The 110,044-nt window shown below is 66.0% G+C and carries 107 protein-coding genes and 1 tRNA gene (2 of these 108 only partly in view); 60 read left to right on the plus strand and 48 right to left on the minus strand.

Features of this window, described 5'->3' with window-relative positions:
• The 3 genes in view from ACFSQR_RS04825 to ACFSQR_RS04835 are tightly spaced (at most 9 nt apart) and all read left to right on the plus strand, a layout consistent with a single transcriptional unit that may run on beyond the window.
• Positions 1-266 carry the end of a phage integrase N-terminal domain-containing protein gene (locus ACFSQR_RS04825; protein ID WP_377728490.1) on the plus strand. The gene continues 601 nt to the left of window position 1, outside the view, so 266 of the gene's 867 nt are visible here — the last part of the coding sequence; its start codon lies off the left edge, out of view; the stop codon is at positions 264-266.
• Between the two features lie 9 nt (positions 267-275).
• Positions 276-581: a helix-turn-helix domain-containing protein gene (locus ACFSQR_RS04830; protein ID WP_377728491.1), complete on the plus strand. Its 306-nt coding sequence runs from the start codon at positions 276-278 to the stop codon at positions 579-581.
• A complete protein-coding gene (locus tag ACFSQR_RS04835; RefSeq protein ID WP_377728492.1) occupies positions 485-1,561 on the plus strand; it encodes a tyrosine-type recombinase/integrase in 1,077 nt (358 codons plus the stop codon). Before ACFSQR_RS04830 ends, ACFSQR_RS04835 begins: the two co-directional genes overlap by 97 nt.
• 7 nt (positions 1,562-1,568) lie before the next feature.
• Here the strand turns inward: ACFSQR_RS04835 and ACFSQR_RS04840 are convergent.
• The 4 genes from ACFSQR_RS04840 to ACFSQR_RS04855 form a co-directional block, all read right to left on the minus strand.
• A tRNA-Ser gene (locus tag ACFSQR_RS04840) sits at positions 1,569-1,659 on the minus strand.
• Between the two features lie 89 nt (positions 1,660-1,748).
• Entirely contained in the window at positions 1,749-3,041 is a 1,293-nt protein-coding gene (gene serS, locus ACFSQR_RS04845; protein WP_377728493.1) for a serine--tRNA ligase, read from the minus strand.
• 85 nt (positions 3,042-3,126) lie between these two features.
• Positions 3,127-3,327, minus strand: a complete 201-nt coding sequence (locus ACFSQR_RS04850; RefSeq protein WP_377728494.1) for a hypothetical protein — start codon at positions 3,325-3,327, stop codon at positions 3,127-3,129.
• Positions 3,328-3,565: 238 nt separating this feature from the next.
• Positions 3,566-4,867, minus strand: a complete 1,302-nt coding sequence (locus ACFSQR_RS04855) for a replication-associated recombination protein A (protein ID WP_377728495.1) — start codon at positions 4,865-4,867, stop codon at positions 3,566-3,568.
• Positions 4,868-5,098: 231 nt separating this feature from the next.
• On the opposite strand from ACFSQR_RS04855, the gene ACFSQR_RS04860 reads away from it, so the two are divergent.
• The 6 genes from ACFSQR_RS04860 (at position 5,099) to ACFSQR_RS04885 (ending at position 12,490) form a co-directional block, all read left to right on the plus strand.
• Positions 5,099-6,427: a sigma 54-interacting transcriptional regulator gene (locus ACFSQR_RS04860; RefSeq protein WP_377728496.1), complete on the plus strand. Its 1,329-nt coding sequence runs from the start codon at positions 5,099-5,101 to the stop codon at positions 6,425-6,427.
• Between the two features lie 218 nt (positions 6,428-6,645).
• Complete coding sequence (locus ACFSQR_RS04865) at positions 6,646-8,982, plus strand: PE family protein (protein ID WP_377728497.1); 2,337 nt, start codon at positions 6,646-6,648, stop codon at positions 8,980-8,982.
• Positions 8,983-9,044: 62 nt separating this feature from the next.
• On the plus strand, positions 9,045-9,470 hold the full coding sequence (locus tag ACFSQR_RS04870) for a hypothetical protein (RefSeq protein ID WP_377728498.1): 426 nt from the start codon (positions 9,045-9,047) through the stop codon (positions 9,468-9,470).
• Between the two features lie 3 nt (positions 9,471-9,473).
• On the plus strand, positions 9,474-10,148 hold the full coding sequence (locus tag ACFSQR_RS04875; RefSeq protein WP_377728499.1) for a C39 family peptidase: 675 nt from the start codon (positions 9,474-9,476) through the stop codon (positions 10,146-10,148).
• 10 nt (positions 10,149-10,158) lie between these two features.
• Positions 10,159-10,827 carry a hypothetical protein gene (locus ACFSQR_RS04880; protein WP_377728500.1) on the plus strand — a complete coding sequence of 223 codons (669 nt, stop codon included), beginning with the start codon at positions 10,159-10,161 and terminating at the stop codon, positions 10,825-10,827.
• A 22-nt stretch (positions 10,828-10,849) separates the two neighbouring features.
• Complete coding sequence (locus ACFSQR_RS04885; RefSeq protein WP_377728501.1) at positions 10,850-12,490, plus strand: hypothetical protein; 1,641 nt, start codon at positions 10,850-10,852, stop codon at positions 12,488-12,490.
• A 186-nt stretch (positions 12,491-12,676) separates the two neighbouring features.
• Here ACFSQR_RS04885 and lolA read toward each other — a convergent pair whose 3' ends face one another.
• Together lolA and ACFSQR_RS04895 are read right to left on the minus strand one after the other, a co-directional pair.
• Entirely contained in the window at positions 12,677-13,312 is a 636-nt protein-coding gene (gene lolA, locus ACFSQR_RS04890; RefSeq protein WP_377728502.1) for an outer membrane lipoprotein chaperone LolA, read from the minus strand.
• An 8-nt stretch (positions 13,313-13,320) separates the two neighbouring features.
• Entirely contained in the window at positions 13,321-15,678 is a 2,358-nt protein-coding gene (locus ACFSQR_RS04895) for a DNA translocase FtsK (protein ID WP_377728503.1), read from the minus strand.
• Between the two features lie 165 nt (positions 15,679-15,843).
• On the opposite strand from ACFSQR_RS04895, the gene trxB reads away from it, so the two are divergent.
• The 3 genes from trxB (at position 15,844) to ACFSQR_RS04910 (ending at position 18,254) form a co-directional block, all read left to right on the plus strand.
• Positions 15,844-16,800 (plus strand): thioredoxin-disulfide reductase, encoded by a 957-nt coding sequence (trxB, locus tag ACFSQR_RS04900; RefSeq protein WP_377728504.1) that lies wholly within the window; start codon positions 15,844-15,846, stop codon positions 16,798-16,800.
• 10 nt (positions 16,801-16,810) lie between these two features.
• Positions 16,811-17,479 carry a Smr/MutS family protein gene (locus ACFSQR_RS04905; RefSeq protein ID WP_377728505.1) on the plus strand — a complete coding sequence of 223 codons (669 nt, stop codon included), beginning with the start codon at positions 16,811-16,813 and terminating at the stop codon, positions 17,477-17,479.
• A gap of 160 nt (positions 17,480-17,639) precedes the next feature.
• Positions 17,640-18,254: a trimeric intracellular cation channel family protein gene (locus tag ACFSQR_RS04910; protein ID WP_377728506.1), complete on the plus strand. Its 615-nt coding sequence runs from the start codon at positions 17,640-17,642 to the stop codon at positions 18,252-18,254.
• A gap of 204 nt (positions 18,255-18,458) precedes the next feature.
• Here the strand turns inward: ACFSQR_RS04910 and ACFSQR_RS04915 are convergent, their stop codons facing one another.
• From ACFSQR_RS04915 to ACFSQR_RS04925, 3 genes are all read right to left on the minus strand, one after another.
• A complete protein-coding gene (locus tag ACFSQR_RS04915) occupies positions 18,459-22,283 on the minus strand; it encodes an Ig-like domain-containing protein (RefSeq protein ID WP_377728507.1) in 3,825 nt (1,274 codons plus the stop codon).
• Between the two features lie 188 nt (positions 22,284-22,471).
• Positions 22,472-22,810 (minus strand): P-II family nitrogen regulator, encoded by a 339-nt coding sequence (locus ACFSQR_RS04920; RefSeq protein WP_377728508.1) that lies wholly within the window; start codon positions 22,808-22,810, stop codon positions 22,472-22,474.
• On the minus strand, positions 22,807-24,882 hold the full coding sequence (locus ACFSQR_RS04925; RefSeq protein ID WP_377728509.1) for an NAD(+) synthase: 2,076 nt from the start codon (positions 24,880-24,882) through the stop codon (positions 22,807-22,809). The genes ACFSQR_RS04920 and ACFSQR_RS04925 overlap by 4 nt, the downstream gene beginning before the upstream one ends.
• 43 nt (positions 24,883-24,925) lie before the next feature.
• Here ACFSQR_RS04925 and ACFSQR_RS04930 point away from each other — a divergent pair, with 43 nt between their 5' ends.
• From ACFSQR_RS04930 to ACFSQR_RS04940, 3 genes are all read left to right on the plus strand, one after another.
• Positions 24,926-26,059 (plus strand): GNAT family N-acetyltransferase, encoded by a 1,134-nt coding sequence (locus ACFSQR_RS04930; protein WP_377728510.1) that lies wholly within the window; start codon positions 24,926-24,928, stop codon positions 26,057-26,059.
• A gap of 48 nt (positions 26,060-26,107) precedes the next feature.
• Entirely contained in the window at positions 26,108-27,403 is a 1,296-nt protein-coding gene (locus ACFSQR_RS04935) for an NCS2 family permease (protein ID WP_377728511.1), read from the plus strand.
• Positions 27,404-27,666: 263 nt separating this feature from the next.
• The gene (locus ACFSQR_RS04940) at positions 27,667-30,021 is read left to right on the plus strand and encodes a TonB-dependent receptor (RefSeq protein WP_377728512.1); all 2,355 of its coding nucleotides are present in this window, start codon (positions 27,667-27,669) and stop codon (positions 30,019-30,021) included.
• A 57-nt stretch (positions 30,022-30,078) separates the two neighbouring features.
• Here ACFSQR_RS04940 and ACFSQR_RS04945 read toward each other — a convergent pair whose 3' ends face one another.
• Entirely contained in the window at positions 30,079-31,014 is a 936-nt protein-coding gene (locus tag ACFSQR_RS04945; protein ID WP_377728513.1) for a LysR family transcriptional regulator, read from the minus strand.
• 93 nt (positions 31,015-31,107) lie between these two features.
• Here ACFSQR_RS04945 and ACFSQR_RS04950 point away from each other — a divergent pair, with 93 nt between their 5' ends.
• The 10 genes from ACFSQR_RS04950 to ACFSQR_RS04995 all read left to right on the plus strand — a co-directional run bounded on the left by ACFSQR_RS04950 (position 31,108) and on the right by ACFSQR_RS04995 (position 41,753).
• Positions 31,108-32,619 carry a class I adenylate-forming enzyme family protein gene (locus tag ACFSQR_RS04950; protein WP_377728514.1) on the plus strand — a complete coding sequence of 504 codons (1,512 nt, stop codon included), beginning with the start codon at positions 31,108-31,110 and terminating at the stop codon, positions 32,617-32,619.
• Between the two features lie 127 nt (positions 32,620-32,746).
• On the plus strand, positions 32,747-33,613 hold the full coding sequence (locus tag ACFSQR_RS04955) for an alpha/beta fold hydrolase (RefSeq protein WP_377728515.1): 867 nt from the start codon (positions 32,747-32,749) through the stop codon (positions 33,611-33,613).
• A gap of 16 nt (positions 33,614-33,629) precedes the next feature.
• Positions 33,630-34,373 (plus strand): 3-oxoacyl-ACP reductase FabG, encoded by a 744-nt coding sequence (fabG, locus tag ACFSQR_RS04960; protein WP_377728516.1) that lies wholly within the window; start codon positions 33,630-33,632, stop codon positions 34,371-34,373.
• 10 nt (positions 34,374-34,383) lie between these two features.
• Positions 34,384-35,565 carry a substrate-binding domain-containing protein gene (locus ACFSQR_RS04965; RefSeq protein ID WP_377728517.1) on the plus strand — a complete coding sequence of 394 codons (1,182 nt, stop codon included), beginning with the start codon at positions 34,384-34,386 and terminating at the stop codon, positions 35,563-35,565.
• A 4-nt stretch (positions 35,566-35,569) separates the two neighbouring features.
• Positions 35,570-36,340, plus strand: coding sequence for an ABC transporter ATP-binding protein (locus tag ACFSQR_RS04970; RefSeq protein ID WP_377728518.1), 771 nt, complete (start codon positions 35,570-35,572; stop codon positions 36,338-36,340).
• On the plus strand, positions 36,333-37,058 hold the full coding sequence (locus ACFSQR_RS04975) for an ABC transporter ATP-binding protein (RefSeq protein ID WP_377728519.1): 726 nt from the start codon (positions 36,333-36,335) through the stop codon (positions 37,056-37,058). The genes ACFSQR_RS04970 and ACFSQR_RS04975 overlap by 8 nt, the downstream gene beginning before the upstream one ends.
• Positions 37,059-37,068: 10 nt before the next feature.
• On the plus strand, positions 37,069-38,112 hold the full coding sequence (locus ACFSQR_RS04980; RefSeq protein WP_377728520.1) for a branched-chain amino acid ABC transporter permease: 1,044 nt from the start codon (positions 37,069-37,071) through the stop codon (positions 38,110-38,112).
• 1 nt (position 38,113) lies between these two features.
• Positions 38,114-39,178: a branched-chain amino acid ABC transporter permease gene (locus ACFSQR_RS04985; protein WP_377728521.1), complete on the plus strand. Its 1,065-nt coding sequence runs from the start codon at positions 38,114-38,116 to the stop codon at positions 39,176-39,178.
• Positions 39,179-39,340: 162 nt separating this feature from the next.
• Complete coding sequence (locus ACFSQR_RS04990; RefSeq protein WP_377728522.1) at positions 39,341-40,339, plus strand: choice-of-anchor J domain-containing protein; 999 nt, start codon at positions 39,341-39,343, stop codon at positions 40,337-40,339.
• Positions 40,326-41,753 carry a PA domain-containing protein gene (locus tag ACFSQR_RS04995; RefSeq protein ID WP_377728523.1) on the plus strand — a complete coding sequence of 476 codons (1,428 nt, stop codon included), beginning with the start codon at positions 40,326-40,328 and terminating at the stop codon, positions 41,751-41,753. The genes ACFSQR_RS04990 and ACFSQR_RS04995 overlap by 14 nt, the downstream gene beginning before the upstream one ends.
• A gap of 94 nt (positions 41,754-41,847) precedes the next feature.
• On the opposite strand, the gene ppa is transcribed toward ACFSQR_RS04995, so the two are convergent.
• From ppa to hemC, 5 genes are all read right to left on the minus strand, one after another.
• Positions 41,848-42,384, minus strand: a complete 537-nt coding sequence (gene ppa, locus ACFSQR_RS05000; protein ID WP_377728524.1) for an inorganic diphosphatase — start codon at positions 42,382-42,384, stop codon at positions 41,848-41,850.
• A 177-nt stretch (positions 42,385-42,561) separates the two neighbouring features.
• The gene (locus ACFSQR_RS05005) at positions 42,562-43,758 is read right to left on the minus strand and encodes a heme biosynthesis protein HemY (RefSeq protein WP_377728525.1); all 1,197 of its coding nucleotides are present in this window, start codon (positions 43,756-43,758) and stop codon (positions 42,562-42,564) included.
• A 5-nt stretch (positions 43,759-43,763) separates the two neighbouring features.
• Positions 43,764-44,876: a uroporphyrinogen-III C-methyltransferase gene (locus ACFSQR_RS05010; protein ID WP_377728526.1), complete on the minus strand. Its 1,113-nt coding sequence runs from the start codon at positions 44,874-44,876 to the stop codon at positions 43,764-43,766.
• Positions 44,873-45,646 (minus strand): uroporphyrinogen-III synthase, encoded by a 774-nt coding sequence (locus ACFSQR_RS05015; RefSeq protein WP_377728527.1) that lies wholly within the window; start codon positions 45,644-45,646, stop codon positions 44,873-44,875. Before ACFSQR_RS05015 ends, ACFSQR_RS05010 begins: the two co-directional genes overlap by 4 nt.
• Positions 45,639-46,586, minus strand: a complete 948-nt coding sequence (hemC, locus tag ACFSQR_RS05020; protein WP_377728528.1) for a hydroxymethylbilane synthase — start codon at positions 46,584-46,586, stop codon at positions 45,639-45,641. Before hemC ends, ACFSQR_RS05015 begins: the two co-directional genes overlap by 8 nt.
• A gap of 142 nt (positions 46,587-46,728) precedes the next feature.
• Here hemC and ppc point away from each other — a divergent pair, with 142 nt between their 5' ends.
• Both ppc and ACFSQR_RS05030 read left to right on the plus strand, forming a co-directional pair.
• Positions 46,729-49,545 (plus strand): phosphoenolpyruvate carboxylase, encoded by a 2,817-nt coding sequence (gene ppc / locus ACFSQR_RS05025; RefSeq protein WP_377728529.1) that lies wholly within the window; start codon positions 46,729-46,731, stop codon positions 49,543-49,545.
• 350 nt (positions 49,546-49,895) lie between these two features.
• Positions 49,896-51,686 carry a PAS domain S-box protein gene (locus ACFSQR_RS05030; protein ID WP_377728530.1) on the plus strand — a complete coding sequence of 597 codons (1,791 nt, stop codon included), beginning with the start codon at positions 49,896-49,898 and terminating at the stop codon, positions 51,684-51,686.
• Between the two features lie 186 nt (positions 51,687-51,872).
• Here the strand turns inward: ACFSQR_RS05030 and rpoD are convergent, their stop codons facing one another.
• Complete coding sequence (gene rpoD, locus ACFSQR_RS05035; RefSeq protein ID WP_377728531.1) at positions 51,873-54,320, minus strand: RNA polymerase sigma factor RpoD; 2,448 nt, start codon at positions 54,318-54,320, stop codon at positions 51,873-51,875.
• A 357-nt stretch (positions 54,321-54,677) separates the two neighbouring features.
• On the opposite strand from rpoD, the gene ACFSQR_RS05040 reads away from it, so the two are divergent.
• Together ACFSQR_RS05040 and ACFSQR_RS05045 are read left to right on the plus strand one after the other, a co-directional pair.
• On the plus strand, positions 54,678-55,145 hold the full coding sequence (locus tag ACFSQR_RS05040; protein ID WP_377728532.1) for a ProQ/FINO family protein: 468 nt from the start codon (positions 54,678-54,680) through the stop codon (positions 55,143-55,145).
• A 4-nt stretch (positions 55,146-55,149) separates the two neighbouring features.
• Positions 55,150-55,740 carry a 3'-5' exonuclease gene (locus tag ACFSQR_RS05045; RefSeq protein ID WP_377728533.1) on the plus strand — a complete coding sequence of 197 codons (591 nt, stop codon included), beginning with the start codon at positions 55,150-55,152 and terminating at the stop codon, positions 55,738-55,740.
• Positions 55,741-55,842: 102 nt separating this feature from the next.
• Here the strand turns inward: ACFSQR_RS05045 and ACFSQR_RS05050 are convergent, their stop codons facing one another.
• Positions 55,843-56,964 (minus strand): type IV pilus twitching motility protein PilT, encoded by a 1,122-nt coding sequence (locus ACFSQR_RS05050; RefSeq protein ID WP_377728534.1) that lies wholly within the window; start codon positions 56,962-56,964, stop codon positions 55,843-55,845.
• Positions 56,965-57,180: 216 nt separating this feature from the next.
• Between ACFSQR_RS05050 and ACFSQR_RS05055 the strand changes: the two genes are divergently transcribed.
• Complete coding sequence (locus ACFSQR_RS05055; RefSeq protein WP_377728535.1) at positions 57,181-57,969, plus strand: head GIN domain-containing protein; 789 nt, start codon at positions 57,181-57,183, stop codon at positions 57,967-57,969.
• Here ACFSQR_RS05055 and ACFSQR_RS05060 read toward each other — a convergent pair whose 3' ends face one another.
• The gene (locus ACFSQR_RS05060) at positions 57,970-58,422 is read right to left on the minus strand and encodes a copper chaperone PCu(A)C (RefSeq protein ID WP_377728536.1); all 453 of its coding nucleotides are present in this window, start codon (positions 58,420-58,422) and stop codon (positions 57,970-57,972) included.
• 56 nt (positions 58,423-58,478) lie between these two features.
• Positions 58,479-59,396: a LysR family transcriptional regulator gene (locus ACFSQR_RS05065; protein ID WP_377728537.1), complete on the minus strand. Its 918-nt coding sequence runs from the start codon at positions 59,394-59,396 to the stop codon at positions 58,479-58,481.
• A gap of 107 nt (positions 59,397-59,503) precedes the next feature.
• Between ACFSQR_RS05065 and ACFSQR_RS05070 the strand changes: the two genes are divergently transcribed.
• The gene (locus tag ACFSQR_RS05070) at positions 59,504-60,070 is read left to right on the plus strand and encodes a cysteine hydrolase family protein (RefSeq protein ID WP_377728538.1); all 567 of its coding nucleotides are present in this window, start codon (positions 59,504-59,506) and stop codon (positions 60,068-60,070) included.
• A gap of 414 nt (positions 60,071-60,484) precedes the next feature.
• Here ACFSQR_RS05070 and ACFSQR_RS05075 read toward each other — a convergent pair whose 3' ends face one another.
• The 3 genes from ACFSQR_RS05075 to ACFSQR_RS05085 are packed head-to-tail and all read right to left on the minus strand — an operon-like array spanning position 60,485 to position 62,420.
• Complete coding sequence (locus tag ACFSQR_RS05075) at positions 60,485-61,021, minus strand: YaeQ family protein (RefSeq protein WP_377728539.1); 537 nt, start codon at positions 61,019-61,021, stop codon at positions 60,485-60,487.
• A gap of 15 nt (positions 61,022-61,036) precedes the next feature.
• Complete coding sequence (purU, locus tag ACFSQR_RS05080; RefSeq protein WP_377728540.1) at positions 61,037-61,906, minus strand: formyltetrahydrofolate deformylase; 870 nt, start codon at positions 61,904-61,906, stop codon at positions 61,037-61,039.
• Between the two features lie 13 nt (positions 61,907-61,919).
• Positions 61,920-62,420 carry a VOC family protein gene (locus ACFSQR_RS05085; protein ID WP_377728541.1) on the minus strand — a complete coding sequence of 167 codons (501 nt, stop codon included), beginning with the start codon at positions 62,418-62,420 and terminating at the stop codon, positions 61,920-61,922.
• 95 nt (positions 62,421-62,515) lie between these two features.
• On the opposite strand from ACFSQR_RS05085, the gene ACFSQR_RS05090 reads away from it, so the two are divergent.
• From ACFSQR_RS05090 to ACFSQR_RS05110, 5 genes are all read left to right on the plus strand, one after another.
• Positions 62,516-62,977 (plus strand): hypothetical protein, encoded by a 462-nt coding sequence (locus ACFSQR_RS05090; RefSeq protein WP_377728542.1) that lies wholly within the window; start codon positions 62,516-62,518, stop codon positions 62,975-62,977.
• A gap of 114 nt (positions 62,978-63,091) precedes the next feature.
• Complete coding sequence (gene phaP, locus ACFSQR_RS05095; protein WP_377728543.1) at positions 63,092-63,574, plus strand: TIGR01841 family phasin; 483 nt, start codon at positions 63,092-63,094, stop codon at positions 63,572-63,574.
• 6 nt (positions 63,575-63,580) lie between these two features.
• Positions 63,581-64,123, plus strand: a complete 543-nt coding sequence (locus ACFSQR_RS05100; RefSeq protein WP_377728544.1) for a hemerythrin domain-containing protein — start codon at positions 63,581-63,583, stop codon at positions 64,121-64,123.
• A 117-nt stretch (positions 64,124-64,240) separates the two neighbouring features.
• Entirely contained in the window at positions 64,241-64,618 is a 378-nt protein-coding gene (locus ACFSQR_RS05105) for a KGG domain-containing protein (RefSeq protein ID WP_377728545.1), read from the plus strand.
• Positions 64,619-65,058: 440 nt separating this feature from the next.
• The gene (locus tag ACFSQR_RS05110) at positions 65,059-66,111 is read left to right on the plus strand and encodes a diguanylate cyclase (protein WP_377728546.1); all 1,053 of its coding nucleotides are present in this window, start codon (positions 65,059-65,061) and stop codon (positions 66,109-66,111) included.
• Positions 66,112-66,133: 22 nt separating this feature from the next.
• Here the strand turns inward: ACFSQR_RS05110 and ACFSQR_RS05115 are convergent, their stop codons facing one another.
• The 6 genes from ACFSQR_RS05115 to ACFSQR_RS05140 form a co-directional block, all read right to left on the minus strand.
• Positions 66,134-66,715 carry a TIGR00730 family Rossman fold protein gene (locus ACFSQR_RS05115; RefSeq protein ID WP_377728547.1) on the minus strand — a complete coding sequence of 194 codons (582 nt, stop codon included), beginning with the start codon at positions 66,713-66,715 and terminating at the stop codon, positions 66,134-66,136.
• A 30-nt stretch (positions 66,716-66,745) separates the two neighbouring features.
• The gene (locus ACFSQR_RS05120) at positions 66,746-67,411 is read right to left on the minus strand and encodes a TetR/AcrR family transcriptional regulator (RefSeq protein WP_377728548.1); all 666 of its coding nucleotides are present in this window, start codon (positions 67,409-67,411) and stop codon (positions 66,746-66,748) included.
• Positions 67,412-67,514: 103 nt separating this feature from the next.
• Positions 67,515-68,015: a phasin family protein gene (locus ACFSQR_RS05125; RefSeq protein WP_377728549.1), complete on the minus strand. Its 501-nt coding sequence runs from the start codon at positions 68,013-68,015 to the stop codon at positions 67,515-67,517.
• Positions 68,016-68,157: 142 nt separating this feature from the next.
• Positions 68,158-68,487, minus strand: a complete 330-nt coding sequence (locus ACFSQR_RS05130; RefSeq protein WP_377728550.1) for a hypothetical protein — start codon at positions 68,485-68,487, stop codon at positions 68,158-68,160.
• Between the two features lie 43 nt (positions 68,488-68,530).
• Positions 68,531-69,469, minus strand: coding sequence for an esterase/lipase family protein (locus ACFSQR_RS05135; protein ID WP_377728551.1), 939 nt, complete (start codon positions 69,467-69,469; stop codon positions 68,531-68,533).
• Between the two features lie 42 nt (positions 69,470-69,511).
• Positions 69,512-70,291, minus strand: a complete 780-nt coding sequence (locus ACFSQR_RS05140; protein ID WP_377728552.1) for an RNA methyltransferase — start codon at positions 70,289-70,291, stop codon at positions 69,512-69,514.
• A gap of 145 nt (positions 70,292-70,436) precedes the next feature.
• Between ACFSQR_RS05140 and ACFSQR_RS05145 the strand changes: the two genes are divergently transcribed.
• The 5 genes from ACFSQR_RS05145 to ACFSQR_RS05165 all read left to right on the plus strand — a co-directional run bounded on the left by ACFSQR_RS05145 (position 70,437) and on the right by ACFSQR_RS05165 (position 74,752).
• Positions 70,437-71,213 carry an inositol monophosphatase family protein gene (locus ACFSQR_RS05145; RefSeq protein ID WP_377729021.1) on the plus strand — a complete coding sequence of 259 codons (777 nt, stop codon included), beginning with the start codon at positions 70,437-70,439 and terminating at the stop codon, positions 71,211-71,213.
• A gap of 79 nt (positions 71,214-71,292) precedes the next feature.
• Positions 71,293-72,669: a DEAD/DEAH box helicase gene (locus tag ACFSQR_RS05150; protein WP_377728553.1), complete on the plus strand. Its 1,377-nt coding sequence runs from the start codon at positions 71,293-71,295 to the stop codon at positions 72,667-72,669.
• A 209-nt stretch (positions 72,670-72,878) separates the two neighbouring features.
• Positions 72,879-73,724 (plus strand): hypothetical protein, encoded by an 846-nt coding sequence (locus ACFSQR_RS05155; RefSeq protein ID WP_377728554.1) that lies wholly within the window; start codon positions 72,879-72,881, stop codon positions 73,722-73,724.
• A 10-nt stretch (positions 73,725-73,734) separates the two neighbouring features.
• A complete protein-coding gene (locus ACFSQR_RS05160; protein WP_377728555.1) occupies positions 73,735-74,163 on the plus strand; it encodes a hypothetical protein in 429 nt (142 codons plus the stop codon).
• A gap of 232 nt (positions 74,164-74,395) precedes the next feature.
• Positions 74,396-74,752: a TraR/DksA family transcriptional regulator gene (locus ACFSQR_RS05165; RefSeq protein WP_377728556.1), complete on the plus strand. Its 357-nt coding sequence runs from the start codon at positions 74,396-74,398 to the stop codon at positions 74,750-74,752.
• Positions 74,753-74,794: 42 nt separating this feature from the next.
• Here ACFSQR_RS05165 and ACFSQR_RS05170 read toward each other — a convergent pair whose 3' ends face one another.
• The 5 genes from ACFSQR_RS05170 to ACFSQR_RS05190 all read right to left on the minus strand — a co-directional run bounded on the left by ACFSQR_RS05170 (position 74,795) and on the right by ACFSQR_RS05190 (position 78,331).
• Positions 74,795-75,139 (minus strand): hypothetical protein, encoded by a 345-nt coding sequence (locus ACFSQR_RS05170; protein WP_377728557.1) that lies wholly within the window; start codon positions 75,137-75,139, stop codon positions 74,795-74,797.
• 129 nt (positions 75,140-75,268) lie between these two features.
• Positions 75,269-75,832, minus strand: coding sequence for a hypothetical protein (locus ACFSQR_RS05175; RefSeq protein ID WP_377728558.1), 564 nt, complete (start codon positions 75,830-75,832; stop codon positions 75,269-75,271).
• 73 nt (positions 75,833-75,905) lie between these two features.
• Positions 75,906-76,772, minus strand: coding sequence for a zinc-dependent peptidase (locus ACFSQR_RS05180; protein ID WP_377728559.1), 867 nt, complete (start codon positions 76,770-76,772; stop codon positions 75,906-75,908).
• A 54-nt stretch (positions 76,773-76,826) separates the two neighbouring features.
• Entirely contained in the window at positions 76,827-77,579 is a 753-nt protein-coding gene (locus ACFSQR_RS05185) for a glutathione peroxidase (protein WP_377728560.1), read from the minus strand.
• 140 nt (positions 77,580-77,719) lie between these two features.
• Positions 77,720-78,331 (minus strand): winged helix-turn-helix domain-containing protein, encoded by a 612-nt coding sequence (locus ACFSQR_RS05190; RefSeq protein WP_377728561.1) that lies wholly within the window; start codon positions 78,329-78,331, stop codon positions 77,720-77,722.
• 857 nt (positions 78,332-79,188) lie between these two features.
• On the opposite strand from ACFSQR_RS05190, the gene ACFSQR_RS05195 reads away from it, so the two are divergent.
• Complete coding sequence (locus ACFSQR_RS05195) at positions 79,189-80,226, plus strand: OmpA family protein (RefSeq protein ID WP_377728562.1); 1,038 nt, start codon at positions 79,189-79,191, stop codon at positions 80,224-80,226.
• A gap of 65 nt (positions 80,227-80,291) precedes the next feature.
• Positions 80,292-81,206, plus strand: coding sequence for a YihY/virulence factor BrkB family protein (locus tag ACFSQR_RS05200; RefSeq protein ID WP_377728563.1), 915 nt, complete (start codon positions 80,292-80,294; stop codon positions 81,204-81,206).
• Positions 81,207-81,245: 39 nt separating this feature from the next.
• Here the strand turns inward: ACFSQR_RS05200 and ACFSQR_RS05205 are convergent, their stop codons facing one another.
• Genes ACFSQR_RS05205 through ACFSQR_RS05215 form a run of 3 tightly spaced genes read right to left on the minus strand, consistent with a single transcriptional unit; the run spans position 81,246 to position 83,467 of the window.
• On the minus strand, positions 81,246-82,448 hold the full coding sequence (locus ACFSQR_RS05205; protein WP_377728564.1) for an AI-2E family transporter: 1,203 nt from the start codon (positions 82,446-82,448) through the stop codon (positions 81,246-81,248).
• Positions 82,449-82,492: 44 nt separating this feature from the next.
• Entirely contained in the window at positions 82,493-82,795 is a 303-nt protein-coding gene (locus ACFSQR_RS05210) for a BON domain-containing protein (RefSeq protein ID WP_377728565.1), read from the minus strand.
• A 57-nt stretch (positions 82,796-82,852) separates the two neighbouring features.
• Entirely contained in the window at positions 82,853-83,467 is a 615-nt protein-coding gene (locus ACFSQR_RS05215; protein ID WP_377728566.1) for a hypothetical protein, read from the minus strand.
• Between the two features lie 184 nt (positions 83,468-83,651).
• On the opposite strand from ACFSQR_RS05215, the gene ACFSQR_RS05220 reads away from it, so the two are divergent.
• Genes ACFSQR_RS05220 through ACFSQR_RS05230 form a run of 3 tightly spaced genes read left to right on the plus strand, consistent with a single transcriptional unit; the run spans position 83,652 to position 84,909 of the window.
• Positions 83,652-84,098, plus strand: coding sequence for a glycine zipper 2TM domain-containing protein (locus ACFSQR_RS05220; RefSeq protein ID WP_377728567.1), 447 nt, complete (start codon positions 83,652-83,654; stop codon positions 84,096-84,098).
• A 35-nt stretch (positions 84,099-84,133) separates the two neighbouring features.
• Entirely contained in the window at positions 84,134-84,286 is a 153-nt protein-coding gene (locus ACFSQR_RS05225; protein WP_377728568.1) for a DUF3309 family protein, read from the plus strand.
• Positions 84,287-84,342: 56 nt separating this feature from the next.
• On the plus strand, positions 84,343-84,909 hold the full coding sequence (locus ACFSQR_RS05230) for a hypothetical protein (RefSeq protein WP_377728569.1): 567 nt from the start codon (positions 84,343-84,345) through the stop codon (positions 84,907-84,909).
• Between the two features lie 283 nt (positions 84,910-85,192).
• On the opposite strand, the gene ACFSQR_RS05235 is transcribed toward ACFSQR_RS05230, so the two are convergent.
• From ACFSQR_RS05235 to ACFSQR_RS05260, 6 genes are read right to left on the minus strand one after another with little or no spacing between them, the layout of a single operon-like run.
• On the minus strand, positions 85,193-85,549 hold the full coding sequence (locus ACFSQR_RS05235; protein ID WP_377728570.1) for a hypothetical protein: 357 nt from the start codon (positions 85,547-85,549) through the stop codon (positions 85,193-85,195).
• Positions 85,550-85,568: 19 nt separating this feature from the next.
• Entirely contained in the window at positions 85,569-85,955 is a 387-nt protein-coding gene (locus tag ACFSQR_RS05240; protein ID WP_377728571.1) for a phage holin family protein, read from the minus strand.
• A 19-nt stretch (positions 85,956-85,974) separates the two neighbouring features.
• Positions 85,975-86,307: a YqjD family protein gene (locus ACFSQR_RS05245; protein WP_377728572.1), complete on the minus strand. Its 333-nt coding sequence runs from the start codon at positions 86,305-86,307 to the stop codon at positions 85,975-85,977.
• 48 nt (positions 86,308-86,355) lie between these two features.
• On the minus strand, positions 86,356-86,901 hold the full coding sequence (locus ACFSQR_RS05250) for a bacterioferritin (protein ID WP_377728573.1): 546 nt from the start codon (positions 86,899-86,901) through the stop codon (positions 86,356-86,358).
• A gap of 26 nt (positions 86,902-86,927) precedes the next feature.
• Entirely contained in the window at positions 86,928-87,839 is a 912-nt protein-coding gene (locus tag ACFSQR_RS05255) for an OmpA family protein (RefSeq protein ID WP_377728574.1), read from the minus strand.
• A gap of 33 nt (positions 87,840-87,872) precedes the next feature.
• The gene (locus ACFSQR_RS05260) at positions 87,873-88,253 is read right to left on the minus strand and encodes a DUF4398 domain-containing protein (RefSeq protein ID WP_377728575.1); all 381 of its coding nucleotides are present in this window, start codon (positions 88,251-88,253) and stop codon (positions 87,873-87,875) included.
• A gap of 211 nt (positions 88,254-88,464) precedes the next feature.
• On the opposite strand from ACFSQR_RS05260, the gene ACFSQR_RS05265 reads away from it, so the two are divergent.
• The 3 genes from ACFSQR_RS05265 (at position 88,465) to ACFSQR_RS05275 (ending at position 91,150) form a co-directional block, all read left to right on the plus strand.
• On the plus strand, positions 88,465-90,495 hold the full coding sequence (locus ACFSQR_RS05265) for an AsmA family protein (protein WP_377728576.1): 2,031 nt from the start codon (positions 88,465-88,467) through the stop codon (positions 90,493-90,495).
• 99 nt (positions 90,496-90,594) lie between these two features.
• Entirely contained in the window at positions 90,595-90,906 is a 312-nt protein-coding gene (locus tag ACFSQR_RS05270; RefSeq protein WP_377728577.1) for a BON domain-containing protein, read from the plus strand.
• A gap of 22 nt (positions 90,907-90,928) precedes the next feature.
• A complete protein-coding gene (locus ACFSQR_RS05275) occupies positions 90,929-91,150 on the plus strand; it encodes a glycine zipper 2TM domain-containing protein (protein ID WP_377728578.1) in 222 nt (73 codons plus the stop codon).
• 112 nt (positions 91,151-91,262) lie between these two features.
• Here the strand turns inward: ACFSQR_RS05275 and ACFSQR_RS05280 are convergent, their stop codons facing one another.
• Positions 91,263-91,988, minus strand: a complete 726-nt coding sequence (locus ACFSQR_RS05280) for a Crp/Fnr family transcriptional regulator (protein WP_377728579.1) — start codon at positions 91,986-91,988, stop codon at positions 91,263-91,265.
• Between the two features lie 243 nt (positions 91,989-92,231).
• On the opposite strand from ACFSQR_RS05280, the gene ACFSQR_RS05285 reads away from it, so the two are divergent.
• The 5 genes from ACFSQR_RS05285 (at position 92,232) to ACFSQR_RS05305 (ending at position 97,784) form a co-directional block, all read left to right on the plus strand.
• Positions 92,232-92,954 carry a glycine zipper 2TM domain-containing protein gene (locus ACFSQR_RS05285; RefSeq protein WP_377728580.1) on the plus strand — a complete coding sequence of 241 codons (723 nt, stop codon included), beginning with the start codon at positions 92,232-92,234 and terminating at the stop codon, positions 92,952-92,954.
• Between the two features lie 224 nt (positions 92,955-93,178).
• A complete protein-coding gene (locus ACFSQR_RS05290; RefSeq protein WP_377728581.1) occupies positions 93,179-93,406 on the plus strand; it encodes a hypothetical protein in 228 nt (75 codons plus the stop codon).
• Between the two features lie 98 nt (positions 93,407-93,504).
• Positions 93,505-93,651, plus strand: coding sequence for a lmo0937 family membrane protein (locus ACFSQR_RS05295; protein WP_230029538.1), 147 nt, complete (start codon positions 93,505-93,507; stop codon positions 93,649-93,651).
• A gap of 57 nt (positions 93,652-93,708) precedes the next feature.
• Positions 93,709-94,371, plus strand: coding sequence for an OmpA family protein (locus tag ACFSQR_RS05300; RefSeq protein ID WP_377728582.1), 663 nt, complete (start codon positions 93,709-93,711; stop codon positions 94,369-94,371).
• Positions 94,372-94,925: 554 nt separating this feature from the next.
• Positions 94,926-97,784 carry a TonB-dependent receptor gene (locus ACFSQR_RS05305; RefSeq protein ID WP_377728583.1) on the plus strand — a complete coding sequence of 953 codons (2,859 nt, stop codon included), beginning with the start codon at positions 94,926-94,928 and terminating at the stop codon, positions 97,782-97,784.
• Between the two features lie 76 nt (positions 97,785-97,860).
• Here ACFSQR_RS05305 and ACFSQR_RS05310 read toward each other — a convergent pair whose 3' ends face one another.
• Positions 97,861-100,680 (minus strand): M16 family metallopeptidase, encoded by a 2,820-nt coding sequence (locus tag ACFSQR_RS05310; RefSeq protein WP_377728584.1) that lies wholly within the window; start codon positions 100,678-100,680, stop codon positions 97,861-97,863.
• A gap of 82 nt (positions 100,681-100,762) precedes the next feature.
• On the opposite strand from ACFSQR_RS05310, the gene ACFSQR_RS05315 reads away from it, so the two are divergent.
• From ACFSQR_RS05315 to cls, 4 genes are all read left to right on the plus strand, one after another.
• Entirely contained in the window at positions 100,763-101,326 is a 564-nt protein-coding gene (locus ACFSQR_RS05315) for a DUF3617 domain-containing protein (RefSeq protein WP_377728585.1), read from the plus strand.
• Between the two features lie 23 nt (positions 101,327-101,349).
• Positions 101,350-102,027 carry a hypothetical protein gene (locus ACFSQR_RS05320; RefSeq protein ID WP_377728586.1) on the plus strand — a complete coding sequence of 226 codons (678 nt, stop codon included), beginning with the start codon at positions 101,350-101,352 and terminating at the stop codon, positions 102,025-102,027.
• Positions 102,028-102,111: 84 nt separating this feature from the next.
• The gene (locus ACFSQR_RS05325) at positions 102,112-104,178 is read left to right on the plus strand and encodes a site-specific recombinase (protein WP_377728587.1); all 2,067 of its coding nucleotides are present in this window, start codon (positions 102,112-102,114) and stop codon (positions 104,176-104,178) included.
• On the plus strand, positions 104,175-105,554 hold the full coding sequence (gene cls / locus ACFSQR_RS05330; RefSeq protein WP_377728588.1) for a cardiolipin synthase: 1,380 nt from the start codon (positions 104,175-104,177) through the stop codon (positions 105,552-105,554). The genes ACFSQR_RS05325 and cls overlap by 4 nt, the downstream gene beginning before the upstream one ends.
• 73 nt (positions 105,555-105,627) lie before the next feature.
• On the opposite strand, the gene ACFSQR_RS05335 is transcribed toward cls, so the two are convergent.
• Genes ACFSQR_RS05335 through ACFSQR_RS05345 form a run of 3 tightly spaced genes read right to left on the minus strand, consistent with a single transcriptional unit; the run spans position 105,628 to position 108,056 of the window.
• The gene (locus ACFSQR_RS05335; RefSeq protein WP_377728589.1) at positions 105,628-106,467 is read right to left on the minus strand and encodes a metallophosphoesterase family protein; all 840 of its coding nucleotides are present in this window, start codon (positions 106,465-106,467) and stop codon (positions 105,628-105,630) included.
• Between the two features lie 9 nt (positions 106,468-106,476).
• Complete coding sequence (locus ACFSQR_RS05340; RefSeq protein ID WP_377728590.1) at positions 106,477-107,421, minus strand: diacylglycerol/lipid kinase family protein; 945 nt, start codon at positions 107,419-107,421, stop codon at positions 106,477-106,479.
• A complete protein-coding gene (locus ACFSQR_RS05345; protein ID WP_377728591.1) occupies positions 107,343-108,056 on the minus strand; it encodes a phosphatase PAP2 family protein in 714 nt (237 codons plus the stop codon). The genes ACFSQR_RS05340 and ACFSQR_RS05345 overlap by 79 nt, the downstream gene beginning before the upstream one ends.
• A 140-nt stretch (positions 108,057-108,196) precedes the next feature.
• Here ACFSQR_RS05345 and ACFSQR_RS05350 point away from each other — a divergent pair, with 140 nt between their 5' ends.
• The gene (locus tag ACFSQR_RS05350) at positions 108,197-108,409 is read left to right on the plus strand and encodes a hypothetical protein (RefSeq protein WP_377728592.1); all 213 of its coding nucleotides are present in this window, start codon (positions 108,197-108,199) and stop codon (positions 108,407-108,409) included.
• A 126-nt stretch (positions 108,410-108,535) separates the two neighbouring features.
• On the plus strand, positions 108,536-109,558 hold the full coding sequence (locus tag ACFSQR_RS05355; RefSeq protein ID WP_377728593.1) for an SDR family oxidoreductase: 1,023 nt from the start codon (positions 108,536-108,538) through the stop codon (positions 109,556-109,558).
• 187 nt (positions 109,559-109,745) lie between these two features.
• On the opposite strand, the gene ACFSQR_RS05360 is transcribed toward ACFSQR_RS05355, so the two are convergent.
• Positions 109,746-110,044 carry the 3' portion of a hypothetical protein gene (locus ACFSQR_RS05360; protein WP_377728594.1) on the minus strand. Its footprint extends 91 nt past the window's final position, so the window shows 299 of its 390 coding nt (coding positions 92-390); its start codon lies beyond the right edge, outside the window; it ends in the stop codon at positions 109,746-109,748.

Raw genomic sequence — 110,044 nt, forward strand, 5'->3', positions numbered from 1 at the left:
CGCACATGAGCTATCGCGAGCAACTGCATCGTTTTATCTCGCAATGCGCACAAGCAGGCATCCACAGGGTGCACGGGCAGCGGCACCAGTACGCGCAACAGCGATACCTTGCGCTGACTGGCTGGCTCGCCCCTGCTGCTGGTGGCCCCCATTCGCGGATGCTGACGGGCGAACAAAAGCAACGCGACCGTGATGTTCGCCTCGAAATCTCGAACGAGATGGGCCATGGCCGCGAGCAGATCACCGCCGTGTACCTGGGAAGGTAGGCGCTGGCCATGGGCACGCTGGATCTCCAACAGGCCGCGCGCTTCCTGCGCATGCACCCGGAACAGGTCCGGCGACGCGCCAAACTAGGACTACTGCCGGGCGCAAAACCGGGCAAGGCCTGGATATTCCTCGAAGAAGACCTTGTCGCTTACGTGCGCGCTGCCTATGCTGGTTCGTGGCAAGCGTTGCAGGTGACATCGTTCAAGGAGCAACAACCATGTCACTCTACAAACGCAAAAGCGTGTGGTGGATCGACTTCACCACACCATCAGGAGAGCGCATTAGACGTTCTGCTGAAACAGGCATCAAAATAGAAGCGCAGCACCTCCACGACCAGCTGAAAGCAGAAGCATGGCGTGTCCAAAAGCTGGGCGAACGGCCGAAGTACACGTGGGACGATGCTGGATACAGGTGGCTGACCGAGATGGCGCACAAACGTACACATGACGACGACGTGCAGCGGTTAAAGTGGCTGCAGCAGTTTCTGCGCGGCCGCGTCCTGGCCGAGATCACGCGCGACCAGATCGCCGCGATCGGCGCGCGCAAAATGGCCCAAACCAGTGGCCCGACCGCCAACCGCTACCTCGCCCTGATCCGTGCAATCATGCGCAAGGCCTGCTTTGAATGGGAGTGGATCGACAAGGCTCCTAAGGTGAAGCTGTACCGGGAAGCGAGGCGCCGCATCCGCTGGATCACGCCGGAGGAAGTCAGGTTGCTGCTGGCAGAACTACCGGTGCATCAGCGCGACGTGGTCATGTTTGCGCTGGCCACGGGGCTCCGGCAGGGTAACGTCATCGGTCTATGTTGGTCGCAGGTGGACATCGCTCGCCGGACCGCATGGATTCATGGCGATCAGGCCAAGGGGAAGGAGGATATCCACGTGTCGCTAAGCGACCTGGCCGTCGACGTGCTGACGCGCCAGAAAGGCAAGCATCCCGAACGGGTATTCACCTACTGCGGCAGGCCGCTGCACCAGGCGAACACGGAAGCCTGGCGCAATGCGCTCAAGCGGGCGGGTATCGCAAACTTCCGCTGGCACGACTTGCGCCACACCTGGGCGAGCTGGCTGGTGCAGAACGGTACGCCGCTTTACGACCTGCAGGAGATGGGCGGCTGGAAGTCGGTGGAGATGATCAGGCGGTACGCGCACCTGGCGCCGGCGCAGATGGCCAAACACGCGGCCATCGTCGGTTCCCTGCTGCATGACACAAATACGGCACAACCCAGCGAGAAGCTGGCTGGGCCGGAAACGAAAAAAGGAGTTACGATCACTCGTAACTCCTTGATTCGATAGCATGTTCTGGCGGAGAGGGTGGGATTCGAACCCACGGTAGGGGGACACCCTACGCCTGATTTCGAGTCAGGTACATTCGACCACTCTGCCACCTCTCCAGGTACTGCAGCAACGGTGGTCACCGTCGGAAGTCCAAGATTATAGCAGGCTCGCCGGAAAAAGGAAGAGCAAACTCTGCAATAATTTTTTATGCTGCGGCGAGACGCTCCTGGCCGCCCATGTATGGACGCAGCACGTCAGGGATGATCACCGAACCGTCCGCCTGCTGGTAGTTCTCGAGCACGGCGACCAGCGTGCGGCCGACCGCAAGGCCCGAGCCGTTCAGGGTGTGCACCAGTTCCGGCTTGCCGGCGGCGTTGCGGAAGCGCGCCTGCATGCGGCGGGCCTGGAAGGCTTCGCAGTTCGACAGCGAGGAGATCTCGCGGTAGGTGTTCTGCGCAGGCAACCACACTTCCAGGTCGTAGGTCTTGGCGGCGCCAAAGCCCATGTCGCCGGTGCACAGCGACATCACGCGGTACGGCAGGCCGAGCGCCTGCAGGATGGTTTCGGCCTGGCCGACCATCTCTTCCAGCGCGTCGTACGATTTTTCCGGATGGACGACCTGCACGAGTTCGACCTTGTCGAACTGGTGCTGGCGGATCATGCCGCGCGTGTCGCGGCCGTAGCTGCCCGCCTCGGAGCGGAAGCATGGCGTGTGCGCGGTGATGCGGATCGGCAGCTCGTCGCCCGGCACGATCTCGTCGCGCACCAGGTTGGTCAGCGAAACCTCGGAGGTCGGAATCAGGTACAGGGCTTCGCCCTCGCCTTCCTGGCCGCCCTTCTTCACCGCGAACAGGTCCTGCTCGAACTTTGGCAGCTGGCCGGTGCCGCGCAGCGAGTCGGCGTTGACGATGTACGGGGTGTAGCACTCGGTGTAGCCGTGCTTCTCGGTGTGCGTGTTGAGCATGAACTGCGCCAGCGCGCGGTGCAGGCGGGCGATGCCGCCCTTCATGACCGAGAAACGGGAACCGGTGAGCTTGGCTGCGACGTCGAAGTCGAGGCCGAGCGGTGCGCCGACGTCCACGTGGTCCTTGACTTCAAAGTCGAAGGTGCGCGGGGTGCCGACTTTGCGGACTTCAACGTTGCCGCTTTCGTCCTTGCCGACCGGGACCGAGGCGTGCGGCAGGTTCGGCACCGCTTCCATGAATTCCGCCAGCCGGGCTTGCACGACCGCGAGGGCCGCTTCATTGTTCTTCAGCTCGTCGCCGAGACCGGCAACTTCCGCCATGACGGCACTGGTGTCTTCGCCTTTGCCCTTCAACATGCCGATCTGCTTGGACAGCGAGTTGCGCTTGCCCTGCAGTTCTTCGGTACGCGTCTGGATCGCTTTGCGTTCGCCTTCGAGGGCGTTGAACGCTTCCACGTCGAGCTTGAATTTGCGGCTAGCCAGGCGTTCTGCGACGGTGTCGATGTCTTTGCGGAGAAGTTGGATGTCAATCATTGGTATCGGTGTGGCTGGATGTCGAAGCCACAATTGTACCAAGCCGACAAGCAATTCTCGCCAGATTCGCGCCAGGGGCGCGGATTTAGTTCAGTGCTGCTTTTTCGGCTTCGGTCAGGCGCTTGGCGGTGACAACGACGGTCGGCATGTTGCCGTCCGCGGCTGCGACGATGGCCGGGGCCTGCGCGACGCGCACTTGCGGGTTCTGCGCGGTAGCGAAGGAAGCGAAAGTGGCGACGACAGCTGCTGCGATGAAGACGCCTTCAAAGTTTTTACGTACGTTCATGATTTTCTCCGTGGGGGTGATCTGTGTTGGTATGGTCGTACTGTATCCAAAGGCAGGCGCGCGCTCCATCGGTATGCGATGAAGCGCACAAAACGGGGGATGGAGTGCCGAAAAGGCGGGGCGTTGCGCCGCGCGCCCTTGTCCGGGCGATGGATGGGACCGATGCGGAAAGCGGCCGGGGCGGAAGCGCAGGCAGGTACGTGCCGGGCGGGCGCGTGAACCCGCGTGCGCAGCGGCGTTAGCGGGTGGCGTCGTCGTCGAGGCTGCGCAGCCAGGCGAGCTTCTCGGCGATCTTTGCTTCGATGCCGCGCGGGACCGGCTCGTACCAGCGCGGCTCGGCCATGCCGTCAGGCAGGTAGGTCTCGCCGGCTGCATACGCGTGCGGCTCGTCGTGCGCGTAGCGGTATTCCTTGCCGTAGCCGAGTTCCTTCATCAGCCGGGTCGGTGCGTTGCGCAGGTGGACCGGCACCTCGCGCGACTTGTCCTTGCGCACGAAGGCCATCGCGCGGTTGTAGGCGTTGTAGCCGGCGTTGCTCTTCGCGGCCATGGCCAGGTAGATGACGGCCTGGCCCAGCGCCAGTTCGCCTTCCGGCGAGCCGAGCCGTTCGTAGGTGGCGGCCGCGTCGTTGGCGATCTGCAGCGCGCGCGGGTCGGCGATGCCAATGTCTTCCCACGCCATGCGCACGATCCGGCGCAACAGGTATTGCGGGTCGGCGCCGCCATCGAGCATGCGGCACAGCCAGTACAGCGCGGCGTCCGGATGACTGCCGCGCACCGACTTGTGCAGCGCGGAGATCTGGTCGTAGAAGTTGTCGCCACCCTTGTCGAAGCGGCGCGCATTCAGCGTAAGCGCGTTCTCGACGAACTCACCCGTGATCTCGGCGGCGCCCGAAGCCTCGGCCGAAGTCTTGGTCTGTTCCAGCAGGTTGAGGAAGCGGCGCGCATCGCCGTCCGCGTAGCCGATCAGGGTAGCGATGGCCACCTCGTCGAAATGCAGGTGCGGCATCACGCGCTCGCGCGCACGCGTGAGCAGTTGCAGCATCTCGGCGTCGTTCAGCGCCTTGAGCACGTACACCTGGGCGCGCGACAGCAGCGCCGAGTTCACTTCAAACGACGGGTTCTCGGTGGTGGCGCCGATCAGCGTGACGAGGCCGGACTCGACGAACGGCAGTAGCGCATCCTGCTGCGATTTGTTGAAGCGGTGAATCTCGTCGATGAACAGGATGGTGTGCTTGCCCGCCGCGAGGAAGTGCTCGGCTTGCTCGATCGCCGCGCGGATGTCCTTGACGCCCGAGAGCACCGCCGACAGTGCGATGAACTCGCAGTCGAACGCGTGCGCAGTCAGGCGCGCCAGCGTGGTCTTGCCCACGCCGGGCGGCCCCCACAGGATCATCGAGTGCGGCTTGCCCGACTTGAACACCAGGTTCAGCGGCTTGCCGGGACCGAGCAGGTGGCTCTGGCCGATCACCTCGTCGATGGTCCGCGGCCGCATCGCCTCGGCCAGCGGGGGAGCGGGTTCGTTCTTGAATAAATCGTCCATGGGAGCGGCGGTGTTTGCGGAACCTCTAGTGTAGCGTATCGGCGATGGCGCAAATTTGGTACAGGCGCAAGCGAGTGACACAATCGGACGCATACTTGTTGCAAATCCGTCTTTGCGATCAGTAAGGTGCGCCGGCCGCGCCCGTTGCATCGCTAGACTGCGGACTAAGCACTGAATAATGACACCTGAAGTCGCTGCGCGCTTCCTTGTTTTCACTTGAAGAAGAGCGCAATGAATAGCAAAGAACTTCTATGCGTCTGCACGGACGCACGCCACATGTCCGCGCTGTCCCCCGCGGAGATGCAGGGATGGACGATCCTGACCGTGCCGACGCTGTCGGCTGCGGCGCATGCCCTGCGCGAGCGCCGCTACCTGGTCGGGCTTCTGGTCGACGTGGTCGGGCCGCCGCACCTGATGGGCGAGGTGGAACTGTTCCTCAACCACCATCGCGATGTCAGCTGGATTGCCGTGGTTGAGCCAGGATTGGTACAGCTGCCGGCCTACCGCGACCTGGTCGCCCGGCACATGGCCGACTACCATACCCGTCCGGTGGACAGCGAGCGCCTGGCGTTCACGCTCGGCCACGCCTACGGGCACGCGATGCTGTGCGATGCGGCGCTGCCGGTAGCCGCGCCGCCCACCCGGCTGACCGGCACCAGCCCCGCGATCGAACGCCTGCGGGCCCAGATCCACAAGGTGGCCGGAGTCAACGCGCCGGTCCTGATCTGGGGCGAGAGCGGCAGCGGCAAGGAGGTCGCCGCCCAGGCCATCCACGAGGCATCGCCGCGCGCCGCGGGCGCCTTCGTACCGATCAACTGCGGCGCGATTCCGGCCAACCTGATCCAGTCCGAGCTGTTCGGACACCAGCGCGGCGCGTTCACCGGCGCCACCAAGGACAAGGCCGGGCTGATCGAGACGGCGGCCGGCGGCACCGTGTTCCTGGACGAGATCGCGGACCTGCCCAAGGACCTTCAGTCGAACCTGCTGCGCTTTTTGCAGGAGAAGACCATCTACCGGATCGGCTCGACCCGCAGCATCAGCGTGGACGTGCGCATCATCGCCGCCTCGCACGTCAAGCTGCAGGACGCCGTGGCCGAAGGGGCGTTCCGCGAAGACCTGTATTACCGCCTCAACGTGCTGCCGCTGACCGTGCCGCCGCTGCGGGAACGCAAGTCGGACCTGCCGCGCCTGGCAGACGAGCTGTTCAACAGCTTCCTGCGCGAGACCGGCGGCCGCGTGAAAGGCTTCAGCAACTGCGCCATGGACGCCATGATGCGGCACGAATGGCCGGGCAACGTGCGCGAGCTGCTCAACCGCATCCGCTATGCGATGGTGATGGCGGACGGCGCGGTGATTACCGCCGCCGACCTGGGCCTGCTTCCGGACGGGTCGGACCAGCTCGGCCAGGCGCTCGACCGCTCGCGCGAGAAGGCCGAACGGACCGCCCTGCTCACCAGCCTGGAGCGCTGCGGGCGCAACGTCAGCCAGGCCGCGCGTTCGCTCGGTGTGTCGCGCACCACCATCTACCGCCTGATGGAAAAGCACGCGATCAGCCGTTGAGCTCGCTGGCGGTACACATTCGTACACCTTTGTTACACCGACGTTACAGCACGGCTGGGACAACTCTTCCATACCACCACCGCCCCGAACCGGGCTTTACGCTACAAATCAAGCGCTTAGCGCCGGCCTCGGTTGTACTGGCACAGCGATTGCGTATAGCTCCGGCGATGGGCTCATCGAACCCATTCACGACCTCACAACTTGACAGCGGAGATGCTATGAACAAAAAATTGATAGTTGCGGCGCTAGCCCTGGCGTTCGGTACGGCGGCACAGGCGGCGGATCCGACCAACACGGCAGGGGACGTCACCGCGGACAACAACCAGACGGCGACCAACACCACGACCCAGCGCGGGTCGGGTGCCAGCGCCAACGATGGGTCCACCACCACGCAGGACAACAGCTACACCGACAACAGCACCGGCCAGAACAATTCGTCCGGCAATGCGCGGGCCAGCGCCAATGGCGCCTCGGCCGCCAACAACGGCGGTACTGCCACCTCGACCCAGGCCAACGACAACGACAACAGCACCGGCCAGAACAACTCGTCGGGCGATGCCCGTGCGACGGCTGCGGGGGCGGCGGCGGCCAATAACGGCGCCACCGCTACCTCCAACATGGACAACGCGTTCAACACCTCGACCGCCACCGCCGTCAGCACCCTGAATGGCACGGTCACCGGCAACAACATCAACAACATCGGCAACGTCGCGCGCAACAACGGTAATGCCAACGGCGGCGCCGGCCACGGCGGCACCGGCGGCGAGGCCCGCGGCGGCTATGCCGACGGCTCCGGCGGCCATGGCGGCGACGCCACCGGCGGCGCCGGCTCGCGCGGCAATGCCGGCGGCCATGGCCACGGCGGCAATGCGGATAGCTATGCCGAAGTGGGCGATGCCCGCGGCGGGCGCGGCGCGCGTGGCGGCGATGCCAGCGGCGCGACCAGCGGCGACGGCGCACAGGGCGGCTACGGCGGCGACGGCGGCAGCACGGGTGGCGTTTCGGGCGGCAACGGCGGCCGGGTCGGACCGATCGACGGTGCGAACGGCGGCGACGGCGCCCATGGGCACGGCGGTGACGGAGGCCGCGGCGGCAATGCCGGCGACGCAACCGGCGGCAACGGCGGCGACACCGGCGGCGTCACTGGCGGCAATGCCGGCAATGGCGGACGCACCGGCGCCAGCACCGGCGGCGACGGCGGTAACGGCGGAAGGGGCGACTCGACCGGTCTGGGCGGGATCGGCGGAAACGCCGGCGACAGCGGTGGCGGCGTGGGCAGCTCGGGCGGCGCATCGGGCGGCGCCGGCAGCAATGGCGACACCGGTGGCTGGGGCGGAAACGGTCCTGGCGGTGATGGCGCAGGCACCGGCGGCTCCGGCTCGAACGGCAATACCAACGGCAACGGCGGTTCCGGCTCCAACGGCGACACCGGCGGCACCGGCGGCTACGGCTCCGGCGGCGGGGCCAGCGGCAGCGGCGGCGGCGGCTCCAGCGATGGTGGCGGCTCCGGCGGCAACGGCAGCAACGGCCCCACCAGCGGCGACGGCGGCAACGCCAATGACGGCGGCGGCACCGGCGGCGCAGGCAGCGGCACCGGCGGCACCGGCACCGGCGGCGCAGGCAGCGGCACCGCAGGCGCAGGCACTGGCGGCGCAGGCAGCGGCACGGGCGGCAGCGGCACCGGCGGCGCAGGCAGCGGCACCGGCGGCACCGGTACCGGCGGCGCAGGCAGCGGCACCGGCGGCACCGGCACGGGCGCAGAAGGCTCCGGCACCGGCGGCGCTGGCAGCGGCGGCGCCGGCTCCGGCACCGGCGGCACCGGCACTGGCGGCGCAGGGACCAGCGGCGACGGCTCCGGCACGGGTGGTACCTCGACCGGCGGCGTAGGCGAGGCTGGCACCGGCACCGGCACCGGCGGCGCAGGCGGCGCAGGTGGTAACGGCGCCAGCGGCGCAGGCGGTGCAGGCGGCGCGGGCGGTGAAGCTGCCTCCGGCGCAGGCGGTGCTGGCGGCTCGGCCACCAACACCGGCGGCGCAGGCGCAGCAGGCGGCGACGGCACCGGCGGTGCGGGCGGCGCAGGCGGCACCAACACCGGCACCAGCGGCGCGGGCGGTGATGGCACCAGCGGCGCGGGCGGCGCAGGCGGCGCAGGCGGCGCAGGCGGCGCGACCGGCGATGCCACCAACACCGGCGGCGCAGGCGCGGCTGGCGGTGACGGCACCAACGGCGACGCCACCTCCGGCGCATCCACCGGCGGCGCAGGCACCGGCGGCGACGGCGGCGCAGGCGGCGCAGGCGGCGAAGCGACCGGCGGCGCTGGCGGCGACGGCGGCGGCAACACCGGCGGCGCGGCAACCGGCGGCGCTGGCGAAGGCGGTACCGGCGGCGCAGGCGGCACTGCGATGGCCGATGCAGGCACCTTCGACATGTCCCAAACCATGAGCGGCGTAGCGCAGAACGCAGCGGGCATCATGGTCGTGAGCCAGAACAACGGCTTCTCGTCCCTGATCCAGCAAAGCGTGAACGTGCAGGCCAACCTCACGGTCGGCAACTAAGCCGGGGCGCCGCCGCTGCGCGCGGCGGCGCTTTCCCAACCTTCTCATGGAAAGGCGGGCGTATGCTACTGTTACCTCTTACCCTGACCGCGCTGTCGGTCGCGCTCGGCACGGCGCAGGTTCCGCTCGCGGAACCACAACCCGATCCCGGCGGGCTCCCTGCCGCCACGCTGGTTGCCGATGCCGGCTACCTGCCCGACATCGCCGGAATTCCGGAACTGCCTTCGGACGCTGAGCTGCCCGGCTTCGGCCCGGCTGCCGATTCGGCCAGCCTGGACGGCATGCGCGGCGGCGATGGCACGAGCAGCAGTTCGATCGTCATGAACGGCACCGTCGCCGACAATCGCGCGACCAATGTCGTCACCGGCACCAACATGATCACGGAGGGCTCGTTCGCCAATGCGTCCGGCGTGCCGATGGTGGTGCAGAACACCGGCGCCAATGTGCTGATCCAGAACGCCACCGTCATCAACCTGCAGCTACGCTAGAGCATGAAAGCTGCAGTCCTCCCGATCCTGGCCGCTGCGCTCATCGCAGCGCCCGCTGCGGCGATCGACTTCAACCCGGCCGGCGTGCGCTTCCAGGCCAAGGTCGCAAGCATCAAGGAGCTGCGCTTCCGCGGCACCTTGCGCCAGCAGTACGACTTCAGCTGCGGCTCGGCCGCACTGGCCACGCTGCTGACCCATCACTACGGCAAGCCCGTCTCGGAGCGCTTCGTATTCGAACGCATGTTCCTCGCCGGCGACCAGCAGAAGATCCGGCGCGAGGGCTTCTCGCTGCTGGACATGAAGAAATTCCTGAAATCGATGGGCTACCAGGCGGACGGCTTCGAACAGCCGCTGCACAAGCTGGCACAGGCCGGCGTGCCCGCGATCGTGCTCATCACAACCAACGGCTACCAGCACTTCGTCGTCATCAAGGGCCTGGCCGATGGCCGCGTCCTGATCGGCGACCCGGCTATGGGCACGCTCGCCGTGCCGCTGCACCGGTTCGAGCAGATGTGGACCAGCCGCCTGCTGTTCGTCATCCACGGCGCCAAGGTCAAGCCGGCCTTCAACACGCCGTCGGACTGGCGCGCGGCGCCGCGCGTACCTCTTGGAGAGGGCCTGGACCGGCGCGGGCTGGACCTGATCACGATCCCCAAACTCGGCCCGGGCGATTTCTGAAGGAGCGCACATGAAAACCCCAACAACCTGCCTGCTGGTCGCGCTGCTGTCGGCGGTCGGTGCAGGCGCCCAGGCCGAGCGCCGGCCCGACTGGGAGCAGGCGCTCGCGCTGGCGCCCATGATCGATGGCGCACTGCCGCTGTCCGCCTTCGGCCTGGCGCGCATCGAAGCCGATGCAGCCGCCATGGACGATCCGGTCCTCGACGACATTCCGCCGGAAGCCTCCGCGGAACTGGTTCAGGTCGATGCCGATGGCGTACCGGACGGCTGGGAGGCCGTCGACGGCGCGGCGCTGGACGGCATGCGCGGCGGCTTTACCGACACGCGCGGACTGGTCGTCTCGCTGGGCGTGGAGCGGCTGGTGTCGATCAACGGCGAGCTGGTCGCCAGCACCCGCTTCGAATTGCCCAATGCCGGCAGCGTCGCCGGCGATGCGGCGCATGCGGCGCGCGACGCCCTCAATAGCGGCGGGCTGATCCAGAACGGCCCTGGCAACATCGCCCCCGTGTTTTCACCCGACATGCTCGGCGCAACCGTCATCCAGAACACCCTGAACGACCAGACAATTCGCAGCCAAACCATCATCAATGCCTCCGTCAATAGCGCGACATTGATGCAATCGCTGAATTTCAACGACAGCGTGGGGCAAGCTATACGAGATGCAGTCCGACTGCACTGAAAATTCCCTGAAGGAGACACGCATGCCGCCCCCGAAAAGCATCAGCATTGCGCGCGCCAGCCTGTTCGCCGTCCTCGCCAGTCCGTTGGCGCTGGCGCAGCAGCCTGCCCCTCCGCGCGACCTTGCCGCCGAAATCAAGTTGCTCAAATCGCAGTTGGAACAACAGCGCGCCCAGCTCGAGCAATTGCAGCGGCAGGTCGACGCACAGTCGGCGCGCGAGCCGGCCCTGCCCAGCACCGACGAGGTGCTCGAAGCATTGCGCGGCACCCAGGGCGTTTCGCCGGAAGCGGCCAGCCGCGCGGCGATCGCAGGCCTGATGGGACAGGCGGCGCCGGCTCAGGCGGGAAACGCGCAGCAGGCGCCGCGCCACGACGCCAGCGGCGGCGAACCGCAGCGCCAGGCATCGAACGCGGACAGCGGCAAGCGTCCGGCCCAGCGCACGCAGGCGGCCAGCGGGGGCGGTGCGGCACCGGCGGCGGCAGCCGCGGCTGGCCCCGCAAGCGCGAACCCCACCGCCGCACGCACCGCCAGCGCTGGCGCCACGCCGGCAGCGGCGGCTTCCCCGACCGCTGCGCGCAGCGCGGGCGCCGCCGCTCCGGCTGCCGGCGCTGCGGCTGCGGCGCCCCGGCAACCGGCCACCTCATCGCAGCAAGCGGCGCAGCGGGCGGTAGCCACGCAGCCGGTCGGGCGTCCGGCCAGCAACCGTCCGCCGGAGGTCGCGCCGCTCTTCGAGCAGCCCGGCGTCCTCACACCGCGGGGCAAGTACGTGCTCGAGCCATCGCTGCAGTTCGGCTACTCGTCGAGCAACCGCGTGGCGCTGGTGGGCTATACCATCATCCCCGCCCTGCTGATCGGACTGGTGGACGTGCGCGAAGTCAAACGCAATACCACGACGCTCGCGCTGACCGGCCGCAGGGGCATCACCAACCGCTTCGAGGTGGAAGCGCGCATCCCGTATATCTACCGCTCCGACTCCACCGTCAGCCGCGAGATCTTCACCGGCACTGCGGTGGAGCGCGTGTTCGACACCAGCGGCCACGACATCGGCGACGTCGAACTGGCCGCGCGCTACCAGCTCAACGATGGCGGCGCCGACAAGCCCTACTACATCGCCGGGCTGCGCGCCAAGACCCGCACCGGCACCGACCCGTTCGAAGTCGTGACCGACTGCAGCCGCCGCTGCGTGGGCCAGAACGTCACCGGCACCGGCCTGCCGCTGGAACTGCCGACCGGCTCGGGCTTCTATTCGCTGCAGCCGAACCTCACCTTCCTGCTGCCGGCCGATCCGGCCATCTTCTTCGGCAGCATCAGCTACCTGCACAACTTCAAGCGCAGCAACGTGCAGCGCACCGTGCTGAACGGCGAAAAGGAACCGCTGGGGGAGGTGAAACCGGGGGATGTGGTGGGATTTAACTTCGGCATCGGCCTGGCGCTGAACGACCGCACCGCGCTCAGCCTCGGCTACGACCACCAGTCGGTCGGCCGCACCAAGCAGGGGGGCGTGAACGTGCCGGGCTCCGTGCGCACGCAGCTCGGGACTCTGCTGCTCGGACTGTCGTACCGCGTATCGGAAAAGCGCACCGTCAACCTGTCGGTCGGCGCCGGCGTCACGCGCGACACCCCGGACGTCGCGCTGACGCTGCGCTTGCCGATGACCTTCTGAGCGGGACGACCGCCCCCGCAGGCGCCAAGGCGGCAGGACCGCCCGCTACCAGGGGGTATATGCAAATTGGCCAGGCAGAGCAGGATACCCGGGGGAGTATCGCCGCTGAACGGCGGCGCCTGGCGTATTGGGGGGGAGTATGCCCGCCACGCCATCCCGCAATGCGGGGATGACGCGGCGCCTACCTTAGTTGGTGATGACGTCGGCGCCCTGCGGCGTGACGAACTTGAAGTGCGTGTCGGCCAGCTTGGGATTCTTCTCGAAGCGCGAGAACTTGAGCACGCTGGTCTGCCCGAACGCGTCGCGAAGCTCCATCGCTTCCGGCACGCCGTTGCGCAGGCCGATCTGCACGCTTTCGAACGCCGGGTCCTTGGCCTTTGGCGTCGCCTTCAGCCACTCCAGCCCATCGCGGGTGCCGCCTTCTGCCAGCGTGAAGTTCTTCTCCAGCTCATTGCTGCCAAAGAGGATCGCGGCTGGCGAAGAACCCAGCGCATCGCCCAGCTTGCGCACCGTGACCTGGTTCAGGTCCTTGTCATACACATACAGCTTGTCGCCGTCGGCCTGCAGCACCTGCTCGTAGGGCTTCTGGTAAGTCCAGACGAACTTGCCGGGCCGTGCGAACTCGAAGGTGCCCGACGAGGGCGCCGCCGGCTTGGCCTTGGAGTCCGCGCGCCGCACCTGCTGCTGCGTGAACTCGCCGCGCGCCGACTTGGTGGACGCTACAAAACTCTTGAACTGGTCGAGCGCAGCAGCCTGCGCCCCGCTTGCCGCCACCAGCGCAGACAGCGCTGCAGCGATCAAAGATTTATGAAAAGTCGACATCGGAATCCTTACTCTGCGTTTGCGGTTGGAACAAGGATATCGCGATTTCCGTTTGACTGCATGGACGATACCACCCCGCTCTGCTCCATCTGCTCCAGCAGGCGCGCTGCGCGGTTGTAGCCGATGCGCAGGTGGCGCTGCACCAGCGAGATCGACGCGCGACGGTTCTTGAGCACCACCGCCACCGCCTGGTCGTACATCGCATCCGATTCGCCGCCGCCTTCGCCGGCCGCCACGCCTTCCGCGCCGCCGCCCTCTTCCAGCGTCCCGCCTTCCAGGATGCCTTCGACATAATCCGGCTCGCCCTGCGCCTGCAGGTGCTTGACCACACGGTGCACCTCGTCGTCCGACACGAACGCGCCGTGCACGCGCACCGGCAGGCCGGTCCCCGGCGGCATGTACAGCATGTCGCCCATGCCCAGCAGCGTCTCGGCGCCCATCTGGTCAAGGATGGTGCGCGAGTCGATCTTCGACGAGACCTGGAACGCGATACGGGTCGGGATGTTCGCCTTGATCAGGCCCGTGATCACGTCCACCGACGGACGCTGGGTTGCCAGGATCAGGTGGATGCCTGCCGCGCGCGCCTTCTGCGCGATGCGGGCGATCAGCTCCTCGACCTTCTTCCCGACCACCATCATCAGGTCGGCCAGCTCGTCGATCACGATCACGATGGTCGGCAGCTTCTCGAGTGGCTCCGGCGCGTCCGGCGTCAGCGAGAACGGATTCGGGATGTGCTCCTCGCGCTTGGCCGCCTCCAGGATCTTGGTGTTGTAGCCGGCCAGGTTACGCACGCCCAGCTTGGACATCAGCTTGTAGCGCCGCTCCATCTCGTTGACCGCCCAGTTCAGCGCGTGGCCGGCCTGGCGCATGTCGGTGACGACCGGCGCCAGCAGGTGCGGGATACCTTCGTACACCGACATCTCCAGCATCTTCGGGTCGATCAGGATCAGGCGCACGTCGGCCGGATCGGACTTGTACAGCAGCGACAGGATGGTCGCATTGATACCGACCGACTTGCCCGAGCCGGTGGTGCCTGCCACCAGCAGGTGCGGCATCTTGGCCAGGTCCGCGATCACCGGCTTGCCGGCGATGTCCTTGCCCAGCGCGACCGTCAGGTTGGACGCGCTGTCGTTGTAGACCTTGGAACCGACGATCTCGGTCAGGCGCACGATCTGGCGCTTCGGATTCGGCAGCTCCAGCGCCATGTAGTTCTTGCCCGGGATGGTCTCGACCACCCGGATCGAAGTCAGCGACAACGAACGCGCCAGGTCGCGCGCCAGGTTCACGATCTGGCTGCCCTTCACGCCGGTGGCCGGCTCGATCTCGTAGCGCGTCACGACCGGACCCGGATAGGCCGCGACAACCTTCGCTTCCACGCCAAAGTCGGACAGCTTCTTCTCGATCAGGCGGCTGGTGAACTCCAGCGTCTCGTGCGACACCGTCTCCTGCGCCGGCGGCGGCTCGTCCAGCAGCGCCAGCGGCGGCAGCCTGGAGTCTCCCGGCAGGTCCTCGAACAGCGCGGCCTGCTTCTCCTTCTGCACGCGCTCGGACTTCGGCACCTCCACCACGGCAGGCTCGATCTTGACCGGCGGCGCCGCCACCGGATGCTTCTCCACGTGCTTGGCGCGCTCCTGCACCACCACTTCCTCGCGCTTGTGCAGCGCCACCTCGCCCTGCTTGCGGTCCTGGCGGTCTTCCATGCGCAAGCGCATCCAGTCCACCGCCTCCTCGATCTTTTCGCCGATACGCTCGGCCACCGACATCCACGAGACGTGGAAGAACAGCGAGAACCCGAGTCCGAACAGCGCCAGCAGCAGCAGCGTGCCTCCGGTGAAGCCGAACGCGGAATGCGCCGAACCGCCGATCACCTCGCCCAGCACGCCGCCGGGGGCCCGCGGCAGCTGCACGTCCAGGGACCACAAGCGCAGGTACTCCAGGCCCACGCTGCCGGCGAACAGCAGCACAAAGCCGAACCAGCGCACGATGCTTACCTCGCGCTGCTCGGGCGCGTCCGGCCCGTCGACGGCGTCACGGTTGGCCAGCGAACGGTAGCCCTTCCACACGACGCGCAGGAAGCAACCGCAAATCCACCAGGCGGAGAAACCAAAGATAAACAGCAGCAGGTCGGCCAGCCAGGCGCCGGCACGGCCGCCCAGGTTCGACACCTTGTCCTGCACCACATTGTGCGACCAGCCCGGATCCGCCTTGTCATAGCTCACCAGGATCATCACGAAGTACAGGAACAGGACGGCTAGCGCGATCCAGCGCGCTTCGGACAGCAGGCGGACCAGCCGGTTCGGAAGCGGCTGGCGCGACGAAGAATTTCGGGTATTGCCCAGGTTGGGCGATTGGCTAGTCTTAGGCATGCTCGATGAAACGCAGTGCAAAAATTGCAGTGCAGCCATTCTAAGCCATATAAGTCAGGATGCGGCCACATTCATCGAGTCGCGCGGCATCGCTTATAATCTCGGGCGCCTTGATGTTTGCCAAAACGACCCCAGTTTTCTGCATATTTACACGAAACGACAGCCATGACGACCAAAAAACACGCACGCGTACTCATTATCGGCTCCGGCCCCGCCGGCTACAGCGCAGCGGTCTACGCCGCCCGCGCCAACCTCAATCCGATGCTGGTGACCGGCGTGGAACAGGGTGGCCAGCTGATGACCACCACCGACGTGGAAAACTGGCCGGGCGACCCGATGGGCGTCCAGGGTCCTGAGCTGATGCAGCGCCTGCTGCAGCACGCCGAGCGTTTCAAGACCGAGATCGTGTTTGACCACATCCACACGACCTACCTGAACGAAAAGCCGATCCGCCTGGTCGGCGACACCGCCGAATACACCTGCGACGCCCTGATCATCGCCACCGGCGCCTCCGCCCAGTACCTCGGCCTGCCGTCCGAAGAAGCGTTCATGGGCCGCGGCGTGTCTGCCTGCGCCACCTGCGACGGCTTCTTCTACCGTAACCAGGAAGTGGCCGTCATCGGCGGGGGCAACACCGCTGTCGAAGAAGCGCTGTACCTGTCGAACATCGCCTCCAAGGTCACCCTCGTGCACCGCCGCGACAAGTTCCGCGCCGAGCCGATCCTGATCGACCGCCTGAAAGCCAAGGCGGCCGAAGGCAAGATCGTCCTCGAATACGACCACACCCTGGACGAAGTGCTGGGCAACGACAGTGGCGTGACCGGCATGCGCCTCAAGTCCACCAAGGGCGGCGACACCAAGGAAGTCGCCGTGCACGGCATCTTCGTCGCCATCGGCCACAAGCCGAACACCGGCATCTTCGAAGGCCAGCTGGACATGCACAACGGGTACATCAAGACCAAGACCGGCCTGGAAGGCATGGCCACCTCCACCAACATCCCGGGCGTGTTCGCCGCGGGCGACGTGCAGGACCACATCTACCGCCAGGCCATCACCAGCGCCGGCACCGGCTGCATGGCCGCGCTCGACGCACAGCGCTACCTCGAAGCGCTGGAGGACTAAAGGCAGTTCGATGGCGACCCTGAAGGATTTCGCGGACCTCAAAGGCCTGCGCGACAAACTCAAGGAAGAAGAGCAGGCGCGCGCCATCGAACAGGCCGAACGCGAAGCGCGCGAGCGGCGCGAACGGCACGAGGCCAACCTGTTCCGCGGCGCCCTCGGCGGCGTCAAGGAACTGCCCAAGTCCGACCGGTACGTCCCCAACATGCCGGCCAGCGCCAACATCTCCCGGGCCACGGTGCGTCCGCGCACCCAGGCCGAGGACGACGCTGCCGTCCTGCGCGAAATGATGTCCGACGAATTCGACGTCGAACACCTGCTCGAAGACGAACCAAGCATCTCCTTCCTGCGCCAGGGCTTCGGCGACGACCTCCTGCGCAAGCTGCGCAAGGGCGGCTACCGCGTCGAGGACGAACTCGATTTGCACGGCATGCGGCGCGACAAAGCGCGCAACGAACTGGGACTGTTCCTGCGCCATGCGCGCCAGCGCCAGTTCCGCTGCGTCCTCGTCATCCACGGCAAAGGGCACGGCTCCGCCGGCGGGGAGCCGGTGCTGCGCTCCATGGTGCACAGCTGGCTCGAACAGCGCGAAGAAGTCATCGCCTTCTGCTCCGCGCGCGTGGACGAGCGCAGCCACGGCGCCCTCCTCGTTCTGCTCCGCTCCGCCCTCCGCAAGTATTAAGGGGACTGTCCCCAGCGGGGACCGTCCTCCGAAATTCAGCCCGCAAAAGAGGCTGACTGCTGCGAGGCCTCACGCAAAAGAGCCGCGGGACAGACCCTCCCAGTGATGGACCTCACGCGCCCCTATCGAACAACCTCATCTGCATGTTATCTTTCCGGCCATGACCCTCATCAAGTTCATCGAAATCATGGCAATCCTGGTCGGCGCGTTCTCCGGCTTCATCGAAGCTCGCCGCAAGCGGATGGATCTGGTGGGTGTCTTCACCGTCGCCTTCATCACCGCATTTGGTGGCGGCACCATGCGCGACCTCCTGCTCGACAAGCGTCCCCTGTTCTGGGTCACGCACCAGGAATACGCCATCCTCATCTTCGTGCTCGCCCTGGTTGCCTCGCCCCTGATCCGCACCCTGCGCCAGATCGTCAGCGAGCGCCTGATCGTCATTGCCGACGCCATTGGCCTGGGCCTGTTCACGATTGCGGGCGTCGCCTCCGCCCTGGCGCACGGCATGCCCCTGTTCATCGCCTCCATGATGGGCGTCATCACCGGCATCTTCGGCGGCGTCCTGCGCGACATCGTCTGCAACGAAGTGCCCATGGTCTTCCGCGACGGCCGCCCCTACGCCATCTGCGCCTTCCTGGGCAGCTGGATGTTCATCGGCATGCGCCTGTACGGCATCGACTACGACACCGCCCTCTGGACGAGCGCCTTCTTCATCACCGCCCTGCGCCTCATCTCCTGGAAATTCGGCATGCGGGTCCCGGCCTCCGGCCCCTGAACGAAGTATCACATTCCAACACCGGGGTCAGGCACCGAGGTTGTCAACGCGCCCGACAGTAGCGTTCCCTGAGCAGTAAATCTCTGTACCAGGGCTCCCGCAGCTCCGTTCTGAGTCGTTCTCCCAATACAAAAAGGGTCAGGCTTCGGTAGCGAAATGTGCTACCGAGGCCTGACCCCGGGGGTGTTAAATTTGGCGACTAGGTCAGAACAGCCATGGGCCCGGCTGCAGCGCGAGCGTGGCCAGCGTGTGGTTCGTCAGCGTGATCGAGCCGTCGCCCAGCGGGGAGCCGGTGATGACGACGGCGTCCATGCTGCCGTCGCCGTCGCTGTCGATCTCGCTGAAGGTGAACGCGTCGGCGGAGTGGGCGCCGTCGAACGACCACAGGTTGGCGGCGCTGCCGCTGCCGGTGTAGCCGGTGAACACGCGGTCGCCGCGACCCAGGTCGGTGATCACGGTATGCGTGCCGACGCCAATCACGAACACGTCGTTCGACAGGCCGCCCGTCAGCACGTCGCGCCCGGTGCCGCCGAACAGGACGTCGCTGCCAGCGCCGCCATCGAGCTGGTCGTTGCCGTCGCCGCCGAACAGCACGTCGCTCCCGTGACCGCCCGACAGGTGGTCGGCACCTGCGCCGCCGCTCAGGTAGTCGTCGCCGTTGTCGCCGTTGAGGAAGTCGGCGCCGGTCGAGCCGAATGCGCGGTCGTCGCCGTTCGCGCCGCTGTAGCGCGCATCGCGGCCGGCCGGAGCGATGTACAGGTCGTTGCCGTTGCCGCCGCGCGCGGTGACGTTGTCGCCCGCCTCGCTCACGGTGACCGAGACGGTGACCGGGGCGCTCAGGCCGCCGTTCGCGTCGCGCACCTGGTAGGTGAAGGTGTCGACAACCGATTCGCCGGCCGCCATCGCGCCGAAGCTGTCGGCATTGGCGGTATAGCGCACCTTGCCGTCTTCGATTGCGATCGCGGCGCCGGCGGCGGAGGTGGCGCCGCCCAGCACGATCGACAGGCTGTCGCCGTCACCATCGCTGTCGTTGGCCAGCACGTCGATCGCCAGCGAGCCGTCTTCCAGCACGCTGGCGCTTTCCGCGACGCCCACCGGCAGGTCTTCCACCGACGCGACGTCCAGCGTCACCGTCATGACTTGCGAGACGCCGCCATGCGCGTCCCTGGCGACATAGCTGAAGCTGTCCACGCCGTGGTAGTTGGCCGCCGCCACGTAGCGGAACGAGCCGTCGGCATTGAACACGAGGGTGCCGTGGTCAGGTCCGTCCACCAGGTGGGCGGTCAGCGCGTCGCCGTTCTTGTCGGTGTCGTTGGCCAGCACGCCATGCGCGGCGTCCACCACCAGTTCGATGTCTTCGGCGCCCGCGACCACGTCGGCCGTGCCGGCCGGGCCGCTGTTGACCAGCACGCGCGCGAGCACCGCATCGTGGTCGGTCGGGGTAGTGCCGTACGGCTGGTTGCTGTTCAGGTGGACGTTGTCGAACAGCGTATTGCCGGCCAGGCGGGTCGACACCAGCAGGTGGTCGATCTGCTCGTTGCTGCCCTGGTAGGCGCTGGAATAGCGGTCCACCGCATCCAGGCTCCACACCATGTTGGCCAGGTGGCCGTCGGCCTCCAGGATGGTCAGCGACTGCTCGTAGTGGAACGCGTTGAAGTCGCCCGCGACCACGATGTTCGCGTTCGCGTCCAGCGCCATTTCGCCGCGCACGAAGTCGCGGATCGCGGTGGTCTGGTCGAGCCGGCGGTCGTCGCCGTTGTTCAGCGGCGGCTGGTGCACGCCGAACAGTTCGTCGCTGCCCAGGCGCGAGTAGTTGTGCACGCCCACGAAGGTGACTTCTTCGCCGTGGAACATGAAGTCCGCGACGATCGGTTTGCGGCTGTTGCGGTAGCCGTCGCCGTCGGCCGGCGTGGTATCGGAAATCTGGCGCACGCTGCCCGCCACGTAGTCGACGCGCTCCGGGTTGTACAGGATCGCGTTGCGGATGTTCCCGTTCGATTCGCCGCCGTTGGCGTTCTCCGCGATCGGGTCGATCACCACCCACGCGTAGCGCGGGCCGCCTGCGGCAACGATCGCATCGACCAGCATGCCAAGCGTGACGTCGGAGGCCAGTACGCCCTTGCCGGTGCCGTTGTTATCCTGGATCTCTTCCACACCCAGGATGTCCGGTGCGTTCAGGTTGATGGCGATGTCGCGTCCGAGCGCTGCGAACTTCGCCGCGTCGTCGGTAGGCGACAGGTTCTCGACGTTGTAGGCGCCCACGGTGAGGTGCGCGTCGCCCCCTTCCAGCGTGGTGACGTCGCGCGAGATCGGGGTGCTCACCGGCGCGGCCGGGGCCACGGTCGGCACCAGTTCCCACAGGCCGCCGTAGTAATGCATGATGCCTTCGACGTCGCCCAGTTTATCGCCGGGGACGTAGTTGCCCGCGCCCTCGGGATTCACGCCCAGGTCGTTGTAGATCTGGAAGCGCTCGGGATTGCGGTCGCCCAGGCCGCTGGTGATGGCGCCGCGGTCGTTGGTGCCGGTCGCGTTCGCGCCGCTGTCGGTCATCACGAAGGTGGCGTTCTGGTAGGTGCTGCTCAGCGCCTGCACGTCCTTGGCCACCACGAGCATGCCTTCCAGCGATTCGTAGAAGTCGATCGCATCCGTCTCCGGGTTGAAGACGCTGAAGTTGTCGCTGTCGACGATTTCGGTCGGCGACAGGCGGCCGCCGGCGCCCAGGATGGTCGCGGCCACCGTGTTCCCGCTTGAGAGCACCGTCAGGTTCTCGACATGCGTCAGTTCGGTGACGGTCAGGTTGTTGGCATCGTTGCCGCGGTACTCCTCGACCAGGCCCTGCATCTCGACCATGTCGCCAACCTGCACGGCCGCGGTCGAGAACACGAAAATGGCATCGGAGGTGGCCAGGTTGCCATCGCCTTCCGGATCCTGGATCCAGAAGCCCTTGGTGCCGGTGGTGTCGATGGCGGTGACCACGCCGCGCGTGTTCACCAGCTTGCCGTTGTACGCCGAGGTGTGGCCCGCGCCCTGGATCTCGAAGATGCGGGTCATCGCATCGATGGTCTTGAAGTCGATCGGGTCGCCGCCCGTGCCAGCATACGGGTTGCCGGCGCTGTCGAGCAGCGCGCCGGCGTCCACGCTCATGTGGTACGTGGTGCCGAGCTTGAGGTTCTCGGCCGGGTTGATGATCACGCGCTGGCCGCTGAAGCTCACCTGGGTGGCGTCGTTCACGTCGATCACGCGCACGTCGCCATTGCCGTCGTCGAGGGTGATGCTGCCGCTGCCCGCCTTCATCAGTTCATTGAAGGCCAGCTGCAGGTCGGCTCCCGGCGCCACGGCGAAGGCGTCGTCGGCCGGAATGCTGGAGGACAGTTCCGGCGCGGTGGTGTCGACCCCAGCCGATTCGCTGGTCACCGAGATGTTGTCCACGCCAATCCATTCGTCGCTGCCAACGGCATCGGCGGTGATGATGCGGATCTCGACCTGCGACTGGTTGTTGACGGCCGCCGGCAGCGTCAGTTCGAGGTGGTGCGTCAGCGTCGCCTGGCTCGGGCCGCCGGAAGCATCGGCCACGTAGCCGCCTTCCACCACGGTCCAGTCGCCGGTGCCGCCCACGCGGTACTGCACCGAGACGCGCTGGATCGAGTTGTCCGCGCTGCCGTCGATGTCGCGCAAGTCGACCGAGAAGGTCAGGTTCTGGCGGCCGCTGGCATCCAGGAACAGCACCAGGTGCGGCGCCTGCGCGGTGCCGGAGCCCTGCAGCGCCACCACCGGATCGGCCAGGTGGAATTCGGTCACGCCACCGCTGGTGTAGGTGTTGGGATTGGACTGGTTGGCATTGACGTTGACGACGCGGGTGCCGTCGCCCAGCACGGTGGCCGGATCCTTGCCCGAGTTCGCGAGCTGGTCGCCGCGGTAGCCCATGATGCTCGGGACACCGCTCCAGTCATGGTTTGTCGAGATCAGGCTGGTGTCGCTCCAGTCCTGGAAAAAATTACCGTTTGCCAGCTTGTGAAAGACCATCGACATGCCACGTTCTCCTGTTGTCCGCGCCCGCGGGCGACTGTTATCAATATCGGCGTCTGCCGCGCCGATCGAATTGATTATACAAAACAGTTGCTACAGGAATATGGCAAAAACTTGGCTGTTCGTTATTAGCCACAACGAACGTATTGACAGGGCCGGCGGCGCATCCGCCGGCCCGGAGGGAGAGGAACTTAGACGGCGTCGGGACCGGTTTCGCCGGTGCGGATGCGGATCACCTGCTCGATGTTCTGCACGAAGATCTTGCCGTCCCCGATCTTGCCGGTGCGCGCCGCCTTGATGATGGCGTCCACGACCGAGTCGGCCATCGCATCGTCCACCACCACCTCGATCTTGATCTTGGGGAGGAAGTCGACAACGTACTCGGCGCCCCGGTACAGCTCGGTGTGACCCTTCTGGCGGCCGAACCCCTTCACTTCGGTGACGGTCAGGCCGGTCACGTTCACGTCGGCCAGCGCTTCTCGCACTTCGTCCAGCTTGAACGGTTTGATGACGCAGGTGATCTGTTTCATTGCTTGTCTCCGGTTTGGTTGATCGCGATATCTGGAATCCGGTCGAGGTCGCGCAGCCACACGGTGGCTTCCGAGTCGCTCGGGGCGCGCCAGTCGCCGCGCGGCGACAGCGAGCCGCCGGTGCCGACCTTCGGTCCGTTCGGCACGCAGGAACGCTTGAACTGGCTGCCGCGGAAGAAGCGCGAGACGAAGATGCGCAGCACGCGCTTGATCTCCGCCAGCGTGTACTGGTTGCGCGAGACGTGCGCGCCGTGCGGCCAGTCGCCCTTGCCGCTGTCGTGCCAGGCGCTCCAGGACAGGAATGCGACCTTCGACGGCGCAAAGCCGTAGCGCAGGATGTAGAAGAGGTTGAAGTCCTGCAGCTCGTACGGCCCGATCACGCTTTCGGTGGACTGCTCCGGCTGTCCGCCGGCGCTGCCCGGCACCAGCTCCGGGCTGATGTTGGTGGACAGGACTTCTTCCAGCACCTGCGAGCCGCCGGTGCCCATGGCGCCCGTTTCGGCCACCCAGCGCACCAGGTGCGCGATCAGCGTCTTGGGCACGCTGGCGTTGACGTTGTAGTGGGACATATGGTCGCCCACGCCATACGTGCACCAGCCCAGCGCCAGCTCGCTCAGGTCCCCGGTGCCGGCCACCAGCGCGTTGTGGCGGTTCGCCAGGCGGAACAGGTGGCTGGTGCGCTCGCCCGCCTGCACGTTCTCGAACGTGACGTCGAAGACCGGCTGGCCATCGGCGTACGGGTGGCCGATATCCTTGAGCATCTGCTCGCAGCTCGGACGGATGTCGATTTCGTGCGCGCTGCAGCCCACCACTTCCATCAGCCTGCGCGCCTGCGCCAGCGTGCGTTCGCTGGTCGCGAAGCCCGGCATCGTGTACGCGAGGATGTTGGTGCGCGGCAGTCCCAGGCGGTCCATCACTTTCGCGCACACCAGCAGCGCGTGGGTCGAATCGAGGCCGCCGGAAATGCCGATCACGAGCTTCTGGATGCCGGACGAGCGCAGGCGCTGCTCCAGCCCCTGCACCTGGATGTTGTACACCTCGGTGCAGCGCTCATCGCGCAGCGCCGGGTTGGCCGGCACGTAGGGGAAACGCTGGACGCAGCGCGCCAGCGGCAGCTGCGCGCCCCGCTCCACCGGCACCTCGAAGCGCACCAGCGAGAACAGGGCCACTTCGTCGGCGTGGCGACGCGTGCATTGGCCGAAGGTGGACAGGCGCATGCGCTCGCGCGACAGGCGTTCCAGGTCCACGTCCGCGGAGATGAGGTGCGATCCGTTGGCAAAGCGCGGCGCCTCGGCCAGCAGCTCGCCGTTTTCGTAGATGATGGCCTGCCCGTCCCAGGCCATATCGGTGGTCGATTCGCCCAGGCCGGACGATGTATACATATAGGCGGCCAGGCAGCGCGCCGACTGCTGCCCCACCAGCTGGTGCCGGTAGGCGGCCTTGCCAACCACCGCGTTCGATGCGGACAGGTTGACCAGCACCGTGGCCCCGGCCATCGCCGCGTACGACGACGGCGGCACCGGCACCCAGGCGTCCTCGCAGATCTCCACGTGGAAGCGCAGGTTCTCGATGTTGGCTACTTCGAACAGCAAACCGGTGCCGAACGGGACGCGCTGCTCCAGCAGGTCGATCTCGTTGACGGTGGCGCTGTCGGCGGCATTGAACTGGCGCGCCTCGTAGAACTCGCTGTAATTCGGCAGGAAGCTCTTCGGCACCGCACCGAGCAGCTGGCCGCCGGCGACCACCACCGCGCAGTTATATAACAGGTGCTCGACCCGCAGCGGCAGGCCCACGACCAGCGCCGCCGGGATGTCGTTCGATGCCTCGACGATCTCCGCCAGCGCGGCCAGGCACCCGTCCAGCAGCGCGCGCTGGTGGAACAGGTCGTCGCAGGTGTAGGCCGACAGGCCGAGCTCCGGGAACGCGACCAGCACCGCGCCCCCTTGCGCCGCCTCGCGCGCCAGCCGGATGGTCTCTGCGGCGTTGAACTCGGGATCGGCGACGCGGCCCTGGGGAATGCCGACCGCCACACGGGCGAAGCCGTGCGCGTACAGGTTGAAAAATTCGTTCATCGATTTTGCGTAGAATGCATTGACGGATGCATAACGGACAAAAATGAATTATCGCACGCATATCGCTTCCTCCCTCGCCGAAGTCGGACAGGCCGCATGGGACGCGCTCGCCGCCAGCCAGGAGCGCCCGAATCCCTTCCTGTCCTTCGCCTTCCTGCATGCGCTGCACGAATCGGGCAGCGCCTCGCGCGCCACCGGCTGGGACCCGCACTACGTCTGCCTCTACGACGGCGAGACGCTGGCGGCCGCCCTGCCGCTCTACCTCAAGTGGCACTCGTACGGCGAATACGTGTTCGACTGGGCCTGGGCCGACGCCTACCGCAGGCACGGCCTGGAGTACTACCCGAAGCTCCTGTCCGCGATCCCGTTCACGCCGGTCGCCGGCCCGCGCCTGCTGGCCCGCGACGCCCACGCGCGCGCAGCGCTCATCGAAGCGCTGCTGGCGATGCAGGATGCGCTGCAGGCCTCGTCCACCCACGTGCTCTATCCTCCGCCCGAGCACACGGCACTGCTGCAGGACGCGGGTTTCATGCTGCGCAGCGGTGTCCAGTTCCACTGGCTGAACCGCGGCTACCGCGACTTCGAGCAGTTCCTGTCCTCGCTGGACCGCAAGAAGGCCAAGAACATCCGCGCCGAGCGGCGCCGCGTGGCCGAAGCGGGAATCGAGATGCAGCGCATCCGCGGCGCCGACGCCAGCGACGAGGACTGGCGCTTCTTTCATGCCTGCTACGTCGCGACCTACCGCGCCCACCATTCGACGCCCTACCTCAACCTCGATTTCTTCCGCCGCATCGGGCGCGACATGCCGGGCAACATCCTGCTGGTGCTGGCCCGCCGCGCGGGCCGGCCGATTGCGGCATCGCTGGTCATCTACGGCAGCGATGCGTTGTATGGACGCTACTGGGGCGCGCTCGAATACGTCCCTGCCCTGCACTTCGAGGCCGCGTATTACCAGCCGCTGGAATTCTGCATCGAGCAAGGCATCCCTGTATTCGAGGGCGGCGCCCAGGGCGAGCACAAGATGGCGCGGGGCTTCCTGCCGACCCGCACCTGGTCGGCGCACCGGCTGGCACACCCCGCCTTTGCCGATGCAGTCGAACGGTTTTTGGCGCGCGAGGCCGGCGGCATCGACAGCTATCTGGACGAACTGACCGAGCGCACCCCGTTCCGGTCCTAGTGCCGAACCTGTATAGTCGCGGATATTCATAAAACAAGGGGGAAAGCGGTGCTCGAACGATTCTTCAAGCTGAATGAAAACGGAACCAATGTGCGGACGGAGCTGCTGGCCGGCCTGACCACGTTCCTGACCATGGCCTACATCATCTTCGTCAACCCGGCCATCCTCGGCGACGCCGGCATGCCGAAGGACGCGGTATTCGTTGCCACCTGCCTGGCCGCGGCGCTCGGCACGGCCATCATGGGCCTGTACGCCAACTACCCGATCGCGATGGCGCCGGGCATGGGCCTGAACGCCTACTTCGCCTACGTCGTGGTGCTGGGCATGGGCGTGCCGTGGCAGACCGCGCTGGGCGCAGTGTTCATCTCCGGCGCGCTGTTCGTGCTGGTTAGCGTGGTCGGGCTGCGGGAACTGATCATCAAGGGCATTCCGCAGTCGCTGCGGATCGGCATCACGGTCGGCATCGGCCTGTTCCTGGCGCTAATCGCGCTGAAGAACGCCGGCATCGTGGTCGACAACCCGGCCACGCTGGTCGGCATCGGCGACCTGCACGCGGTTCCGGCGATCCTGGCGGTGATCGGCTTCCTGCTGATCGTCGCGCTCGATAAGCTCAAGGTGCGCGGCGCGATCCTGATCGGCATCCTGGCCGTGACGGTGCTGTCCTTCGTGTTCGGCGGGCAGGAGTTCAAGGGCGTGATGTCGCTGCCGCCGTCGCTCGACTCGACCCTGTTCAAGCTCGACATCCCTGGCGCGCTCTCGATGGGCATCATGAACGTGGTGCTGGTGTTCTTCCTGGTCGAGCTGTTCGACGCGACCGGCACGCTGATGGGCGTGGCGCGCCGCGCCGGCCTGCTCGTGCCAGGCAAGATGGAACAGATGAACAAGGCGCTGCTGGCCGACAGTACCGCGATCGTGGCCGGCTCCGTGCTGGGTACATCCAGCACCACCGCCTACATCGAAAGCGCCTCGGGCGTGCAGGCGGGCGGACGCACCGGCCTGACCGCGATCGCGGTGGCCGTGCTGTTCCTGGCCTGCCTGTTCTTCGCGCCGCTGGCAGGCGCGGTGCCGGCCTACGCGACCGCTCCGGCGCTGCTGTTCGTGGCCTGCCTGATGCTGAGCGACCTGGCGCAGGTGGACTGGGAAGACACCACTGAAAGCGTGCCTGCGGCGATCTGCGCCCTGATGATGCCGTTCACGTACTCGATCGCCCAGGGCATCGCCTTCGGCTTCGTCGCCTACGCCGCGCTCAAGCTCCTGAGCGGCAAGGCGCGTGGCGTGGCGATCGTCACCTGGGTCATCGCGGCGATCTTCCTGTTCCGCTTCATCTACCTCGGCGCCGCCTGAACACGGCCCACTGTCCGCACCGGACGTCTCACCTCCTCCCGGCCGGCTGATCGCGCACGGCGACGCCGGCCGGCGGCCGCGCCGGGGTTTCTGCACCTGACCCGCCGGCCCGGTGGCTTGCATCCCGGCCAGCCCGAACTGGATGTGCATTTCTGCACAACAGGGGTGCGTGTTGTTATCTATTCATCCAAACTCAACCAAGGCACACTGCTGAGCATGCGAGCCTGAACGCACGCCGCTATCCAAAAATAGGGAGACACGCAATGCGCCTTACCGAGAAAAATCTGAAGCTGCTTCACCGTACCGCCATTTCCACCGCCGTCCTGATCGCAATTTCAGGTGGCACGACCGGTCTGGCCCACGCCCAGGAAGACAATGCCGCGGCGCCCGCCGCCAACGCCGACGCTCCGGCCAAGGTCATTGTGACGGCGCGCCGGCGGACTGAATTGATCCAGGACGTGCCGGGTGCGGTGACCGCGATTACGGGTGCGGAGCTGGAAAAACAGGGCATTCCCGACATCACCGCCCTCACCGAGAAGGTTCCCAACACCACGCTGAAGTCCTCGCGGGGCACGAACACCACGTTAACCGCATTCATCCGGGGCATCGGCCAGCAGGACCCGGTGGCCGGTTACGAACAGGGCGTCGGCATCTATCTCGACGACGTCTACCTCGCGCGCCCGCAGGGTGCGCTGACTGACATTTACGACCTGGAGCGCATCGAAGTGCTGCGCGGCCCCCAGGGTACGCTGTACGGCCGCAATACCATCGGCGGCGCGGTCAAGTATGTGACCCGCAAACTGTCTCCGAAACCCACTCTGGATGCCAAGTTCACCTTCGGTAAGTATGGGCAGAAGGACCTCGTCCTGAAAGGCAGCACCCCGGTCTCGGACATGCTGCGCCTGGGCGCGACCATCGGCACGTTCAACCGTGACGGTTACGGCCGCAACGTCATCAACGGCAGGGACAACTATGACAAGGATGTGCTGGCCGGCCGCATCAGCGCCGAACTGACGCCAACCAGCGACCTGTTCGTACGCTTCAGCGCCGACCGCACCGTCGATAAATCGCAACCAAAGCAGGGCTACCGCATCACCAACGGCCCGGCCCCGGACAACCTGCCGCCGCTGGCCGGCTTGTACGACACCCGCGCCAACCTGTATGCCGTGAACGGCCACGAACAGGAGGTCACGAACGAGGGCGCGTCCCTGCTGATCGACTACGCGATCGACCCGACACTGTCGGTCAAATCGATCAGCGCGTACCGTAAGGGCAAATCGTACGCGCCAATCGATTTCGACTCGATGAACACCCCGCTGTTCGAAGCACCATCGATCTATAGCGACAAGCAGACGAGCCAGGAATTCCAGCTGACCTACACCGGCTCGCGCCTGCAGGGCGTGGCGGGCGTGTTCTTCATGAAAGCGAATGCCTTCAACGAGTTCGACGTGCTGTACAACGCCGCCGGCGGCCTGTCGCTCTACACGCTGGACGACATCGACACCAAGACCTGGGCGGTGTTCGCCGACGCCAGCTACAGCTTGACCGACACCTTCAACATCACGCTCGGCGGCCGCTACACCGACGACGAGCGCCGCGCACGCATCTTCAAGCGCACCTATCTCGGCCTCAAAGGGTCGCCGACACTGGGCAATCCGTCCGCCATCGGCCTGCCGGCCAACACCGACCTGGGCATGAACGACCTGCAACGCACGGACAAGAAGTTCACTCCGAAGCTCGGCTTCGGCTGGAAACTGGCGCCGCAACACAACCTGTACAGCACCTATTCGCAAGGCTTCAAAGGCGGCATGTTCGACCCGCGCATGGACCTGGCGGCAACGGGCGGCCCGAACAGCGCCGTGTCGCAGGAAAAGCGCAAGGGCGTCAATCCTGAAGAAGTCAGCACGATCGAACTGGGCCTGAAATCGGCGCTGCACGGCGACCGCGTGCTGACCAATGCCGCGGTGTTCTATACGGACTACAAGAACGTCCAGATCCCGGGCTCGATTCCAACCTATGACGCAGCCGGCAACGTGAATGGTTTCGCGGGCAGCCTGACCAATGCCGGCAAGGCAAAGATCAAGGGTGTCGAGCTGGAAGCGGTCGCCTACCTGACTGACTCGTTGAACATGAGCGCGATGTACAGCTACATCGACGCCGAGTACAAGGAATGGATGGTGGCGAAAGGTGCAGGCCTGGTGAACATCGCCGGCAGCACCGAGTTCCAGAACACGCCGAAGCATTCCGCGAACGTCTCCGTGAACTACGAGTGGCCGCTGGCCGCGATGGGTCGCGCGGGCAAGCTGCGACTGATGAACAGCCTGTCCTACAAGGGCGATGTGTACCAGACCGAGATTGCGCGCCCTACCGGCATCGCCTCGCTCGATGCCCTGGTTCCCGGCAACCTGATGCTGGCCCAGGGAGGCTTCTCGCTGTGGGACGCCAGCCTGGTGTGGACCAGCGCCGACCGCAAGATCGAAGTCGGGCTGCATGGCCGCAACCTGACCGACAAGCGCTACAAGGTGGCGGGCTACAACTTCTCCGGCTTCTTCAACACCGTCACGGCGTTCTACGGCGATCCGCGCACCGTCAAGGCGACGCTCAACCTGAAGTACTGATCTGTTGCCACAAAAAGAAAGGGCGCCGTGAGGCGCCCTTTTTTTTGGCGTGCCGCGCTAGCGCGGCACCGGCGTTGGGACGGCCGGCGGATGGGCAAACAAGCCCGGTTGCGCGTCCGCATACTCGCGCAGCAGGTTCCATACGGCGCGCACGCGCGGCAGGCGGTACAGGTCCACCGGCGCCACCATCCAGTACGCCCGCTCTGCAAACACTTCGTCCTGCATGATCGGCACCAGGCTGCCATCAGCGGGGATCACGTACGGCGGCGCCATCATCAGTCCGAGTCCGGCGGCGGCGGCCTCGGCCTGCGCCATCATGCCGGTACAGCACAGGCGGCGGCGCGGCGTGAAGCCGAGCTCGTCAAGAAAATTGAGCTCGTTGCTGGCCAACCGGTCCTGCACGTAATCGACGAAATCGAGCCCGGCCAGGTCGGCCCGGCTGCGCACCGGATGGCGCGCCAGGTAGTCGGGCGAGCCGTACAGGTATACCCGGAACGAGGCCAGCCGGGTGACCATGTAGCGTCCGCTGTTCGGCGCATCCAGCGTCACGCCCAGGTCGGCCTCGCGGTTGGCCAGGTTGGCGAAGCGCGGCTGCACCAGCAAGTCGATCGACAGCTCCGGATGCGATTGCAGGAAACGCGCCAGCAGCGGCGTGATGACCCGGACACCCAGCACCTCGGGCACGCCCAGGCGCACCACGCCGCGCACCCCGACCCGATTGCCGGAGAGCTGGTCCTGCGCCGCCAGCACCGCGCTTTCCATCGCCTCGGCATGCGGCAGCAGCGCCAGCCCCATTTCGGTCAGCTCATACCCCTCGCGCGAGCGGTCGAACAAGGTCGAGCCCAGCTGGGTCTCGAGGCGGTCGATCCGGCGCGCCACCGTCGTGTGCTCGACTTCCAGGCCGCGCGAGGCGCCCGACAAGGTGCCAGTGCGAGCCAGCTCGAGGAAATAACGCAGGTCCGTCCATTCAGGCAGGGTTTTCATGCGGGACATTGTGCATCAATGCACAGCCGTATGGCAATTTCTTCCTTACACCCTGCTGCGCTGCCGGCCTAGAATCCTTGCATCACCTAATCGAGCACCGACATGGATACCTTGAACATCAGCAGCCTCGTCGCCTACCACGCCCGCTACCGGCCCGAGGCGCGGGCCTTGTCCTGCGGCGGGCAGTGGTTGTCGTGGCAGCAGCTGGGCCGGCGCATCGACCGGCTTGCGCACGGCATGCGCGCCGCGGGCGTCAGCCACGGCGACCGCGTCGTGACGGTGCTGGCCAATTGCGTGGAACTGATCGATGTCTACTGGGCCTGCGCGCGCATCGGCGCGGTAGCCGTGCCGCTGTCGCCGCTGCTGATGCCCTCGGGGCTGCGCACCCTGCTGGCCGACGCCGCCCCTGCCCTGCTGTTCTGCAGCGCCGCGACCGAGGCAGTCAGCCTCGAGGCCAGCACCGGGCTCGGCTGCCGTTGCATCCGCACCGGAGAGGCGTACGACGACTTTGTGCGCGAGGAGCCGCTCGCCCCGGTGAACGCCGCCGTCGCACCCGACGACCTGTGCAACATCATGTACACCAGCGGCACCACCGGCCTGCCCAAGGGTATCGCGCTGACCCACCGCATCCGCTCCCATTATGCAACCCTGCTGGCCAACGCCTGGCGCATGAGCGCCGGCTCGGTGGTCCTGCATACCGGCGCCCTGGTATTCAACGGCGCCTTCGTGACACTGATGCCGGCGCTGATGACAGGCGCCGCCTACATCCTGCACCAGCAATTCGACGCCGCCGCGTTTGTCGAGACGGTCGAGCGCGAGCGCGTCACCCATACGATGCTGGTGCCGTCGCAGCTGGCAGCCATCCTCGACCTGCCAGGCTTCGATCCCGCGCGCCTGGCATCGCTCGAAGTGCTGGTCTCGCTCGGCGCGCCGTTGCCGCTGGCGCACAAGGAACGGCTGGAGTCGGTCCTGCCGTCTCGCCTGCACGAGCTGTACGGCCTCACCGAAGGCTTCGTCACCATCCTGGACCGGGCCGACACGGCGCGCAAGCGGGGCTCGGTGGGCATCCCGCCGCCCTTCTTCGAGTTGCGCATCATCGACGAGCGTGGCCAGCCGCTGGCGCCGGGCGAGGTGGGCGAGATCGCCGGCCGCGGACCGTTCCTGATGCCTGGCTACTACAACAAGCCCGAGCTGACCGCGCAGGCACTGAGGGACGGCTGGCTGATGACGGGCGACCTCGGCTACGTCGATGAGGACGGCTTCCTCTACCTGGTCGACCGCAAGAAGGACATGATCGACTCGGGCGGCGTGAAAGTCTACCCGCACGACATCGAGGAGGTGGTCGCGCGCCACCCTCAGGTCGCCGAAGTGGTGGTGTTCGGCGTACCTGACGATAAATGGGGCGAGACGCCAATGGCAGCCGTGCAGTTGCGGCCAGGCGCAGTGATCGATGCCGACGCCTTGCGCGCCTGGATCAATGAACGCGTCGGCGCGCGCTACCAGCGCGTCAGCCAGGTCATGCTGGTGACCGATTTCCCGCGCAGCGTCGCCGGCAAGATCCTCAAGCGGGTCCTGCGCGAGCCCTTCTGGGCCGGACGCGACCGCGCCATTTAAGGCTGTGCATTAATGCACACACGGTGGGCGCGCTCTTGCCTTTCTAACAGGGTTCTTTTGGCGCACACTGCGCAGCATGCAGCTCCCTGTTCCTATCCGCAACCCTCTCAACGGGGCAAACTAGTCGATGTTCTCTGAAATCACTTACCAAAGCACCGATGGCCTGTCCCTGTACGCCCGGGACTACGCGCCCGCCAGTGGCCCGGGGCGCCTGCCGGTGATCTGCATCCACGGCCTGACCCGCAACTCCTCCGACTTCGACGAAGTCGCCCCGTGGATCGCCGGCCAGGGCCGGCGCGTACTGGCGGTCGACGTGCGCGGCCGCGGCAACTCGGCCTATGACCCCGATCCGAGCCACTACAACCCGATGGTGTATGCCGGGGATGTCATCAAGCTGGCGCACGACCTGGGCATCCAGCGTGCGGTGTTCATTGGCACCTCGATGGGCGGGCTGATCACGATGACGCTGGCGCTGCGCCGGCGCAGCCTGATCGCCGCCGCGGTCCTGAACGACATCGGCCCGGCCATTTCGCTGCGCGGCCTGGAACGCATCGCTACCTATGTCGGCAAGGACCATGCCCCCTGTTCATGGGATGAAGCGGTGGATTACACGCGCAGCATTAACGCCTGCGCGTTCCCGTCGAACACCGACGCGGACTGGCTCAAATGGGCGCAGCGCGGTTTTGTCGAGACCGGGCCCGGCCAGTTGGCGATGCGTTATGACCCGAATATCGCCGTGCCCATCAAGGCCGGCAAGATCAAGCCCAGCTCGATGATCGCACGCTACGCTTTCCGCCGGCTGGCGCGCTCGCGCCCGACCCTTCTGATCCGCGGCGAACTGTCCGACCTGATTGAACCGGAACAGGTGGCGATGATGCGCGCGGCTGCGCCGGGGATGAGCTTCGCCGAAGTAGCGGGCGTCGGCCACGCGCCGATGCTGATGGAAACCGAGGCCCAGGCCGCATTGCGCGCCTTCCTCGCACGCGTCGATTGAACGGGAACGCAGGCCGATGAACCTTTCCGGAAAAACCATCGTCGTGACTGGCGGCGCGCAGGGAATTGGCTTGGCGATCGCACAGCGCTGCGCCACCGACGGCGCCAGCGTCGCCGTGTGGGACTACCAGGCAGATGCCATTGCCGGCGCGCTCGAACGCATCGGCGAGCGCGCGCCGCGCGCCGAAGTGGCGGGCTTCGTCGTCGACGTATCGGACCTCCTGGCCGTGCAACACGCAGTCAAGGCCACGCTGGCGCGCTTTGCCAGCATCGACGGGCTGGTCAACAATGCCGGCGTGGTCGCCGACGCCCAGTTGACCAAGATGAGCGAAGCCCAGTGGGACCGCGTCATCGATATCAACCTCAAGGGCGTATTCAATTGCACCCGCGCGTGCGTCGACGCCCTGCTCGCGAGCAGCGGCGCGATTGTCAACATCTCGTCGATTGTCGGCATGTCCGGCAATTTCGGCCAGACCAACTACGCCGCCGCCAAGGCCGGGGTGCTCGGGATGAGCAAGACCTGGGCGCGCGAACTCGGGCGCAAGGGCGTGCGCAGCAACGCGATTTGTCCCGGCTTTATCGAAACCCCGATCCTGTCGTCCATGCCGGCCAGGGTGGTGGACGAGATGGTGGCGCAGGTGCCCCAGAAACGCATGGGCCAGCCCGGCGAAGTCGCTGCCGCGGCAGTCTTCCTGCTGTCGGGCGAGGCAAGTTACATTAATGGCGCAACGCTCGAGGTAACGGGCGGATTGACCCTCTGAAGGAGACAACATGAAAAAACTGATACCCCTGCTGGTCGCCGGCGCCTTCGTGGCCGGCACCGCGCATGCCGCAGGACCGGATTACAAGATTGCGCTTATCACCGGCAAGACCGGCCTGTTCGAGCCGTACGCCAGGGAGACCGAGACCGGCTTCATGATGGGGCTGGAATACCTGACCGGCGGGAAGATGGAAGTCAACGGCCGCAAGATCAAGGTCATCATCAAGGACGACCAGAGCAAGCCTGACCTGGGGCGCACCCTGCTGGCCGAAGCCTATGGCGACGACAAGGCCGACATCGCCGTCGGTACCTCATCGTCCGGCTCGGCGCTGGCCATGCTGCCGATCGCCGCCGAGTTCAAGAAGATCCTCATCGTCGAACCGGCCGTCGCCGACGCCATCACCGGCCAGCACTGGAACCGCTATATCTTCCGCACCGCGCGTAATTCGATGCAGGATGCGCTGGCCGCGGCCTCCACCTTCAAGAACGGCAGCGTGGCCTTCCTGGCACAGGACTACGCGTTCGGAAAGGACGCCATCAAAGCCGGCAAGGAAGCCCTCGCGACCGTCGGCAGCAAGGCGCGCGTGGTGCATGAGGAATACGCACCGATGACGACGACCGACTTCACCGCGCCGGCGCAGCGCATCTTCGCCAAGCTGAAGGACCAGCCCGAGCCGCGCGTGCTGGCCATCGTGTGGGCCGGTCCGAACCCGTTGAACAAGATTGCCGACATGCGGCCCGAACGCTACAACATCGCGCTCGTCCCTGGCGGCAACACGCTGCCGGTGCTGAAGACCTGGAAGGCGTACGCCGGCACCGAAGGCACGATCTACTACTACCACGGCTTCCCGAAGAACAAGATGAACGACTGGTTCGTGGCCGAGCACATGAAGCGCCACAAGTCGCCGCCCGACATGTTCACCGCGGGCGGCTTTGCGGCCGCGAGCGCGGTGTACAACGCGCTGTCGAAAGCCAAATCGACCGATACCGAGAAGCTGATCGCCACCATGGAAGGCATGGAATTCGACACCCCGAAGGGCAAGATGACCTTCCGCAAGCAGGACCACCAGGCGCTGCAGCCGATGTACCACTTCCGCATCAAGAAGCAGCCGAAGACCGAATGGGACCTGCTCGAACTGGTGCGCGAGATCCCGGCCAGCGAACTGCCGCTCCCGATCCGCAACAAGCGCTGACCCGATGCACGACGCAAGCAAACCTTCCCTCTCCGCCCGCGATCTGACGATCCGGTTTGGCGGCCACGTCGCAGTCAACGGCGTGACCGCCGACTTTTATCCCGGCCAGCTGACCGTGATCGTCGGCCCCAACGGGGCCGGCAAGACCACCTTCTTCAACCTGGTCTCCGGCCAGCTGCCCGCCACCTCCGGCCAGGTGCTGCTCGGCGGGCGCGACATCACCTCGCAGGGCGCAGCGCGCCGCACCCGCCTGGGCATCGGCCGCGCCTTCCAGCTGACCAACCTGTTCCCCAACCTGTCGGTGAAGGAAAACGTGCGCCTCGCGGTGCAGAGCCGCGCCGGTGTCGGCCTGAACATGTTCTCGCTGTGGTCCGGCCACCGCGAGCTGATCGAACGCGCCGAACACTATCTGTCGCGCGTGGCGATGCAGGACCAGCGCGACACCACCGTCGCCGCCCTGTCGCACGGCGACAAGCGCAAGCTCGAGGTGGCGATCCTGCTCGCGCTCGAACCGGGCGTGATGATGTTCGACGAGCCGACCGCGGGCATGAGCGTGGACGAGGTGCCGGTGGTGCTGGACCTGATCCACCAGGTCAAGGCCGAAGGAAACAAGACCGTGCTCCTGGTCGAGCACAAGATGGACGTGGTGCGCTCGCTGGCCGACCGCATCATCGTGCTGCACAACGGGACGCTGGTTGCGGACGGCGATCCGGCCGGGGTCATGGCCTCGAGCATCGTGCAGGAAGCGTATCTGGGAACTGCCACACATGACTGATTCACTGCTTACCCTGTCCGGCGTGCACACGCACATCGGCCAGTACCATATTCTCCAGGGCGTCGACCTTGAAGTCCCGCGCGGCGGCCTGTCCGTCCTGCTGGGCCGCAACGGCGCCGGCAAGACCACCACCTTGCGCACGATCATGGGGCTGTGGAAGGCCAGCGCCGGCAGCATCACCTTCGACGGCCGCGCCATCGCCGCCCTGCCGACGCCCGACATCGCGCGCGCCGGCGTGGCCTATGTGCCGGAGTCGATGGCGGTGTTTTCCGACCTGACCGTGCGCGAGAACCTCTACCTGGCCGCGCGTAGCGGGCCGATGGATACCGCGCGCCTGGAATGGATCTTCGAATTCTTCCCGGCGCTGAAGAAATTCTGGAACTACCCGGCCGGCAACCTCTCAGGAGGCCAGAAGCAGATGGTGGCGATCGCCCGCGCGATTGTCGAGCCGCGCGCACTGCTGCTGGTGGACGAGCCGACCAAGGGCCTGGCGCCGGCGATCGTGCAAAGCCTGATCGAGGCGTTCCGGCAGCTCAAGCAGACCAACACCACGGTGCTGCTGGTCGAACAGAACTTCAACTTCGTCAAGCAGCTCGGCGACACCGTCTCCGTGATGGACGACGGCCGCATCGTGCATGCCGGACGGATGGCCGAACTGGCCGAGGACCGCGACCTGCAGCAGCGCCTGCTCGGCCTGTCGCTCGACGCGCACCAATAGGATGGACACCGTGAGAACCGAACCCACTACCCCTGCCACCAGCGGCGCAGCCAGGCTGCAGCCGGCCGCGCAGGACGCCCTGCCTGCGCTCCCGCGCGACATCGCGCCGCTGCTGCTGGTGCCTGCCCTGCTGCTGTTGACGCTTCCCCTGATCGGCGACTTCCCGATCTGGCTCACGCTCACCATCGCCGGCCTCGCCATGGGCATGATGATCTTCATCATGGCCAGCGGCCTGACGCTGGTGTTCGGCCTGATGCACGTGCTGAACTTCGGCCACGGCGCCTTCATATCGGTCGGCGCCTTTACCGCCACGCTGGTGCTGCTGCCGATGCAGGGCTGGATGGAGGCCGACTCCTTGGCCATGAACCTGGCCGCACTCGGCCTCGCCGTGACCGCCGCGATGGCCATGACCGCCCTCCTCGGCTGGGCCTTCGAGCGCGTCGTGATCATGCCGGTGTACGGCCAGCACCTCAAGCAGATCCTGGTGACCATGGGCGGCATGATCGTCGCCGAACAGCTGATCAACGTGATCTGGGGACCGGACGCGATCGCGCTGGCCCTGCCGACCGCGCTGCGCGGCTCGATCCTGCTGGGCGACGCGGCCATCGAAAAGTACCGCATGGTGGCGGTGGTGGTCGGGCTGGCGGTCTTCGCGGGCATGGTGCTGGTCCTGAACCGCACCAAGATCGGCCTGCTGGTGCGCGCGGGCGTGGAGAACGGCGAGATGGTCGAAGCGCTCGGCTACCGCATCCGCCGCCTGTTCGTGTATGTGTTCGCGGCCGGTTCCGCACTCGCGGGCCTGGGCGGCGTGATGTGGGGCCTGTACAAGGAGACGCTGACGGCGGCCATGGGCGCCGAGGTGATGGTCATGGTCTTCATCGCGGTCATCATCGGCGGCCTGGGTTCCGTCACCGGCTGCTTCATCGGCTCGGTCCTGATGGCGCTGGTGGCCAACTACGCCGGCTTCATGGCGCCGAAAGTGGCGCTGGTCTCGAACATCATCCTGATGATGGCGATCCTGCTCTGGCGTCCCGCTGGGCTGCTGAGGAAATAACATGCTCAAGAACATACTGTCGGGCGACCTGCCGCGCAGCCGCATGCTGTCGCTGCTGCTGGCCGCCATTGTCATCGGCCTGGCGCTGGCGCCTTTCGTCACACAGGGCGCGCGCCCGCTCAACACGGCCGCCACCATCTGCATCTACATCGTGCTGGTCGCCTCCTACGACCTGCTGCTCGGGTACACCGGCATCGTCTCGTTCGCGCACACCATGTTCTTCGGGATCGGCGCCTACGGTGTCGGCCTGGCGCTGGCCAAGGGCGATCCGGGCTGGGCACAGGTCGCGCAGGGACTGGCGATGGCGCTGGCGCTGACCGCGGTGCTGGCCTTCCTGGTGGGCCTGTTCGCGCTGCGCGTGCGCGCCATCTTCTATTCGATGATCACGCTGGCGGTGGCATCCTCGTTCGCGGTGCTGGCCTCGCAGTATTCGGATCTGACCGGCGGCGAGGACGGCAAGACCTTCAGCGCGCCGGAGATCCTGTCGCCGGCCTACACCCTGTTCGAAACCGAGGTGTTCGGTCGCGTCATCGACGGCAAGGTCATCGCCTACTACCTGGTGTTCTTCGGCTGCGTGCTGCTGTTCCTGTTCCTGCTGCGGATCGTGAACTCGCCGTTCGGCCGCGTGCTGCAGGCGATCCGCGAGAACGAGTTCCGCGCCGAGGCGCTCGGCTACCGCACCGTGGTCTACCGCATCTGGGCCAACTGCCTCGCGGCCCTGGTTGCGGCGCTGGCCGGCGCGCTGATGGCGCTGTGGCTGCGCTACGTCGGACCGAAGACCATGCTCGGATTCGAAGTCATGACCGACATCCTGCTGATCGTCGTCATCGGCGGCATGGGGACCATGTACGGCGCGGTGGTCGGCGCGACCCTGTTCATCGTGACCCAGAACTACCTGATGGAGCTGATGGGCCGCGCGTCGGAATCGATGGCCGCGGTGCCGATGCTGGCGGCCGCCTTCCACCCGGACCGCTGGCTGCTGTGGCTGGGCGTGCTGTTCATCCTTTCCGTGTATTTCTTCCCTACCGGCATTGTCGGCAAGCTGCGCGGACTGCGGCGCGCCTGATCCAATCCGTGCGCGGCCGCAAAACCTGCGTCCGCGCGCTCCCCCCTCATGGCGGAGGTTGAATAAAAATCAACTGAAGCCATTTTGGCATCTTTATTATTGAAATCGCAACACCCGGCCATGCCCGGGTTCTCCGTGACGTATCCGACTGGGGGCGATTCCATGAAACTTCTCACATCCATGCTTACCGCTGCGGCGCTGGCCCTCTCCAGTGCGGCGTATGCGGACTCGCCGGCGCCCTCGACGCTGGCCGAACAATTCGATAACCCGTCGTCGATGCCGGGCTGGGTCTCGCTCAACCAGAGCACCCACCCGGGCCAGGGATGGTTCCAGGGCAATGCGGGCGTCTTCAGCGCGCACTCGGGCGCGCCGGACTCCTACCTCGCGGCCAACTACCTCACCTCTTCGCTCGACGAGGGGACGATCGACCTGTGGCTGATTTCGCCGGTGCTCAGCCTGAACGGAGCGACACAGTTTTCGTTCCACGCCCGCTCGGCCGGCGGGGCCGGCTACATGGACGGGCTGGAAGTCCTGTACGGCTATGGCACCGGGACCGACGTCACCGCCTTCGTGTCGCTGGGCAGCATGATGCCGGTCCCCGACACCTGGACCGCATTCCAGGCCAGCATCAACGCCACCGGCGAAGGCCGCTTTGCCGTGCGCTACCACGGCGCCGCCCAGCTTTCCAACTACGTCGGCATCGACTCCATGACGATGACCGCCCCGGTGCCCGAACCGGCCACCTACGTCATGCTGTGCATCGGCCTGGCGGCCCTGCTGGGCTTCCGCCACAGCCGCGCCATGGTCGCTTGCGGGGCGATCGCCATCAGCTCGGCGGCGTTCGCCGGCGGCCAGGCGCCGGAAGGCGGCATGGTCGTGGTGCGCGATCCGCAGACCGGCCAGCTGCGCGCCCCCACTCCCGCCGAGTTCCGGGCGCTGACCGGGCTGGCAACCTCGCTCCAGGCCGGCAAGGTGGCGCCGGCCGCCCCTTCCGTGCGGCGTGCGGACGGCACCGTCCGGCGCAGCATGGGCAGCGAGGCCATGACCTACTCCGTGGTATCGCGCGACAAGAACGGCAAGCTGACGATCGAATGCGTCACCGGCGAGCACGCCGCGCAGGAGGCCGCCGGCGAAAAGGAGCATGGCCATGAAACCCGCTGACCTGATGCGCAGCACCGCGCTTGCACTCGCGCTGGCCTGCGCCTGCGGCGCCGCCCAGGCCGGCGCCACCATCACCATCATCAACGCCAACAATCCCGGCGTGGGCTTCAACGACCCGACCCCGGTTGCCCCCATCGGCGGGAACCCCGGCACCACGCTCGGCCAGCAGCGCCTGAATGCGTTCACCCACGCGGCCAACATCTGGGGCGCGACCATCAACAGCCCGATCGAGATCCGCATCCGCGCCGCTTTCGTGCCGATGTTCTGCACCGCTAACAGCGCCGTCCTGGGCGCAGCCGGCACCGCCGACATCTTCGCGGAATTCGCCAACTCGCCGCGCCCGGAGAGCTGGTATCCGAGCGCGCTGGCCAGCAAGATCGCCGGCGAGGACCTGCCCGGCGCCGGCTCCCCGCACATCGTGGCCAACTTCAACTCGCGCCTAGGGCTGTTCGCCGACTGCCTGCCCGGTTCGCCCTACTACCTCGGGCTGGACGCCAACCATGGCACCAGCGTGGACCTGGTGGCCGTGCTGCTGCACGAAATGGCGCACGGACTGGGCTTCCAGACCTTCACCAACGGGCAGAGCGGCAACCGGATCGAAGGCCGCCCATCCGTGTGGGACCACTACCTGACCGACAGCCGCACTGGCAAGAACTGGGCCGCGATGGACAATGCGGAGCGCCAGTCCTCCGCCGTCAGCGGCAACGCGCTGGTCTGGTCCGGCACTTACGTCAACGCCGCCGCCAGCACCGTGCTCGCGCCCATGCCCAACCTGGCGATCAGCGGATCGGCCGCGGGCGACGCCAGCGGCAACTACCTGGTCGGCGAGGCGACGTTCGGCCCGCCGCTGTCCTCATCCGGCGTGACCGGCCAGCTGATGCCGGTGGTCGACCAGGGCAACGGCACCGGCCTGGCCTGCGCGCCGCTGTCGGCGGCGAACGCACGCGCGGTGAAGGGCAACGTCGCGCTGGTCGACCGCGGCACCTGCACCTTCGTCATCAAGGCCAAACATGTGCAGGACGCCGGCGGGATCGGGATGGTGGTGGCGGACAATGCGCCGGGCGACGTGCTTGCGCTGGGCGGGACCGACCCGTCGATCACCATCCCTGCCGTGCGCGTGTCGCAGGCTGACGGCGTCCGGCTCAAGGCCCGCCTGGCCTCGCGCTCGCGCACCCAGTCCGGCGTGGTGGCCAGCCTGGGCGTGGACCCGGGCCGGCTCGCCGGCATGGGCTCCAACGGCATGGTCATGATGTATTCGCCGGTCGAGTACCAGCCCGGTTCGTCGGTATCGCACTTCAGCACCGACGGGCGGCCGAACCTGCTGATGGAGCCGTCCATCAATGGCGACCTGTCGCACCAGCTGTCCGCGCCGCGCGACCTGACGCTGGAACTGATGAAGGACATCGGCTGGTAGCCGCAGCCCCCATCCCGGCCCGGCACGCCCCCGGTGCCGGGACGGCGACGAAAAAAAAGCGCACCGAAGTGCGCTTTTTTGTCGTCCGCTGCGATTACTTCTGCAGCTTCTTGAAGGCTTCGACGCCGTTGACGATTTCCGCTTTCGCGTCGTCCGGGCCGCCCCAGCCTTCGACCTTGACCCACTTGCCAGGCTCGAGGTCCTTGTAGTGCTCGAAGAAGTGCTGGATCTGCTGCAGGCGCAGGTCCTGCAGGTCTTCCGGCTTCTGCCAGTGGCTGTAGATCGGCAAAATCTTGTCGACCGGGACTGCCAGGATCTTGGCATCGCCGCCGGCTTCGTCGGTCATCTTCAGCACGCCGATCGCGCGGCAGCGCACCACCACGCCGGGGATCAGCGGGAACGGGGTGATGACCAGCACGTCGCATGGGTCGCCGTCGTCCGAGATCGTGTTCGGCACGTAGCCGTAGTTGCACGGATAGTGCATCGCGGTGCCCATGAAGCGGTCCACGAAGATCGCGCCCGACTCCTTGTCCACTTCGTACTTGATCGGATCGGCGTTCATCGGGATTTCGATGATGACGTTGAAATCGTTCGGCACGTCGCGGCCGGCCGATACTTTATTGAGGCTCATTCGGTTTTTCCTTCGGTTTCTGTAAGACGGATTGGCGTGATTATATCGAATTTCGGCCAGCTATTGTGCGGCGCAGCAGGGCATCGGAGGGGAGGACGGTCCCCATCGGGGACAGTCCCTGCCGGTATGCCAGTGTAGGGAGGACGAGGATAAGCGTGCGCACGGCACGCCCGGGATTTACAGGATCGTGGCCAGCGCGCACTGGCGGTAGTGCGCCGCCGCTTCCTGCTCCTGGCCGAGCGCCTCGTGCATCTGCGCCAGTTTCAGGTGCGCTTCGCGCACCATGCGCGCTTCGGTGGCGTCGGACAGCGCCTGCTCCAGGTAGCGCTGGGCCTTGCCCCACAGCTTCTGCTTCAGGCACAGCGAGCCGAGGGTCAGCGCCAGCTCCGCGTCGTTCGGACGTTCGCGCAGCCAGGTTTCGCAATGCTCGATCTGCGCCAGCAGGGTCGGCGAGCCGGCCTGGCCCGCCGCTTCGCGGTAGGCGCGCACGATGCGGTCGTCCCACTGGCGGCGCAGCGCCTCCTCGGCGGTGACGCGCGCCTCGTCGTGCAGGCCGCGCGCATTGAGCGCGGTGGCCGCCACGCAGGCGATGTAAGGTTTGTTGCGGTCCTCCTGCGGCACCGTGGCCCACACCCGCTTGAGCGACTCCGCGTCGTGCGCCGGATCCGACAGCAGCGCCTCGTGGGCCATCTCGCGCAGGCGCGAGGACAATGCAGGATGCAGCGCCTTGTGCTTGTCCAGCATGCGCACCAGGCGCAGCACTTCCGGCCAGTTCTTGGCCTGCTGCTGGGCCTTCAGCGACCATTGCAGGGCGTGGATGTGGCGGGTGCCGCTCGCGTTCAGTTCCGCCACCGCGGCCAGCGCTTCTTCCGGCTGGTGGTCGTCCACCAGCAGCTCGGTGGTGGTCATCAGGCGTGCGGTCTTGAGCGAACTGTCGCCCGCGACCCGGGCCAGCCATGCGTCGCGGCGCTCGGCCTGGCGCATGCGGTGGGCGGCGCGCGCGCCGATCAGGGCGGCGACGCCGGCGTTTTCCGGCAGTTCGGCAGCGCGGGTGGCCGCCTTTTCGGCATGGCCGAAGCGGCCTTCGAAATACGCCTTGAGCGCATCGCGCAGCCCCTTATTTCCGTCGCGCTCACGCTTGCGCTGGCGGTAGGCCGCCACGCGCGCCGGCATCTTGAGCGTCGAGCGGATTGCCTGGATCAGCCCGAACAGCACCACGAACAGGCCGGCCAGCAGCAGCAGGAAGAAATTCAGCGACAGGTCGATCCGGTACGGCGGATAGAACAGCACCACGTTGCCCGGATTGAAGCGGGCGGTGACGGCAATCCCGATGGCGGTTGCCATCAGTGCCACGAGCCAGAGGAGTAAGCGCATGGTCTTTATTTCGTCTTGTAGTTGCGCACAGCGTCAAGGCTGTCGGCCAGCGTCGGCATGTCGATCGCAAGGTTGTTGGCGGCGACCTGGCGCAGCACCGCCTGGGCGGACTGGGTGGCGCGCGCGCGGGTATCGAAATGGCGCGCCAGCGCATTCTGGGCGGCGGCGATATCGTCGCGGAAGGCCGTCTCGTTGCGCGACAACAGCGCCACGCGCGCATTGAGCAGGCGCAGCTTGACGTTCTCGCGCAGGAAGTAGGACTGCTCGGGCGACATCATCAGCGCTTCCGGCGTATCGATGCGGCGCACGCGGATCAATTCACGCATCTCGTCCCACATCTCGGCGCTCCAGCCGTGCCAGAGGTCCTGCACCTTGGCCAGCGCAGTGCGCGCGCCGCTGGCATTCGGGCTCACGGGCGTGGCCTGGCGTTCCGGCCGCGCCGGCGCGGCCGGCTGCGCATCGGACAGCATCGGCAGCGAATCTACCTGCGAGATCACATGGTCGATGCGCACCGCGACGCCGGTGACGTCCAGCTGCGGCAGCGCCTTCAGGCGATCGATATCGCGCGCAATGGCGCGGCGGATGGTGATGAACTGCGGCTTGTCCGAACGCGACAGCGACCGGTCGGCGTTGGCCAGCGCGATCAGCGCGCCGGGCACGTTGCCGGCCAGTTGCAGCTGCTGGCTCGCCGTCGACAGCACCTGCTCGACTTCGGCCAGCGCCCACTCGTCGCGGTTCTTCGACAGGTCGGCGTACATCTGCTCCAGCGCGATCTGCTGTCCGGCCGCTTCGGCCTGGCGGTTTTCCAGCACGCCGACCTTGATCTGCAGCGCGCGGCTCTCGTCCGCCACCTGGCGCGCCATCGCGAATGTGTCCTTGGTGGTCGACTGGGATTCCTGCTTGCTGCGCGCCAGCTCCACTTTGAGGCCGTAGATGCGGTTGTGGGCGGACCAGGCCAGCGCCGCCAGCAGCAGCCCGATCACGATCACAGCCACCGTCAGCTGGCGCACGCGCGATTCGGTCGAGCCGGGATTGAGCTGCCCCGAAGGGCCGGGTTGTGGCGCAGCGGATGGCACCGGTGCGTTGTCTGGATCGGGTAGGGTCGGCAAATCGTTCATACCTGTGATTGTAACGCGGCAAAGACCCCTTCGTCGCCTGAACCTGTGAGGGTCACCTGGTCCAGTCCGAGTTCGCGGGCGGTTTGTTCAATGCGGGCGTGGGGTACCACGAAGTGCTGTCGTTGCAATTTTGCAACGAAGTTATCTCCGGGACCAAGGCGCTGCACCAGGCCGGCCAGCCCGCGCAAGGCTTCCGAGCTGGTCACCACCCACTGGTGCTCGCCGCCCAGCAGCGTGCGCAGCTGCGCCGCCAGTTCCGGCGTCAGTTCCGGGATGCTGCGGCGGTAGGCCGCCACGGTGGTGACGCGCGCCCCGGCTGCGCGCAGCGCGTCGGCCATCAGCTCGCGGCCCGTCTCGCCGCGCACGATCAGCACCTCGCGTCCGTGCAGCGCCGCCAGGTCGAGCGACGCCAGCAGATGCTCGGAATCGCTGAACGCCGGATCGGGCGGGCAATGGATGGTTGCCGTGGCAGGCGTGACGCCATGGCGCGCCAGCGCGGCGCGGCTGCCCTCGCCCACCACCGCGACTGCGACGCCCGCCGGCCAGCGCCCGATGTGCGCGAACGCGGCATCGACCGCATTGGGCGACACGAATGCGGCGAGCGCAAAGCGGTCCAGCTGCGCGAGCGTCTCGCGCAGCTGCGACTGGTCCGGCAGCGGATGAATTTCGAGCAGGGGCAGCACCACCGCGGTGCGGCCGGCCTGCGCCACGCGCTGCGCCAGCGCTTCGGCCTGCGCGCGCGGGCGGGTGATGACGACGGTGTCAGACATCGGGCGCGGCCTGGGCCTGCACCTTGCATTGTTCCAGGATCGCGTGCGCATCCTGCTGTCCGAGCAGTTCCGACACCTGCTGGCCCAGCGCTTCCGGCTGGTCCGCAGGGCCGCTCAGTTCGGCGCGCGCGGTGCGCGTGCCGTCCGGCGTCGCCACCATCGCGCGCAGGCGCATGGTGGCGCCGTCCACGGTGGCGAAGGCCGCCAGCGGGATCTGGCAGCTGCCGCCGAAGACCTTGGACACCTTGCGCTCGGCCGCCACCGCCAGCGCGGTATCGCGGTGGTTCAGCGGCGCCAGCATCGCGGCCAGCTCCGGGCGTCCGCTCGGGATCTCGATCGCCATCGCACCCTGGCCGGCTGCCGGCAGGCTGTCTTCCGGCGCCAGCAGCGCGCGGATGCGCTGCGGCAGGCCGAGGCGCTTCAGGCCCGCCGCCGCCAGGATGATCGCCGCATAGTCGCCCCGATCGAGCTTGCCCAGGCGGGTGTCGAGGTTGCCGCGCAAGGGCTTGATCACGAGGTGCGGATAGCGCGCCGCGATCAGCGATTGGCGGCGCAGGCTGCTGGTGCCGACTACAGCGCCAGGCGGCAGCTCGGCCAGGCTGGCGTAATCGTTCGACACGAAGGCATCGCGCGGGTCTTCGCGCTCCAGGATGGCGGACAGCTCGAAGCCTTCCGGCAGGTCCATCGGCACATCCTTCAGCGAATGCACCGCCAGGTCGGCGCGGCCCTCGGCCATCGCCACTTCCAGCTCCTTGACGAACAGCCCCTTGCCGCCGACCTTGGACAGGGCGCGGTCGAGGATCTGGTCGCCACGCGTGGTCATGCCGAGGATTTCGATGCTGCACTGCGGATATAATAAAGCCAACTGTGCGCGTACGTGCTCGGCCTGCCACATGGCCAGGCGGCTCTCCCGCGATGCAATAATTAAGCGGTTCTTCAAAACGGATTCTTTCACTGTCGTTTGTCCCGGAACGGCGAATGCCAGTACAACGGGCGCTTGGATAAGACCATAAATTTTATCATGCGCTCCCCTGCAACTAGTGGCCACAAGCCTTTGCACCAACAACCCACTTTGGTACAACATGGTCAACCCTGCCGCAGCACCCGCATCCACCCCGTCCGACAAGGACGCCCCGCTGAAAGAAGACATCCGCCTGCTCGGCCGCCTGCTGGGCGACGTGCTGCGCGACCAGGAAGGGCATGACGCCTTCGACCTGGTCGAAACCATCCGCCAGACGGCGGTGCGCTTCCGGCGCGAGGACGACGCCCAGGCCGGCGAAGAACTCACCGGCCTGCTGCACCGGCTCACGCGCGACCAGACCATCTCGGTGGTGCGCGCCTTCTCCTATTTTTCCCACCTGGCCAATATCGCCGAGGACCGCCACCACGTGCGGCGCCGCCGCGCCCACCTGCTGGCCGGCTCCGCCGCCCAGCAAGGGTCGGTCAACTACGCGCTGGGCCGGCTCAGGCAGGCCGGCGTCGGCAAGGACACCGTGCAGCGCTTCTTCCGGGAGGCCCTGATCTCGCCGGTGCTGACCGCGCACCCGACCGAAGTGCAGCGCAAGAGCATCCTCGACGCCGAGCACGACATCGCGCGCCTGCTGGCCGAGCGCGACCTCCCGCTCACCCCGCGCGAGCGCCAGGCCAACATCGACCTGCTCAAGGCCCGCATCGCCACCCTGTGGCACACGCGCATGCTGCGCTACTCCAAGCTGACGGTGGCCGACGAGATCGAAAACGCCCTGTCCTACTACCGCATCACCTTCCTCAGCGAGCTGCCGGCCCTGTACGACGACATCGAAGCGGACCTCGCCGCGCAGTATGGCGGCGAACCGGAACCGGCGGAAGCGCCGTTCGTCCAGATGGGCAGCTGGATCGGCGGCGACCGAGACGGCAACCCGAACGTCAACGCCAGCACCATGCGCTTTGCGCTCGAGCGCCAGTCCACCACCATCCTCGCGTGGTACCTCGAGCAGGTGCACGCGCTGGGCGCCGAGCTCTCGCTGTCCACGCTGATCACGCCCGTCAGCCCGCAGCTGGCGGCGCTGGCCGACGCCTCGCCCGACCATTCGCCGCACCGTGGCGACGAACCGTACCGGCGCGCCCTGATCGGCATGTACGCGCGCCTGGCCGCCACCGCGCGCGCACTGGGCGCCACCGACATACTGCGCCGCGAAGTGGGTCCGGCCGCGCCCTACCGCGACGCCGCCGAATTCTCGACCGACCTGCACATCGTGGCGGACTCGCTGCGCGCCAACCACGCGCGGGAACTGATCCGGCCGCGCCTGGGCGTCCTCATGCGCGCCGCCTCCATCTTCGGCTTCCACCTCGCCTCGCTCGACATGCGGCAAAGCTCGGACGTGCACGAACGCGTGCTGGCCGAACTGTTCGCCCGCGCCGGCGCCCATCCCGACTATGCCGCGCTGGGCGAGGACGAACGGGTGACGCTGCTGCTGCGCGAACTGGAGCAGCCCCGCCTGCTGTATTCGCCCTACCTCGCGTACAGCGACGAGACCGCGTCCGAACTGGAGATCCTGCGCAGCGCGCGCGACATCCGCCAGCGCTACGGCGCACGCGCCATCCGCAACTACATCATCTCGCATACCGAAACCGTGTCCGACCTGCTCGAAGTGCTGCTGCTGCAGAAGGAAGCCGGCATGCTGCGCGTGCCCGAGGGCGAGCTGGACGCCATGGTCATCCCGCTGTTCGAGACCATCCCCGACCTGCAGCGCGCCGCCGCCATCATGCGCGACTGGATGGCGCTGCCACTGGTGCGGCGGCTGGTGCACGGCCAGGGCCAGCTGCAGGAAGTCATGCTCGGCTACTCCGACTCCAACAAGGATGGCGGCTTCCTGACCTCGAACTGGGAACTGTACAAGGCCGAACTCGACCTCGTGCAGGTATTCCGCGACGCGCGCGTGCGTTTGCGCCTGTTCCACGGCCGGGGCGGCACCGTCGGGCGCGGCGGCGGCCCGAGCTACGAAGCGATCCTCGCGCAGCCGCCGGGCACCGTCAACGGCCAGATCCGCCTGACCGAACAGGGCGAAATCATCGCCTCCAAGTTCTCGAATGCCGAAATCGGGCGGCGCAACCTCGAATTGCTGGTCGCAGCCACGCTGGAAGCCTCGCTTGCTCCCCACAGCAGCAATGGCGAACGCGGCGAACGGCTCGCGCAGTTCGAAGCCGTCATGGCCGAACTGTCCGAGCGCGCCTACCGCGCCTACCGCGACCTCGTGTACGAGACCCCCGGCTTCACCGACTACTTCTTCTCCGCCACCCCGATCGCAGAGATCGCTGAACTGAACATCGGCTCGCGCCCGGCCTCGCGCAAATCCACCCGGCGCATCGAAGACCTGCGCGCCATCCCGTGGGGCTTCTCCTGGGGCCAGTGCCGCCTGCTGCTGCCCGGCTGGTACGGCTTCGGCAGCGCCGTCTCGTCCTGGATCGATGACGGCGGCGACAGCGACGGACAGGGTGCGCGCGTCGACACCCTGCGCGCCATGCTGCGCGAATGGCCCTTCTTCGCCACCCTCCTCTCCAACATGGACATGGTGCTGGCCAAGACCGACCTCGCGATCGCCTCGCGCTATGCCGGCCTCGTGCCCGACGCCGCGCTGGGCGAGCGCATCTTCGCCCGCATCTCTGGCGAGCACGCCGCTACCCTGCGCTGCCTCGAGCGCATCACCGGCGCGGCCGAACGCCTGGCCGGCAACCCCCTGCTGGCGCGCTCCATCCAGAACCGCTTCGCCTACCTTGACCCGCTGAACCACCTGCAGGTCGAACTGATCGAGCGGCACCGCGGCGCGGCGGGCGACGCCGACAAGATCGACCCGCGCGTCCACCGCGGCATCCACCTCACCATCAACGGCATCGCCGCCGGCCTGCGCAACACCGGCTAACCTTGATTTTTCTCAAACCGGGGGTCAGGCACGCCCTCCCAGTGGTGCCTGACCCCCGGTTTGATTTTTCTCAAAGCCGGGGTCAGGCCTGTTTCGCGGAGCGAGTACCTGACCCCAAGGCTCACCGGTGGCGCAATCCGCTACTTGCGCTGCGCCGCACAGGCGCCTTGCGGGAATCCGATACCGCATACGCGCCGAAATCCGCACGAAGTTTGAGCTACATCAAACTCGGGGTCAGGCCTCGCCGACAGAGTGTGGGCCTGACCCCGGGGGCGGACTAACGCAGGGGAAATTTGTTGTGGGGAAAGGGAGGCGGTCGTAGAATCGGGCAATCGTTTTCGTGGGCGCGTATGAACAGGTCTTCCGTTGAGTCGCTGAGCATCGCAGGAATCGCGGTGGCGCTGATGATGCCGGCACTGGCAGCCCTGTCGCATCGCGACCCGTATACGCTGGCCGCGCTGATCATCGCGGCGGCGGTGGTCGTGGTGGCGTTGCTGCGGCTGCGCGGGGCGGCGCTGGCGCTGGAACAGGGGCACAACATGATGCGCCTGAGCCAGCAGCGCTACCAGCGCCTGATCGATACGGCGCACGAGGGCATCTGGCTGGTCGATCCGTACCAGCGCAGCGCGTTCGCCAATCCGCGCCTGGCGGAGATGTTCGGGGAGTCGGTCGCGTCGATCCAGGGCCGCTCGGTCTACGATTTCCTCGGCGCCGATTCGTTCGGCATCCTGGCCCTGCTGATGTCCGACGATCCGCGCCTGGCCGGGCGCACCCACGACCTGTCCTACCGACGCGCGAACGGCGAAACCGGCTGGGCGATCGCGAGCGGCCGTCCGATGCAGCACGACGACGGCACGCCGGCCGGTACGCTGCTGATGCTGACCGATATCACGGAACGCAAGAACGCGGAACTGGCGCTGGCCGCGGTGCAGGTGGACCTGGAGGCGCGCATCCGCATCCGCACAGCGGACCTGTCGCACATCAATGCGCAGTTGCGCGAGCAGGTGGCGGTGCGCGAGGCGGCCGAACGGGCGCTGGCCGCCAGCGAGCAGCGCATGCACGAGATCATCTCGGCGATGCCGGTGGCGCTGATGCTCAAGGATGCGGATTCGCGCATCATCCTGATGAATTCTGCGGCCGAGGAGATGTGCGGCTTCGATTTCGCCTCGGTCGCGGGCACGCGTGCGCTGGGGCTGCTGCCGGCCGAGCAGCTGTCGGCGTTCGAGGACTTCGACCGCGCGGCCTTCGAGGGCCGCACGCTGCTCACCCGCGAGCTGCACATGTGGGACCGCCGCCGCGGCGGCAACCGCCTGCTGCAGGATTACCGCAAGCCGGTGTTCGATGCGGACGGCAAGCCGCTCATGATGATCTGCATGGCGGTCGATATCACGCAGCGCAAGCGCACCGAGGAGGCGCTGGCCGAGTCGCTGGCGCAGTTGCGCCAGCTGTCGGCGCACCAGGAGTCGATCAAGGAGGATGAGCGCAAGCGCATTGCGCTCGATATCCACGACGAGCTGGGACAGAACCTCATGGCGCTCAAGCTGGACGTGACGCTGCTGCACCAGCGCACGGCGACCCGCCACCCGCGCCTGAACGCGCGCGCGGCGGCAGTGCTCGAGACAATCGACGCGACCATCCGCTCGGTGCGAGCGATCATCAACGACCTGCATCCCAGCACGCTGGAGCTGGGCCTGTGCCCGGCGGTGGAGTGGCTGCTGGGCGATTTCGGCAAGCGTAACGGGATCGAAACGCGGCTGGTGGTGTCGGGCGGCGATGGCGCCGGGCTGGGGCAGCGCCGCACGGCGGCAGTGTTCAGGGCGATCCAGGAGTCGCTGGTGAATGTGATGCGCCACGCGAACGCCACGCGCGCGACGGTGGAGATCGAAATCGGCGAGCGCGAGCTGATGGCGGTGGTGGAGGACGATGGCGTCGGGATCGAACCGGGACAGCTGTCGCAGGTGCATTCGTTCGGGCTGCGCGGGATGCGCGAGCGGCTCGGCGGGCTTGGCGGCAGCATGGCGGTGGCCAGTTCGCGCGGGATGGGGACGCGGGTGGAGATCCGGCTGCCGCTCAAGGACGAGATGGCGCCACTGCCGGAGCCGGCCGCCAGCGAGGCGCAGATGGAGATGCCGATCTGGTGATGGCGCCGCCACTTCAGTCATCCGGGCGAAGGCGGAATCCAATCCGGGCTTGAGGAATCGGAAGCTGGGCGCCACCGTTACGCGGGCTCAGTATGGGTCCCAGCCTGCGCTCGGACGACGGCGGCGAAATGCGATGGGACGAAAAAAAACGCGCCGGCAGGCGCGTTTTTTGTTTGACCACGATGATCAGTGGTTGTGCAGGAAGGTCTTGAGCTTGTCCGAGCGCGACGGCTGGCGCAATTTGCTCATCGCTTTCGCTTCGATCTGGCGGATACGCTCGCGCGTCACGTCGAACTGCTTGCCGACTTCTTCCAGCGTGTGGTCGTTCGACATCTCGACGCCGTAGCGCATGCGCAGCACCTTCGCTTCGCGCGGGGTCAGCGAGTCCAGCACTTCCTTGATCACGTTGCGCATCGAGGCGTGCAGCGCGGCGTCCAGCGGCGCCAGCGTGTTGTTGTCCTCGATGAAGTCGCCTAGCTGCGAATCGCCGTCCTCGCCCATCGGGGTCTCCATGGAGATCGGCTCTTTCGCGATCTTCATGATCTCGCGCACCTTCGTCTCCGGCATTTCCATCTTCAGTGCGAGGGTGGCCATGTCCGGCTCGGCGCCCGTCTCCTGCATGATCTGGCGCGAGATGCGGTTCATCTTGTTGATGGTCTCGATCATGTGCACCGGCACGCGGATGGTGCGCGCCATGTCCGCGATCGAACGCGTGATCGCCTGGCGGATCCACCAGGTCGCGTAGGTGGAGAATTTGTAGCCGCGGCGGTATTCGAACTTGTCCACCGCCTTCAGCAGGCCGATGTTCCCTTCCTGGATCAGGTCGAGGAACTGCAGGCCGCGGTTGATGTACTTCTTGGCGATCGAGATCACCAGGCGCAGGTTGGCCACGGTCATTTCGCGCTTGGCGGTGCGCGCGCGCAGTTCGCCGGCGGCCATCTGCTTGTTAATCTTGCGCAGGTCGGCCAGCGGCAGCGCGACGCGCGCCTGCAGGTCGATCATGCGGCCCTGCAGTTCCTTGATGGCAGGGACGTTACGGCTCAGGACTGCGCTATACGCGTAGCCTGCATCCACTTCGCCGTCGACCCACAGCAGATTGGTCTCGTTGCCCGGGAAGACCTTGATGAAGTGCGCGCGCGGCATGCCGCAGCGGTTCACGCACAGGTCCAGCACGGCGCGTTCGATCGAACGCACTTCTTCCATCTGGCCGCGCAGGGTGTCGCACAGCTTTTCCACGACCTTGGCGGTGAAGCGGATGCCCAACAGTTCGTTGGAGATGACTTCCTGCGCCTTGTTGTACTTGGCCGAGCCGTAGCCTTCCTTTTCGAAGGCGGCAGCCATCTTGTCGAATTCGCGCGAGATCAGGTCGAACTTTTCCAGCGCGCCGGTCTTGAGCTGCGCCAGCTGCTCGGTCGAGTAGCCGGCCGCGCCGCCGTTGACGTCGCCGTCTTCGTCCTCATGGTCCACGTCGTCCTCGTCGTCGTCGTCGCTGTGCGCGGCGGCGGCGGCCGGCGCCGCGCTCTCGTTCAGGTCGACGAAGCCGTCCACCACTTCGTCCACGCGCATTTCGTCGCGCGCGATCTTGTGCGACAGCTGGATGATCTCGGAGATCGTGGTCGGGCAGGCGGAAATGGCCTGGACCATGTCCTTCAGGCCTTCTTCGATGCGCTTGGCGATTTCGATCTCGCCTTCGCGGGTCAGCAGCGCAACCGCGCCCATTTCGCGCATGTACATGCGGACCGGGTCGGTGGTGCGGCCGAAGTCGGAATCGACGGTCGACAGCGCGGTTGCGGCAGCCGCTTCCACTTCGTCGTCGGAGGTCGCGGCCGGCACGTTATCGGACAGCAGCAGGATCTCGGCGTCCGGAGCGCGCTCGTAGACGGCGATGCCCATGTCGTTGAAGGTCGCGATGATGCCTTCGATCGCTTCCGGATCGATGATGTTCTCGGGCAGCTGGTCGTTGATCTCGGCATAGGTCAGGAAGCCGCGCTCCTTGCCCATGTTGATCAGGTTCTTGATCTGCTGGCGGCGGCGCTCCAGGTCCGCTTCGCTGACCTTGTCGTCCGACAGGAGGCCGGACAGGCCGGCCTTGGCCTTGCGCTCGCGCGCCTTGGACACCGCTTTCAGTTCGGCGCGCTCGACCGCGTTCAGTGCCGCGACTTCGTCGTTTTCCGGCACGAACTCGCTCGGCTTGCGGCCGCGGCGGCCAGGCACCTTCACGCCCGGCAGCAGGTAGCCGGAGGTGTCGATCGCGGCCAGGGCGGCGGCGTCGGTGGTGGTGCTGACGGCCGACGGTGCGATCACCGGCGCTGCCGCTTCCGGCTTGTCCAGCTTCTTGACGCGGGTGCGCACCGCCTTCGGCGCCTCGGCGGCCGCTTCCGCCAGTTCGACGCCGGCGTCGGCCAGCAGCTTTTTGGCGCGCGAACGCACCACCGGCTTGGCTTCCGCCACCGGCTCCACAGGCGCTTCGGCCTTCACTGCCGCCAGGCGCGAACCCTTCTTGACCACGACGACCTTGGTCTCCGCTTCGGTATCGAGCTGATACGAGGTAGCAGTCTTAGGAACCGCCAGCGCAGAGTCCTTGCGCGGCGCTTTCTTGGCGGTCAGGGTCAGTGTCTTGGCGGTGTTCTTCATCGGTGCTCAGTCAATAATCCACCCGGCCCATTAAAAGGCCAGGAAGAGAGTGTTATTGGGATCGCCCCCAACTTAGGGCAGTCGGCCGGATATCAAGGATCCGGGGAACGAAAAAAGCCCGGCGTGGGCTAGTCGGGCTTTGGGCAATCCAAAATTATGCCAGATTGTGAGATATGGAGATAATTAATAAATCGCATAACTCATATGTGATTGCGCGATAACACCTATGACTGAGGCAGCGCAAGGCTGCCGCCAGCGGGCGGCGGATGATGCGCAGGTGCCCGCCGCCACGAGATTGTGCGCATGGGGCAGGCGCTGCATGCTATCCTTCCGGTTCCAGTTCTTACAACGAAGTCGATGAACAATAACAGCCTCGCCGTTGCGCCGGCAGACACCCCGGAGAGCGCGGAAGCAGCGCCAACCCCTGCTGCGCCCTCCCCGCGTGCCCTGCTCAAGCAACTCCAGCAACAATACCCCGCATTCAAGAACTGCCTGCCGCTCGCCATTGGCATCGACAAGCAGCTGCTGGAGCGCATGCCTGGCCTGGACCGCAAGACCATGCGCACCGCGCTGGGCATCCACACCGGTTCGCTGCGCTACCTGCGCGCGATGGAAAAGGCCACCGTCCGCTATGACCTGGACGGCAATCCGGGCGAAGAAGTGACCGACACCCACCGTTCGCACGCCAAGGAAACGCTGCAGCAGCGCTTCAAGAAGGAGGCCGAGCGCAAGAAGGCCGAGCGCGAAGCCGCCAAGGCCGAGGAAGCGGCGCGCCTGCGCCAGGAGAAACTGGAAGCGCTGGCTTCCAAATTCTCGCGCGGCTGACCCGATGGAAATCGTAGCGGAAGCGCTGCCGCCTTACCACGGCATCTCGCTGGCGAACGTGCGCCTGGTGCGCACCGACGAGGAAGCCGCAGCCGCACTGGCGGCGCTCATGGCGGCCGACGCGATCGGCTTCGACACCGAATCCAAACCCACCTTCATCAAGGGCGAAGCGTCGACCGGGCCGCACCTCGTGCAGCTGGCGACCGATACCCACGCCTACCTGTTCCAGATCGGCCCGAAGACGGCCGTCCATGTGATCAAGGCGGTGCTGGAGGCGCCGGGCATCGTCAAGGCGGGCTTTGGCCTGGGCGACGACGTCAAGCGGCTGCGCGCCAAGCTGGGGGTCGACACCGTCAACGTGGTGGACCTGGCCAACGTGCTGCGCAACGGGCAGCGCAATCCGGTTGGCGCCAAGACCGCGGTGGCGCGCTACTTCGGCAAGGCGCTGCAGAAGTCGAAGAAGATCACCACCACCAACTGGTCGCTGCCAAGGCTGTCGGAGTCGCAGATCCTGTATGCGGCCGACGATGCGCATGTCGCGCTGCGCGTGTACCGCCTCTGGCGCGAAAACCCCGTCCCCGCCTTTCCACTCTAGGGGACTGTCCCTACGCCGCTGAGCGGGCAGTACTGTCCCCGGCCTTCCGTCGAACAGCGCTAAAAGACAGGGGCAGTCCCTTCGGGACCGTCCCCCCACCCTTTACACCATCTCCGAGAAGCCGATGCGGTCGGTCGTGGCCGCCCGCGCATCCTCGACGCTGACCTTGTGCGCGGACAGCAGCTTCTCCAGCGACGAATTCATCGTGTGGCACCCCGGCGCGCGCACCGTGTTCATGTGGCTGCGGATGCCGGCGATGTCGCCCTGCTCGATCAGGCGCGCCACCTCGGCGTTCGGGGTCAGGCACTCGGTGGCCAGGTAGTAGCGGTTGCCCTCCAGCGACGGCAGCAGCGCCTGGCACAGCACGCCGCGCAGCGCATGCGCCAGCGCCTGCGCCTGGGCGTCGCTGTTGCCCAGCAGGCGCATCATCTTCTGCAGCCCCAGTTCGGTGGAGCGCGCGTGCAGCGACGCGAGCACCAGCGGACCGGATTCGGCCAGCGCCAGCGCTTCCTGCGCGGTCTGCGCATCGCGGATCTCGCCGATCGCGATCACGTCCGGGCGCTCGCGCAGCGCATCGAGCGCGCCCAGGTAGTAGCTCTCGACGTCGCCATCCAACCCCACTTCGCGCTGGGTGATGATGCAGTGCCGCTGCGGGATCAGGGTTTCGACCGGATCCTCGATGGTGATGATGTGGCCGGAGCGGCGCCGGTTGATATCGTCCAGCATGGCGGCAATGGTGGTCGACTTGCCCTGGCAGGTGTCGCCGATGATCAGCACCAGGCCGTTGGTCAGGCGCGCGAACGCCTGCTCGTCGGCGCCCAGGCCCACTTCGGCCAGCGCCAGCGGCTCCTTCGGAAAGCGCCGGATCACGCAGCCCAGCCGCTTCTTGCCCTGGAAGGTGAAGCAGTTGGCGCGGATGCGCGCCGTGTGCAGGTCGATCGAGCGGTCGAAGGCGCGGTCGACGATGCGCTCGGCCCAATTCGGCTCGATCACCTCGAAGAACTCTTCCAGCTCCTCCTTGGTGATCGGCGAGTCGGTCACCGCCACCAGGCCGCGCGGCTGGCGCAGCATCAGCGGCGAATTCTGGTGGATGATGATGTCGCTGAAGACCAGGCGCGAATTGAGCAGGTGCAGGATCTGCTCGACCAGGGTGCCGAACACCGGATGGTCTTCGTTCTCTTCGTAAGTCAGGGTGCGGATCTGCGAGGACTGGTGGTATTCCATCTGGACGGTAGCTCCGGGTTGCCAATAGGAACGATTATAGGACTGGCCACGGCCGTGCCGCGAGAATTTTTTTGCCCCCGGCACGCCCGGCGATGCCAACTGTCGCGTGACAGTGCAATTCGGGCGCGCGCCTGCGCAGCCTGTCGCAAAGCGGCAGCGCGCGGCGGCCGATGGCGATAGTCTGACAACATGCAAATTCATCACCCGGAGACAGACATGCACAAGCCATCCAACAAGAACATGCCACTGCGCCGCAAGGCCCTGTACGTCGTGACCGCCCTCGCCTTTGCCCTGCCGGCTGCCGGCGCGCTGGCGGGCGGCTCGAGCTGGTTCGGCGGGGACGAGGTCAAGGGCAGCGGCGTCTCGCGCACCCAGGCGCGCGCGACCGGTCACTTCACCGGCGTGGAGCTGTCGCTGCCGGCCGCCGCCGAAGTGCGCATCGGCGCCACCGAGGGCATCACCATCGAAGCGGACGACAACCTGCTGCCGATGATCGAGACGGTAGTCGAACGCGGCGTGCTGAAGGTGCGCCCGGCCCGCGACAACCTCTATCTGCGTTCGCGCAACATGAAAATCGTCGTGACCGCGAGGAGCATCGACCGGCTGTCGCTGGACGGCTCCGGCTCGATCACCACCGGTCCGCTGCGCGCCGAGAAGATCTCGCTGGCGGTGGGCGGCTCGGGCACCATCAATGTCGGGTCGGTGGATGCGGACCGGGTGTCGGTCGCGGTGGGGGGCAGCGGCGATATCCGCGTCGGCGGCGGCCAGGCCTCGCGCCTGTCGGTGACGATCGGCGGTTCGGGCGACGTGGACGCGGGCGGCCTGAAGGTCGGCGACGCCGGCATCACCGTGGGCGGCTCGGGCACCTCCACGGTGTGGGTCACCAACCGGCTGTCGTACACCATCGCCGGTTCGGGCGACGTGCGCTACTACGGCGACCCGCGCATCTCCCGCACCGTGGTCGGCTCGGGCGACGCGGAACGCCTGGGCGCAGCGCCGCGCTGATTAATGCTTGTGGGCGGGCGCGGTGGTCGTGATCGGCCTGACCGTCGCGTTCACCAGCACCGTCTGGTGCTTGTCCTTGCCCGTCACCACATCCAGCGTCAGCGGGACGGTCTCGCCCGGCTTGAGCTGGCGCTTCAGGTCCATCAGCATCACATGGTAGCCACCGGAGGCAAGGTTCACTTCCTTGCCGGCCGGTAGCTCGACCGCATCGACTGCGGCCATCTTCATCTGGTCGCCCTTCATTTCCATCTTGTGCAGTTCGGCCAGGCCGGCCAGCGGCGTGCTGACCGAAACCAGCCGCGCCGGCACGGGCGAGGTCACGCGCATGAAGGCGCCGCTCGTTTTCTGGGCAGGGACGGTGGCGCGCACCCACGCGTCCGACACGGTGACCTGGGCACTGGCCTGCGCCGCGCAGGCGAGCAGCACGGCAGCTGCGTACGGGAAAAGTTTCATGATAGTCATTAGGGGATTGAATGCGGGATGGCGACGATTATACGCAGGCGCGCCGATCACCACGACACCAGAGCACGCCTGACCGCTTCGTTGCGTTCGAGAATGCGGCGCTCCCGCAGGGTTGCCATGACCGCACGCACGGCCCGGTCGCGCGCCATCGCCGGCGTGGCGCCCAGCACGAAGCTGCGGCGCGCCTCCACCGGCAAGTCCACCACCTGCACGCCGGACGGTTCGGGGAACACCGCCAGGCGCGGCAGGATCGAATAGCCGAGCCCGCGCGCCACCAGCGCGCAAATGCCGCTGTCGGTCGCCAGCGTGCGTGCCGCGCGTGCTTCAAAGCCCGCTGCGCGGCAGCGCTCGAGCACGGCCAGCGCGCCGCTGCAGTTGAGCTGGATGTACGGAAGCGCCGCAAACTGCGCCCATCCGGCCCCGGCCTGCACGCGACAACCCGCCGGCAGCACCAGCACATAGCTGTCGGACACGAACGGGCGCTGGACCAGGTCCGGCCCCACCGGCAGCTGGGCGACTGCGAGGTCGGCGCGGCCCTCGCGCAGCGCCTGCTCGACTTCGGCGCGCTCTTCGTAGCTGTCGTCCACGTCGATGCGCAACTGCGGGTGGCGCGTGCCGAGCGTCTCGAGCGCGTTCGGCAGCAGGTGCGTGGCCACGCTGCGGAAGCAGGCGATGCGCACATGGCCGGACAGGGCTTGCGTGTCGCCGCGCGCGTCCTCGGCCAGGCCGGCCGCCAGCTCGAGCATCTGGCGCGCCTTCGGCAGGATCCGCGCGCCGGCCGCCGTCGGCGTGCATCCGCTGCGCGCGCGCACCAGCAGCCGCTCGCCCAGCTGGCGTTCCAGCTCGCCGACCGCGTAGCTGACGCCGGACTGGGTCGCGCCCAGCTGCGCCGCGGCGGCGCCGAAACCGCCGTTGTCGATTACCGCCACCAGCATCTCGATGTGATGCAGCTTGGGGAGAGTCATGTCGATCAAATTATTTGATGGATAAGACTCAACTATACGCGTTTGCGCTTGTGCGCGACAGTGGCCGGCGGCACGATGGCGCCTCCATTCCAAGCCAAGGAGATGCAATGAAGCTGCCGCAAGATGCCGTACTGGTGCTGGTCGATGTCCAGCAGGCGTTCGACGACCCCTCGTGGGGACAGCGCAACAACCCGCAGGCCGAGGCGAACATCGCGGCGCTGCTCGCGGCGTGGCGCAAGAGTGCCCGTCCGGTCATCCACATCCAGCACCGCTCGCCGCGCGCGCGCAGCCTGTTCCATCCGGACGCGCCGGGCTACCGCTTCAAGCCCGAAGCGGTGCCGCTCGCGGGCGAGCCGGTGCTGCACAAGCAGGTCAACAGCGGCTTCATCGGGACGGACCTGGAACAGCGCCTGCGCAGTGCCGGCGCGACCCGCCTCGTCATCGCGGGAATCACCACCGACCACTGCGTGTCGACCACCACGCGCATGGCGGAGAACCTGGGATTCAGCCCGGTCATCGTGTCGGACGCCACCGCCACGTTCGACCGCACCACCAGCGCAGGACGCTACTTCAGCGCGCAGGAGATGCACGATGCCGCGCTGGCCAGCCTGGACCGGGAGTTCGCCGAGGTGCACGATACCGCCGCCGTGCTGGCGATGTGCGAAGCCGCTTAGCCCCAGGGGAGGGTCCCCGAGGCGCCAAGGCGGCGGCAACCTGGCGGAAACGGCCATGAATTGGCCGATTCCGCCAAACCCCGGCTTGCCAGAACAGCCAGCCTGAAGCTGGCGGAAACGGCCATAAATTGGCCGATTCCGCCAAACCCAGCCTGCCGGAACAGCCGGCCTGAATCGAAAGCCTGGCCGAAGGAGTGTGCCTGTTACTCGGGAGTAAACGCCTCGTTCGTGCTCGCCACTGCTCGTTTTTGCTCGCGCCGCGTGGACGCCCCATAGGGAAAACGCTCCGGCACGCGAGCAAAAATGAGCAAACACGAGAAGAAACGAGGCAATGTCCGCCGGGCACGCCCCACCCCTTGTGCGGGACGGGAACGAGGCGGGGAGTGAATGCCAGCGGCTATCCGCCGCCGACCCTTACTGCTTCCAGGTCTCGCGCGGCACTTCGACGGTGGTGTCGCCGTCGGTCAGCCAGATCTGGCCGTCCTGGATCGTGCACTGCAGCTGCATCGAACGGTTCGCCATCTGTTCCAGCGCGGCGCTGGCCTCGGCCGGAATATTGATCACGGAGATATTCTTCGCCCGGTCGATCTTGTTGGAGATCTGCTTGAACCAGATATGGCTGGCCGCGCTGTACGAATACACCATCACCTGCTCCGAGCGCCCGCTGGCCTTGAGCAGGCGCTTTTCGTCCGGCTGCCCCACTTCGATCCACAGGTCGATCGCGCCGGTCAGGTCCTTCTGCCACAGGTCAGGCTCCTCGGTGTCGGAGATGCCCTTGGCGTTGACCAGTGCCTCGCTGGCATGGATCGCGAAGGCGAGCACACGCACCATCAGCCGCTCGTCGGTCTCCGATGGATGGCGCGCCAGCGTCAGCAGGTGGGTGCCGTAGTAGTTGCGGTCCATGTCCGCGATCGAGAGTTCTGCTTTATAGATTGTAGATTTGAGGGCCATTACTTCACTTCGTGTTTACTTGAAGACGACGGTCTTGTCGCCATTCTGGAGAATCCGGTGTTCGGTGAACCATTTCACTGCCCGCGCCAGCACCACCGACTCGACGTCGCGCCCGATTGCCGCCAGGTGCGCCGCGTCCATCGAATGATCGACCCGCATCACGTCCTGCTCGATGATCGGCCCTTCGTCCAAATCGCTGGTGACGAAGTGCGCGGTCGCGCCGATCAGCTTCACCCCGCGCGTGTACGCCTGCGCATACGGCCGCGCGCCCTTGAAGCTAGGCAGGAACGAATGGTGGATGTTGATCGCCTTGCCGCGCATCGCCTCGCACAAATGCGGCGACAGCACCTGCATGTAGCGCGCCAGTACCACCAGGTCCACCTCGTGGGCCTGCATCAGTTCCAGCACACGCGATTCCTGGGCCGCGCGCGCCGCATCGCCGGCGCCTGCGGCCAGCGGCAGGTGGTAAAACGGGATATTGTAACTTGCCGCGAGCTGGTAGAAGTCCATATGGTTGGACACGATGGCCGGAATCTCCGCCGCCAGCAGCCCGCTCTTGTAGCGGAACAGCAGGTCGTTGAGGCAGTGACCGATCTTCGAGACCATCAGCATGACGCGCGGCTTGCGGTGCGCATCATGCAGTTGCCCGTCCATGTCCATCTCGCGGCACAGCGATGCGAATTCGGCGCGCAGCCTGGCGTCGCCCACCTGCGGATCCTCCAGGACGAAATGCACGCGCATGAAGAACAGCTTCGACCCGGGATCGCCAAACTGCGCCGAGTCGAGGATGTTGCAGGCGTGCGCCGCCAGGAAGCCCGAGACGCGGTGCACGATGCCGCGCTGGTCCAGGCAGGACAGGGTCAGGATGTATTCGGGCCGGTGCATGGCGGCCTCCGGGCTAGCGGCCGTCATAGGCACGCTGGAGCGCGGCGATGTCCATCTTCTTCATCCCCATCATGGCGGCGAAGGCCCTGCGCGCGCCCTCGGAGCGATAATCCGCCACCAGTTGCGGCAGGATGGTGGGCACCACCTGCCAGGACAGCCCGAACCTGTCCTTGAGCCAGCCGCACATCTGCGCCTTGGGGTCGCCGCCCTCGCCCAGCCGCTCCCAGTAATGGTCGACTTCCTGCTGGTCCTCGCACATCACCTGGAACGACACCGCCTCGTTGAAGCGGAACACCGGCCCGCCATTCAGTGCGGTAAACGGCGTTCCGTCGAGTTCGAAGTCGACCGTCATCACCGAGCCTTCCGGACGGCCATGCACGTCCTGCCCGACGCCGCTGTAGTGCGACACCTGCCGGATGCGCGAGTTGGGGAACACGGACGTGTAGAACCCGGCCGCCTGCTCGGCCTGGTCGTCGAACCACAAGCAAGGCGCGATGCGCTGGATGGTTGCCATTCTTATCCTCCTGTTAGATGCGCCATGGACCGATCCGTTTGACAGCGGCGCTCTTGCCACGGATACTCCGGGCTTGCTCCTGCAACCCGACAACGATGGTACAACAGCTCCCTTTTCCCATCCGCACTGAATGCCCGCCCGGCGCGTGTACGTGCGACCGGGAGCGGCTGCTGGAAGATCCGGCCGGCGACTTGCGCGTACTCAAACTCACGCGCGAAGAGGAAAAGCGCCTGATCGCCCGCATCGAGGCCATCGCCACCTATGACGAATTGCGCCGCCTGACCGGCAAGCTGCAGGACATGGTCGGCATCGACCTCCAGATCACCCCGTCCGTGCATGGCGTGCGCACGGTGCGCGGCCTGACCATCCGCCTGGCCGAGCGGCCCGGCCTGTGCCGCAAGCTGCGCCAGTCGATCCCGGCCGCGGTCCGCCGCTGCCTGGACCGCAAGCCCGACATCGTCTACGCCATGCTGGACGCGCACGGCCTGCTGGCCGACCCCGGCCTGGCCACCAGCGATGCCGCCGGCGACGCCGGCGCGCCCGACCTCCTCTCCTGACAACTCATCCTTGATGTAGGCCAAGCGCCTGCACCGGTCGGCTGAACTCCCCAGCCAACCCGGCGTCTATTTGCCATCCGCAGCATCGCGGCTACCTTTGACATCGGAGAGTATATGAACGCCCTCGCACCCACGCCGGCCTTGCAATCGCACCTCGACGCGCAGGTTTCGCTGATGACCGACATGGCCGGCAAGATGTACGACGCCATCCACCGCATTACCGAACTCAATCTCAAGCTGGCGCAGCAACTGGTGGACGACAGCATGGCCGCCACCCGCCAGGTGATCTCCTCGGCCGGCCCGATCGAATGCTGCGCGGCGCTGGTGGCGAGCAGCGTGCCCGCATCCGAGCACCTGCGCACCTACCAGCAGCAGCTGATGAACGTCGTCGCGGGCACCCAGGTCGAACTCACCCGCGCCGCCGAAACCCATATCCCTGAAGCCAACCGCGCCGCCAGCGCGGTCGCGGACGACATGGTCCGGCGCAGCACCCAGGCCACCGAGCGGCTCGCGTCCGAGCAGCGCAGCGCGCTGGAACGCATGGCCTTCCCGGCGGCCGCCGTGCCGAACGGCGGCGCAGAAAACCAGGCGCAATGAGCCGCCATGGCGGCAGCAGCAAGGCACGCGCCGCTCGGCCAGCGCGACGCATTGTCGCTCTTGCGGGCAGAGCACGACATGCTCCTGCGCCTGTTCCACGAGTACGAGCTGCTGCAGTCCTGCCAGGCCCGTGACGACGGCCGCAAGGCCCTGCTTGCGCGCCGCATCTGCCGCGAGCTCATGGTCCACGCCGCGCTCGAGGAACAGGCGTTCTACCCGGCAGTCGCCCAAGCGGCAGGCAGCGCGCTGCTCGACGACGCGCTGGTCGAGCACGACGCGCAGCGCCTGCTGATCGGACAGCTGCGTTCCCTGTATCCGGACGACCCCTGCTTCGGCGCGACCATCGCCGTGCTGGCCGAGGAAACGCGCCATCACATCGCGCACGAGCAGGGCGCGCTGTTCGGCTGCGCGCGCAGCTGCGGCCTCGACTTGCAGCTGCTGGCGCAGCAGCTGGCGGCACGGCGCAAGGCGCTCGAGCGCGGTACGGACGCGCACGCCGCTGCGGCGCATGCGGCGGCATTCGCATGGTCGCCTCGGCTGGACGAATGAGCAGCCGCCGGCGGAACTCCGGGGCGGCTGCGCCCTCTAACACGCACGGCGCGATATTCGCTCCCGCGCCGGCACAATGGAGCGGTCACGCTCCCCACTACAACTGAGGAGATTGAAATGGCATCAGGAAAGGACAGCAAAGGCAGCGCGCAGAAGGGCGCCAGCGGCAGCAGCCAGGGCCCGGCCAAGCGCGGTTTCGCCGCAATGGATGAAAACCAGCAGCGCGAGATTGCCAGCAAGGGCGGCCAGGCGGCCCACCAGAAAGGCACCGCGCACGAGTTCGACTCGGAAGAAGCGCGCCGCGCGGGCCAGAAAGGTGGCGAGGCCGTCAGCCGCAACCGCGAGCACATGGCCGATATCGGCCGCAAGGGTGGCGAGAGCCGCCAGGCCAGTCAGCGTGCGGCCGCAGCTGCCGCAGAAGGCAACCTGCAACGGTCGGACTCCTCCGAGCAGCGAGCCGGCCGTGCGGGCAGGGACAAAGACGAGCAGCGATAGCACCGCCAGCCCCTCCCCCCGGCGCGACGCCCCGACGTCCGCCAGTCCGGCGGCATGGCCAGACACCGCATGGCCATGCCGCATCGGACTTCGCCGTCGCCCGGGTTCACGCGGCGTTCGTTAGCTCCACGCCAACTTAGTTGACGTTTTGTTGCGCATTTGCCGCAAGTAGGCAGACAATTCCCCCAATTTCCATAGGGAAACTATCGACATTGCATGCGGCTAGGGATACAGTGCATTGGCTTCGGGAAAATACATATCTCGGTAGCCCGACCGTTCTACAAATTGGAACCAATGCGCCAAACGCCGATTTCCAGTGTTCCCGCGAAACGCGCGCCCTGCGCGCCACGGGGCCGGCTGCGCCCCCTTTCGTCCACTGCCGCATGACCCTTCATCGACTTCACAGACTGCTGGCAGGATCCGATCCGCGGATGCGGCGCATGCTCGGCTACTGGGCCGGCACCAGCCTGTTCTACCTGTTCAGCATCGCCCTGTTCTGGTCCGGCGTGGAGCACGCCGGCCTGTCGCGCGATGCGGCCCGGCTGCTGACCCTGGTGGGCCTGGCGGGAATGGCGGTGTCCTACTCCATGCTGCGGCTATCTTCGCGCCTGGGGATCGCACCGTGGAAGCTGGCCATCGGCCAGGCCCTGTATGCCCTCACGTGCAACGTTGCGCTGTATACGGTGACCGGTCCGATCCGCGGCGCCGCGCTGATGGTGCTGCTGGTCGTGATCGTGTTCTGCACCTTTTCGCTCAGCCCGCGCCAGACGACCGCCCTGTTCGGCGTCACCGTGGTGTCGCTGGGCGCGACCATGCTGTGGATGGTGGCCCGTGATCCGGTCACCTATCCTCCCGCGATCGAATTGCTGCACTTCTCGCTGGCGTTCATCTCGCTGGCGGCGGTGACGGCGCTGACGACCGTGATGACCAGGCTGCGCAAGCGGCTGAGCCGTCAGAAGCACGAATTGCAGGAGGCCTTGCTCACCATCCGCAAGCTGGCGACGGTGGACGAACTGACCGCGCTGGCGAACCGCCGGCACATGAACGAAGTGCTGAGCGCTGAGGAGAAGCGCGTCAACGCGACCAACGGCGTGGTGTGCATCGCCCTGCTCGACATCGACCTGTTCAAATCGGTCAACGACCGCTTTGGCCATGCCTGCGGCGACCAGGTGCTGCGCTCGTTCGCCGACGCCGCGCGCCAGGAATTGCGGTCGGCCGACGTGCTGGCGCGCTGGGGCGGCGAAGAATTCCTGCTGCTGTTGCCGGACACCGCGCTGGCCGAAGCGCACCTGGTACTGCAGCGCATGGCCCAGCGCTTCCGCGAGTCGAGCATCCCGGGCATCGACGAACGCGTGCGCATCACCTTCTCGGCCGGCGTGGTCGAGCGCCGCATCGGCGAACCGTTCTCCGAGACCATCAGCCGCGCCGACCACGCGATGTACCGCGCCAAGTCGGGCGGACGCGACCGCATCCTCACCGCCGAGTCCGCGTAAGGGGACTCGTCTCCTTGCGCCGCTAGCGCAGGTCGGGGTTGCCGCGCACTTGCGGCACGGCGGCGAATGCGGCCTGCAGCCGTTCCACCAGCGCCCCGGGATCGCTCTCGCTCATCATGAGCTGCGCATGCCGGTCCTGCACGAAGCCTTCGCGGTTCTGGTGTGCGACAAAGTCGATCAGGCGGTCGTAGAAACCGTCCACATTCAGCAGCCCGACCGGCTTGGTGTGAATGCCGAGCTGCGACCAGGTCAGCATCTCGAACAGTTCTTCCAGCGTGCCCATCCCGCCCGGCATCGCGATGAATCCGTCCGCCAGGTCCGACATCATGGCTTTACGCTCGTGCATGTCCTTGACAACGAACAGGCGCGTCAGGCCGGCATGCCCCACCTCGCGCTCGACCAGCGCGCGCGGAATCACACCGGTGACTTCGCCCCCAAGGCGCAACACCTCGTCCGCGATCACGCCCATCAGGCCGACGTTGCCGCCGCCATACACCAGCGGCAGCTTGCGCGCGACCATCTGCTGCGCCAGCGCCCGCGCGGCCTCGGCATAGCGCGGCGAAGCGCCATGCGATGCGCCGCAATAGACTGCAATTGCTCTCATATTGTCCAATCGATGTAGTAAGGGAGGCGCCTACTTGAGCTTCTTGAGGTATTCCTCCGACAGCTTCTGGAACAGCAGCCGGGTATCGCCGCGCAGGTAGGGGCCGATCTGCGACAGCACCTGGTAGCAGCCGCGCGCGAGCGAATCGAGCATGGCCTGCTGCTCGTTGTACTTGCGCGGGTTGCGCACGTATTCGTACGACAGCCAGTAGGTGGCGACCACCACCATGTTGGTGGCCAGCGCATCGATCTCGGCATCGGTCGCCTCCATCGAACCTTCGCCGCGCAGGTCTTCGCACAGCTGGCGCGCCACCTTGGTCTTGTGGTTGAGGATCTGCTTGAAGTGCAGCTCCAGCTTGCGGTTACGCGACAGCAGGTCCGACAGGTCGCGGTACAGGAAGCGATAGCGCCAGATCAGCTCGAACGTGACGTGCAGGTAGAACCAGACGTCTTCGAGATTCGAGCGGCGCGTTTCCGGAACGGTCAGGATGCGCTCGATCTCCGCTTCGAACTGCACGAAGATCGAATTGACGATGTCGTCCTTGTTGCGGAAGTGGTAGTACAGGTTGCCGGGCGAGATGTTCATCTCTTCGGCGATGACCGTGGTCGTGATGTTTGGCTCGCCGAACTCGTTGAACAGCCGCAGCGATAGTTCAAGGATGCGTTCGCGGGTTCGTCGGGGCGCTTTCTGGAGCATGGTGGGAGTGTCTATTCTTGTTCCCGCAAGCATACCAGATCGACACCCCTCCAACCCGGGCAGCCGCCGGCGCAGCGGCGGGCAAAGCGTGCCAGCACCGCTCCTAGCCGCTGCGCGACCCCGTTTTGCGGACCGCCGCCTTGCGCGCCACCGCCTTGGCGGCCGGCTTGGCCGCCGCCTTGCGCGCCGGCTTTTTCACCGTCCCCGTCGCGGCTGCTGCCGGCGCAGCCCGCCGCGCCGGCCTGGCGCCGCCCTGCTCCACCGCAGCGGCCAGGCGCTCGACCTGTGCGCTCAGCTCCTCGACGCGCAGCCTGAGCTGCGCCACTTCGTCATGGTCCGGCACGCCCATCGTGGCCAGCGCGCGCGCCACGCGCTCCTCGAACACCTGCTCCAGCTTGTCGCCGGAGCCGGACGAACGCTCGCCCTTGCGCGGGCTGCGCTGCAGTTCGGCGCCCTCCTTGACCAGCTTCGAGAACACGCGGCCGCCCTCTTCCTGCGCCTTGGCGAATGCGCCGAGGCCGGCCTGCCAGATCTGCGCTGCCGACGCGCGCACCGCGTTGGCCAGGCTGTCGTCGTCGACCGTGGGCTTGAGTTTTTTTACCATCGTGGGACTCCCGCCCGCAGCGGCGCAGGCTTTTCCGTTCTGGCCATTGTAGGCAGCAAAAGTAGAGATGAGGTTCTAAAGCCGCGGTGGCGGAACCGGGGTGCGGCATGGTCCCCGGATGAGGTCCGCGTCCGGGCTGGCGTCAGCCGTGCGTGCTGGTAAAGCCGGTGGTCAGCCTGCGCGCGCGGATGAAGCTCTTCGGGAACAGCGCGCGGCCGAGCAGCGAGGGCAGCGCCTTGGTCGGGTGCGAGCCTTCCACCAGTTCGTCCTTACCCAGCACGAGCGTCAGCTCGAGCGGCTTCGAGCTGCATTTACCCATGCGGAACTGCACGCTGCGCCGGCCCGGCTGCACCGGAATGATGACCTGCTCGCCCTGGCGTACCGAGCCCGCTTCCACGCCGTCGATCAGGATCGTGTAGCTGCTTGGCTTTTGCTCCCATCCCACTTCCCGGCGAATGACGAGGTTTGGCATGCGGGTTTCCTTTCGTTGTTCATCGATGCAAAGGGGGACCGCATTATACGAAAACTGCGGCCCGCGCCTTCCCGATTTCATCCAGCACGCAGGACAGGATGGCGCGGTCACGCCCCATCGCCACGTGCCCGACGCCGCCGAACTCGATGGTGCGCGCCCCTTCCAGCACGGAAGAGGTCTGCGGCGCGATGATGTTGTCATGGTGGGTCATGAGCGATGTGACGAGCGCGCGCATGGCCGGCGTTTCGCTCGCGGCCAGCGCGCGCAGCCAGTCGCTTTCCTCCCCGGTGCGCGGCGAGCGGCACATCTGCGCCGCGTTGCGGCCGGGTGCGAAGGCGGCCAGCGCCGTACCGTGATGGGGCGTGCCCAGCGTGATCAGGCGCGCGACGGCGCCGCTGCCGTGCGCGCGCAGGTAGGCGCGGCCCACCAGCCCACCCATGCTGTGCGCCACCAGGATCACGCGTTGCGCGCCCGTGGCCGCCCGCAGCTCTTCCACCCGCCGGGCCACCAAAGGCACGAACTCGTCGATGCCGGCCAGGGTCGGTTCCAGGTCCAGGCCCGCGTGGCTGATGCCGCGCGCATCGAGCAGCGGCTGCAGGTGCGCCCAGTAGCCGCTGTTGCAGCCATAGCCGTGCAGCAGCAGCACTGGCGGCGCGCCGTCGCCGGGGTAGATCCGCACGCACGCACGGGCCCGCACCATGATCCAGGACGAATGCACCATCGTGGCGTAGAACTCGCCGAAGAATAATCGCAGGCGCCCGCGCAGGCCCAGCGCAAAGCGGGCCGGGACCGGGCTGCCGTAGCGGCGGCTCATCATGAAGTTGTTGGCGACGATCGCCAGGCGCACCAACAGCACCGCCCCCGCTGCCGGCAATACCGTCATGAAGGGGCTCACACCGAGCCACCGCGCCCCTGCCAGCGCCAGCACCAGGACGGCGAACAGCTGCCCCAGCAGCAGCCAGCGCAGCATCCGCGCAGTCACGCTACCCCTCCCGCGCCCCCGCCCGCGACGCAGCCGATATCGTCAACCGTTGGCATCCTTGTTCCCGGCCTGCTTGATGATCTGGCGCGCGATTCCGCGCAGGATGTTGACCTCCTCGGTCTCGAGCTGGGTCCGCGCGAACAGCCGCTTCAGGCGCGGCATCAGCTTGCGCGGGTTATCGGCATCGAGGAACCCGACCTTGACCAGCGCTTCCTCCAGGTGCCCGAACATGGCCTCCACCTGGGGCACGCTGGCCGATTCGCCGGTAAAGCCCGGCGTGCCGCGCGCAGCGCTCACGCCCTCTTCCAGCGCGGCCATCCTGCATTCATAGACCAGCACTTGCGCCGCCTGCGCCAGGTTCAGCGACGAGTAGCCTGGATTGGCCGGTATGTTGATCAGCACATTGCACTGCTCGACGATCTCGTTCGGCAGTCCGAAGCGCTCGTTCCCGAAGATCAGCGCCGCCGGCAGGTCTCCATGCGCGGCCATGTGGCCGGCGAACTGGCGCGGCGTCCACACGGGCGGCGAAAATTCGCGCAGCCGGGCCGACACGGCGGCCGCGAACCGGCATCCGTCCAGCGCCTCCGCCATCGAGCCGGCGATGCGCGCGCCGGACAGGATATCGAGCGCGCCGCTGGCGAACGCCACCGCTTCCTCATGCGCCAGCACGCCCGGATCGCGCGGATTGACCAGCACCAGGTCGGAAAACCCCATGGTTTTCATGGCCCGCGCCACCGACCCAACGTTGCCCGCACGGCTCGTTTCGACAAGGACAACACGCAGGCGATTAAAAACAGAAGTGTCGGTTTGGGGCAGGTTCATTTAGAATAGCGGGAATTGTGCGGCTTTCGATTGTTCGAATTGTACCGCGCCGCTCTTTAATTCATGCTCGACTTTCCGCGTTCGGCAGTCGCCACAAGGCCTGCCGCGCGCGGTACGTTCATTTTCAGAAAAGCTTATGCACCCAATGCTCAACACGGCCATCAAGGCCGCGCGACGCGCCGCAGCCGTCATCAACCGCGCTTCGTTCGATATCGACCGGATCACTGTCACGGAAAAACAACACAACGATTTCGTTACCGACATCGACCAGGCCGCGGAACAAGCGATCATCGAAACCCTGCTCAAGGCCTATCCGGACCACGCGATCCTGGCCGAGGAGTCCGGTGCGTCCAAGAACCTGAACGACGAGTCTGAATACTGCTGGATCATCGACCCGATCGATGGCACCACCAACTTCATGCACGGCTACCCTCAATACTGCGTCTCGATCGCGCTGGCCCAGCGCGGCGTCGTCACGCAGGGCCTGGTCTACGACCCGGTCCGCAACGACCTGTTCACCGCCACCAAGGGCGCCGGCGCCTACCTGAACGACAAGCGCATCCGCGTGACCCGCCACGACCGCCTGGCCAACGCCCTGCTGTCCTCGGGCCACGGCGCCGGTCCGCGCGCGCTGGACGAATACCTCAAGATGTACCAGATCATGGCCGAACGCTGCCAGGGCATCCGCACCGCGGGTTCTGCAGCGCTCGACCTGGCCAACGTAGCTGCAGGCCGCAGCGATGGCTATTACGAAAAAGGCCTGAAACAGTGGGACATCGCAGCCGGCGCGCTGCTGGTATCCGAAGCAGGCGGCATCGTCGGCGAGTTCAATGGCGAGTCCGACATCATGAAGGGCAATATCATCGCCGCTGGCCCGAAAGTCTTTGCCCAGATGGTGCCGCTGCTGTCGCCGTTCGCCTGATCCCCTGACACTCCGCAGCCGTGCGGCGCCGGTCGAAACCGGCGCGCGCGGCCCATTCCCGATTTCCAGAGAAAACTCCATGTCATTTGAAACCCTCGGCTTGTCCGACGCGATCGTTCGCGCCGTGAAAGAAGCCGGCTACACCTCGCCAACGCCGATCCAGGCGCAGGCGATTCCGATGGTGCTCACCGGCGGCGACCTGCTGGCCGGCGCCCAGACCGGCACCGGCAAGACCGCAGGCTTCACCCTGCCGCTGCTGCAACTGCTGTCGCTGTCCAAGAGCGCGCCCGCCAACCGCACCGCGGCGCGCCCGGTGCGCGCACTGGTGCTGACGCCAACCCGCGAACTGGCTGCCCAGGTCGAGGAAAGCGTGCGCACCTACGGCAAGTACACTAACCTCAATTCCGCCGTGATCTTCGGCGGCGTGGGCATCAACCCGCAGATCAAGCAGCTCAAGCATGGCGTCGACATCCTGGTCGCCACGCCGGGCCGCCTGCTGGACCACATCGGCCAGGGCACCGTGGACGTCTCGAAGATCGAGATCCTGGTGCTGGACGAAGCGGACCGCATGCTGGACATGGGCTTCATCCACGACATCAAGAAAGTGCTGGCGGTGCTGCCGAAGCAGCGCCAGAACCTGCTGTTCTCGGCCACGTTCTCGGACGAGATCAAGGCGCTGGCCGACAAGCTGCTGAACAGCCCGCAGACCATCGAAGTGGCGCGCCGCAATTCGACCGTGGAAATCATCGCCCAGATGATCCACCCGGTCGACCGCGACAAGAAGCACCCGATGCTGGCGCACCTGATCAAGTCGAACAGCTGGGAACAGGTGCTGGTCTTCACCCGCACCAAGCACGGCGCCAACAAGCTGGTCGAACAGCTGGGCAAGGACGGCATCGGCGCGCTGGCGATCCACGGCAACAAGAGCCAGGCCGCGCGTACCCGCGCGCTGGCCGAGTTCAAGGATGGCACGCTGACCGTGCTGGTGGCAACCGACATCGCCGCGCGCGGCATCGACATCGACCAGCTGCCGCACGTCGTCAACTATGACCTGCCGAACGTGCCGGAAGACTACGTGCACCGCATCGGCCGTACCGGCCGCGCCGGCGCAACCGGCGAAGCCGTGTCGCTGGTGTGCGTGGACGAGCACCAGATGCTCAAGGATATCGAGAAGCTGATCAAGCAGACCCTGCCGCGCCAGGTCATCCCTGGCTTCGAGCCGGACCCGACTGCCAAGCCGCAGCCGATCCAGCTGCGCAGCGGCGGCCCAGGCCACCGCAACCAGGGTGAGCGCTCGGGCCAGGGCCGCTCGCGCGGCGGCAACGGCGGCGGCGCAGCTGCACGCAGCGGCCAGCGTCCTGCCGGCGCAGCCCCGCGCAGCGGCGCGCCCGCACGCAGCGGTGGCGGCCCGCGTAGCGCCGCGCCGCAGCGCAACGGCGGCGGCCGGGGCCGCTAACGCCCAGGACCGTCCTTCGCAGGACTCTCCATCTACCCTGGGGGACTGTCACTGCGGACTGCCCCGGCCTTCTCATCAGGGCCGGGACAGTCCGCCGGAACAGTCCCCTTTTCTTCGTCCGGTTTCTTGACCCGTAGCAAGGTGCGCCCTAAACGCTGAGCAAGAATGTGCTTTCGGAAACGCCTCCTGCGCGATCCAGAAAGGACAACATGCATCCGCTCCGACTGATTGCCGCGCTTGCGTTCGCGGCCCTGTTCTCCGGCTGCGCGACCCATGCCGTCAGCATGCAGGAAGTGCGCGAGTTCGCTGCCGCCTCCGGCAAGCTGGCCGGTTTCGCCGACCTGTCGACCCGCTTCCGCACGACCTACGTGCGCGAACAGCCCTACCTCACCCCCGCAGCCGACAAGCTGGCGCGCGAAAACGACGCCAGGCGCGCCGCCGTGTACCAGGATTTCCTGAGCGCGCAAAAGACGCTGGTGCTGTACATGCAGACCCTGCACCAGCTGGCCAGCGACGAACGCTTCGACCTCTCCCCCCGCCTCGACGAGCTGGGCGAAGGGCTGAAGGCCAACGCCGAGACCAAAATCGAACAGCGCCATGTCACCGCCTACACCGGCCTCGGACGGCTCATCACGCGGGTGATCCTGTCCAACTACCAGGCGCGCAGCGTCGAGAGCATGGTGCGCGAGGGCGATCCGCACGTGCAGGCGCTGCTCGAGGCGATGACCGCCCTGCTGCGCTACTACGCCAAGACCAACGAGAACGAGAAAAAGACGGTGCTGGGCATGTTCGACGTCGAGATCCCGTTCTCGCTGCGCCCGCAGGACCGCATGCTGGTCACGCTGGCCAAAGTCCACTACACCAGCAAGGCGGCCGAGTACCGCCTGCTCGACAAGCGCTACGCGCTCGCGCAGGAAGGGCTGGACAAGGTCTCGCTCGGCCACCGCAAGATGCGGGAGAACCTGAATAACCTCAATGCCCCTGAAGTGCGCAAATACCTGGCAGCGATCGGGCGCGACCTGGTCATGATCCACGAAGGCCTGAAAGCCAATTAAGGGAGGCAGCATGAGCGAATCGAGCAACCGCAACGGCGCGGAGGCGCTGGCCGACAAGCTGTCCGAATGCGCGGACGCGATCCACGAGCGGGTGGTCAACACCATCAAGGGCTACGAGGGGCGCGACGTGCCGGCATCGGAACAGGCTGCGCTGCGCATGCTGTGGGACCATGAGCTGGTGCTGCGCCAGCGTGCCAACGGCCTGTATGCGGAAGCCGCGGCAAGTGCGGTCGCCACGCTGGGCGAACACCGCGAGCAGCTCACCCGCATCACCGGCACCGCGCTCGATAAGATCAAGACCATCAGGAAGGTCGGCGACGCGGTGGGCCTGGTCGCGGCGCTGGCCGCGCTGGCGGGCGCCGCTGCGCTGGGGCAGCCTGCGCCGATCATTGCTGCGCTGGCCAAGCTGCGCACCCAGGTCACCGCGATGGCCGCATAGCCACCCTGTCGCCAGCACCCGTACGGCGGCACAAGCGGCGCCCCCATCGCCCTTCCAGGAAGCGTCGCCCAGGCGCCCGCAGGGACCTGTCCCCTCCCCTGCCGTGCGCCAGCGCGCTGCCATCGCGCTACACTGAAGGTGCGCGCTTTCGCGGATGCGTGCGCGCCAGTTCCGCTGCGACGGCTCACCCCGGCCGCTGGCGGCCAGCCATTTGTTGCGGACGCGCGCTGACATGGAACCCCTCACCGAAAACCAGCTTGTGCAGCTCCGCCAGGCGCTCGACGCGCGGCTGGCGCAGCTGGAGGAGCAATTGGCCGCCGAGCTGGTCACCGATGGGCTCCCTGTGCAGGAAGTGGAAACCTCGCCTGCGGACAAGGCCACCAACCGCCTCCTGAACGACCTGGCGATCGAAGCCAGGGAGCATCTCACTGCCCAGATGACGGCGGTGCGCAAGGCGCTGGCCAAGTTCGATGACGGTAGTTATGGGTTGTGCGAGCAGTGCGGCAACGATATCGGCTTTGCGCGCCTGCTGGCGCGGCCGGAGGCGGGGCTGTGCATCACCTGCCAGGCACGGCTGGAAAAGCGCTGAGGCCACGCTTCAACCGATGCCCCGCCTGCGCGGGACTGACGGCTAACCGGTCGACCAGGCGAGGTCGCGGATCTTGCTGACCTGTCGGCGTGCCAGCATGCACCAGAGCTGCAGCGCTTCCTTTTTACTGGCGGTCATCCGGCGCGGCTCGGCCAGCGCGATCTCGCAGTCGCGGTCGGACCACTCCTCGAAGCGGATCTCGCCCGTGCTCGTTACCTCTGCCTGGTACATGAGGCCGTCCGCATAGCCGAAGCGCAGTGTAGCGCTCGCCTTCTCGCCCTTGCCCCCGCCGAATACTTCGGCGAGCGCACTCGCGAGCTGGTGTTCCGTGGGCGCGGTGATGTCGCGCCCATCGCGGCCGGTAAGAATCACCCATGCTTGAGTCATTGCACCTCCGTATCGGCAATACCGGTGGCTCGCGCCAGGAATGTTGCGCCTTATGATACCGAATTATTGGCTGCTGGGAAGACTTGCTCCGGCCGCTGCGGCGCCGACGTTGCGGCGCCGCAGGACGGCTTAGCGGACGAGTTGCGGGACGCTAAGCGGATCGAAGTCGGTCCAGTCCCCGCCTTCGATGGTGCCTTGCGCTTTCTCGATATGGTGTGCTCCGAGCTTGCGCAGCAGTTCCAGCGCGCGGTCTTCCTCGGCGCTGGAGACGCAGGCGACGGCGATCAGCATGCCGGCCGGCCGCGGTTCGCGCTCGTTCTCGTTGGCCTCGTCGCCCGCTTCCGGTTCGCCATGGTCCTTCATCTTGTGGAAGGAGTACAGCGAACCGACGTGCGCGCCGACCAGGCCGCCGACGACCGGGCCCAAAATGCCCGTCACCGGCATGGTGGCCGCGCCAATGGCAGCGCCGACCGCGCCGCCCGTTACCTCGCCCTCCACCACGCCGATCGGGGACTCCTTGGCCCCCGGCGAAATGAGGTGGTCGCCGCCGATCGGGGTGCGGTCGTGCTGCCCCGGCTGGCTGAGGTAGAACGCGGTGATTTGTTCATCCGGAAAGCCGGCGCGGATGAGTTCCTCGCGCGCCCGTTGTATTTCGTCCTGCAGCTGGAAATGTCCGGCAAGAATGGTAGACATGCTGATTCCTCCTGTTCGATGGATCAAGCATGAGCGATGCGCTGGCCGGCCTCTGTACGGTATCGCACGTAATTTACTGCCACTGGCCAAAAGCAAAGCCGTAGTCCGGCGCCTCCTGTGGCGGTGCGGCGACCCACTCGCGCGGATCGACTCTGTAGTACTTCTTGAATTCGTCGAACAGGTCGGGATGGCGCTCGGCCAGCTGGTACGGCTTTTCGAAGAAGGTTTCGGTGGCCACGGCGAAAAACTCGGCCGGGCTCTGCGCGCCGTAGTGGTCCAGCACCGACTGCTGGCTGAAGTAGGCCTGCTGGCGCAGCATGGCAAAGTCGCGCGACAACACCTGCGACCAGCTGCGGTAGCTGGACGGATGCCCGAGGTAAGGCGCCCCGTTGTTGCTGCCGGACTCGGAGTCGAGCTGGTGCGCGAATTCGTGCAGCACGACGTTGTGCCCGTCGGTCCAGTCGCGCGCGCCGCGCAGCACGTGATCCCAGGACAGGATCACCCGGCCGTCACTCCAGGATTCGCCCAGCAGGTCTTCGCGCGTCTCGGTCACGATGCCGGCCTCGTCCGGACGGTTGCGCGGCACCAGGAAGGCGCTCGGGTACAGCAGCACCGTGTACAGGCCGGGATAGACGCGGCTCGGACGGTTCAGCAGCAGCATGCAGGCCTGTCCGGCGATGGTCACGCGCATTTCCTCGGTCACTTCCAGGCCCGCGCAGCCGACGAACTTTTTCTGGTGCAGGAATTGCGTCACGAGCCGGCGCAACTGGGCCTGCAGCTCGGCAGGCATGCGCTGGTACACGGGGATATTGCGCGACAGGATGGCCTCGCGCTCGGCGCTCATCGGACGCGCCAGCACGCGTTGCAGGCGCCAGCGCGGATAGAACCAGGCTGCCAGCAGGGCCAGTGCGATGGCGGCAGCGACGATTGAAGCGAGCATTGCATTCCTTCTGAAGTCGGGGCCCGGCCCCGCGTTGTGCCTGGAGCGGATGGATCAGCCCGCGTTGCGGCTGTCGTAATAGGTTTGCACCGCGTCCGCATCCCCGATCAGTTTGCCACCGATGAAGACCTGCGGCCACGTGGACTTGCCGGACACGCCGCGCAGCACGGTGCCGTTGATCTTGCGGTCCTGTTCCATCTCGGTGAACTGGACGCCATGGCGCTGGAGCACATCGCGCGCGCGGGCGCAGTGCGGGCAACCGGGCTTGGAGAACATCACCACCGGCTCGGGGATCTCGATGCCGGGCACAAGGTAGCGCAGCATGGTTTCCGCGTCCGACACCTCGAAAGGATCGCCCTCCTTGTCCGGCTCGATGAACACTTTGTCGATGGTGCCGTCGCGCACCAGCATCGAATAGCGCCACGAGCGCTGGCCGAAGCCCAGGTCGCGCTTATCGACCAGCATGCCCATGGCTTCGGTGAAGTCGCCATTCCCGTCCGGCAGGAACATGATGTTGTTCGCTTCCTGGCCGGCCTGCCATTCGTTCATGACGAAGGCATCGTTGACCGATACGCAGACGATCTCGTCGACACCGTGTTTTTTGAATTCCGGCGCCAGTTCGTTATAGCGCGGCAGATGCGAAGACGAGCAGGTCGGCGTGTAGGCGCCCGGCAGCGAGAACAGCACCACGGTGCGTCCCTTGAATACCTCGTCGCTGGACAGGTCGCGCCATTGGTTGCCGGGGCGCGCCTTGAACGTGACCTGCGGGACCTGCTTTCCTTCGAGTGAATCGGGGGTGGGCAACATTCTTGAGCTCCTTTGGCATGGTCAACACGACTTGCCGCACGGACAAAATGGGGCTGCTTGACCGTATTTCAATGAAAAAGAAAAAAGGCGCCGGACCCGAGGGTGCGGCGCCTTTGCTGCTGTCGGCAGCGTCACGGCCGTCAGGCCGACGCTTGTTCCTTGGCTGCCAGTGCAGGAGCCGGGCCGAACAGCGCGGTGACCAGCGGGTCGCGCGCGACAGGATTGCGGTTGACGCGGATGGCGTAGTGGGTGTCGTCCGCCAGGATATGGAAGTGGCGGCCGGCGCCTGCCATGGCTTGCTCGCGCAGGCCTGGGCGCTCCTTGCGTGGCGGCGCGCCTTCGCGCTTTGGCTGGGCGATCGCGGCCAGGAAGGCCTGGACACGCTCAGGGTCGGGGGAAATCTGGTACACGGCCTTGCCGAGGTAAGTGGCGGTGCCCTCTACATAACGGGCCAGTTCGATGACGCCGGCTTCGCGCAGGTCGCGGATGTATTTGCGGGCGCCCGATGGGGAAAACTTGAGGAACCAGGCGATCTCGTCAGCGAGCATCTCGTGGTCCATCAGTTCGTTGATCAGTTTTTGCATGTTTTCGATCCGGCGCTGGGTCGCCGAGGTCGAACGGACACGCTCGATCGGTGCAAGGGAAATCGGAGCGCGCTCTGCAGGTTGGGGGGCGACGCGCTCGATCAGGCCGGACGCGGCGCTGCGGGCCGACAGTTCAACCTGGGTTTTATTTTGGGTATTTGCTTGCATGTTCAGTACTCCGTATGAGTGAGGTAGCCACTTTCCAAGGGGACCGGTGCGCGGCCTGTTACCTGCATTCGACAGGCCAGCGTCCGACGGGTTCCCCATCCCTATGGCTCAAGATTGCCTTTCCGAACACTCCCGGTCTGTGCGCCATCGAACATTCAACGGAAAAGTTGCCATCTGCGGATGTGCTTGCGTGTGCGTTCCCGAACAGAGTGCGGGCCACGGGAATCGTAAAGTGGCGACATCCATCAACTCGGAGAAGGAATTGCTATGAAAATCATGACCTTGGCAGCCCTGGCGGCTGTGATCGGGCTGGCCGGATGCGAAAAGACTGAAGTTAATCCGCCCGCAACCGTCGTGACCCCTGCGCCAACTACGGCGCCAGCGCCTGACACCGTCGCGGTGCCGGTGCCAGTGCCAGTTCAGGGCCCTCCGGGCCCGGCTGGTGAAAAAGGCGAGAAAGGCGATCCGGGCAGCACCACCGTCGTGGTGCCTGAGCCAGCGCCTGCGCCTCCGAGCGGAACCCAGACGCCTCCGCCAGTACAGTAAGCAATCCGCAGTACACCTGCCGGTCGCGCCGCTCCACCAGGGGCGGCGCGACTTTTTTCGTTAAGGACTCTCCGCAACGCCAACCGCGCCGACGTTGGAGGCATGGCCGGACAGGTGCAAGCCATTGCCTTGACGAAAGGCCGCGACGCAGCCCGGCGATCTGTTGTAAAAATACCACGCACGCGAAAACATTGTGCGGTACCGCACCGACCCTAGGGAACCCCAACCGTAATCTCCAGTCCAACATCACTCAAAGCGATGTCGCAACAACAATCCTAATAATTTTTTGATGGGAGTTTTTTGTGAATAAAATGAAAAAAATCGCACTCGCCGCCGCCATGCTGTGCACCTCGACCGTCGTCATGGCTCAAGAGGCCCCCGTCCCGACGATCAATCCGAACTGGTACATCCAGCCATCGTTTGTCGGCCTGAAGCCGGACTCCGACTGGGGTACCGACCGTGACTGGGGCGGTGGCCTCAAGTTCGGCAAGGCGATGTCCCCGGCGTGGGACCTGCAAGTCGGCCTCACTTATGTGAAGACCGAAAACGGCATTCGCAAGTACGACACCGCCACCTTTGGCGCCGACGCGCTGCTGATGATGTCCCGCAAGCAGTTCCGCCCATTCCTGCTGCTGGGTGTGGGTATCGAACACGACCAGCTCAAGCTGGTGACCGGTAACGTGACCAAGAACTCGCCATACGTGTCGGCCGGCCTGGGCTTCCAGATCGGCATTTCCGACCGCATGTCGCTGCAAGCGGACATCCGCCAGGTCCACAGCCGCCTGCGCGACGACGAGCGCTTCGGCTTTAGCAGCAGCAACAACCGCTACCTGACCGTCGGCCTGAACTACGCCCTGGGCCCAACCCCGCTGCCACCAGCGCCACCAGCACCGGCACCGGAACCGGCGCCAGTGGCCGAGGCACCGGCTCCAGCGCCGGCACCGGCTCCGGCACCAGCGCCACGCTTCGAGAAGATCACCCTGGCAGCGACCGAACTGTTCGAGTTCGACAGCGCACGCCTGCAGGGCTCGCAGCCGAAGCTGGACGAGATCGCGGCCGCCCTGTCGGCTGACACCACGGTGAACAACATCGTGATCTCCGGCCACGCAGACCGCCTCGGTTCCGAAAAGTACAACCAGGCACTGTCGGAACGCCGCGCAAACGCCGTGCGTGACTACCTGATCAGCAAGGGCATCGACGCTGGCCGCCTGACCGCACAGGGCAAGGGCGAATCCATGCCGGTCGTGACCTGCACCGAGAAGAACCGCACCGCACTGATCAAGTGCCTGGAGCCGAACCGCCGCGTCGAAGTCGAGCAGATCGTCATCGAGCGCCAGGTCAGCCAGTAATCTGCGCGTTTTAGGTACTGATGGGAAAGGGGCTGCGTGCCCCTTTCTTTTTTTGCGGAGGGAAGATGTCAACGTTGAACTGGTCCACTTTTTCGGGCCGCCTGGTCACGGTCCTGCGCTGCTCGGTGACCGAATGGTTCGAGGACCGCGCCGCCAGCAAGGGCGCCGCCCTCGCCTTCTACACCCTGTTCTCGCTCGCGCCCGTGCTGGTGCTGGTCATCGCGATCGCCGGCTTCTTCTGGGGGCCGGAGGCGGCCCGCGGGGAACTGCTGGGACAGCTCCAGGGACTGGTGGGCAAACAGGGCGCGGAGGCGCTGCAGCTGGTGCTGCAGGGCGCGCGCGACAAGGAGGAAGGCAAGTTCGCCACCATCGTCGCCGCGGTGCTGCTGCTGTTCGGCGCCACCACCGTGTTCGCGGAACTGAAGGACAGCCTGGACGAGATCTGGCATGTGCCGGCACCCAAGAACGCAAGCTTCTGGGACGTGCTGCGCACGCGCCTGCTCTCGTTCGGGATCATCCTGGTGCTGGGGTTCCTGCTGATGGTGTCGCTGGTGGTCAGTGCCGCGCTGCAGATACTGGAGAACTTTTTGGCGGGCTTCTGGAAGGACGCGACCGTGCTGCTGGGGTGGCTGGCGCAGGCGGTGAGCTTCCTCGTGATTGCGGCGCTCTTTGCGGTGATCTACAAGCTGCTGCCACGGATCAAGCTGGCGTGGAAGGATGTGTTCATCGGGGCGCTTGGCACGGCGGCCATGTTCACGCTCGGGAAATACCTGATCGGCCTGTACATCGGTAATAGCGGCGTCGCCAACAGCTTCGGCGCGGCAGGGTCGCTGATCGCCCTGCTGCTGTGGGTGTACTACTCGGCGCAGATCTTCTTCCTGGGGGCGGAGTTCGCGCGGCAGTATGCGCTGCAGATGGGGAGCTTGCGCAATAAGCCGGCACACGAGACAGGCGCCGACAAGCCCAAGCGCATGAAGTAGCCGGGAGCGCGCCGCCAGGCGGCGCAGCGGCATCCCCGTCTATTCGCCGAGCAGCTCCGCGATGACTTCCATGCCCTCGACGCGCTCGGCCACGACCTTCAGGATCACCACCACCGGCACGCCCAGCAGCAAGCCCCAGACACCCCATAGCCAGCCCCAGAACAGCAGGCTGACGAACACCGCCGCCGCATTCATCTTGGCGATCTTGCCGGTCATCCAGGTCGTGACGAAGGTGCCGACCAGGGTGGCGATGGCCAGCGATGCGCCCGCCACCAGCAGCACTTCGCGCAGCGATTCGAACTGCAGGAAGGCGACAAGGCCGGTCGCGGTCGTGATCAGCAGCGGCCCGAAGTACGGCATGATGTGCATCAGCCCGGCCAGCAGCGCCCACGCGCCTGCATTCTCCAGGCCGATGGTGCGGAGCGCGGCCCACATCAGCAGGCCCAGCAGCGTATTGGTGACCAGCAGCATGAACATGTAGTTCTGGATCGACGTATTGATGTCGTCCAGGATGTGCACGGTGATCTTCTTCTGTGTCAGCGACGGCCCGGTCAGCTTGACCAGCTTGCGCTTGAACGTGTCGCCGGCCAGCAGCAGGAAGAACACGAGGAACACCACCATGGTGGCCTCGGTGGCGAAGCTGACCATGCGCATCGACCCGGCCAGCACCCAGTCGAACACGCGGATGCCTTGCGACGGCGCGGCTGCCGGCCGCCGCGCAGGCTGCCGCGTCCCGGCCTGGGTTGCGCCGACCGTGGCTTTTTCCAGCTCCTCGGCCGCGGCCTGCACCTGCGCGATCGTGCCATGCTTGCCGTTTTCGCGCGCGAGCAGCTTGCTGACCTTCTGGGTAATGACGGGAAGTTCGTCGATGATCGCGAACAGCTGGCCTTGCAAGCGGTAGATCATGCCGGCCATCAGGGCAAGCATGACGGCGGTGACGATGGTGGCGCCAATGGCGCGCTTGATGTGGATGCGCTCGAGCCAGAGCACCAGCGGATTCAGTGTGTAGGCGAGGAAGATGCCAAGCAGGAACGGCACCAGGAAGTTGCGCGCCCAATGCAGGGCGAACAGGAAGGCGACTGTCGCAATGACGCCAAGCGCGACGCCGCGCGCGTCCACATGCACCGGCAGGCGTAGCCCGCCGGCGGCATCGGCCGCTTCGATGGCCGGTCCGGCCGGAGGAGGACTGATCGGGGTATCGGCGATCAGCGGTTTGTTTTCCCGGGGCTCGGCCACCTGCATGTTTTCCTCTCAGGCCGGCCGGCTGGCCGGCCCCTCAGGCCGCGTTATTTGACGCGGATATCGTTTTTAACGGAGGAGACGCCCTGCACGCCGCGCGCGATCTGCACGGCCTTCTGAGCGTCGCTCGGATCGGCGACGAAGCCGGACAGCTGCACCTCGCCCTTGTAGGTCTCGACCTGGATTTCCGAGCCCTTGACATTCGGGTCGTTGTACAGCGATGCCTTGACTTTGGCAGTGAGGACGGCGTCGTCGACGACTTCACCGGCGCTCTTGTTCTGCATTGCGCAGCCGGACAGGGCCAGCGATGCAACGACCATCAGTGCCGACAGGCGTTGAGCGATTTTCATGGGGACTCTCCTTCTTGGTTGGTCTAAAAAAAGCTCTGATCGAGCTGAATGCACGGCTTATTCGCCGTAAGCTGACTTCGCGGCCGAGACACAATTGTCCTTGACCGTACCGGCAAACGCGTCGCACTTCTCGAGTGCGACCTTGTACTGCGCAGTTCGTTTTTCGTCGCGCGCATCGGCGCGCGCCTCGATCGATTTCTTGTCGGCACGCGCGTCGACCTCGGCCGCGACGCGGCTCGCCTTGGCCTGGCCGAGGCACACGTCGCGATCGTTGCCCGCCACCGCGCCGCAGCGTGCGCGGTCCAGGTTGTAGTTGGCGGCGGCGATGCGCATGCGCGCGCGGGTGTAGGCGTCCAGCGTGTTCTTGAACTGCGCAGTCGCGTCCTCCTCGGCGCGCACGCGCTGCGCCTTGGCCTGCGCGACGCAGATGTCCTTGGGGGTGCCGGCCAGCGAATTGCACTGGGCGCGCGCCGCCTTGTAGGCGGCCGCCGCGTGCGCCTTGGCTTGCGCGTACTGTTCCTTCGATCCCGCTGCCACAGTCATTGGTGCGCCATCCGGATACTGGGCAGTAGCAGGATGTTGCGCTGCCGGTACCTGCAGGGTTGCAGTTGCCTGGGCTAATGCGAGTGCCGGCGCCAGGGCCAGCAGTGCGGTTCCGATCGTTCGTTTCATCTGTTCTCCGGTGCTGTTGTTATGACGGATGAGATAAAGGTACGTTGTATACGCCGTGTTATCTGTTCGGTGCCGTACATTTCGTGCGGGGCAGTTGAGTTGGTGTAAACGTGAATCAACGCACAGACCCAGGATGAGCGCGTGCCCTATCCTGAAGGTCACAACTTATGCCAGGAGACCAAACATGAAATCGACACTTGCTGCAGTGCTTGTTGCCGGTACCGCGGTCCTAGCAGGCTGCTCTTCCTACCCGACGTCCTACTCGTCGCCAACCTATAGCTCGTACGACACCTCGTATTCGACCACGTACGGCACCATTGATTCCATCACGGTGACCCGTGGTGCAAGCTCGGGCCTCGGCGCCGGTGCAGTGGTGGGCGGCGTGGTCGGCGGCCTGGTCGGCAGCCAGGTGGGCAGCGGCAGCGGACGTACCGCCGCCACTGCCGCCGGCGCGATTGCGGGCGCAGTCGCGGGCAACGAAATCCAGAAGAACCGCAACGAGCGCGACATGTACCAGATCAGCGTGCGCATGGATAACGGCGACTACCGCACCGTGGTCCAGGACAGCGTCGCCGACCTGCGCGTGGGTAACCGCGTGCGCGTGGTGGACGGCCGCGTCTACCGCTACTAAGCCGGCCCGGCAGGCCGCACCCAAGGAGCTTTGACATGGGAACCATTCTGTTGATCATCCTGATCATTGCGCTGGTGGGCGTCCTGCCGACCTGGCCCCACAGCCGCAGCTGGGGCTACGGCCCGGTGAGTATTACCGGGCTGCTCGTGCTGATACTGCTGTTCCTGTTACTGACAGGACGAATCTGAAGCAACAAGGATGGACACGGGCGCGCTGCGCCCGTTTTTATTCGTGGAGGCATGCCATGCGAATCCATGCAACACCGCGCTGCGGCCTGCTGGCGCGCACCGTCGTGCTTGCGCTGGCCTTCGGGCTGGCGCACGCGCAGGTCGCGACCGCGCCGCCTGTCGCCCCCGTGCCACCGGCCAGGCCCGATCCGGCGCCGCCCGTCTCGCCCGTACCGGTGACGCCGCCCGCCCAGGCAAGCGCGGCGACGCCCGCCACCCCGGCCACGCCGGCCACCCCGGCCACATCGGCCACGCCGGCCGTAGCTGCAACTCCTGCCGTGCCCGCGGCGCCCGTGCAAGCTCAGGCCAGGCAGCCCGTACCTCCTGAGACGACTCCGCCGGCAGCGGCAGCGAACCAGGCGGCAGAACTGGCGCGCGGCGAACCGGCGCGCTGGTACAAGGAAGACGCGACCGAGGAGCAGCGCCTGCGCACGCAGCGCAAGGAGATCGCCGCTGCCTACGAGGAAGCCAAGATGGCATGCCGCATCAAGCTGACGGCCGAACGCTCCCAATGCATGAAGGACGCGCGCGCGACCTACGAAAAGGATCTGGCCGGAATCAAATCCACGGCCGGCGTGCGCTAGCCTGGCCGCAGCATACCCGGGGGGAGTATCGCCCCTCAGGACGCCCTCCCCGGCATACTGGGGAGGGGTATCTGCGCCTGAGGCCTATTTTTCAGGATACCCCGGGAGGGTATCCCAATCCCTTGGGGTATTCCTGCCGTCCGGCCAGCCAGGAGACAGTCTCCACGAGACCTCGCGAACTCATCAGATCGATCGCCAGAAAAAAAGACGGCGTGCAATCGCTAGATTGCAACGCCGCTCAAGCCCCACCATATCGGGTAATGAACTGATTCAGGCTGTGCCCTCAGGTCAGTCCCATCAGTTTTTTCTCGCGCCGGTAGTTGAGGTACCACGCCGCGCCGCCCACCAGGGCCAGCACGCCCAGCGCCGGTTTCAGTTTGCGGCGCCGGCGCAGGATGCCGAACACGCGGACCGCATACGGCATCAGCGCCGTCACCGACAGGCCGGCCGGGGTCAGGATCGTGTCCACCCGCGAGCGCACCGCATAGGTCGCGCTGTCGATCGCGTTGTGCATGATCACGTCCGGTTTCATGCCGTGCTTGATGTGCAGCCTTGCCAGCGTGATGGCCTGGCGGTGCTGTTCGCCTTCGCGCAGGATCTGCGCGCGGCGCTCTTCCAGGCTGCGATTGTCCTTTTCCATCTTTCCTCCGTCGTGATTGTTACAGCAGCGCCTGGCGGTCTTTCTTGATTTCGTTCATGGTCTCGGGGAAGGACAGCTTGCCTTCCTTGAGCATGGCTTTGCCCTTTATGCCGAGCACGACGGCCAGCCCGGCAAACACGAGGAACATCACCAGCAGGATGGTCCAGCCCATTGCTTCCCAGGCCAGCGCAACGATGATGGCCGAGCCGAATGCCAGCGCAAACACGCCGCAGATGGCTGCTACCGCGAACAGGGCGACCAGTTCGATCAGGTGGTTGCGCACTTCGGACAGCTCCAGCGCCGCCAGCTCCATGCGCGACACCACCAGCCCGTAGGCGTTCTTGATCAGGCTGGTCACCCCTGCGATCAGGCCGGGGCCGTGCGCAGCTGCCGTCGATTTGTCCATGGCTTCCCCCGGCCGTCGGTTATTTACGGCCCAGGATCACGCCCAGCAGCAGGCCCACGCCAGCCGCCGCAGCGATGGTCTTCCATGGATTCTCCTTGACGTAGTGGTCGCTCGCGGCGGCCAGGTGCTTGCCGCGCACGACGGCCTCGTCGGACAGGTCGTGCGCCTTGCCGAGCGCCACGTCGAGCAGGTGCATGCCCTTGCCGCGCATCTGGTCGGCCTTTTCGCCGGACAGCGCAGCGGCCGCTTCCAGCATGGTTTGCGCATCCTTGACCAGCGTTTGCATGTCCGCCTTGATGTTGCTGGCGGCGCCGTTCATCTTGGTGCGGGTGATTGCTTCCTGTGCTTGCATGATGTTCCCTTTCTTATGTTTAAGTCGGTGGGTCAAAAACTACTGTGTTCAGTGGACCTGGGCCAGCAGGTCGCGCATGTCGTCGGCATGCTCTTCCTCGACGGCCATGATCTCGATCAGCATCTGCTTGGTGGTCGGGTCGCGGTCGCCGATCGCCGCGATCATCTGGCGGTACGACTCGATGGCCACGCGTTCGGCGATCAGGTTGGCCCGCACCATCGCCTGCGGATCGAGCGACTCGTCGTATTCGGCGTGGCTGCGCGCGCTCAGCGTGGCGGGGTTGAAGTTGGGCGAACCGTTCAGCTGCACGATGCGCTCGGCGATGCGGTCGGCATGCTGCTGCTCCTGGTTGGCATGCTCCAGGAATTCATCCTTGATGGCGCGCGTGTTGGCGCCGGCGATCGTGTAGTAGTGGCGCTTGTAGCGCAGGATGCACAGCAACTCGGTTGCCAGTGCATCGTTGAGCATCTGGATCACGGCTTCACGGTCGGCTGCATAGCCTTCCGTGACCGCGCCTTCATCCATGTTGGCGGCTGCCTCACGGATCGCCTGCACGTCGAATCCGTGTGCCAGGCGTGTGGTGTTCTGTTCCATGTGTAGATCCTCAATAAAACTGCTGCTTAGCGGGGTGGAATCCTGCCGCTTTCGTCCGACAGGACAATCTCGACGCGGCGGTTCAGCTGGCGGTCCGCCGCGGTGTTGTTGCTGGCGACCGGGAAGCGCTCGCCATAGCCGCGCATCTGGATACGTGCGCGCTCCACGCCCTGCGACACCAGTGCGTCACGCACTGCAGTCGCGCGGCGCTCGGACAACTGCTGGTTGTACGCATCGCTGCCGGTGCTGTCGGTGAAACCTTCGACCATCACGGTGCGCTCCGGGTTCGTTTTCAGCACTTCGGCCAGCTTGCGGACATTGTCCATGCCCTGCGGCTTCAGGCGCGCCTGGTCGACGTCGAACAGCACGTCGCCGATGGTCACCACCATGCCACGTTCGGTTTTCTTTGCCTGCAGTTCGATCAATACTGCTTCGAACTGTGCGATGCGGGCCTGGGCGTCGCGGGCGGCCTGCTCGGCAGCAGCAGCCTGGCGGCGCGCTTCCTCGGTCTGGCTCTGCGCTGCGGCAGCTTCGGCACGGGCGCGCTCGGCGTCGGCCTTGGCCTTCTCGGCCTCGGCGGTGCGTGCGTCCAGGCGCACCTGGTCACGCTCGCGCGCTGCCGCCTGGGCCTGCTCCTCGGCGGACTTGGCGCGGGCAACTTCGCGAGCGGTCTCGATGCGCTGCTTGGCCAGGTAGGCCAGCTTGTCGACTTCTTCCAGGTTCTCGCGCTTGGCCGCGGCGGAATTCGCGCGCTCAAGCGCCTCGCTGGCCTGGCGGAACTCCAGCGGCGCCAGCGATGCCACCTTTGGATCACTGTTGATGTCGCGGTAGGCGGCGCGCGCCTCGTCCAGCGTTGGCGTGGTCAGCGGGGTCGAGCTGCAGCCGGCGAGCGCGAACGCAAGGGCGATCGCGGCCGACTTGAAGAAGGTCGTGTTCATGGTGATTTTCCTTTTTGTAGGGTGGCTCGGGAGTTACTTGGTGCGCTCGACTTCTTCGCGCAGCACGCGGATGTCTTCCTGCAGCGCATTGGCGGCGGCGGTGGCCTTGGCGGAGTTGGCCTTGCTCTGCGCCAGCTTGGCGTCGGCGGCGGCCTGCTGCGCGAGGTCGCGTGCCGTGTCGTAATCCTTGGCGGCGAGCGCGGCGCTGGCGCGTTGCATCTTGTCGCGCGCGGCCATCATCTCGGCGGGCGCCAGTTCCGACGCGCCCGAGCTGGCCGCGGTTTCGACTGCGTTCTTGGATACCGCTACGTCCGCGGTGGCCGGGGCTTTTTCCTTCGAGGCGCAACCTGCGAGCGCCAGCACGGCGGCGGCTGCAAGCACCTTGGTCATATTGAGCGATGCATCGAATTTCATCTTCTTCTCCATGAGTTTGTGGGAGGCATTGCCATGTCGAAGTTATATGCGAAACGATCAACTCCTTCGGTACGCTGACGCACATAAACCCGGGCTGTCGAGTCACCGTGCGTCACCGTACATAAATGCAATTCCGCGCGGTGTAAGCTGTCCGCAGGACACATCGAACAAAAGGCACCTCATGGACTCACCACCTGCTACGAGAAAGCCGTTGTCCCGCCCGCTCAAGATCGTGCTCTGGGTCGCCGGCATCCTCATCGCCATCCCGCTCATCGCGATCATCTTCCTGCTGACCTTCGACTGGAACCGCGCGCGTCCCTGGCTCAACGCGCGGGTCACGGAAGCGATCGAACGCCCGTTCGCCATCAACGGCGACCTGTCCGTCAAGTGGGAACAGCCGTCCGGGCGCATGCGCCCCGGCGAGCGCACCTGGCGCGACTTCATCCCCTGGCCGCACCTGCGCGCCAACGACGTGCATGTCGGCAATCCCGCCAATATGGAGCAGCGCGATATGGCCAATGTGCGCCAGTTCGACTTTTCGCTCAATCCGTTCGCGCTGCTGGGCAGGGAAATCGAGATCCCGCTGCTGCGCTTCGACACGCCCCATGTCGAGCTGGAGCGCGTCAAGGACGGCCGCGCCAACTGGGCATTCAAGAAGAAGCAGGAACCGTCCAGGTGGACGCTGGATGTGCAGCGTGTCGTGTTCAGCGACGGTACGCTGGTATTCAGGGATGCCGTCACGCGCGCAGACATCCGCGCCGACGTGCGCTCGCTGGACAACGACGCCAGGTACGGCATCGGCTGGAAACTCAAGGGAACTTTCCGTAATGCGCCCGTCTCCGGCAGCGGCAGAGCCGGCGCGGTGCTGTCGCTGAAACAGCAGACCATCCCCTTCCCCATCCAGGCCAATGTGGAAATGAACCGGATTCGCGTCAGCGCGGAAGGCACCCTGACCAAACCGACCCAGCTGGCCGCAGTCGATATGCGCATGCGGGCATCGGGTGCGAGCATGGCGCGCCTGTACGAACTGACCGGCGTGCTGTTCCCGGAAACGCCCGCGTTCTCGACCGAGGGGCGCCTGATCGGCAAGCTGTCGAAAGGAAGCCAGCACTGGACCTACCAGGACTTCAAGGGCAAGGTGGGCACCAGCGACATCCGCGGCAAGATCGAGTACCAGACCCGCGAGCCGCGTGGCCTGCTGACCGCCAACGTGGTTTCCGAGCGGCTCGACTTCAAGGACCTCGGCCCCCTGATCGGCGCCGACTCCAACGCCAGCAAGCGCCAGCGCGGCGTGGATGCAGTGCAGCCGGCGGGCAAGCTGCTGCCGGTCGAACGCTTCAGGACCGAGCGCTGGACCAGCGTGGACGCGGACGTGCGCTTTGCCGCACGCCGCATCATCCGCGACAAGGAATTGCCGATCAGCCAGCTGAGCACGCACCTGTACCTGAAGAACGGCGTGCTGTCGCTGGTGCCGCTGAACTTCAAGATGGCCGGCGGCGACCTCACCTCGACCATCCGGCTGGACGGCAGCGGCCGCGCGGGCAAGAACGCGATCAAGGCGGAAGCCAAGATCGCCGCGCGCCACCTCAAGCTGGCCCAGCTGTTCCCCGCCGTCGAAAAGATGAAGGCATCCATCGGCGAGGTGAACGGGGACGCCAAGCTGACCGCCACCGGGGACTCGGTGGCCTCGCTGATGGCGCACGCGAACGGCGAACTGAAGGCGCTGGTGAACCAGGGCACTGTCAGCAAGCTGCTGCTGGAACAGATGGGATTGAACATCGGCAGCATCGTGGTCACCAAGCTGTTTGGCGACAGGACCGTGCAGATCAACTGCCTGGCCAGCGACTTCAACGTGAGCAATGGCATCGCCCAGACCCAGCTGTTCGTGGTGGACACGGAAGAGGCGGTGGTGAACGTGGGCGGCGCCGTGAACCTGAACAGCGAACAGATCGACCTGACCGTGCTGCCGCGCACCAAGGGCCTGCGCATCATTTCGCTGCGTGCGCCGATCTACGTGCGCGGGACCTTCCGCCAGCCGGACGTGAGCATCGACAAACGCGTGCTCGCGCTGAAGGCGGGCGGCGCGCTGGTGCTGGGAACCGTGGCTGCGCCGCTGGCCGCCCTGCTCCCGCTGATCACCGCCGGGCCGGAAAAGGACAGCCCGTGCGGCGCCCTGCTGGCCCAGGTGCGCGAAAAACCCAAGGCGCCGCCCCCGGGGCGCCCCGCCGCACGGCCGCGTTGATGCCGTCACCGGGCTGTTGCATGAGTGTGCGCTGACGTACAGACCTCATGCGTAGCGCACCGTAATCTTGCACCAACAACAAGCATACGAGGAGCTCTGATGAAGAAACTGCGATTTTCGGCATTCCTGGCCGCATTGATGTTAACCACCCTGACCGCCTGCAGCACGACCGACAGCGGGCGCCGGACGGTGGGCCAGTATGTCGATGACGCTGCGATCACGGCAGGCGTGAAGGCCGCGATCGTCAATGAACCTACGCTGAAGGTTTCCGAGATTCAGGTGGAAACCTATGAAGGCGTGGTGCAACTGAGCGGCTTCGTAAGCTCGGCCGCGAACATTGCCACTGCTTCCACCGTGGCGCGTTCCGTGAATGGCGTGAAGTCGGTTAAAAACGACATCCGCCTGAAATAAACCCAACTCAAGAGGTCAAATCATGAAAATCAAACAAATCGCAAGCGCAGCCGCAGTCCTTACTTTCTCCCTGAGCCTGGCAGCATGCTCGGGCATGTCCCAGCAGGACAAGAACACCGCAATCGGTGCCGGCGCTGGCGCCGTCATCGGTGGCGCCCTGACGGGCGGCAGCGCAGCGGGCACCGTGGGTGGTGCAGCAGTGGGCGGCGTGATCGGCAACCAGGTCAGCAAGCCAACCAAGTAATCGCATGCCATGTAGCGAAAGGCGCCCCCTCGGGGGCGCCATTTTTTTTGGGGACTGTCAGTGGAGAATACCCGCAGGCAGGCAGAAGCCGCGATTACGCGGCCGTGCATCCTCAGGCAAACAGCGCCGGCGGCGGATTGTCTTCCGCCTCCTTGACGATCTCGTAGCACTGGCACGACACCGCTGCCAGTCCGGCCGGATCGAGGATCTCGATATTTCCGCGGCTGTAGTTGATCAGCCCCTGCGCCTGCAGCGCACTGGCCGCCTTGGTCACGCCCACGCGCCGTACGCCTAGCGCGTGCGCCAGGAACTCGTGCGTGAGGTGGAACTTGTCGGAATCGAGCCGGTCGCGCGTGACCAGCAGCGAACGCGCCAGCCGCGCTTCCAGCACGTGGAACCGGCTGCACACGGCGATCTGGATCGCCTGCGCCAGCAGCATGTCGGTGTAGCGGTACACCACGCGCTGCAGCCGCGGGTTGCGCATGAACTCGGTCCGGAACGCCCCGGCTTCGATGCGGCTGACCTTGCCTTCGCGCTGCACGATGGCGCGCACCTGGCCGACGTCATGGCCGAGCGGCAGCGTGGCGCCCAGCATGCCCTCGCGCCCCACCAGGCCGACCTCCAGCGTCATGCGCCCGCCGGCCACGGCCAGCATCGAGATCACGGCATCGTCGGGAAAATAGATGTAGCGGATCGGGCAGCCCGCTTCGTAAAGCACGGCGCCGACGTCCACATGGACGCGCTCGATCAGCGGGCGCAACTGCTCCATTTCGCTGGCGGGGAGCGACTCGAGCAACTGATTACCCGTGCGCACAACTGCGCCCGGCCCGATATTCATCGGACCCTCGTGCGGTAGTTGTGTTCGTTCAAGCATGGCATGAGACCTGTCGGATGGTGTGAGGTGGAAACGCAAAATGCGCGCGGACACTGGCCGAAACAATTGCATACAAAGTGGGGCCAGCGTAACGGCTCCTATATCAATGGTATGTACGGTGACGCACGGAAGGAATGAAGCCATAGGCGTGACAATTGGCAACAAGCGTGGGCGCGCTTGCGCCTGCCATCAATAAGGAACCCAGCCATGGAAAACAATATTCGACATCACACCCGCGGCACGCCGCATCCGCTGCTGATCGCGGCGGCGATTGCCGTGATCCTGTTCTGCACGGTCGGCATTGCCGCGATCATGGGGTGGATCCCCACCTCCACCGGCGGCAACCCCGACCTCGCGCGCGGCGCCGATCCCGCGTTCGCGACCGCTGCGGCGCCCGCCACCGTGGCGCCGCCTGTCTCCGACCTGCCGCCGTCCGCGCTGGTCGACCAGTCCGCTCCGCTGCAGATGGCCCAGGCGCCTGTCGCAGCGCCGCCCATGCAGCGCGCGTATGTTCCCGCCGACCAGCGTGCAGCACCTGAGCCGAAGGTTGCCGAACGCCGCCGCGTAGCAGCCGCCGAGCCGCGTAGCAACTGGTGCTCCAACTGCGGCAATATCGAGTCGGTCCGCAAGGTGACCACTCGTGCGCGCGGCACCGGCGTTGGCGCAGCGGGCGGCGCCGTGCTGGGCGGCCTGCTGGGCAACCAGGTCGGCGGCGGTACAGGCCGCGACATCGCCACCGTTGCCGGCGCCGTGGGCGGCGCCGTCATCGGCAACCAGGTGGAAGGCAACATGAAGGCAACCACGCGCTACGAAGTGCGCGTGCGCCTGGACGACGGCTCGGAGCGCACGTTCACGCGCGACACCGCACCGCCATGGCGCAACGGCCAGCGCGTGCGCATCGTCAACGGCGGCATCCGCGCCGTCGACTGACCGCCCCGCGCCCCTGGCGCGGTTCTTCCGAACATCCGCGCCACGAAAAAACCGGAGCCCAACGGCCCCGGTTTTTTTATTCCCGACGCATCCCGCCTTCGCTGCCTCTCCGCAATATTTCCGAATTACATCATTACGTGCGGTACCGAACAGAGCGCTACTGCTGAGCTGCTCAACAATATATCCACGCTGAGTACAGGCGGTGACGAAGAAAGGAATTGGATATGAACCATTTCATCTGGATCGGGATCATCGTGTGGGGCATCCTGGTCATGGGTTTCGGTATCGCGACGGTGCCGCACGCGGCGCCAGGCGAAGCGCCCCTCCCGGCGCACGATGTGGTGTTCCTGCTGACCGGCGGGCTGCTGAGCTGCCTGATCGGACTGCTGGGGCTGTGCGGACTGATGGGCTGGGTGCCATGGTTGCGCGAGGACAAACAATCTGCGGCGTAATGTTCGTCATCGAACGGTTGGCGCAAAGACGCTGGCGGATACTGGAATCACAACGACGACACCAAGTCGTTCCTACAAACCCGCCAGAGGACACTATCATGCTCTATACAATCGCCGTAGTTCTCATCATCCTGTGGCTGCTCGGCCTTGTGACGTCGTACACGGTCGGTGGCTTTATCCATATCCTGCTCGTCGTGGCAGTGATCATGATCCTGGTTCGCCTGATCAGCGGGCGGGGGATATAACCCTTTCGCCATAACCGCACCGGGGCGCTTTGCCCCGGTTGTTACATTGGAGGTAGCATGAACAACAAACTGATCGCATCAATCCTCGCAGTATCCATCGCATCCGCCGGCTGCGCCGACATGACCCCAACCCAGCGTGGTACCGCGCAAGGCGCCGGTATCGGTGCCGGACTGGGCGCCATCCTCGGTGGCGTGACCGGCGGCGGTGGCGGAGATCGCGCAGCCAAGGGCGCCGTCATTGGCGCAGCAGCAGGCGCCATCGCGGGCAATATCTGGTCGCGCCGCATGGAAGAACAGAAGCGCCAGATGGAACAGGCCACGGCCGGCACCGGCGTGCAAGTCAGCCAGACCGCCGACAACCGCCTCAAGCTCGACATCCCGAGCGATATCTCGTTCGATACGAACCGGGCCGATATCAAACCGAACTTCCGTCCGATCCTCGACCGCTTCGCGACGAGCCTGCAGCAGAACCCTGCTACCACGGTGACCATCATCGGCCACACCGACTCGACCGGTGGCCCCGCGATCAACGAGCCACTGTCGCGCGACCGCGCAGCCAGCGCACGCGATTACCTCGCGCAGCGTGGCGTCTCGCCGAACCGCATCATGATCGACGGCCGCGGCGCACGCGAACCGATCGCCTCGAACGACGATCCGGCCAGCCGCGCGCGCAACCGCCGCGTGGAGATCTACGTGGCCGAGCCGATGGCCCGCAACTAGTGGCGCCGTCCCCGCGCACGCGGGGACCGGCACGACGCCGGCACGGCCGGCAACCGCAATCCCCGCCGCGTGCGGGGATTTTTCCATCCGATGTCCGTCCAGCCTCCAGCACTCCATATCCGAGTCCGGGCAGCTTCCCGTACCGCGCTAATGACTGGCTTTGCCAAAAGGCGCCCGGCCGGCTGGGCATTGAAAACTCACACTTTCTCACCCATCCCGCATGGCAGCGCTAGCGCCCCTCAAGCATCCGAAAGTCGCGCCGCATCGCCCTCTCTCTGAACGGCATTCCATCTATGCAACAGAAGTTGTATAGACTGCATGACATATTGATTGTATGTATGCCGCCATAATTGCTGTTTATACCTGTTGTGTATTGTCACACATCTTCACAAGCAAATTTGACTCCCGGGTCAGTAAGGTGGTGTTATGTGAATGTCGGGCAATTTTTCAGCCGCCCGAAACCTCCCCGCTCTTGCGAGAAGATTGACCGCCAGCCCCCCGGCTGGCGGCGGCCTCATTTGCGGTTTTTTTAGGCTTTATCGGAGTTTCATAAGTTGAGTAAGCAAATCGTACTGAAGCGCAGCGTTGTTGCGGTTGCGCTGACCCTGGCGTCGTCCACGGTCGTCCTGGCACAGCAGGTCGATGCGGCAGCCGCGCCAATGCAGAAGGTGTTCGTCACCGGTTCCAACATCAAGCGCGCGGACAAGGAAGGCTCGTCCCCGATCGCGGTCATCAACCGCAAGGACATCGAGGCAACGGGCGCCAACACCGTTTCCGAACTGATCCAGACCATTCCGGCGTTCGGCTCGGGCGCCTCGCTCGACCTGACCGACGGCAGCTTCTCCAAGGGCGCGGCCACCGCATCGCTGCGCGGCCTGGGCTCTTCCTCCACCCTGATCCTGCTGAACGGCCGCCGCATCACCGCGTCCGCCTACGCCGACCCGAACCAGGGCAAGTCGGCTGTGTATGACCTGAACAACATCCCGGTCTCCGCCATCGAGCGCGTCGAGATCTTCAAGGATGGCGCATCGGCCGTGTACGGCTCCGACGCGATCGCCGGCGTCATCAACTTCATCACCAAGACCTCGTACCAGGGTTTCGACGTGTCGGCATCGGCCAGCGCCAACGACGACGGCGAATTCGGCCGCAAGAACCTCACCGGTTCGGCCGGCTTCGGCGACCTGCAGGAAGACGGCTACAACGCCTTCTTCAGCTTCGACCTGGCCAAGCGCGACAGCACCAAGATCGCCGACGTGAACGATATCGAGAAGCAGATGTACTCGATCATCAACGCGCGCCTGAATCCGTACTCGTCGTCCCTGACCAGCCACTCGCCGTTCTTCTACCGCGAGCGCACCGCCGGCGCGCGCAACTTCGCCAACTCGTACGCGCTGCGCGCCGACGTGATCAACCAGGTCAACTGCCCGGCATCCGAGCAGCTGGTCGGCGACGTCAACGCGCACGTGCTGTCGTCCACCTCGACCCTGGTGGGACGCACCTTCTGTAACTTCAACCTGGACAACTACACCGAAGCGCAGTCGGCCGGCGACGACATCAACCTGCTGTCGAAAGTCACCTTCAAGCTGTCCGACAACATCACCTCGTTCACCGAACTGGGCTTCAACCGTTCGGACCGCGACTACCTGGGCGCACCGCGCGCGATGCAGTCGACCGCGGCGACCACCGTGTTCTCGCTGGAAGGCGCTCCGTCGAGCTTCCAGATGATCCTGCCGGTCGGCCACCCGGACAATCCGTTCTCGAACTCGCGTTCGGCAGTGGGCCTGCGCTTCAAGGGCCGCGGCGGCAGCGACAACACCAACGAGACCGTGCGTTTCGTGACCGGCCTGCAGGGCACCACCGGCAAGTTTGACTGGGAAACCGCAGCGCTGTACAACCGCAACGAGCGTAACGAGACCTACTTCGGCATGCTGTACAAGCCGACGCTGACCCGCGTGATGACCGAAAACCGCACGCTGGCCGACACCCTGAACGATCCGACCGCCACCCAGGACGTGCACAACCGCGGCTTCTCGCAAGTCGCGCAGATCGACGCCAAGGCATCGACCACCATCGGTACCCTGGCCGGCGGCGACATCGGCCTGGCCTTCGGCGGCGAAATCCGCAACGAGCGCATCGGCCTGACCCCGTCCGAGCTGACCCAGCGCGGCGACATCGTCGGCCTGTCGAACTCCTCGGCCAACGGCGAACGTACCGTCAAGTCGGCCTTCGTCGAAGTGCGCACCCCGTTCGCGAAGAACTTCGAAATGGACTTCGCCGGCCGCTACGACAAGTACCCGACCATGCAGAAGTTCGTGCCGAAGGTCGGCGCCAAGTGGACCGTCAACGAAGTGCTGACCCTGCGTTCGGCCTACGCCGAAGGCTTCCGCGCACCGGCGCTGACCCAGGTCTCGCCAGGCGGCGTGCAGTCCTTCTCGACCGTGTGGGACACCCTGCGCTGCCCGGACGGCGTCAACCCTGCGCCGAACGCCGAAAAGGCCGACTGCGCACGCGGCATCTCCAGCCTGTCGGCCGCAACGCCAGACCTGCTGCCGGAAACCTCGAAGAGCTACTCGCTGGGCATGATCCTGCAACCGGCAAAGAACCTCGACATCCTGGTCGACTACTACAACATCCGCAAGGAAGCTGAAACCGCGCTGCTGTCGGCCGGTTTCGTGGTCGAGCACGAAGAAGACTTCCCGGGCCGCGTCGTCCGCGACACCAATCCAGCCACCTGGATCACCGACGCGAACGGCAACGTCGTGCCTAACTCGGGCCCGATCTCCGCAGTGAACCGCAACTACGTCAACCAGGGCGCGACCCAGACCTCCGGTATCGACATCGAAGCGACCCTGCGCACCAGCCTGGGCGACCACGGCCGCCTGGTGACCAAGGTGTCCGGTTCCCAGACCCTGACCTTCAAGCGCGCCGAGCGCCCGGGCGACGCAGAGCGCAACCTGGTCGGCACGATTGGCGGCCTGTCCGACTGGGCCACCTCGGTCGGCGAGATCCCGCGCTACCGCGCCAACGGTTCGGTGACCTGGACCAAGGGCAACCACTCGGTCAACGGTAACGTGCGTTTCGTTTCCGGCGTCTCGCTGCTGCGCAAGTGGGACAGCCATGAGACCTATCCGCAGCCATACTGCTACTACGGCAAGGGCGCTCCTGGCGGCCAGGCCCGCTTCAGCGACTGGATCAGCACCTGCGACATCAAGAGCTGGACCACGGTTGGCGTAGGCTACACCTACACCGGCTTCCAGAACCTGACCCTGTCGGCCAACATCCAGAACCTGTTCGACGCGCGCGCACCATACGCATCGACCAGCTCCGGCGCGATCCTGAGCGGGTACAACTCGCAGCTCCATAACGGTTATGGCCGTTACTGGCGCCTGACCGCGAACTACAGCTTCAAGTAATTCGCGTACCAACGAAAAAACGCCCGGCATCAATCGATGCCGGGCGTTTTTTTTGGGGACTGTCCCCTTCCTTTGCTTACTTGCCGCCGCCTGCTGCGCCGTCCTTCGCCACCTTGGCGAAGTCGCCCGCGGCCACGACGGAAATGCTGCCTGGCTTGATGAACTCGCGCATGGCCGCATTGACCTGCGCCAGCGTCAGCTTGCGCACCTGCTCGTCCATCTCGGCGTCGAACTTCATGGTGCGTTCCAGCGACAGGTACTCGGACAGTGCGCCAGCCAGCGCGCTATCGGAGGTACGCGACACTTCCTGCCCCTGCAGCCAGCCCTTCTTCGCTTCGGCCAGTTCGGCCTCGGTGAAGCCTTCCTTGACCGCGCGCTCCAGCTCTTCGCGCAGCGCCGCTTCCACCTTGGCGGTGTTCTGCGGTGCGCTGATCGCATAGGCCAGCCACAGGCCGGCAGGATCGCGCGCAGGCACGGCCAGCTGCGAACCCACGCCGTACGACAGGCCTTCCTTCTGGCGGATGCGGTCGGCCAGGCGCGAACGCAGTGCGCCGCCGCCCAGCATGTAGTCGGCCATCACCAGCGCAGGGTACGGCTTGGCGTCGTCCTTCATCGGCACCGGATGCACGGCCACCAGCACGCTGTTGGCCTTGTCCGGGGTTTCCAGCGCCAGCTTCTGGCTGGCCACCGGCTTGACCGCGGACGGAACGCGCACGTACTTCTGTTTCGCGTTCCAGTCGCCGTACAGCTTCTCGACCTGCGCCTTGAGCGCTGCCGGGTCGAAGTCGCCGACCGCCGCGAAGGTGGCGTTGTTGGCGCCGTAGAAGTTGGCGTGGAAGGCCTTGACCGCTTCCGGCGTCACCGCCTTGACCGCGGCCAGCTGCTCCGGCAGCGTCATCACGTGCTTGACGTGGCCTTGCGGCGTGGTGTCGAGCATGCGGTTGAACGCGTTCATGGCCTGCGGCTGCGGTTCCGGAATCGCACGTTCCACCGAACCTGCCTGTTCGCGCTGGAACTCGGCGAATTCGGCAGGAGCGTAGGCAGGCTTCTTGAGGATCTCGGCCACCAGCTCCATCACCGCCGGCAGGTTCTCGCGGGTGGTCGTCACCGACGAGGTGATCGATTCCGCGCCGCCGCCGATGCGGTGCTGCGCCTTGAGCTTGTCGAACAGGTCCTTGAGCTGCTGGCGCGACTTCTCCTGCGTGCCGTAGCTCAGCAGCCCGGCCGCGAACTGGCCGGCCGATGCCTGGTTGCGCAGCGATTCCTCGGCGCCCATGCGCAGGCGGATGGTCACGCTCACCAGGCCGCCCTTGGTCTTCTTCGGCAGCAGCGCGCCTTTCAGGCCGTTGGCCAGCTTGAAGCGCTGGGTGCGCGATTCGATGTTGGCCGGGCTCGGGTCGAACACTTCGCCCTGCGCGACTACCGCGCGGCCCTTGTAGTCCTTGACCACGGCAGCGATGTTCGGCACGCCCGGCACCTCGGCGCGGTCAGGCGCTTCGGTCGGCACGAACAGGCCAAGGGTGCGGTTGGCCGGCTTGAGGTACTTCTCGGCGGCGGCCTGCACGGCTTTCGCGTCGACCTTCTCGACCTGATCGCGGCCGATGAAGAACAGGCGCCAGTCGCCCGCCGCCATCGATTCGGTCAGCGCGATGGTCAGGCTGGCGGTGTTGTTCATCGCCAGGTCGATGTTTTTCATGATGGTCTGCTTGGCGCGCGCGACTTCTTCATCGGTGACCGGGTTCGATTTCAGGTCCTCCAGCACTTTCAGCAGCGCGTCCTGCGCCGGCTGCAGCGGCTGGTCTTTCGACACCACCGCGCCGAAGATGCGGTAGCCCGGCTCCAGGTTGCTGACCGAGCTGTGGTCCAGGCGCGTCGCCAGCTTGGTTTCGACCAGCGCCTTGTGCAGGCGGCCGGACGGCGCGTCGATCAGGACGCGGCTCAGGACGTCCAGCGCCGCATCGTCAGGGTGCCCGCTCGGCGCCACGTGGTAGCCCGCGCCGACATATTGCGTGCCGCCGGAGCGGCGCACGGTCACGGAACGCTCGCCATCCTGTACCGGTTCGAGCGTGTAGGTCTGCTGGATCGTGCGCGATGGCTTGGGGATCTTGCCGAATACGGCGTTGATCTGCGCCAGCACCTTGGCTTCATCGAAGCGGCCCGCCACCATCAGGATCGCATTGTCCGGCTGGTAGTAGTTCTTGTAGAAGGCGCGCAGGCGCGGGATGTTGACCTGCTCGATGTCCGAACGCGCGCCGATGGTCGACTTGCCGTAGTTGTGCCAGTCGTAGGCGACGGCCTGCAGGCGCTCCTGGGTTACGCCGATCGGGTCGCTCTCGCCCATCTCGAACTCGTTGCGCACCACCGTCATCTCGCCCTTGTTGGTCTTGGTGTTCCACAGGTCGTCCTGCGAGATCGGCGCGTTGACCATGCGGTCCGCTTCCAGCGCCAGCATGGTGCGCAGGTTGTCCTCGTTGGCAGGGAAGGTCGCGTAGTAGTTGGTGCGGTCGTACCAGGTGGTGCCGTTGAAGTCCGCGCCGAGGCCGTTCAGGATCTCGACCGGGCTCTTGGTGCCCTTCTTGACGCCGAAATTGTTGGTCGGCTTGAACAGCAGGTGCTCGAGCAGGTGGGCCATGCCGGTCTCGCCGTAGTTCTCGTGGCGCGAGCCGACCATGTAGACGATGTTGGTGGTGATGGTCGGCTTGGACGCATCCGGGAACAGCAGCACGCGCATGCCGTTCGCCAGCTTGTACTCGGTAATGCCCTCGACCGAGGTCACCTTGGACGGTGCGGTCGCGGAGACCGCCTTGGCACTGGCCGGCGCCAGGGCAGCCGGGCCTGCGGCGAAAGCCGGCGTCAGCACGCCGGCGCTAATCATCAGCGCAATCAGGAGTTTCACGTTGTCGTATCCCTATTCATTTTTAATTTGGACTTAAAGAATCTGGTTTATCCTTGTCCGATATCTTTAAGCGGAGCCAATTATGAACGTTCGCCACGCATGTTTTGGAATTATTTTGATGGCCGCCACGGCTGCGACATGTTCTGCGCAAACCATGAAGCCCGGTTTGTGGGATGTCAACACCACGATGAAATCGCCCGATGGCGAAATGCAGAAGGCGATGACCGATATGCAGGCAGCCATGGCAGCCATGCCGCCGGACCAACGCAAGGCGATGGAAGACATGATGGCCAAGCAGGGAGTAAAGATCGGCGCCGGTTCCGGCGGCGCGCTGAACACCAAAGTATGTATGTCGAAGGAGATGGTAGAGCGAAACGTCCTGCCCGTTAATAATCGTGGGAACTGCTCCGAGAAGCGCGGTCCGCTGGTCAACGGGCGCATGAAAGCCTCGTTCACCTGCACCAATCCGCCCTCGTCGGGCGATGCGGAATTCGCGTTCAGCGGCGATAGCGCTTTTACGATGAAAATGAATACCACGTCGACCGTGGCAGGCAAGACCGAAAAGATGGCAATGGAGTCGTCGGGACGCTGGCTTGGCGCCGACTGCGGCAGCATTCGGCCGCTGTCGATCCCGAAATCCAAATAAGATGCCCCTGATCCTGCGCCCGCATGGCCGCGCCGCCTGACCGCCTGGCGTTCGGCGGCGGCCGCCATGCCGCGCTGGCTGTCACGGCCGCCCTCCACGTCCTGCTGGCGGCCTTGTTCATGCTGCGCCAGCCGGAGCGGCTGGCCGAGCCCAACGCCAGCTGGATCGATGTCATCCAGGTCGCGCCGAAACGGGTACAGGCCGCACTGCCGGCCCCGCCGCCCGTCCGGCAGCATCGCGTCCACGCTCCGGCGCAGCCGACTGCTGTTGCCGAAGTTCCGGCCGCCGCGCCCATGGCGGATGAGCGGCCAGGCCAAGTGGCCAGCGAAGCGGTATTCCCGCCTGCGGAACCGGCGCCGCTGTCGGCGTTCGAACTGGCGCGCGCGGCGGCCGGCAAGGCCGACAAGGAGCTGCGCACCGCATTCCCCGAACGCAAGCTGTTGCGCCACAAACCGCTCACCGGGCAGCAGAAGCTTGCCGCCGGCATCGAGCACTCGGTCGCGCCGCCCAAGTTCTACGAACCGGCCCGCATCACCAAGGTGCAGGACCAGGGCGGCTGGGGACGCCGCATCGAGAAAGTGCAGACCGCCTTCGGCGCCTACTGCATGACCTACGAAAGCAACCTGGGCGGCGATGGACGCGACCTCTTCAAAGATTCCTCTACGCAACCCAAGATGCGCACCTGCCCCCGCGAGGAGTGATGGCCCGCATGGTACGGTAGCGAACAAAGTTTCCGGCGGGCGCGACATACACTTGGCTTTTAACCAAGCTTTCGTGTCTGGCTTATGCTGTCCACCCTCGACCGGATCGATCCTGAGAGCACCGATATCGACCTGCTGGTCGAGCTGGTGGATACGCTGCGCCCGCGCCGCGCCACGGATGTCGAGCAGGCGCGCGCCAATGTCCGCACGCTCACCCAGCTCCTGAATGGCAATCCCGAGCACGCGGCACGCCTGCGCAGCTACGGCACCAGCATCCTCGAATCGCGCCGACACGCCAGCCTGTACACGGACGTCGGCATGCTGTCGAACGACGGCTTCTTCACGGAGCTCAGCCGCCGGATCGCCTACCGCATCCTGCCCCCTGCCCTGTCCGACGTGTACCTGAGCGACGCGCTGGAGAAGGTGCTGTTCCGGCAGACCGACCATGTATGGATCCGGGGCGTGTCGGCCAGCGACTGGTTCGACCTGTTCCAGGCGATCGCGCAGGCGCCCGGCGCCGACGATAGCAAGGCGCGCCTGGTCACGCTGCGCGGGATGCTGCAGGCCGTGCGCACCTTGTCCTGCCGCGTCTGCGCGCTGGGGCTGGAACCGCGCCTGGTGCATGCATTCGCCGCCATCGAGGACTACGATTCCCCGTTCATCATGCAGAACATCGAGGTCAACGACTACCTCGATGCCTACGGTAAGGTGCTGGCCGGCGAGACCGCGCAGATGGAAGACGCGCGCCACCTGCTGGTGATGCTGGACCAGTGCGACGACATCGTGGCGCGCGTGCGCAAGCGCGCGCTGACAGCCGGCACCAGCATCCCGCTGACCTACTTGCTGGTGGCGCTGTCGCAAAGCATCGACCGCCTGCGCAAGCTGCTGTACATGGTGGACCTGTCGGGCGAGCTGCCGATGCCGGAAACCGTGGACCTGCAGGCGGTGGCCACCGATGCGCCCGCCCCTTGCGCAGAGGGTCGGCGCGTGAGCCGCCGCCAGGCCGTCGCCATGGCGCTGGCGCTGGAAATGATCAAGGCGCACAACCATAAATATGCGGTGCGCGACGTGTTCGCGGACAACCTCCACCTGCTGGCGCGCAACGTCACCGAGAACGCCAGCCGCACGGGCGAACACTACATCGCGGAAACCCGCAGCGAGCTGCGCGAGATGCTGCGCTCGTCCGCCGGCGCCGGCATCATTGTCGGCTTCATGGCGATGATCAAGATCCTGCTGTCCTACCTGCACACAGCGCCCTTGGTCGAGGCGGTGCTCTACGGGCTGAATTACGCGCTGGGCTTCATGCTGATCCACGTACTGCACTTTACCGTGGCCACCAAGCAGCCTGCCATGACCGCATCGCGCCTGTCGGCCGAACTGCAGACCACCGACGGCAAATCGCCGGACGTGGACAGCATGGCGGTCCTGGTTAACAAGGTGTTCCGCACCCAGTTCGTGGCCGTACTGGGCAACCTGCTGACGGCGTTGCCGGTGGCCTATGCGATCGCGCTGGTCTTCCACGACCTCAGCGGCAGCCACCTGGTCAGCCCGGCCAAGGCCATGACGCTCTTGCACGAGATCGATCCGGTCGGCAGCCCCGCGCTGTGGTACGCCGCAATCGCCGGGGTATGGCTGTTCGTGGCCGGCCTGGTGTCCGGCTACTACGACAACAAGGCGCTGTACACGCGGATGGCGTTGCGCATCGGACAATTGCGCGCCTTGCGCGATCTGCTCGGACCCGAGCGGCTCGCCCGGTTTGCGTCCTACATCGAGGACAACCTGGGCGGCTTGATGGGCAACTTCGTGTTCGGCATGCTGCTGGGGATCACCGCCCTGTTCGGATACCTGCTCGGCCTGCCTCTCGATATCCGCCACGTCACGTTCTCGTCGGCGAACTTCTCGACGGCGCTGGTGGCGCTCGAGCACCAGGTCAGCCCGGAACTTGCGGCGCGCTCGGTTGCCGGCTTCCTCTCGATTGGCGCAGTCAACCTGATCGTCAGCTTCAGCCTGGCGCTGTGGGTGGCGCTGCGCGCGCGGCGCATCGCATTTCGCCGCTCTATCCTGTTGCTGTATGCGCTGGGCCGCCGCTTCGTGGCTGGCCCGATCGAGTTTTTCCTGGGGCCACGGGCCGACAAAGGAGTTGAACCATGAAATCGCGCCTGACTGCGCTGTTCGCTTCGCTGCTGCTGCTCGCCAGCATGATCGGCGGATGCACCACCCTGCCCCACGTGCCGGACAAGCGGGCGCCTGCCGCCTCGGTGCCGACGGTGACCGGCCTGAACGGCGAATTGAAGCCGAGCGTTGCGCGCGAGATGCTCGAGGAGCGCTGGACGCACGCGAGCCGCGACCTGAAGGCGCTGGCGACGCTGGAGGAAGCGGCGACCGGGGTCCCGCTCATCGCCGGCAACAACGTGTCCCTGCTGTTCGACGGCCCACAAACGATGAACGCGATGATGGACGCGGTGCGCGGCGCGAAGGAGACCATCAACCTGGAGACCTATATCTTCGACCAGGACGAGGTGGGCATGCGCTTTGCCAACCTGCTGATCGAGCGCCAGCGCGCCGGCGTGCGGGTGAACGTGATGTACGACAGCGTCGGCACCATTGGCGTGCCGCCCGAGTTCTTCGAGCGCATGCGCGCGGCGGGCATCACCCTGCTCGCCTTCAACCCGATCAACCCGGCCAAGGCGCGCGGCAAGTGGGCGATCAACAATCGCGACCACCGCAAGTTGCTGGTGGTCGATGGCAAGGTGGCGTTCACGGGCGGGATCAACATAAGCGAGGACTACGCCAACAGCTCGCTGTTCCGCTCGCGCCGCCGCCCGCCGGCGTCGGCCGAGGTTGGCTGGCGCGACACCCACATCCGCATCGAGGGACCGGCCGTGGCGGCGCTGCAGTGGAGCTTCATCGACAACTGGGTGAACCAGGTGGCCGGCGACCTGCCCGAGGCAAACTACTTCCCGAAGCTCAAGCCGGTGGGCGACAAGATGCTGCGCGTGCTGGCCACGCGGCCGAACACCGGCTTCGAGATCTACAAGGCGTTCATGGTCGCCATCCAGGAAGCGAAGAAGTCGATCCACATCACCTCGGCCTATTTTGTGCCCGACAAGCAGATCATCGAGGCGCTCGGGGCCGCCGCCAAGCGCGGCGTGGACGTGCAGCTGATCCTTCCGAGCCGGACCGACCATGGCATCGTGGCCGACGCCGGGCGGGCGACCTACGACCGGCTGCTCGGCAGCGGCGTGCGCATCTTCGAGCTGCAGGTGGCGGTTCTGCATGCCAAGACGGCCGTGATCGATGGCGCCTGGTCGACGGTGGGATCGGCGAACATCGACCGCCGCAGCTTCCTGCACAACTACGAGTTGAACGTGATCGTGATTGACCCGGCATTCGGCAGGGAGATGGAAGCGGCGTTCACGGAAGACCTGCGCAACTCGAACGAAGTCACGCTGGCCAACTGGCGCAAGCGGCCGGTCACCGAGCGGTTCAAGGAGTGGGCCGCCCAGCTGCTCGGCTACTGGCTGTAAGGGGGACCGTCCCCCGATCTTTGGCTGGCTCAGTGGTAGCGCGTGCGGGAGACCTGGGAACGGTCCCCGCAAACTACAAGCCGGCGGCCATCAAGCCTTCGCTGTGCAAAGCCCACACGTTCGCCGAGCGCATGAAGGTCTCCGTGTGCAGCACCGAGAACTGGCCGCTCAGCACATCCCAGCCCCACGTATCGACTTCCACGCGCCGGCGTTCCAGCCGCAACAGGTTGAACGAATTGACCTCGCCCCGGCCGCGGGTCGAGGTCGCGGTGCCGGCCTGGACCACCAGCGCAGCGTAGTCGCCCAGCTGGTAGCGATCCATCGTATTGCTGGCGTGGCGCGCATGCAGATGGCCGGCCAGCAGCACGTCGACGCCGATCTCGGCGAATGCTTCCATCGCCATCGCGGCACGATCGACCAGGTCGCTTTCTTCCTCATGCCCCTGCGGCAGATCGAACGGGTGGTGCGTGACGACCACCCGCACGACATCGGGCCCGAGCCCGGCGAAGTGCTGGCGCACCTGCGCCACCTGTTCCTTGTTGATGCGCCCGTCCTTGAAGGTGAGCGAGCGCGCCGTGTTGATGCCGCACACGGCGATTTCCTCATCGGCGTACATCGGAGTCAGGTCGTCGGTGATATAGCGCTTGTAGCGCGTGAGCGGCTCGAAAAAGCGGCGGTACACGTTGTACAGCGAGATGTCGTGGTTGCCGGGGACGATGATCTGCGGCCCCGGCAGCGTGTCCAGCCAGGCGCGCGCCTGCATGAACTGCTCGTCCTTGGCGCGCTGGGTGAGGTCGCCCGACACCACCACCACGTTGGGGGCGAGTTCGTTGACCAGGCGCGACAGCGGCTCGAGCAGGGTGTCGTCGACACGGCCGAAATGCAGGTCGGACAGGTGAACCACGGTGCGCATGTTCTCTCCTCAATCGGGCGCGATGACGGTCAGCGCGCGCGGCAGCACGCGGTAGGACAGCGGCGTGCGCAGCATGCTGACCTCGCCATCCGTGGCGACGCGCAGATGTGTGTGATGGGTCTCTATCTCTAACTTTTGCACAAGTGCCACATCGAAGTCGCGCGCTTGGGCAAGCCGTCCGACCAGCGCGCGCAGGGCGAAGCCCAGCAGAGCCAGCCGGCCGGGGTTCTGGGCAACGTACAGGCACAGCTGCCCCTGGTCGAGCGAGGTGCGCGCGCCGACCGACAGACCCTGCATCGTGTACTGGTTATTGCCGACAAATACGAACGGCGTGCGGCGCGGCACCTCGCGGCCGTCGATGCGCAGCTGGACCTTGAGGAACGGGTAGCGGCGCAGCGCCGACACCGTGGCCCACAGCGCAGCCGGCCACTTGCCCCGTCCCAGGCGCTGCTGTTTCTCGCGCTTGCGCACGATGGCCGGGTACAGGCCGAGGCTGGAGTTGTTGAGGAAAATGCGGCAATTCACTTCCCCCACATCGACCAGCCGGGTTCGGCCACGGGCGATGAGGGCGACCGCGTCTTCGAGCGCCAGCGGGATGCCGAGGTCCTTGGCGAAGTGGTTGAGCGTGCCAAGCGGCAGTATTCCCAGCGCGATGCCGCTGCCGACGATCACGGAAGCGACCGCGTTGATCGTCCCGTCGCCGCCGCCTGCGACCACCGTGCGTGCGCCCTGCGCAACGGCCGCCTGGGTTGCAGCCGTGATGCCGCTGCCATCGTGCGCGACGGCGACCTCCGCGACCAGCCCGTGGCCGGCAAACAGCGCGCAAACGCGCCCGGCCAGCTCGCGGTCGTGCCCCGTGCCAGCGCCGCCGTTGACTATGACGGCGATCGACTGGCCAGCCGCTGCCGGCGCCGCCGCAATGTCGATATCGCCGTGATACAGATCGTTAGCCACATCCATCCTTCCGCAATCGCAGCCAGCACGTCCGACAGGTAGTGCGCTCCCAGGTAGACGCGGCTGGCAGCGACCAGCAGCACCATCAGCCCGGCCAGTGCCGCGCCCAGCGCCCACCAGCGCTTGCGGGCTGTCGAGCGCACCAGGTAGGCGACCAGGAAACCGTAAAACAGCGCCGCGGCAGAGGCATGCCCGCTGGGAAAGCTGTACGTGGCGAGGGTCAGCAGCGGCTCGTCGAACTGCGGGCGCTCGCGCTGGAACAGGTACTTCAGGAGCAGGTTCAGCGCCATTCCTACCGGCACGGTCAGCACAAGCGCTGCCAGCCAGTAACGTTCGCGCCGGCGCCACAACCAGACTCCCAGGACCGCGGCCATCGCCAGCACACCGAGCGGCGTATGCCAGTGCGTAATAAAGAACATGAACTTCGTCAGCCAGGGATGGTGGTTCTGGAACACCCAGGCCGTCAGCTCCGTGTCGAACGCGACCAGCTCTTCGCCCTCGACCACCTCCTCGGCAATCTCGGCAAAAATCCAGCCCATGAACAGCATCAACAGCACGCCTGCGGTCAGGTGCAGGCCCGTTTCCTCGCCGGGCGTGAGGCGTGCCGCCAACCATTTGTAGACGCGTTCGAGCATGGCGATATCTTAACTGGATTGGCAAAAACGCCACATTCGCGAGATTTCACTGGAAATTTATACAGTAACTGTGGATTTATACAGTAGTTGTGATATTCTTTACTCATCCGATCAACACATCGACTGAGGAGTTAGAAAAAATGACGACCCTGAACAGCAGCTTTGGCCTCGAGTTTGCACCTACCCCCTTCCTCATGCGCATTGGCCGCCGCGAGCTGCTGATCACCCGCGATTTCCGCAAACGCTTCTATGCCGTCAACCCGATCATCGAATGCGATACCGGTATCGAGGCTGGCCACCTGGAAGTGCTGCTGTTCCGCCGCTGGCTGCTGATCCTGTCCAGGGCACACTGAGCCGCCGGGGTCGTCAGAAGCCGCTTCGCTACTGATGATTTCGTCAAGGTATCGTAAGCGGCTCGGGAGCTGAACCGTCCTACACTGATCGCCAGAATATTTGGCCAGACAGAAAGGATTGTTCCCATGAACCTGAAAAAAATAGCCGACCAGGTGATCGTGATTACCGGCGCCAGCAGCGGCATCGGCCTGACCACCGCGCGCAAGGCCGCCGAACAGGGTGCAAAGCTGGTACTGGTCTCACGCGACCAGGACGCGCTGGAGCGCCTCGCCGAAGAACTGCGCCAGCAAGGCTGTGACGCCCTTGCAGTCGCTGCAGATGTCGGCAAGCAGGAAGACATCCAGCGCGTGGGCGACCGCGCCATCGAACGCTTCGGCCGCATCGACACCTGGATCAACAATGCCGGCGTCTCCATCTTCGGCAGGCTCGAGGATGTGCCGATGGAAGACAGCCAGCGCATGTTCCAGACCAATTTCTGGGGCGTGGTCAACGGCTCGCTGGAAGCGGTGCGCCACCTCAAGCAGCGCGGCGGCGCCCTCATCAACGTGGGCAGCGAAGTGTCTGACCGCGCCATTCCGCTGCAGGGCATGTATTCCGCGTCCAAGCACGCCGTCAAGGGCTTTACCGATTCGCTGCGCATGGAGCTGGAGCACGACAAGCTTCCGATCTCCGTCACCCTGATCAAGCCGACCGCGATCGACACCATGTTCACCGTCCACGCGCGCAACTACATGGAAAAAGAGCCGCGCCTGCCGCCGCCCGTGTATGCGCCCGAGATCGTCGCCAACGCCATCCTGTACGCGGCGCAGCATCCGCGCCGCGACGTATTCGTCGGCGGCCCGGCCAAGATGTCCGCGATGGGCGCCTACTATACGCCGCGCCTGCTGGACCGCGTCAACCAGCGCGCCACTTACAAGAACCAGCAATCGGAGCAGTTCAGCAGCCCGAACCGCCGCGATGCGCTGTATGAGCCGGATCCTTCCGCCGAACTGTGCGAACGCGACGCCACCATCGACAAGGTCGTGGAAAGCTGCCCGTACACGGCCGTCTCGATCCGTTCCAAGCCGATCCTGATGTCGGCGCTGATCGGTGGCGGCGCCCTGCTGGCTGCCTGGCAATACTCACGCCGCCGCCCCCTGCTTCGCTGACTGCAAGGGGGTCGGTCCGCGGGCCGCGGGGCGGCATTACCGTCCCCTGATTGTTAGCAAGCCTGCCGGCTACTAAAAAAAAGAGGACAGTCCCAAAAAGACTGTCCTCTTCCCTTTTCATCGGTCAGGCATCAACGATCCCGGAACCGCGAGCCTGACGCCCACCGGTCCCGACCGGTCGCTGCCGTCACCGTGGCACGTCCTCGTCATCTCCCTGTTCGCGTCGCGACGCGCCCGGCAAATCCTCGTCATCGCCCAGTTCCCGGGGCGCCGCACCCGGCAGGTCCTCGTCGCTGCCTTCTTCCGTGCGGCCATCCAGCGGCATGTCCTCATCGATTCCTTCGCCATTCGGCCCGATCACATGATCGACCGCGATGTCCTGCCCGTCCTCGGCCGTGGTATCACGACCGGCGCTGGCCCGTTCGCCGGTGCCACCGGAATCCGAATCGCTGTCCAGGTTCGCATCGCCCACGTCCGGCCCGGCCG

Source organism: Pseudoduganella sp. GCM10020061 (genome assembly GCF_042683405.1).
GTDB lineage: Bacteria > Pseudomonadota > Gammaproteobacteria > Burkholderiales > Burkholderiaceae_D > Telluria.

What these genes read in the sequence shown, in the direction of transcription:
- fabG (WP_377728516.1), top strand. Translation starts at nt 33,630, where the DNA reads ATGAACCTTTCCGGAAAAACCATCGTCGTGACTGGCGGCGCGCAGGGA.
- ACFSQR_RS05245 (WP_377728572.1), bottom strand. Translation starts at nt 86,307, where the DNA reads ATGCAAGCACAGGAAGCAATCACCCGCACCAAGATGAACGGCGCCGCC.
- ACFSQR_RS05055 (WP_377728535.1), top strand. Translation starts at nt 57,181, where the DNA reads ATGCACAAGCCATCCAACAAGAACATGCCACTGCGCCGCAAGGCCCTG.
- ACFSQR_RS05200 (WP_377728563.1), top strand. Translation starts at nt 80,292, where the DNA reads ATGTCAACGTTGAACTGGTCCACTTTTTCGGGCCGCCTGGTCACGGTC.
- ACFSQR_RS04970 (WP_377728518.1), top strand. Translation starts at nt 35,570, where the DNA reads ATGCACGACGCAAGCAAACCTTCCCTCTCCGCCCGCGATCTGACGATC.
- ACFSQR_RS04915 (WP_377728507.1), bottom strand. Translation starts at nt 22,283, where the DNA reads ATGTCGATGGTCTTTCACAAGCTGGCAAACGGTAATTTTTTCCAGGAC.
- cls (WP_377728588.1), top strand. Translation starts at nt 104,175, where the DNA reads ATGAAATCGCGCCTGACTGCGCTGTTCGCTTCGCTGCTGCTGCTCGCC.
- ACFSQR_RS05210 (WP_377728565.1), bottom strand. Translation starts at nt 82,795, where the DNA reads ATGAAAATCGCTCAACGCCTGTCGGCACTGATGGTCGTTGCATCGCTG.
- ACFSQR_RS05170 (WP_377728557.1), bottom strand. Translation starts at nt 75,139, where the DNA reads ATGACTCAAGCATGGGTGATTCTTACCGGCCGCGATGGGCGCGACATC.
- ACFSQR_RS04870 (WP_377728498.1), top strand. Translation starts at nt 9,045, where the DNA reads ATGCTACTGTTACCTCTTACCCTGACCGCGCTGTCGGTCGCGCTCGGC.
- ACFSQR_RS05235 (WP_377728570.1), bottom strand. Translation starts at nt 85,549, where the DNA reads ATGGAAAAGGACAATCGCAGCCTGGAAGAGCGCCGCGCGCAGATCCTG.
- ACFSQR_RS04995 (WP_377728523.1), top strand. Translation starts at nt 40,326, where the DNA reads ATGAAACCCGCTGACCTGATGCGCAGCACCGCGCTTGCACTCGCGCTG.
- lolA (WP_377728502.1), bottom strand. Translation starts at nt 13,312, where the DNA reads ATGTCGACTTTTCATAAATCTTTGATCGCTGCAGCGCTGTCTGCGCTG.
- ACFSQR_RS04965 (WP_377728517.1), top strand. Translation starts at nt 34,384, where the DNA reads ATGAAAAAACTGATACCCCTGCTGGTCGCCGGCGCCTTCGTGGCCGGC.
- ACFSQR_RS05140 (WP_377728552.1), bottom strand. Translation starts at nt 70,291, where the DNA reads ATGAACCTGCCCCAAACCGACACTTCTGTTTTTAATCGCCTGCGTGTT.
- ACFSQR_RS05205 (WP_377728564.1), bottom strand. Translation starts at nt 82,448, where the DNA reads ATGCAGGTGGCCGAGCCCCGGGAAAACAAACCGCTGATCGCCGATACC.
- ACFSQR_RS04955 (WP_377728515.1), top strand. Translation starts at nt 32,747, where the DNA reads ATGTTCTCTGAAATCACTTACCAAAGCACCGATGGCCTGTCCCTGTAC.
- ACFSQR_RS05225 (WP_377728568.1), top strand. Translation starts at nt 84,134, where the DNA reads ATGGGAACCATTCTGTTGATCATCCTGATCATTGCGCTGGTGGGCGTC.
- ACFSQR_RS05290 (WP_377728581.1), top strand. Translation starts at nt 93,179, where the DNA reads ATGAACCATTTCATCTGGATCGGGATCATCGTGTGGGGCATCCTGGTC.
- ACFSQR_RS05350 (WP_377728592.1), top strand. Translation starts at nt 108,197, where the DNA reads ATGACGACCCTGAACAGCAGCTTTGGCCTCGAGTTTGCACCTACCCCC.
- ACFSQR_RS05180 (WP_377728559.1), bottom strand. Translation starts at nt 76,772, where the DNA reads ATGCTCGCTTCAATCGTCGCTGCCGCCATCGCACTGGCCCTGCTGGCA.
- ACFSQR_RS05030 (WP_377728530.1), top strand. Translation starts at nt 49,896, where the DNA reads ATGAACAGGTCTTCCGTTGAGTCGCTGAGCATCGCAGGAATCGCGGTG.
- ACFSQR_RS04910 (WP_377728506.1), top strand. Translation starts at nt 17,640, where the DNA reads ATGACCCTCATCAAGTTCATCGAAATCATGGCAATCCTGGTCGGCGCG.
- ACFSQR_RS05005 (WP_377728525.1), bottom strand. Translation starts at nt 43,758, where the DNA reads ATGCGCTTACTCCTCTGGCTCGTGGCACTGATGGCAACCGCCATCGGG.
- ACFSQR_RS04835 (WP_377728492.1), top strand. Translation starts at nt 485, where the DNA reads ATGTCACTCTACAAACGCAAAAGCGTGTGGTGGATCGACTTCACCACA.
- ACFSQR_RS04885 (WP_377728501.1), top strand. Translation starts at nt 10,850, where the DNA reads ATGCCGCCCCCGAAAAGCATCAGCATTGCGCGCGCCAGCCTGTTCGCC.
- ACFSQR_RS05120 (WP_377728548.1), bottom strand. Translation starts at nt 67,411, where the DNA reads ATGCTCCAGAAAGCGCCCCGACGAACCCGCGAACGCATCCTTGAACTA.
- ACFSQR_RS04880 (WP_377728500.1), top strand. Translation starts at nt 10,159, where the DNA reads ATGAAAACCCCAACAACCTGCCTGCTGGTCGCGCTGCTGTCGGCGGTC.
- ACFSQR_RS05220 (WP_377728567.1), top strand. Translation starts at nt 83,652, where the DNA reads ATGAAATCGACACTTGCTGCAGTGCTTGTTGCCGGTACCGCGGTCCTA.
- ACFSQR_RS05300 (WP_377728582.1), top strand. Translation starts at nt 93,709, where the DNA reads ATGAACAACAAACTGATCGCATCAATCCTCGCAGTATCCATCGCATCC.
- ACFSQR_RS05285 (WP_377728580.1), top strand. Translation starts at nt 92,232, where the DNA reads ATGGAAAACAATATTCGACATCACACCCGCGGCACGCCGCATCCGCTG.
- ACFSQR_RS05040 (WP_377728532.1), top strand. Translation starts at nt 54,678, where the DNA reads ATGAACAATAACAGCCTCGCCGTTGCGCCGGCAGACACCCCGGAGAGC.
- ACFSQR_RS05335 (WP_377728589.1), bottom strand. Translation starts at nt 106,467, where the DNA reads ATGCGCACCGTGGTTCACCTGTCCGACCTGCATTTCGGCCGTGTCGAC.
- rpoD (WP_377728531.1), bottom strand. Translation starts at nt 54,320, where the DNA reads ATGAAGAACACCGCCAAGACACTGACCCTGACCGCCAAGAAAGCGCCG.
- ACFSQR_RS05215 (WP_377728566.1), bottom strand. Translation starts at nt 83,467, where the DNA reads ATGAAACGAACGATCGGAACCGCACTGCTGGCCCTGGCGCCGGCACTC.
- ACFSQR_RS04830 (WP_377728491.1), top strand. Translation starts at nt 276, where the DNA reads ATGGGCACGCTGGATCTCCAACAGGCCGCGCGCTTCCTGCGCATGCAC.
- ACFSQR_RS05110 (WP_377728546.1), top strand. Translation starts at nt 65,059, where the DNA reads ATGCTCGGCTACTGGGCCGGCACCAGCCTGTTCTACCTGTTCAGCATC.
- ACFSQR_RS04895 (WP_377728503.1), bottom strand. Translation starts at nt 15,678, where the DNA reads ATGCCTAAGACTAGCCAATCGCCCAACCTGGGCAATACCCGAAATTCT.
- ACFSQR_RS05255 (WP_377728574.1), bottom strand. Translation starts at nt 87,839, where the DNA reads ATGAACACGACCTTCTTCAAGTCGGCCGCGATCGCCCTTGCGTTCGCG.
- ACFSQR_RS05125 (WP_377728549.1), bottom strand. Translation starts at nt 68,015, where the DNA reads ATGGTAAAAAAACTCAAGCCCACGGTCGACGACGACAGCCTGGCCAAC.
- ACFSQR_RS05105 (WP_377728545.1), top strand. Translation starts at nt 64,241, where the DNA reads ATGGCATCAGGAAAGGACAGCAAAGGCAGCGCGCAGAAGGGCGCCAGC.
- ACFSQR_RS05280 (WP_377728579.1), bottom strand. Translation starts at nt 91,988, where the DNA reads ATGAATATCGGGCCGGGCGCAGTTGTGCGCACGGGTAATCAGTTGCTC.
- ACFSQR_RS05050 (WP_377728534.1), bottom strand. Translation starts at nt 56,964, where the DNA reads ATGGAATACCACCAGTCCTCGCAGATCCGCACCCTGACTTACGAAGAG.
- trxB (WP_377728504.1), top strand. Translation starts at nt 15,844, where the DNA reads ATGACGACCAAAAAACACGCACGCGTACTCATTATCGGCTCCGGCCCC.
- ACFSQR_RS04975 (WP_377728519.1), top strand. Translation starts at nt 36,333, where the DNA reads ATGACTGATTCACTGCTTACCCTGTCCGGCGTGCACACGCACATCGGC.
- ACFSQR_RS05115 (WP_377728547.1), bottom strand. Translation starts at nt 66,715, where the DNA reads ATGAGAGCAATTGCAGTCTATTGCGGCGCATCGCATGGCGCTTCGCCG.
- ACFSQR_RS05090 (WP_377728542.1), top strand. Translation starts at nt 62,516, where the DNA reads ATGGTACAACAGCTCCCTTTTCCCATCCGCACTGAATGCCCGCCCGGC.
- purU (WP_377728540.1), bottom strand. Translation starts at nt 61,906, where the DNA reads ATGCACCGGCCCGAATACATCCTGACCCTGTCCTGCCTGGACCAGCGC.
- ACFSQR_RS04945 (WP_377728513.1), bottom strand. Translation starts at nt 31,014, where the DNA reads ATGTCCCGCATGAAAACCCTGCCTGAATGGACGGACCTGCGTTATTTC.
- ACFSQR_RS05325 (WP_377728587.1), top strand. Translation starts at nt 102,112, where the DNA reads ATGCTGTCCACCCTCGACCGGATCGATCCTGAGAGCACCGATATCGAC.
- ACFSQR_RS05165 (WP_377728556.1), top strand. Translation starts at nt 74,396, where the DNA reads ATGGAACCCCTCACCGAAAACCAGCTTGTGCAGCTCCGCCAGGCGCTC.
- ACFSQR_RS05085 (WP_377728541.1), bottom strand. Translation starts at nt 62,420, where the DNA reads ATGGCAACCATCCAGCGCATCGCGCCTTGCTTGTGGTTCGACGACCAG.
- ACFSQR_RS05345 (WP_377728591.1), bottom strand. Translation starts at nt 108,056, where the DNA reads ATGCTCGAACGCGTCTACAAATGGTTGGCGGCACGCCTCACGCCCGGC.
- ACFSQR_RS05075 (WP_377728539.1), bottom strand. Translation starts at nt 61,021, where the DNA reads ATGGCCCTCAAATCTACAATCTATAAAGCAGAACTCTCGATCGCGGAC.
- ACFSQR_RS04950 (WP_377728514.1), top strand. Translation starts at nt 31,108, where the DNA reads ATGGATACCTTGAACATCAGCAGCCTCGTCGCCTACCACGCCCGCTAC.
- phaP (WP_377728543.1), top strand. Translation starts at nt 63,092, where the DNA reads ATGAACGCCCTCGCACCCACGCCGGCCTTGCAATCGCACCTCGACGCG.
- ACFSQR_RS05315 (WP_377728585.1), top strand. Translation starts at nt 100,763, where the DNA reads ATGAACGTTCGCCACGCATGTTTTGGAATTATTTTGATGGCCGCCACG.
- ppc (WP_377728529.1), top strand. Translation starts at nt 46,729, where the DNA reads ATGGTCAACCCTGCCGCAGCACCCGCATCCACCCCGTCCGACAAGGAC.
- ACFSQR_RS05260 (WP_377728575.1), bottom strand. Translation starts at nt 88,253, where the DNA reads ATGAAATTCGATGCATCGCTCAATATGACCAAGGTGCTTGCAGCCGCC.
- ACFSQR_RS05100 (WP_377728544.1), top strand. Translation starts at nt 63,581, where the DNA reads ATGGCGGCAGCAGCAAGGCACGCGCCGCTCGGCCAGCGCGACGCATTG.
- ACFSQR_RS05185 (WP_377728560.1), bottom strand. Translation starts at nt 77,579, where the DNA reads ATGTTGCCCACCCCCGATTCACTCGAAGGAAAGCAGGTCCCGCAGGTC.
- ACFSQR_RS05010 (WP_377728526.1), bottom strand. Translation starts at nt 44,876, where the DNA reads ATGAACGATTTGCCGACCCTACCCGATCCAGACAACGCACCGGTGCCA.
- ACFSQR_RS05240 (WP_377728571.1), bottom strand. Translation starts at nt 85,955, where the DNA reads ATGGACAAATCGACGGCAGCTGCGCACGGCCCCGGCCTGATCGCAGGG.
- ACFSQR_RS05065 (WP_377728537.1), bottom strand. Translation starts at nt 59,396, where the DNA reads ATGACTCTCCCCAAGCTGCATCACATCGAGATGCTGGTGGCGGTAATC.
- ACFSQR_RS04865 (WP_377728497.1), top strand. Translation starts at nt 6,646, where the DNA reads ATGAACAAAAAATTGATAGTTGCGGCGCTAGCCCTGGCGTTCGGTACG.
- ACFSQR_RS04920 (WP_377728508.1), bottom strand. Translation starts at nt 22,810, where the DNA reads ATGAAACAGATCACCTGCGTCATCAAACCGTTCAAGCTGGACGAAGTG.
- ACFSQR_RS05190 (WP_377728561.1), bottom strand. Translation starts at nt 78,331, where the DNA reads ATGCAAGCAAATACCCAAAATAAAACCCAGGTTGAACTGTCGGCCCGC.
- serS (WP_377728493.1), bottom strand. Translation starts at nt 3,041, where the DNA reads ATGATTGACATCCAACTTCTCCGCAAAGACATCGACACCGTCGCAGAA.
- ACFSQR_RS05070 (WP_377728538.1), top strand. Translation starts at nt 59,504, where the DNA reads ATGAAGCTGCCGCAAGATGCCGTACTGGTGCTGGTCGATGTCCAGCAG.
- ACFSQR_RS05250 (WP_377728573.1), bottom strand. Translation starts at nt 86,901, where the DNA reads ATGGAACAGAACACCACACGCCTGGCACACGGATTCGACGTGCAGGCG.
- ACFSQR_RS05150 (WP_377728553.1), top strand. Translation starts at nt 71,293, where the DNA reads ATGTCATTTGAAACCCTCGGCTTGTCCGACGCGATCGTTCGCGCCGTG.
- ACFSQR_RS05195 (WP_377728562.1), top strand. Translation starts at nt 79,189, where the DNA reads ATGAAAAAAATCGCACTCGCCGCCGCCATGCTGTGCACCTCGACCGTC.
- ACFSQR_RS05060 (WP_377728536.1), bottom strand. Translation starts at nt 58,422, where the DNA reads ATGAAACTTTTCCCGTACGCAGCTGCCGTGCTGCTCGCCTGCGCGGCG.
- ACFSQR_RS05130 (WP_377728550.1), bottom strand. Translation starts at nt 68,487, where the DNA reads ATGCCAAACCTCGTCATTCGCCGGGAAGTGGGATGGGAGCAAAAGCCA.
- ACFSQR_RS05160 (WP_377728555.1), top strand. Translation starts at nt 73,735, where the DNA reads ATGAGCGAATCGAGCAACCGCAACGGCGCGGAGGCGCTGGCCGACAAG.
- ppa (WP_377728524.1), bottom strand. Translation starts at nt 42,384, where the DNA reads ATGAGCCTCAATAAAGTATCGGCCGGCCGCGACGTGCCGAACGATTTC.
- ACFSQR_RS04905 (WP_377728505.1), top strand. Translation starts at nt 16,811, where the DNA reads ATGGCGACCCTGAAGGATTTCGCGGACCTCAAAGGCCTGCGCGACAAA.
- ACFSQR_RS05295 (WP_230029538.1), top strand. Translation starts at nt 93,505, where the DNA reads ATGCTCTATACAATCGCCGTAGTTCTCATCATCCTGTGGCTGCTCGGC.
- ACFSQR_RS05145 (WP_377729021.1), top strand. Translation starts at nt 70,437, where the DNA reads ATGCTCAACACGGCCATCAAGGCCGCGCGACGCGCCGCAGCCGTCATC.
- ACFSQR_RS05275 (WP_377728578.1), top strand. Translation starts at nt 90,929, where the DNA reads ATGAAAATCAAACAAATCGCAAGCGCAGCCGCAGTCCTTACTTTCTCC.
- ACFSQR_RS05045 (WP_377728533.1), top strand. Translation starts at nt 55,150, where the DNA reads ATGGAAATCGTAGCGGAAGCGCTGCCGCCTTACCACGGCATCTCGCTG.
- ACFSQR_RS05320 (WP_377728586.1), top strand. Translation starts at nt 101,350, where the DNA reads ATGGCCGCGCCGCCTGACCGCCTGGCGTTCGGCGGCGGCCGCCATGCC.
- ACFSQR_RS04985 (WP_377728521.1), top strand. Translation starts at nt 38,114, where the DNA reads ATGCTCAAGAACATACTGTCGGGCGACCTGCCGCGCAGCCGCATGCTG.
- ACFSQR_RS04940 (WP_377728512.1), top strand. Translation starts at nt 27,667, where the DNA reads ATGCGCCTTACCGAGAAAAATCTGAAGCTGCTTCACCGTACCGCCATT.
- ACFSQR_RS04925 (WP_377728509.1), bottom strand. Translation starts at nt 24,882, where the DNA reads ATGAACGAATTTTTCAACCTGTACGCGCACGGCTTCGCCCGTGTGGCG.
- ACFSQR_RS04990 (WP_377728522.1), top strand. Translation starts at nt 39,341, where the DNA reads ATGAAACTTCTCACATCCATGCTTACCGCTGCGGCGCTGGCCCTCTCC.
- ACFSQR_RS05230 (WP_377728569.1), top strand. Translation starts at nt 84,343, where the DNA reads ATGCGAATCCATGCAACACCGCGCTGCGGCCTGCTGGCGCGCACCGTC.
- ACFSQR_RS05355 (WP_377728593.1), top strand. Translation starts at nt 108,536, where the DNA reads ATGAACCTGAAAAAAATAGCCGACCAGGTGATCGTGATTACCGGCGCC.
- ACFSQR_RS04860 (WP_377728496.1), top strand. Translation starts at nt 5,099, where the DNA reads ATGAATAGCAAAGAACTTCTATGCGTCTGCACGGACGCACGCCACATG.
- ACFSQR_RS04850 (WP_377728494.1), bottom strand. Translation starts at nt 3,327, where the DNA reads ATGAACGTACGTAAAAACTTTGAAGGCGTCTTCATCGCAGCAGCTGTC.
- ACFSQR_RS05175 (WP_377728558.1), bottom strand. Translation starts at nt 75,832, where the DNA reads ATGTCTACCATTCTTGCCGGACATTTCCAGCTGCAGGACGAAATACAA.
- ACFSQR_RS05270 (WP_377728577.1), top strand. Translation starts at nt 90,595, where the DNA reads ATGAAGAAACTGCGATTTTCGGCATTCCTGGCCGCATTGATGTTAACC.
- ACFSQR_RS05155 (WP_377728554.1), top strand. Translation starts at nt 72,879, where the DNA reads ATGCATCCGCTCCGACTGATTGCCGCGCTTGCGTTCGCGGCCCTGTTC.
- ACFSQR_RS05015 (WP_377728527.1), bottom strand. Translation starts at nt 45,646, where the DNA reads ATGTCTGACACCGTCGTCATCACCCGCCCGCGCGCGCAGGCCGAAGCG.
- ACFSQR_RS04855 (WP_377728495.1), bottom strand. Translation starts at nt 4,867, where the DNA reads ATGGACGATTTATTCAAGAACGAACCCGCTCCCCCGCTGGCCGAGGCG.
- ACFSQR_RS04875 (WP_377728499.1), top strand. Translation starts at nt 9,474, where the DNA reads ATGAAAGCTGCAGTCCTCCCGATCCTGGCCGCTGCGCTCATCGCAGCG.
- ACFSQR_RS04930 (WP_377728510.1), top strand. Translation starts at nt 24,926, where the DNA reads ATGAATTATCGCACGCATATCGCTTCCTCCCTCGCCGAAGTCGGACAG.